Annotated in this window: 84 protein-coding genes; 28 read left to right on the top strand and 56 right to left on the bottom strand. The window is 52.9% G+C overall.

The annotated features are described in order from the left end of the window. The 9 genes from ACPUC7_RS22855 to fkpA form a co-directional block, all read right to left on the bottom strand. On the bottom strand, nucleotides 1-127 hold a 127-nt coding region (locus ACPUC7_RS22855; protein ID WP_008102187.1), incomplete at its 3' end, for a GTP-binding protein. A 69-nt stretch (nucleotides 128-196) separates the two neighbouring features. After that, a complete protein-coding gene (gene fusA, locus ACPUC7_RS22850) occupies nucleotides 197-2,311 on the bottom strand; it encodes an elongation factor G (protein WP_343553814.1) in 2,115 nt (704 codons plus the stop codon). Nucleotides 2,312-2,404: 93 nt separating this feature from the next. Further along, nucleotides 2,405-2,875 (bottom strand): 30S ribosomal protein S7, encoded by a 471-nt coding sequence (gene rpsG / locus ACPUC7_RS22845; protein ID WP_007886246.1) that lies wholly within the window; start codon nucleotides 2,873-2,875, stop codon nucleotides 2,405-2,407. Between the two features lie 96 nt (nucleotides 2,876-2,971). Then, on the bottom strand, nucleotides 2,972-3,346 hold the full coding sequence (gene rpsL, locus ACPUC7_RS22840; RefSeq protein WP_006120575.1) for a 30S ribosomal protein S12: 375 nt from the start codon (nucleotides 3,344-3,346) through the stop codon (nucleotides 2,972-2,974). A 126-nt stretch (nucleotides 3,347-3,472) separates the two neighbouring features. Then, the gene (gene tusB / locus ACPUC7_RS22835; protein WP_494924673.1) at nucleotides 3,473-3,760 is read right to left on the bottom strand and encodes a sulfurtransferase complex subunit TusB; all 288 of its coding nucleotides are present in this window, start codon (nucleotides 3,758-3,760) and stop codon (nucleotides 3,473-3,475) included. 9 nt (nucleotides 3,761-3,769) lie between these two features. Next, nucleotides 3,770-4,129, bottom strand: coding sequence for a sulfurtransferase complex subunit TusC (tusC, locus tag ACPUC7_RS22830; protein ID WP_494924672.1), 360 nt, complete (start codon nucleotides 4,127-4,129; stop codon nucleotides 3,770-3,772). Next, a complete protein-coding gene (gene tusD / locus ACPUC7_RS22825; protein ID WP_494924671.1) occupies nucleotides 4,129-4,515 on the bottom strand; it encodes a sulfurtransferase complex subunit TusD in 387 nt (128 codons plus the stop codon). The genes tusC and tusD overlap by 1 nt, the downstream gene beginning before the upstream one ends. Next, nucleotides 4,515-5,237 carry a helix-turn-helix transcriptional regulator gene (locus ACPUC7_RS22820; RefSeq protein ID WP_097095823.1) on the bottom strand — a complete coding sequence of 241 codons (723 nt, stop codon included), beginning with the start codon at nucleotides 5,235-5,237 and terminating at the stop codon, nucleotides 4,515-4,517. The genes tusD and ACPUC7_RS22820 overlap by 1 nt, the downstream gene beginning before the upstream one ends. Nucleotides 5,238-5,411: 174 nt before the next feature. Continuing rightward, nucleotides 5,412-6,242 (bottom strand): FKBP-type peptidyl-prolyl cis-trans isomerase, encoded by an 831-nt coding sequence (gene fkpA, locus ACPUC7_RS22815; RefSeq protein ID WP_343553818.1) that lies wholly within the window; start codon nucleotides 6,240-6,242, stop codon nucleotides 5,412-5,414. A 280-nt stretch (nucleotides 6,243-6,522) separates the two neighbouring features. On the opposite strand from fkpA, the gene ACPUC7_RS22810 reads away from it, so the two are divergent. Continuing rightward, nucleotides 6,523-6,741: a protein SlyX gene (locus ACPUC7_RS22810; RefSeq protein ID WP_343553819.1), complete on the top strand. Its 219-nt coding sequence runs from the start codon at nucleotides 6,523-6,525 to the stop codon at nucleotides 6,739-6,741. 46 nt (nucleotides 6,742-6,787) lie between these two features. Here the strand turns inward: ACPUC7_RS22810 and slyD are convergent, their stop codons facing one another. The 4 genes from slyD to kefG all read right to left on the bottom strand — a co-directional run bounded on the left by slyD (nucleotide 6,788) and on the right by kefG (nucleotide 10,124). Continuing rightward, on the bottom strand, nucleotides 6,788-7,342 hold the full coding sequence (gene slyD, locus ACPUC7_RS22805) for a peptidylprolyl isomerase (RefSeq protein WP_049851962.1): 555 nt from the start codon (nucleotides 7,340-7,342) through the stop codon (nucleotides 6,788-6,790). A 191-nt stretch (nucleotides 7,343-7,533) separates the two neighbouring features. Continuing rightward, the gene (locus ACPUC7_RS22800) at nucleotides 7,534-7,734 is read right to left on the bottom strand and encodes a YheV family putative zinc ribbon protein (RefSeq protein WP_343553852.1); all 201 of its coding nucleotides are present in this window, start codon (nucleotides 7,732-7,734) and stop codon (nucleotides 7,534-7,536) included. 36 nt (nucleotides 7,735-7,770) lie between these two features. Continuing rightward, complete coding sequence (kefB, locus tag ACPUC7_RS22795; RefSeq protein ID WP_494924670.1) at nucleotides 7,771-9,573, bottom strand: glutathione-regulated potassium-efflux system protein KefB; 1,803 nt, start codon at nucleotides 9,571-9,573, stop codon at nucleotides 7,771-7,773. Further along, entirely contained in the window at nucleotides 9,573-10,124 is a 552-nt protein-coding gene (kefG, locus tag ACPUC7_RS22790) for a glutathione-regulated potassium-efflux system ancillary protein KefG (protein ID WP_343553821.1), read from the bottom strand. The genes kefB and kefG overlap by 1 nt, the downstream gene beginning before the upstream one ends. A 114-nt stretch (nucleotides 10,125-10,238) precedes the next feature. Between kefG and ACPUC7_RS22785 the strand changes: the two genes are divergently transcribed. Next, entirely contained in the window at nucleotides 10,239-12,143 is a 1,905-nt protein-coding gene (locus ACPUC7_RS22785; RefSeq protein WP_343553822.1) for an ABC transporter ATP-binding protein, read from the top strand. A gap of 78 nt (nucleotides 12,144-12,221) precedes the next feature. On the opposite strand, the gene tauD is transcribed toward ACPUC7_RS22785, so the two are convergent. Genes tauD through tauA form a run of 4 tightly spaced genes read right to left on the bottom strand, consistent with a single transcriptional unit; the run spans nucleotide 12,222 to nucleotide 15,641 of the window. Continuing rightward, complete coding sequence (gene tauD, locus ACPUC7_RS22780) at nucleotides 12,222-13,061, bottom strand: taurine dioxygenase (RefSeq protein WP_494924669.1); 840 nt, start codon at nucleotides 13,059-13,061, stop codon at nucleotides 12,222-12,224. Then, nucleotides 13,058-13,885, bottom strand: coding sequence for a taurine ABC transporter permease TauC (tauC, locus tag ACPUC7_RS22775; RefSeq protein WP_494924668.1), 828 nt, complete (start codon nucleotides 13,883-13,885; stop codon nucleotides 13,058-13,060). The genes tauD and tauC overlap by 4 nt, the downstream gene beginning before the upstream one ends. Continuing rightward, a complete protein-coding gene (tauB, locus tag ACPUC7_RS22770) occupies nucleotides 13,882-14,649 on the bottom strand; it encodes a taurine ABC transporter ATP-binding subunit (protein ID WP_343553825.1) in 768 nt (255 codons plus the stop codon). The genes tauC and tauB overlap by 4 nt, the downstream gene beginning before the upstream one ends. 11 nt (nucleotides 14,650-14,660) lie before the next feature. After that, nucleotides 14,661-15,641, bottom strand: a complete 981-nt coding sequence (gene tauA, locus ACPUC7_RS22765; RefSeq protein WP_494924667.1) for a taurine ABC transporter substrate-binding protein — start codon at nucleotides 15,639-15,641, stop codon at nucleotides 14,661-14,663. A gap of 232 nt (nucleotides 15,642-15,873) precedes the next feature. On the opposite strand from tauA, the gene ACPUC7_RS22760 reads away from it, so the two are divergent. Beyond that, nucleotides 15,874-16,854 (top strand): LacI family DNA-binding transcriptional regulator, encoded by a 981-nt coding sequence (locus ACPUC7_RS22760; protein ID WP_343553827.1) that lies wholly within the window; start codon nucleotides 15,874-15,876, stop codon nucleotides 16,852-16,854. 1 nt (nucleotide 16,855) lies between these two features. On the opposite strand, the gene ACPUC7_RS22755 is transcribed toward ACPUC7_RS22760, so the two are convergent. Next, nucleotides 16,856-17,458 carry a LysE family translocator gene (locus ACPUC7_RS22755; protein WP_343553828.1) on the bottom strand — a complete coding sequence of 201 codons (603 nt, stop codon included), beginning with the start codon at nucleotides 17,456-17,458 and terminating at the stop codon, nucleotides 16,856-16,858. A 60-nt stretch (nucleotides 17,459-17,518) separates the two neighbouring features. Here ACPUC7_RS22755 and ACPUC7_RS22750 point away from each other — a divergent pair, with 60 nt between their 5' ends. The 3 genes from ACPUC7_RS22750 to ACPUC7_RS22740 all read left to right on the top strand — a co-directional run bounded on the left by ACPUC7_RS22750 (nucleotide 17,519) and on the right by ACPUC7_RS22740 (nucleotide 19,687). Next, the gene (locus tag ACPUC7_RS22750) at nucleotides 17,519-18,535 is read left to right on the top strand and encodes a hydrolase (protein WP_343553829.1); all 1,017 of its coding nucleotides are present in this window, start codon (nucleotides 17,519-17,521) and stop codon (nucleotides 18,533-18,535) included. A 2-nt stretch (nucleotides 18,536-18,537) separates the two neighbouring features. After that, nucleotides 18,538-18,756 carry a YheU family protein gene (locus ACPUC7_RS22745; RefSeq protein ID WP_494924666.1) on the top strand — a complete coding sequence of 73 codons (219 nt, stop codon included), beginning with the start codon at nucleotides 18,538-18,540 and terminating at the stop codon, nucleotides 18,754-18,756. 61 nt (nucleotides 18,757-18,817) lie between these two features. Beyond that, nucleotides 18,818-19,687, top strand: a complete 870-nt coding sequence (locus ACPUC7_RS22740) for a phosphoribulokinase (protein WP_343553831.1) — start codon at nucleotides 18,818-18,820, stop codon at nucleotides 19,685-19,687. Nucleotides 19,688-19,777: 90 nt separating this feature from the next. Here the strand turns inward: ACPUC7_RS22740 and ACPUC7_RS22735 are convergent, their stop codons facing one another. Then, nucleotides 19,778-20,182 (bottom strand): OsmC family protein, encoded by a 405-nt coding sequence (locus ACPUC7_RS22735; protein WP_049851954.1) that lies wholly within the window; start codon nucleotides 20,180-20,182, stop codon nucleotides 19,778-19,780. Nucleotides 20,183-20,488: 306 nt separating this feature from the next. Between ACPUC7_RS22735 and crp the strand changes: the two genes are divergently transcribed. Both crp and ACPUC7_RS22725 read left to right on the top strand, forming a co-directional pair. Next, nucleotides 20,489-21,121 carry a cAMP-activated global transcriptional regulator CRP gene (gene crp / locus ACPUC7_RS22730; RefSeq protein ID WP_003852956.1) on the top strand — a complete coding sequence of 211 codons (633 nt, stop codon included), beginning with the start codon at nucleotides 20,489-20,491 and terminating at the stop codon, nucleotides 21,119-21,121. A gap of 58 nt (nucleotides 21,122-21,179) precedes the next feature. Then, nucleotides 21,180-23,258, top strand: a complete 2,079-nt coding sequence (locus ACPUC7_RS22725; protein ID WP_494924665.1) for a YccS/YhfK family putative transporter — start codon at nucleotides 21,180-21,182, stop codon at nucleotides 23,256-23,258. On the opposite strand, the gene argD is transcribed toward ACPUC7_RS22725, so the two are convergent. The 5 genes from argD to ppiA all read right to left on the bottom strand — a co-directional run bounded on the left by argD (nucleotide 23,255) and on the right by ppiA (nucleotide 26,604). Further along, nucleotides 23,255-24,475 (bottom strand): bifunctional acetylornithine/succinyldiaminopimelate transaminase, encoded by a 1,221-nt coding sequence (gene argD / locus ACPUC7_RS22720; protein ID WP_494924664.1) that lies wholly within the window; start codon nucleotides 24,473-24,475, stop codon nucleotides 23,255-23,257. The two genes, ACPUC7_RS22725 and argD, sit on opposite strands and share 4 nt — an antisense overlap. 87 nt (nucleotides 24,476-24,562) lie before the next feature. Continuing rightward, nucleotides 24,563-25,138, bottom strand: coding sequence for an aminodeoxychorismate synthase component II (locus tag ACPUC7_RS22715; protein ID WP_494924663.1), 576 nt, complete (start codon nucleotides 25,136-25,138; stop codon nucleotides 24,563-24,565). Between the two features lie 41 nt (nucleotides 25,139-25,179). Further along, nucleotides 25,180-25,773: a putative adenosine monophosphate-protein transferase Fic gene (locus tag ACPUC7_RS22710; RefSeq protein ID WP_494924662.1), complete on the bottom strand. Its 594-nt coding sequence runs from the start codon at nucleotides 25,771-25,773 to the stop codon at nucleotides 25,180-25,182. Continuing rightward, nucleotides 25,763-25,933: a YhfG family protein gene (locus ACPUC7_RS22705; protein ID WP_494924661.1), complete on the bottom strand. Its 171-nt coding sequence runs from the start codon at nucleotides 25,931-25,933 to the stop codon at nucleotides 25,763-25,765. The genes ACPUC7_RS22710 and ACPUC7_RS22705 overlap by 11 nt, the downstream gene beginning before the upstream one ends. Before the next feature lie 98 nt (nucleotides 25,934-26,031). Further along, nucleotides 26,032-26,604 carry a peptidylprolyl isomerase A gene (gene ppiA / locus ACPUC7_RS22700; protein ID WP_343553839.1) on the bottom strand — a complete coding sequence of 191 codons (573 nt, stop codon included), beginning with the start codon at nucleotides 26,602-26,604 and terminating at the stop codon, nucleotides 26,032-26,034. Nucleotides 26,605-26,867: 263 nt separating this feature from the next. Between ppiA and tsgA the strand changes: the two genes are divergently transcribed. Then, nucleotides 26,868-28,046, top strand: coding sequence for an MFS transporter TsgA (tsgA, locus tag ACPUC7_RS22695; protein WP_494924660.1), 1,179 nt, complete (start codon nucleotides 26,868-26,870; stop codon nucleotides 28,044-28,046). A 34-nt stretch (nucleotides 28,047-28,080) separates the two neighbouring features. On the opposite strand, the gene ACPUC7_RS22690 is transcribed toward tsgA, so the two are convergent. Further along, nucleotides 28,081-29,364: a cytosine deaminase gene (locus ACPUC7_RS22690; RefSeq protein ID WP_494924659.1), complete on the bottom strand. Its 1,284-nt coding sequence runs from the start codon at nucleotides 29,362-29,364 to the stop codon at nucleotides 28,081-28,083. A gap of 234 nt (nucleotides 29,365-29,598) precedes the next feature. Between ACPUC7_RS22690 and nirB the strand changes: the two genes are divergently transcribed. The 4 genes from nirB to cysG are packed head-to-tail and all read left to right on the top strand — an operon-like array spanning nucleotide 29,599 to nucleotide 34,705. Beyond that, the gene (gene nirB / locus ACPUC7_RS22685) at nucleotides 29,599-32,139 is read left to right on the top strand and encodes a nitrite reductase large subunit NirB (protein WP_494924658.1); all 2,541 of its coding nucleotides are present in this window, start codon (nucleotides 29,599-29,601) and stop codon (nucleotides 32,137-32,139) included. Continuing rightward, on the top strand, nucleotides 32,136-32,462 hold the full coding sequence (gene nirD, locus ACPUC7_RS22680) for a nitrite reductase small subunit NirD (RefSeq protein ID WP_494924657.1): 327 nt from the start codon (nucleotides 32,136-32,138) through the stop codon (nucleotides 32,460-32,462). The genes nirB and nirD overlap by 4 nt, the downstream gene beginning before the upstream one ends. Nucleotides 32,463-32,492: 30 nt before the next feature. Beyond that, nucleotides 32,493-33,296, top strand: a complete 804-nt coding sequence (gene nirC, locus ACPUC7_RS22675; protein WP_494924656.1) for a nitrite transporter NirC — start codon at nucleotides 32,493-32,495, stop codon at nucleotides 33,294-33,296. Between the two features lie 44 nt (nucleotides 33,297-33,340). Next, nucleotides 33,341-34,705, top strand: coding sequence for a siroheme synthase CysG (cysG, locus tag ACPUC7_RS22670; RefSeq protein ID WP_494924655.1), 1,365 nt, complete (start codon nucleotides 33,341-33,343; stop codon nucleotides 34,703-34,705). Nucleotides 34,706-34,721: 16 nt separating this feature from the next. On the opposite strand, the gene ACPUC7_RS22665 is transcribed toward cysG, so the two are convergent. From ACPUC7_RS22665 to ACPUC7_RS22645, 5 genes are all read right to left on the bottom strand, one after another. Next, nucleotides 34,722-36,104, bottom strand: a complete 1,383-nt coding sequence (locus ACPUC7_RS22665) for a TolC family protein (protein ID WP_494924654.1) — start codon at nucleotides 36,102-36,104, stop codon at nucleotides 34,722-34,724. Between the two features lie 4 nt (nucleotides 36,105-36,108). After that, complete coding sequence (locus tag ACPUC7_RS22660) at nucleotides 36,109-37,125, bottom strand: hypothetical protein (RefSeq protein ID WP_494924653.1); 1,017 nt, start codon at nucleotides 37,123-37,125, stop codon at nucleotides 36,109-36,111. Further along, nucleotides 37,125-39,218 (bottom strand): peptidase domain-containing ABC transporter, encoded by a 2,094-nt coding sequence (locus ACPUC7_RS22655; RefSeq protein WP_494924652.1) that lies wholly within the window; start codon nucleotides 39,216-39,218, stop codon nucleotides 37,125-37,127. The genes ACPUC7_RS22660 and ACPUC7_RS22655 overlap by 1 nt, the downstream gene beginning before the upstream one ends. After that, entirely contained in the window at nucleotides 39,215-40,429 is a 1,215-nt protein-coding gene (locus ACPUC7_RS22650; RefSeq protein WP_494924651.1) for an HlyD family secretion protein, read from the bottom strand. The genes ACPUC7_RS22655 and ACPUC7_RS22650 overlap by 4 nt, the downstream gene beginning before the upstream one ends. Before the next feature lie 139 nt (nucleotides 40,430-40,568). Beyond that, nucleotides 40,569-40,769, bottom strand: a complete 201-nt coding sequence (locus ACPUC7_RS22645) for a hypothetical protein (protein ID WP_494924650.1) — start codon at nucleotides 40,767-40,769, stop codon at nucleotides 40,569-40,571. Between the two features lie 318 nt (nucleotides 40,770-41,087). On the opposite strand from ACPUC7_RS22645, the gene ACPUC7_RS22640 reads away from it, so the two are divergent. Next, on the top strand, nucleotides 41,088-41,534 hold the full coding sequence (locus ACPUC7_RS22640; protein WP_494924649.1) for a hypothetical protein: 447 nt from the start codon (nucleotides 41,088-41,090) through the stop codon (nucleotides 41,532-41,534). Between the two features lie 53 nt (nucleotides 41,535-41,587). On the opposite strand, the gene trpS is transcribed toward ACPUC7_RS22640, so the two are convergent. The 12 genes from trpS to pilM form a co-directional block, all read right to left on the bottom strand. Continuing rightward, nucleotides 41,588-42,592 carry a tryptophan--tRNA ligase gene (gene trpS / locus ACPUC7_RS22635; RefSeq protein WP_494924648.1) on the bottom strand — a complete coding sequence of 335 codons (1,005 nt, stop codon included), beginning with the start codon at nucleotides 42,590-42,592 and terminating at the stop codon, nucleotides 41,588-41,590. A gap of 15 nt (nucleotides 42,593-42,607) precedes the next feature. Beyond that, nucleotides 42,608-43,285, bottom strand: coding sequence for a phosphoglycolate phosphatase (locus ACPUC7_RS22630; RefSeq protein ID WP_494924647.1), 678 nt, complete (start codon nucleotides 43,283-43,285; stop codon nucleotides 42,608-42,610). Next, nucleotides 43,269-43,952 carry a ribulose-phosphate 3-epimerase gene (rpe, locus tag ACPUC7_RS22625; protein ID WP_494924646.1) on the bottom strand — a complete coding sequence of 228 codons (684 nt, stop codon included), beginning with the start codon at nucleotides 43,950-43,952 and terminating at the stop codon, nucleotides 43,269-43,271. Before rpe ends, ACPUC7_RS22630 begins: the two co-directional genes overlap by 17 nt. Nucleotides 43,953-44,020: 68 nt before the next feature. Next, the gene (dam, locus tag ACPUC7_RS22620; RefSeq protein ID WP_494924645.1) at nucleotides 44,021-44,833 is read right to left on the bottom strand and encodes an adenine-specific DNA-methyltransferase; all 813 of its coding nucleotides are present in this window, start codon (nucleotides 44,831-44,833) and stop codon (nucleotides 44,021-44,023) included. Between the two features lie 96 nt (nucleotides 44,834-44,929). After that, nucleotides 44,930-45,955 carry an SPOR domain-containing protein gene (locus ACPUC7_RS22615; protein ID WP_494924644.1) on the bottom strand — a complete coding sequence of 342 codons (1,026 nt, stop codon included), beginning with the start codon at nucleotides 45,953-45,955 and terminating at the stop codon, nucleotides 44,930-44,932. Nucleotides 45,956-46,137: 182 nt separating this feature from the next. Beyond that, a complete protein-coding gene (aroB, locus tag ACPUC7_RS22610; RefSeq protein ID WP_494924643.1) occupies nucleotides 46,138-47,226 on the bottom strand; it encodes a 3-dehydroquinate synthase in 1,089 nt (362 codons plus the stop codon). A 39-nt stretch (nucleotides 47,227-47,265) separates the two neighbouring features. Then, complete coding sequence (aroK, locus tag ACPUC7_RS22605) at nucleotides 47,266-47,787, bottom strand: shikimate kinase AroK (RefSeq protein WP_008107887.1); 522 nt, start codon at nucleotides 47,785-47,787, stop codon at nucleotides 47,266-47,268. 481 nt (nucleotides 47,788-48,268) lie between these two features. Then, complete coding sequence (gene hofQ, locus ACPUC7_RS22600; RefSeq protein WP_494924642.1) at nucleotides 48,269-49,528, bottom strand: DNA uptake porin HofQ; 1,260 nt, start codon at nucleotides 49,526-49,528, stop codon at nucleotides 48,269-48,271. Next, nucleotides 49,470-49,850 (bottom strand): HofP DNA utilization family protein, encoded by a 381-nt coding sequence (locus tag ACPUC7_RS22595; RefSeq protein ID WP_494924641.1) that lies wholly within the window; start codon nucleotides 49,848-49,850, stop codon nucleotides 49,470-49,472. The genes hofQ and ACPUC7_RS22595 overlap by 59 nt, the downstream gene beginning before the upstream one ends. Beyond that, the gene (locus tag ACPUC7_RS22590) at nucleotides 49,840-50,334 is read right to left on the bottom strand and encodes a HofO family protein (RefSeq protein WP_494924640.1); all 495 of its coding nucleotides are present in this window, start codon (nucleotides 50,332-50,334) and stop codon (nucleotides 49,840-49,842) included. The genes ACPUC7_RS22595 and ACPUC7_RS22590 overlap by 11 nt, the downstream gene beginning before the upstream one ends. Then, a complete protein-coding gene (locus ACPUC7_RS22585; protein ID WP_494924639.1) occupies nucleotides 50,327-50,869 on the bottom strand; it encodes a PilN domain-containing protein in 543 nt (180 codons plus the stop codon). The genes ACPUC7_RS22590 and ACPUC7_RS22585 overlap by 8 nt, the downstream gene beginning before the upstream one ends. Beyond that, the gene (gene pilM / locus ACPUC7_RS22580; RefSeq protein ID WP_494924638.1) at nucleotides 50,869-51,678 is read right to left on the bottom strand and encodes a type IV pilus biogenesis protein PilM; all 810 of its coding nucleotides are present in this window, start codon (nucleotides 51,676-51,678) and stop codon (nucleotides 50,869-50,871) included. The genes ACPUC7_RS22585 and pilM overlap by 1 nt, the downstream gene beginning before the upstream one ends. A gap of 173 nt (nucleotides 51,679-51,851) precedes the next feature. Between pilM and mrcA the strand changes: the two genes are divergently transcribed. Next, the gene (mrcA, locus tag ACPUC7_RS22575; RefSeq protein ID WP_494924637.1) at nucleotides 51,852-54,398 is read left to right on the top strand and encodes a peptidoglycan glycosyltransferase/peptidoglycan DD-transpeptidase MrcA; all 2,547 of its coding nucleotides are present in this window, start codon (nucleotides 51,852-51,854) and stop codon (nucleotides 54,396-54,398) included. Nucleotides 54,399-54,466: 68 nt separating this feature from the next. Here mrcA and nudE read toward each other — a convergent pair whose 3' ends face one another. Then, nucleotides 54,467-55,033, bottom strand: coding sequence for an ADP compounds hydrolase NudE (gene nudE, locus ACPUC7_RS22570; RefSeq protein WP_343551585.1), 567 nt, complete (start codon nucleotides 55,031-55,033; stop codon nucleotides 54,467-54,469). 397 nt (nucleotides 55,034-55,430) lie between these two features. Between nudE and ACPUC7_RS22565 the strand changes: the two genes are divergently transcribed. From ACPUC7_RS22565 to pckA, 5 genes are all read left to right on the top strand, one after another. Next, the gene (locus tag ACPUC7_RS22565) at nucleotides 55,431-57,572 is read left to right on the top strand and encodes an intracellular growth attenuator family protein (RefSeq protein WP_494924636.1); all 2,142 of its coding nucleotides are present in this window, start codon (nucleotides 55,431-55,433) and stop codon (nucleotides 57,570-57,572) included. Nucleotides 57,573-57,626: 54 nt separating this feature from the next. Next, a complete protein-coding gene (yrfG, locus tag ACPUC7_RS22560; protein ID WP_494924635.1) occupies nucleotides 57,627-58,295 on the top strand; it encodes a GMP/IMP nucleotidase in 669 nt (222 codons plus the stop codon). Between the two features lie 13 nt (nucleotides 58,296-58,308). Then, on the top strand, nucleotides 58,309-58,710 hold the full coding sequence (hslR, locus tag ACPUC7_RS22555; RefSeq protein ID WP_494924634.1) for a ribosome-associated heat shock protein Hsp15: 402 nt from the start codon (nucleotides 58,309-58,311) through the stop codon (nucleotides 58,708-58,710). Between the two features lie 24 nt (nucleotides 58,711-58,734). Further along, nucleotides 58,735-59,607, top strand: a complete 873-nt coding sequence (gene hslO / locus ACPUC7_RS22550) for an Hsp33 family molecular chaperone HslO (protein ID WP_494924633.1) — start codon at nucleotides 58,735-58,737, stop codon at nucleotides 59,605-59,607. Nucleotides 59,608-59,882: 275 nt separating this feature from the next. Further along, the gene (gene pckA, locus ACPUC7_RS22545; protein ID WP_494924632.1) at nucleotides 59,883-61,502 is read left to right on the top strand and encodes a phosphoenolpyruvate carboxykinase (ATP); all 1,620 of its coding nucleotides are present in this window, start codon (nucleotides 59,883-59,885) and stop codon (nucleotides 61,500-61,502) included. Nucleotides 61,503-61,615: 113 nt separating this feature from the next. Here the strand turns inward: pckA and envZ are convergent, their stop codons facing one another. Next, nucleotides 61,616-62,980 carry a two-component system sensor histidine kinase EnvZ gene (gene envZ, locus ACPUC7_RS22540; RefSeq protein ID WP_343551591.1) on the bottom strand — a complete coding sequence of 455 codons (1,365 nt, stop codon included), beginning with the start codon at nucleotides 62,978-62,980 and terminating at the stop codon, nucleotides 61,616-61,618. Continuing rightward, nucleotides 62,977-63,696 (bottom strand): osmolarity response regulator transcription factor OmpR, encoded by a 720-nt coding sequence (gene ompR / locus ACPUC7_RS22535; protein WP_001157751.1) that lies wholly within the window; start codon nucleotides 63,694-63,696, stop codon nucleotides 62,977-62,979. The genes envZ and ompR overlap by 4 nt, the downstream gene beginning before the upstream one ends. Nucleotides 63,697-64,208: 512 nt before the next feature. Here ompR and yjbE point away from each other — a divergent pair. Next, nucleotides 64,209-64,448, top strand: a complete 240-nt coding sequence (yjbE, locus tag ACPUC7_RS22530; protein ID WP_494924631.1) for an exopolysaccharide production protein YjbE — start codon at nucleotides 64,209-64,211, stop codon at nucleotides 64,446-64,448. A gap of 123 nt (nucleotides 64,449-64,571) precedes the next feature. Here yjbE and greB read toward each other — a convergent pair whose 3' ends face one another. After that, nucleotides 64,572-65,066 carry a transcription elongation factor GreB gene (gene greB, locus ACPUC7_RS22525; protein WP_343551600.1) on the bottom strand — a complete coding sequence of 165 codons (495 nt, stop codon included), beginning with the start codon at nucleotides 65,064-65,066 and terminating at the stop codon, nucleotides 64,572-64,574. A gap of 194 nt (nucleotides 65,067-65,260) precedes the next feature. On the opposite strand from greB, the gene ACPUC7_RS22520 reads away from it, so the two are divergent. Together ACPUC7_RS22520 and ACPUC7_RS22515 are read left to right on the top strand one after the other, a co-directional pair. Further along, nucleotides 65,261-67,585 (top strand): Tex family protein, encoded by a 2,325-nt coding sequence (locus tag ACPUC7_RS22520; RefSeq protein ID WP_494924675.1) that lies wholly within the window; start codon nucleotides 65,261-65,263, stop codon nucleotides 67,583-67,585. Nucleotides 67,586-67,711: 126 nt separating this feature from the next. Continuing rightward, nucleotides 67,712-69,400 (top strand): alpha-amylase family glycosyl hydrolase, encoded by a 1,689-nt coding sequence (locus ACPUC7_RS22515; protein WP_494924630.1) that lies wholly within the window; start codon nucleotides 67,712-67,714, stop codon nucleotides 69,398-69,400. Here ACPUC7_RS22515 and ACPUC7_RS22510 read toward each other — a convergent pair whose 3' ends face one another. Further along, nucleotides 69,401-69,670 (bottom strand): YdgH/BhsA/McbA family protein, encoded by a 270-nt coding sequence (locus ACPUC7_RS22510; protein ID WP_343551603.1) that lies wholly within the window; start codon nucleotides 69,668-69,670, stop codon nucleotides 69,401-69,403. It lies immediately after the preceding gene. A 150-nt stretch (nucleotides 69,671-69,820) separates the two neighbouring features. Then, nucleotides 69,821-70,597 (bottom strand): pimeloyl-ACP methyl ester esterase BioH, encoded by a 777-nt coding sequence (gene bioH, locus ACPUC7_RS22505; protein WP_494924629.1) that lies wholly within the window; start codon nucleotides 70,595-70,597, stop codon nucleotides 69,821-69,823. A 35-nt stretch (nucleotides 70,598-70,632) separates the two neighbouring features. Here bioH and gntX point away from each other — a divergent pair, with 35 nt between their 5' ends. Further along, nucleotides 70,633-71,310 carry a DNA utilization protein GntX gene (gene gntX / locus ACPUC7_RS22500; RefSeq protein ID WP_494924628.1) on the top strand — a complete coding sequence of 226 codons (678 nt, stop codon included), beginning with the start codon at nucleotides 70,633-70,635 and terminating at the stop codon, nucleotides 71,308-71,310. 58 nt (nucleotides 71,311-71,368) lie between these two features. After that, on the top strand, nucleotides 71,369-71,944 hold the full coding sequence (gene nfuA / locus ACPUC7_RS22495; RefSeq protein WP_343551606.1) for a Fe-S biogenesis protein NfuA: 576 nt from the start codon (nucleotides 71,369-71,371) through the stop codon (nucleotides 71,942-71,944). Nucleotides 71,945-71,982: 38 nt separating this feature from the next. Here the strand turns inward: nfuA and malQ are convergent, their stop codons facing one another. The 5 genes from malQ to glpE all read right to left on the bottom strand — a co-directional run bounded on the left by malQ (nucleotide 71,983) and on the right by glpE (nucleotide 78,661). After that, nucleotides 71,983-74,040, bottom strand: a complete 2,058-nt coding sequence (malQ, locus tag ACPUC7_RS22490; RefSeq protein ID WP_494924627.1) for a 4-alpha-glucanotransferase — start codon at nucleotides 74,038-74,040, stop codon at nucleotides 71,983-71,985. A 69-nt stretch (nucleotides 74,041-74,109) separates the two neighbouring features. Next, nucleotides 74,110-76,515: a maltodextrin phosphorylase gene (gene malP, locus ACPUC7_RS22485; protein ID WP_494924626.1), complete on the bottom strand. Its 2,406-nt coding sequence runs from the start codon at nucleotides 76,513-76,515 to the stop codon at nucleotides 74,110-74,112. Nucleotides 76,516-76,688: 173 nt separating this feature from the next. Further along, nucleotides 76,689-77,447, bottom strand: coding sequence for a DeoR/GlpR family transcriptional regulator (locus ACPUC7_RS22480; RefSeq protein WP_343551609.1), 759 nt, complete (start codon nucleotides 77,445-77,447; stop codon nucleotides 76,689-76,691). Nucleotides 77,448-77,490: 43 nt separating this feature from the next. Then, nucleotides 77,491-78,306 carry a rhomboid family intramembrane serine protease GlpG gene (gene glpG / locus ACPUC7_RS22475; RefSeq protein ID WP_494924674.1) on the bottom strand — a complete coding sequence of 272 codons (816 nt, stop codon included), beginning with the start codon at nucleotides 78,304-78,306 and terminating at the stop codon, nucleotides 77,491-77,493. 28 nt (nucleotides 78,307-78,334) lie between these two features. Then, nucleotides 78,335-78,661, bottom strand: coding sequence for a thiosulfate sulfurtransferase GlpE (glpE, locus tag ACPUC7_RS22470; protein ID WP_494924625.1), 327 nt, complete (start codon nucleotides 78,659-78,661; stop codon nucleotides 78,335-78,337). A 228-nt stretch (nucleotides 78,662-78,889) separates the two neighbouring features. Between glpE and glpD the strand changes: the two genes are divergently transcribed. Next, nucleotides 78,890-80,398: a glycerol-3-phosphate dehydrogenase gene (glpD, locus tag ACPUC7_RS22465; RefSeq protein ID WP_343551612.1), complete on the top strand. Its 1,509-nt coding sequence runs from the start codon at nucleotides 78,890-78,892 to the stop codon at nucleotides 80,396-80,398. 87 nt (nucleotides 80,399-80,485) lie between these two features. Here the strand turns inward: glpD and iolE are convergent, their stop codons facing one another. The 3 genes from iolE to iolD form a co-directional block, all read right to left on the bottom strand. Then, nucleotides 80,486-81,382: a myo-inosose-2 dehydratase gene (iolE, locus tag ACPUC7_RS22460; RefSeq protein ID WP_494924624.1), complete on the bottom strand. Its 897-nt coding sequence runs from the start codon at nucleotides 81,380-81,382 to the stop codon at nucleotides 80,486-80,488. 63 nt (nucleotides 81,383-81,445) lie between these two features. Continuing rightward, complete coding sequence (gene iolG, locus ACPUC7_RS22455; RefSeq protein ID WP_494924623.1) at nucleotides 81,446-82,459, bottom strand: bifunctional inositol 2-dehydrogenase/D-chiro-inositol 1-dehydrogenase; 1,014 nt, start codon at nucleotides 82,457-82,459, stop codon at nucleotides 81,446-81,448. Between the two features lie 72 nt (nucleotides 82,460-82,531). After that, nucleotides 82,532-84,466, bottom strand: a complete 1,935-nt coding sequence (gene iolD, locus ACPUC7_RS22450) for a 3D-(3,5/4)-trihydroxycyclohexane-1,2-dione acylhydrolase (decyclizing) (RefSeq protein ID WP_494924622.1) — start codon at nucleotides 84,464-84,466, stop codon at nucleotides 82,532-82,534. A 550-nt stretch (nucleotides 84,467-85,016) separates the two neighbouring features. Between iolD and ACPUC7_RS22445 the strand changes: the two genes are divergently transcribed. Both ACPUC7_RS22445 and ACPUC7_RS22440 read left to right on the top strand, forming a co-directional pair. Further along, nucleotides 85,017-86,930, top strand: coding sequence for a bifunctional 5-dehydro-2-deoxygluconokinase/5-dehydro-2-deoxyphosphogluconate aldolase (locus ACPUC7_RS22445; protein WP_494924621.1), 1,914 nt, complete (start codon nucleotides 85,017-85,019; stop codon nucleotides 86,928-86,930). Nucleotides 86,931-87,259: 329 nt separating this feature from the next. Further along, the gene (locus ACPUC7_RS22440) at nucleotides 87,260-88,105 is read left to right on the top strand and encodes a MurR/RpiR family transcriptional regulator (RefSeq protein ID WP_343551617.1); all 846 of its coding nucleotides are present in this window, start codon (nucleotides 87,260-87,262) and stop codon (nucleotides 88,103-88,105) included. The last annotated feature ends 158 nt before the right edge of the window (nucleotides 88,106-88,263 follow it).

Genomic DNA, 88,263 nt, shown 5'->3' with positions numbered 1-88,263 from the left:
TACCACCGTAGGTTTTAGCCAGAACGGTAGTGATCGCTGCAGTCAGAGTGGTTTTACCATGGTCAACGTGACCGATGGTGCCGACGTTTACGTGCAGTTTGTTACGCTGAAATTGCTCTTTCGCCATGGCGATAATTCCTTACGTTGTGCCTTCATGAGTCATGAAGGCATCAGTTCACAATTTTTAAACCGTAGCTTATTTGCTACGAGCTTCAATAACGGCCTGAGCGACGTTGTTCGGCGCATCATCGTACTTCAGGAACTCCATGGAGTAAGAAGCACGGCCTTTGGTCAGAGAACGCAGCTGAGTTGCGTATCCGAACATTTCAGACAGCGGAACTTCAGCATGGATCTGAACGCCAGTAGCGTTAGATTCCTGTCCTTTGAGCATACCACGACGACGGCTAAGGTCACCGATAACGTCACCGGTGTTCTCTTCCGGAGTCTCTACTTCAACCTTCATGATTGGCTCAAGCAGCACAGGTTGTGCTTTCTTAAAGCCATCTTTAAAGGCCAAAGAAGCAGCCAGTTTAAACGCCAGCTCAGAGGAGTCGACATCATGGTATGAACCGAAGTGCAGACGAACACCCAGATCTACTACCGGATAACCAGCCAGTGGACCTGATTTCAGCTGCTCCTGGAGACCTTTATCAACCGCAGGGATGTATTCAGTTGGAATCACACCGCCCTTGATATCGTTGACAAATTCGTAGCCTTTCGGGTTCACACCTGGCTCCAGTGGGTACATGTCGATAACAACATGACCGTACTGACCACGACCACCAGACTGCTTGGCGTGTTTACCTTCGATATCGGTAACTTTAGAGCGGATCGCTTCACGGTAAGCAACCTGTGGTTTACCCACGTTTGCTTCCACGTTGAATTCACGCTTCATACGGTCAACGATGATATCGAGGTGCAGCTCACCCATACCGGCGATGATAGTCTGGTTAGATTCTTCATCAGTCCATACGCGGAATGATGGATCTTCTTTAGCCAGACGACCCAGAGCCAGACCCATTTTTTCCTGGTCAGCTTTGGTTTTTGGTTCAACGGCGATTGAGATTACTGGCTCTGGGAATTCCATGCGCTCAAGAATGATGACGTTATCTGGGTCACACAGGGTGTCACCAGTGGTCACATCTTTCAGGCCGATCGCAGCTGCGATGTCGCCCGCACGAACTTCTTTGATCTCTTCACGTTTGTTAGCGTGCATCTGAACAATACGGCCCAGACGCTCACGGTTTGACTTAACCGGGTTGTACACGGTGTCACCGGTGTTAACCACACCAGAGTAAACGCGGAAGAAGGTCAAGTTACCTACAAACGGGTCGGTAGCGATTTTGAACGCCAGAGCAGCAAACGGCTCTTTGTCGTCTGAGTGACGCTCAGCCGGCGTGTCTTTACCGTCGTCCAGCATACCGTTAATCGCGGTAACGTCAGTCGGTGCTGGCAGGTATTCAACTACCGCATCCAGCATCGCCTGAACACCTTTGTTCTTAAATGCAGAACCACAGGTAACCAGGATGATTTCGTTGTTCAGAACGCGCTTACGCAGAGAAGTTTTGATCTCTTCTTCAGTCAGCTCTTCACCGCCGAAGAATTTATCCATCAGCTCATCAGAGCCTTCAGCTGCAGCTTCAACCAGCTTCGCACGCCATTCTTCAGCCAGTTCCTGCATATCCGCTGGAATATCTTCGTAAACGAAGGTGACGCCCTGATCGGCTTCGTTCCAGTTGATTGCTTTCATTTTCACCAGGTCAACAACACCGGTGAAGCCTTCTTCTGCGCCGATAGCCAGCTGAAGTGGAACTGGGTTTGCACCCAAGCGATCCTTCATCTGACCAACAACTTTCAGGAAGTTTGCACCCATGCGGTCCATTTTGTTAACGAACGCAATGCGTGGAACTTTATATTTGTTAGCCTGGCGCCATACGGTTTCAGACTGTGGCTGAACACCACCAACCGCACAGTAAACCATTACTGCGCCATCAAGAACACGCATAGAACGCTCAACTTCGATGGTGAAGTCAACGTGTCCCGGGGTGTCGATGATGTTTACGTGGTGTGGTTCAAACTGCTTAGCCATACCAGACCAGTAGCAGGTGGTCGCAGCAGAGGTAATGGTAATACCACGTTCCTGCTCCTGCTCCATCCAGTCCATGGTTGCTGCGCCGTCATGCACTTCACCGATTTTGTGGTTTACACCGGTGTAGAACAGAACACGTTCGGTAGTAGTAGTCTTACCGGCGTCGATGTGCGCACTGATACCGATGTTACGGTAGCGCTCAATGGGTGTTTTACGAGCCATTTGATTCCTCTGATTCTGAGACGTTCTAAGTTAAAAAAGCCCAGCAGGTGAGTAACTGGGACGCCCGCTGGGTTAATAACAACTACTTTGCTGTTACCAGCGGTAGTGTGCGAACGCCTTGTTGGCTTCAGCCATACGGTGAACGTCTTCACGTTTCTTAACTGCAGTACCTTTGTTTTCTGCAGCGTCAGAAAGTTCGTTCGCCAGGCGGAGAGCCATAGATTTATCACCGCGTTTACGAGCAGCTTCTACGATCCAACGCATTGCCAAGGCATTACGACGAACCGGACGGACTTCAACTGGAACCTGGTAGGTAGAACCACCAACGCGACGTGACTTAACTTCGACAGTCGGACGCACGTTTTCGAGAGCAACCTCGAACGCTTCCAGGCCATCTTTACCAGCACGTTGAGCCAGGGTATCAAGTGCGGTATAGACGATTGATTCAGCAGTAGATTTTTTACCATCTACCATCAAGATATTTACAAATTTAGCCAGCAGCTCTGATCCGAACTTAGGATCCGGCAGAATTTTACGCTGACCAATGACGCGACGACGTGGCATGGAAATACTCCGTTGTTAATTCAGGATTGTCCAAAACTCTACGAGTTTAGTTTGACATTTAAGTTAAAACGTTTGGCCTTACTTAACGGAGAACCATTAAGCCTTTGGCTTCTTCACGCCGTACTTGGAGCGTGACTGCTTACGGTCTTTAACACCTGAGCAGTCCAGCGCGCCACGAACGGTGTGGTAACGCACACCTGGCAAGTCTTTAACACGACCGCCACGGATCAGGATCACTGAGTGCTCCTGCAGGTTATGACCTTCACCGCCGATATAGGAGGTAACTTCAAAACCGTTAGTCAAACGCACACGGCAAACTTTACGCAGTGCTGAGTTTGGTTTTTTAGGGGTAGTGGTGTACACACGAGTACATACGCCACGTTTCTGCGGGCAAGCTTCCAGCGCAGGCACGTTGCTCTTTGCAACTTTGCGTACGCGTGGTTTGCGAACCAGCTGGTTAACTGTTGCCATTAAATAGCTCCTGGGATTTAGCTTTTTGCTTCGTAAACACGTAATAAATCGCCTCGTATTACTACGAGGAGGCAGAATTTTAGGGCTGTGTCAAAAGGGTGTCAAGAAATAACCAGGTTTTCGCTCTTACCAGGCCACTTGTTGTTGGTGCTTCGCTGTCAATGCAACGAAACCAGTATAGTCTAAACGTGCTACTTTGGTCGAAATTTGCTCAATGAGGCCGCGCGCCGCCACATCCTCAGCTAATACCCACAGCGTAGCAGGCGATGTGCTCAGCTTATCCAGCATCTGGCTGCCGGCTAAAGCAGCCGTTACACCATCTTGTAATAAAAGCAGATCATCACCTTCCTGTAACAGCAGCAGCAGACTATCGAGGTCGCATTGCCATGGCGATTGAAGCAGCGTGTAGAGCATAATCAGTTCTCAGAATCGAATAACACGATGATACGTTGCCAGCTTTTCGCGTAATGCAGCAGCATCCAGCACTTCAGCCTTCAACACACGTTCAGCCGTCAGGTTTTGTCCGCGCACGCGCAGAGAGTCAGCGCAGATAAAACATTGGTCGATGTCATACAGTTCCAGCACACCAAAAGTCGCAATATAGTTGCGCGCCAAAATCTGGTCTGGTTGCTGGTCGCGATTCAGTTGCAATACGCCGTCACCGATAAAAAACAGTCCAATCTCTTCGCTCAACGCACCAGCCGCCAGCACCGCATCCAGCCCTTCCCTGCCGGCGCTGCTGCCATGTGGCGACTGAGTAAATAGAAACGCCACGCGATTCATCAGAATTGCACCAAACGATCGCAACTGAGTGCGGCTTCTGCCAATGCGCCCAAACCGCTGAGTTCAAAACCAGGTTGCAAATTACTGCCCGCTAATTGCAAACGTGCCGCTTCCTGCACATCCGTTACGCCACGACGTAACGCAGCGGCAACGCAGATATTCAGTGCGGCGCCACATTCGTCACGCAGATGTTGCCACTCGCGCACCATATCCACTTCATCGCTGGCTGGCGCACTTAATTGGTTAGCGTTCAACACACCTTCACGGTAGAAAAACACGCTTTCCAACTGATGCCCGGCTTGCAGCAACGCGCGCGCAAACAGCAGCGCGCTGCTGGCGTGTTGTGTGCCGTAAGCCGGTCCGGTGACCAGCAAGGTGTAGCGCATTAGCGATCTTGCCCCTGAAAATCGCCGCTTTTGAACTGGCGAATATAGAGGTAAACCGTGTGCTTCGAGATGTTAAGGCGGTCAGCAACCTGGTTGATGGCGTCTTTAATATCGAAGATGCCCTTCTCATACATATTGAGCACGATCTGACGATTCTTGGCATTGTTAGAGACGTTGCGGTCGGCGCTGACTTCTTCAATGGCGAATTCCAGCGTCTGCATCACCAAATCTTCAACCGAGCTGGCGAAGTTTACGTTGGAATCAACCTGCTGCATTTCCGGCGGCATAAAGGTCGACATAATTTGCGAGAACGGCACATCGAGGTTCATGTTGATGCACAACAAGCCAATCACGCGCTGCTGGCGATTGCGAATCGCGATGGTGACGGATTTCATTAGCACGCCGCTTTTCGCGCGCGTGAAATAAGCGCGGGAGACATTACTGTCCGCGCCATGCATATCGTGCAGCATGCGCAGCGCCAAATCGGTAATCGGCGAACCCACTTTACGTCCGGTATGTTCACCATTGGCGATGCGTACGGCGGAACATTTCAAATCTTCTAACGAGTGCAACACGATTTCGCAGTGCGAGCCAATCAGCATTGCCAGCCCATCAACGACGGCTTCGTAAGATTTGAGGATATCGAAATCAGCTTGCTCGAACGGACGTTGCTCCAGTAAATCGAAGTCAGTCAGTTCACCGGGATTGAATGGATTAGACATCGGAGACATTACCCTAAATGGCTGGAGCCTGTCTCGACAGCATTGGGGCAGACTCATGATGTGATAATTGTGCAGGCGCTAGTCTGGCAAATGTCATGGTCTTTAGCCAGACCTTTACTCTCTTCTCACAAATAAAAACGCCGCCCGCAGGCGGCGTCATTCAGCAATTGCGAATTACTGTGCTTTCTGATCGGCAGCAGCAGGTGCCTGCGCCTTCTCATCTGCTTTTGGTGCTGGTTTGATGTCGAGCAGTTCAACATCGAATACCAGAGTGGAGTTAGCCGGAATGCCCGGAACGCCATTTTTACCGTAAGCCAGGTTCGGTGGAATCACCAACTTGATCTTACCGCCTTTCTTCACGTGCTTCAGACCTTCGGTCCAGCCGGGAATCACACCATCCAGACGGAACGACAGCGGCTCGCCACGGGTATACGAGTTATCGAACTCAGTACCGTCAATCAGCGTACCTTTGTAGTTCACCACTACGGTATCGCTGTCTTTTGGCACGTCGCCAGAACCTTCTTTCTCTACCTGATACAGCAGGCCAGATTCAGTTTTCTTCACGCCTTTTTCTTTAGCGAATTTGTCCGCGTAAGCTGCACCCTTATCAGAGTTCTCTTTCGCGTCTTTTTCCATCTTCGCCTGAGCTGCGCCTTTCACGCGGCCTTCAAAGGCTTGCAGAGTTTGCTCGATCTCTTGATCAGAGAGTTTGCTCTTGCCGCCAAACGCGTCCTGAACACCAGCAATCAGCTGATCTTTGTCCAGTTTGATGCCCAGTTTCTCTTGTTCCTTCAGAGAGTTGTCCATGTAGCGACCCAGAGACGCGCCTAGCGCATAGGCTGATTGCTGATCTTCATTTTTGAAGGCAGCATTTTTCGGAGCCTGTGGCGCAGCTTGAGCAGCATCAGCTGGTGCAGCGGCGGTTTCTGCTGCCATTGCCAGCGGTGCATTCAGCGCGACAGCCATGGTGGTAGCTAACAATGTGACTTTAAACAGTGATTTCATCCTTTCTCCAAAACCGAAGCCTCTCACCTCGGGAATCATTGCGGACTGAGGCCCACACTATAACTTTACGTGGCAGCGGCGAACACTCCCACAATGTAATTACCCGGTCAACCTCCGACCTTTTTTGCTTCAGGAAGTTTCATCAGAGATATAGGCGTTATGTCTGTTTTCAATGCAGCATGCCGCGGAAAGGTAAAATATCAGGTGATTCTGAAACCAAAGACCGTAGAATCACGCCCAAATCAGTTTAACGTGCAATGCCGAAAGAGAGAGAAAGATCATGCAGCAAGCAGAATGGGAACAACGCCTTGAGGCGCTTGAGAGCAAATTGGCTTTTCAGGAATACACCATCGATCAGCTCAATCAAACGGTGGTTCAGCACGAGATGGAAATGATCAAACTGCGCGAGCAAGTGCGTTTGTTGATCGATAAAGTCAAAGAGAGCGCGCCTTCAATGATTGCATCGCAATCAGAAGAAACCCCGCCTCCACATTACTAATAAAAGAAAGGCCACCCGAAGGTGGCCTCGCAGAGCGTGACGCGGATTAGTGGCTGCAGCCGCAACCGCCAGTGCCACAACCGCCCTGGCCGTGATCGTGACCATGGTCGTGGTCATGATCATGATGATGACCATCAGCACCGTGCACGTGACCATGCGCCAGCTCTTCTTCGGTCGCTGCGCGAATCGCAACAACTTCCACGTTGAAGTTCAGGTTCTGACCGGCCAGCATGTGGTTACCATCAACCACTACGTGCTCGTCTTCAACTTCGGTGATTTCAACCGGAACTGGACCCTGATCGGTTTCTGCCAGGAAGCGCATGCCAACTTGCAGTTCGTCAACGCCCATAAACACGTCTTTAGGTACGCGCTGCACGAGGTTGTCATCGTATTGACCGTAAGCGTCATTCGCCGGGATATGCACGTCAAACTTATCGCCTACATCATGATTTTCCAGCGCTTTTTCCAGACCAGAAATCAGGGAACCATGACCGTGCAGATAGTCCAACGGTGCACTCACCGGTGACTCGTCAACCAATACACCGTCTTCGGTACGAACCTGATACGCCAGGCTCACCACCAGGTCTTTTGCTACTTTCATGATATCTCCTAACCGTTGAGAACTAAGATCCCGCCCCATTGGTCAATTTTGCGTGCAATAAACCAACCAGAAAGGTTCAAAACTGAGGATGCCAATAATGTTGCGGCATACTGCTCAGCGTTAATGGCGCCGATTGTAGCGGAATTCAATCCCGCTGTAAGTTCAAGCTTAAAAAAAGCTGCGCCATTGCGCTACTCAGGATGAAAAATACCGATCACTTGCTCATTAGTGCGAACCTGATCGCGCACTTGCTTATCGGCTTCACGCATCTGGTGACCGCATTGAACACATTCCACCACTTCAACGTTGTTTTCGCGCCACAACGCCAGGGTGTCTTTCTCTTGGCACTTTGGACAAACCGCGCCGGCAATAAAGCGTTTACGCATACTGATTCCTGTCATTCATGAACAGATCTTTTAAGTGTAGCCCTACTCATCATCCCAGCCGTCAAACTGGCGTTTTTCGTGCTGCATTTCGCGCTGGAAGATATCCTCCAGCTCACGACGCGCTTCACGCACACGTGAAACCTGGGCGCTGTCATCGTGGCTTGGCACCAGTTCACGCAGCATGCGCATATCCAGACGACGGAAATGTTGCTGCGCGCGTTGCGCCTGATGCGGATGCATGCCGAGTGAGATCAGCGTCTTGCGCCCCAACTCCAACGCACTGGAGAAGGTTTCACGTGAGAACAACGTCACGCCAGCCTGCAACAGTTCGTGGGCTTCAACACGGCCACGCGCGCGCGCCAGAATTTCCAGCTGCGGGAAATGTTGCTGGCACAGCTGCACGATGGTCATCGAATCTTCCGGATCATTACAGGTAATCACGATGGATTGCGCATTCTCTGCGCCCGCGGCACGCAGCAGCTCCAGCTCAGTGGCATCACCATAATAAACCTTGTAGCCATATTTACGCATCAGGCTGACGGCGGAGATGTCACGCTCCAGTACGGTAATACGCTTGTTATTGGCCATCAACAAACGGCCAACCACCTGACCAAAACGACCGAAACCGACCACAATCACCTGTGGCTGATCGTCCTCAACAAAATGTTTCTCGGCATTCTCGTCGGGTTCATTAAAGCGGCGCGCCAGTAAACGATCGATCGCGTTCATTAATAGCGGCGTGGTCATCATAGAAAGCGTCACGGTAACCAGCAGCAGTGGCATTTGATCGCCACTGAACATTTTCGCCGATGAGGCTGCCGAGAACAGCACGAAGGCAAATTCTCCGCCCTGACTCAACACACCCGCGAACTGCTGGCGCTCTGAACTGCGCAGGCCGTAAATGCGCCCCAGCGCATACAGCACCAACGTTTTCACCGCGACCAGAATCACCACACCAACCAGGATTTCAACGATGTGGGTATAAAGTACGCCGAGGTTCAGCGCCATGCCCACCGAAATAAAGAACAATCCCAGCAGCAAGCCTTTGAACGGTTCAATCGCCACTTCCAGCTCATGGCGATATTCACTTTCCGCCAACAGGATACCCGCGATGAACGTACCCAGCGCCATCGACAGGCCCAGCGCGTCCATAAACAGCGCCGATCCCAGCACTAACAATAATGAGGCGGCAGTAAACACTTCGCGCACGCCAGATGCGGCGATAAAGCGCAGAATCGGGCGTAACAGGTAGCGACCACCAATCAACATGCCGGCGAAGGCCAGCACTTTCATGCCCACTTTCAGCCAGTCAACGTGGCCGCTGTCGCCGCCCGCCAGCAACGGCACGAGCGCCAACGCCGGAATCACCGCCAAATCCTGGAACAGCAAGACCGAGAAACCGAGCTGGCCCGATTCGCTGCGATTCATGCCTTTATCACGCATCAACTGTAACGCCATCGCGGTGGATGACATCGCCAAACCGATGCCGCCAATCACCGCCGCCTGCCAGCTAAAGTCGGTGAGCCACAGCAGGCCGCCGAGTATCGCCGCCGAAACCAAGACTTGCGCGGCGCCGACGCCGAAAATTGAACGCCGCAGCGCCCACAACTTTGCTGGATTCAGTTCCAGGCCAATGATGAACATCAGGAACACCACGCCGAGTTCAGAGAAGTGCAAAATCTCCTCTACATCGCTGATGAAACCTAAACCCCATGGACCGATGGCAATCCCCGCCAGCAGATAGCCCAACACCGCGCCAATGCCGAGTCGCGCCGCAATCGGCACTATCAGCACCGCCGCGACCAGATAAATCACCCCGGCCGTCAGTAACGTTTCGCCTTCCATCACACACCTCCTTGCGGCAGCGGTGAAGCCAGCCAGTCGCCGTACGCACGCGCAAAATTACGCATCACTTCCGGCGTTTGTCGCCGCGCCCAGTGAATCACCATCGGCGTCATCCAGTGCATGCGACACATCTGCGCCGTCAGCTCGAATGGACGCATAATGTCACTCATCGGATAGCGATTCAGGCCGCTGTGGTGATAAGCCGTTTCCGGTTCACCGGTAGTCACCACACTGCGCCAATATTTGCCTTCCAGCGCATTGCCATCTGGGCCGCTGGCAAATCCGCGCGACAACACGCGATCCAGCCACTCTTTCAACAATGCCGGGCAGCTGTAGGTGTAAAGCGGGTGTTGAAATACGATGATTTGGTGCTCGCGCAGCAACTGCTGCTCATAGTGAATATCAATAAAAAAATCCGGATAGTGGGCGTATAAATCGTGCACCGTGACGTGGTCCAGTTCCATAGCCGACTGCAGCAAAACCCGATTAGCAATCGAATCCTGTGATTCCGGATGGGCGTAAAGCAGCAATACTTTAGGCGGCTGCGACATCAATCCCCTCCAAAGCGTCGTCACGGCACAGGAATTCCGCTACCATGCTCGACGCAACAAATATTCTCGAATTATGTTGCCGGTAAATTAACATATTCTGACGATACGGCGCTTATGATTGTCTTTTCAGCATTACAAATTCGCCGCGGCACCAACGTGCTGCTGGACAACGCAACAGCCACCATTAACCCCGGCCAAAAAGTTGGTTTAGTGGGCAAAAACGGCTGCGGCAAATCAACGCTGTTGTCGTTACTGAAAGGTGAAATCAGCAGCGACGCAGGCAATGCGACTTTCCCCAGCAACTGGGCGCTGGCGTGGGTTAATCAGGAAACCCCGGCACTCAGCAAACCGGCGCTGGACTATGTTATCGACGGCGACCGCGAATATCGTCAGCTTGAGTCTGAATTAGCCGATGCCAATGCGCGCAACGATGGCAACGCCATTGCCTTGCTGCACGGCAGATTGGATGCGATTCAGGCGTGGAGCATACCGGCTCGCGCCTCAAGTTTGCTGCACGGTTTGGGCTTTAGCCAGGAACAATTAATGCGGCCGGTAAGCGATTTCTCCGGCGGCTGGCGCATGCGCCTCAACCTAGCACAAGCGCTGGTATGCCGTTCCGATCTGCTGCTGCTGGATGAACCGACCAACCACCTTGATTTGGATGCGGTGATTTGGCTGGAACGCTGGCTGAAAAGCTACGAAGGCACGCTGGTGCTGATCTCGCATGACCGCGATTTCCTCGATCCGGTGGTGGATAAGATCATCCACATCGAACAACAAACCCTGTTCGAATACACCGGCAACTACAGCTCGTTTGAGCGTCAGCGCGGCGCCAAGCTGGCACAACAGCAAGCGCTGTTCCAGAGCCAGCAGGAAAAAGTCGCCCACCTGCAAAAGTATATTGACCGCTTCCGCGCGCAGGCGACCAAAGCCAAGCAGGCACAGAGCCGCATCAAAATGCTGGAACGTATGGAATTGATTGCACCAGCCCACGTTGATAACCCATTTAGTTTCAGCTTCCGCGCGCCAGAAAGCTTGCCGAATCCATTGCTGAAAATGGAAAAAGTCACCGCGGGCTATGGCGAGCGCATCATTCTTGACGCCATCAAACTCAATCTGGTGCCGGGTTCACGCATTGGTTTACTGGGTCGCAACGGCGCGGGTAAATCCACGCTGATCAAACTGTTAGCTGGTGAACTGGAAGCGCTGGATGGCAAAGTCGGCTTAGCAAAAGGCATCAAGCTGGGTTACTTCGCGCAGCATCAACTGGAATATTTGCGCGCCGATGAATCGCCGTTGCAGCATTTGTCGCGCATTGCACCGAAAGTGCTTGAGCAGCAGTTGCGTGACTATCTCGGTGGCTTCGGCTTCCAGGGCGATAAAGTCAGCGAAATCACCGAGCGTTTCTCCGGCGGTGAGAAAGCGCGTCTGGTGCTGGCGTTAATCGTTTGGCAGCGCCCGAACTTATTGCTGCTCGATGAACCGACCAACCACCTTGATTTGGATATGCGCCAGGCGTTGACCGAAGCGTTAATCGATTTCGAAGGCGCGTTGGTGGTGGTGTCGCACGATCGTCATTTGCTGCGCGCCACTACGGATGATTTGTATCTGGTGCACGATGGCAAAGTCGATGTGTTTGAAGGCGATCTGGAAGATTACCAGCAATGGTTGAGCGATCTGCAAAAACAGCAAGCACAACAAGATGCCGCGCCGAAGCAAGATAACGCCAACAGCGCGCAGTCGCGTAAAGACCAGAAGCGCCGCGACGCTGAACTGCGTGCGCAAACTCAGCCGCTGCGCAAAGAGATCGAAAAACTTGAGAAACAGATGGCGAAGTGGCAGAGCCAGCTCAGTGAAGCTGAAGCTCAATTGGCCGACAGCGCAATTTACGATCAGAGCCGCAAAGCCGATTTGAATCTCGCCTTGCAGCGTCAGGCGGAAAGTAAAGCCGCACTGGAAGAAGTCGAAATGGCGTGGCTGGATGCGCAAGAGCAGTTGGAGCAGATGCTGGCGAGTTAATTAAATAGTTTTTGGTCAGCATAAATGCTGACCCTACACGTTTTTCGTAGGGTCGGCATTCATGCCGACCGGATTTTATCAAACAGGCTTATCTCCAAGTACCGTCGCACGATGCATCACCCGCCGTGCAGGATAATAATCCGCATTAGCGTAATGCTGCGTCACGCGGTTATCCCAAATCGCCACATCATTCTCCTGCCAGCGCCAGCGCACCTGAAACTCAGGTTTAGCCGCGTGAGCAAACAGGAAGCCTAACAAGGCATCACTCTCTTTTTCGCTCAATCCCAGCAAACGCGTGGTAAATCCTTCATTAACAAACAACGCTTTACGCCCGCTGACCGGATGAGTACGAATCACCGGATGTTGCACCGGCGGATTTTTAGCTACCGCTTGCTGCCAGCGTTGATGCTCTTCTTCAGTTTTACGGTATTTGTATTCCTGGAACGACTTCTTAAAATCGTGCTCCGCTTGCAACCCGTTGAGCAGATGCTTGAACGGCTCCGACAGCGCTTCATACGCCGCAATACCGCTTGACCACAACGTATCGCCGCCGCTTTCCGGCAACAGTTTCGACGCTAAAATGGCAATCGCTGGCGGTGTCTCGATAAAGGTGACATCGGTGTGCCAGTTGTCGTTATCGGGCGGATTATCCTGATGGGTATCCAGCACAATGATCTCTTCCACGCCTTCCGCATGCGGATATACCGGATGGATGTGCAAATCGCCAAAGCGAATCGCCAGCGCGCGCTGCTGTTCCGGCGTAATGACCTGATTGCGCAAGAACAACACTTGATGGCGCAGCAAGCCATGATAAAGCTGTTCAAACTGCGCATCGCTCAGCGGACGGCTAAGATCAACATCGCTGACCTGCGCACCGATATTCGGGCCCAGCGCGGTAAAATTAATGCGTTCGTTCATTGTTGTTCTCCATTCCAGGGCGTCAGGCGGCGCTGCAAGGCGCGCAGACCCAGTTCTAAACCAAAAGCAATCAGGGCGATTACCGCAATCCCGGCCAGCACCACATCGGTGGCGAGAAACTCGCCGGCCGACTGCACCATAAAGCCAAGACCGCGCGTGGCAGCGATCAATTCAGCGGCAACCAGCGTGGACCAACCCACACCGAGGCCGATACGCAAGCCAGTAAGAATTTCCGGCAAGGCGCCCGGCAGAATCACATAGCGCAGCAACTGCCAACGCGATGCACCCAGCGCTTGCGCAGCACGAATCCGCACTTGCTGGGCATTCTTCACGCCCGCCAGCGTCGATAAGGTCACTGGCGCGAAAATCGCCAGATAAATCAGTAAAATCTTCGAGGTTTCACCGATGCCAAACCAGATCACCATCAGCGGCAAATAGGCCAGCGGCGGCACCGGGCGATAGAGTTCAATTAGCGGATCAAGCAAGCCGCGAATCGCCGGGCTTAAACCCATCGCGATGCCCACCGGAATGCCAATCAGCGCGGCAAAGAACAGCGCCACCAGCATACGCGCCAGGCTAGCCCCTAAATGCTGCCACAACGTCGCGTCCATAAAGCCTTGCGGGCTGGCGATCAGCAGCAGCTTTTGCAATACCAACTGCGGCGGCGGCAAAAACAGTGGCGCAATCAAACCCAGCGCCGTTACGCCCCACCACAGCAGCAGCAGAATGCCGACGCTCAACAAACTGAGCGAAAACTGTAACGAGAATGGCCAGCGTAAGCTGCGGCGGCGCGTTTGGCGTTTCTCATCAATTAACGCGCTCATACAAATGCCTCCCGCTGTGAAAATACCTGATTCAGCACATATTCACGGCGTTCGATAAACGCCGGATCGGACTTGATGCTGCGGCACGCTTCCCCGGCGGCGAAACGCTGGCCGAAATCGAGCTTCAAACGTTCCACCACGCGACCCGGTCCCGGCGACAACAGCACCAGTTCGCTGGCAAGAAATACCGCTTCTTCTATATCGTGAGTGATCAGCAGGATCTGCTTGCCGGTATCGCGCCACAGCGTCAGCAACAAGGTTTGCATCTGTTCGCGAGTAAAGGCATCCAGCGCGCCGAACGGCTCATCTAACAGCAGCAACTGAGGATCAGCCGCCAGCGCACGCGCAATCCCCACACGCTGACGTTGACCCCCAGAGAGCTGCCAGATAAAACGCTGCTCTGCACCTTCAAGCCCCACTTTACGAATTAAGCGACGGGCAATGGCATGGCGCTCCGCCTTCGCCATTCCCGCCAGTTGCAGGCCGAACGCCACGTTATCAATCACGTTACGCCACGGCAGCAATCCTTCATTTTGAAACACCACGCCGCGCTCAGCGCCCGGCCCTTCTACCGCTTTGCCATCCAGCGTAATGCTGCCGGATTCCAGCGGTAGAAAACCGGCGATCAAATTCAACAGCGTGGTTTTGCCGCAGCCGGAGGGACCCAGCACCACCAGCAGGTCGCGTTGATCCAGTTGCAGATTGATATCCTGCAACGCGGGTTGTCCGGCGTAACGTGCATTGAGATTGGTGATGTTGAGCATATCGCCTCCGATTATTTGGCTAAGGGTGCAACGAAGCGCGTGGTGACAAAGCTGCTGTAATCGCCAGCCGCTGAAGGCACTTTGCCCTGCTCTTTCAGGAAGCTGGCGGTATCGACAATCGCCTTGTTCACCGGCTTGCCGAGCTGCTCAACTTGCTGTTGTGCAGTTAGGTAGGTGTTGCCTTTCACCAGCACCGGCACATCGGATTCCGGCACCCCGCTTAAGCGCGCCAGCTTGCTCAAATTGTCGGGTTGCTTGAGCCACTGTTCTGGATTGGCGATATACGCTTGCTGCGCTTCAATCGCGCTGCGTGCAAAGGCCGTCACGATTTCAGGATGCTGCTGGGCGAAATCTTTACGCACCACCCACACATCCAGCGTTGGCGCGCCCCATTTACCCACTTGCGATGAATCCGTCAGCACGTTGCCCTCTTTTTCCAGCTCATTTACTGCCGGTGACCAAACGTAGGCGCCATCAATATCGCCACGTTTCCACGCCGCGATAATTGCTGGCGGCTGCAAGTTCACCAACGTGACCTGCGAAGGTTTAATGCCCCAATGCTTGAGAGCGGCGAGGAAGCTGTAGTGCGTGGTGGAGATGAAAGGCACGGCGATGCGTTTGCCAATCAGATCTTTGGGATTGGTAATGGATTTCTTCACCACCAGCGCTTCTGAATTACCCAACTGAGAAGCCAGCAGGAAGGCTTCAATCGGCAGTTGTTGGGTGGCGGCTACCGCCAGCGGGCTGGAGCCGATATTGCCAATCTGCACATCGCCCGATGCTAAGGCGCGCAGCACGCTGGCGCCGCTATCGAACTTGCGCCAATCCACCGTCGCACCGCTGTCTTTAGCAAAGGTGTTGTCAGCCTGCGCAACTTTGGCGGGTTCCGCCGAGGTTTGATACGCCACGGTGACATTGACCGCCTGCGCCTGGAAGGCCATCAAGGCGAATGCTGCCGCGACCGCTGTTATTGTTTTTTTCATTGCCATCATCTTTCACCCCAATGTGTTTTAGTGAGGGCAGTTTCTCCAGCCGCAGTAATTTCACCAAGGAATTAAAAATTATCCCTAATGACGATCCGTTCTTAGATCAACATCGGGCAAGCCTATGCAAAATGCGCAAATGCAAAGAACGCATAAAATGACAAATATGTCATACGCTCACATTGCAGCTGTGCTATTGATAGACAACCTGTTTATCCCCCTTATTAGCGGTCCTAAATCCATGTCGATTGAGAAAGTCGCGCATTTGGCTGGCGTGTCAAAAGCCACGGTTTCACGGGTTTTGAATCAAAATCCCGGCGTACGTCCCGACACGCGCGCCAAAGTGCTGGCAGCGATCGACATTTGCGACTATCAACCCAACTTACTGGCGCGCCAGCTGCGCACTTCACAAAGTCACATGCTGCTGGTGCTGATCCCCGATATTACCAATCCGTTTTGCTCACGCGTGGTTCAGGGCATTGAAGCCGAGGCCGAAGCGCAGGGTTATCACATACTGCTGTGCAATTCCGGATCGCAGTTGCGGCGTGAAGCAGCCTACATCGCGCTGCTGACCGGAAAAGTGGTCGATGGGGTGATCACCATGGATGCTGCCGCCTGTTTGCAGGAATTAAAGGAGCTGATTGGCGATGCGCCTTGGGTGCAATGTGCTGAATACGATCCGGCTATCGCGGCATCCAGCGTGGCAATTGATAATAAAGAAGCGGCGTTTGAAACGATTCGTTATCTGGCGGAAAAAGGTCGCCGTCGCATCGCGCTGGTTAACTGCGATATGCGCTATCTCTATTCCCATCAACGCGAAGATGGTTATCGCGCCGCGCTGGAACAGTTGGAATTGAATTATGGCAGCGTGGCGTACGCGGAAAATGTCACCTGCGAAGCGGGCAGCGCAGCGTTGCGCGAATTGCTGATGCAGCCAGAACGGCCAGATGCGGTGTTTGCGGTTTCGGATGTGTTGGCGGTTGGCGTGATTCACGCGGCGTTAGAAGCCGGGTTGCGCGTACCTGAAGATTTGGCGGTGGTGGGATTCGATGGCATCAACTTTACTAGCAGCCTCAATCCCCCGCTCACCACCATTGAACAACCGATGAACCGCATGGGCGCGCGCAGCGTACAACTGTTGCTGCAACGCATCCGTCAGCCACTCTCACCGGTGGTGCATGAAGTGTTGCCGTGGAAGCGCGTCGAACGCGCTTCCAGCTAACTTAGTGCCAAATCAACAACACGCACGCGGCAGTCAGCAAGCCCATCGCCAGATTGAAGATCTTCCACGCACGTGGGCTACGCAGTAATCGGCCAATCAGCGAGCCGAAGCCCATCCAGATTACGCCAGACACCACATTGACCAGCGCCATGCCGATACTGATCGCCACCACCGAATGCAGATAACGTTCACCCGCCAGACTGAAGCTGGCAACCGCACCCAGCGCCATCAACCAGGCTTTAGGGTTAATCAGTTGCAGCAATCCACCTTGCCAGAACGGCATTTGCTTGACCGTGACATCATCGGTTTCCAGCTTTTCATACTCGGCGGTGGCGATTTTCCACGCCAGCCACAGCAGATAAAGGCTACCGGCAATCTTCAGTACCAAGTGCAGTGAAGGATAAAGCAGGATCAACCCGCCGATGCCAAATGCCACCATCAGCAACATGACTTGCATGCCAATCATGATACCAATGAGCAGCGGAATGGTGCGCAGGAAGCCAAAATTAGCACCAGAGGCGGTAAGTAACATATTATTGGGACCTGGCGTGATGGCCGCGACCCAAAGAAAGCCTAACATTGACAAAAAAAGACTCAGTTCCATGTATATTCGGGTGCTCCTCACCCAGTAAAGCGAACAACCCATCGAAGCTATCAGCGACTTATGCATCAGACAAGCCTTTACCCAAGCTATTTTAATCGCCCAAATGGCGAGCGCTTTAAACCACTGCGCGGATTCAGTAACGCGCACTTGCAAACGCTGCTGCCGCGCATTCTGCGGCGGCGCGTCACTTTACGTCCGCATTGGCAGCGCCTTGACCTGCCCGATGGGGATTTTGTCGACTTAGCGTGGAGTGAAGATCCGGCGCAAGCGCGTCACAAACCGCGCATGGTGCTGTTTCATGGCCTGGAAGGCAGCTTCCGCAGTCCCTACGCGCACGGTTTGATGCAAGCATGTCAGGCGCGTGGCTGGCTGGCGGTGATGATGCACTTTCGCGGCTGCGGCGGTGAACCGAATCGCCTCAATCGCATTTATCACTCCGGCGAAACTGAAGACGCCACCTACTTCCTCAGTTGGCTGCAACGCGAATGGGGCACGGTGCCAACCGCGGCCGTCGGCGTGTCACTCGGCGGCAATATGCTGGCGTGTTTGTTGGGGCAACAAGGCAACGATGCACTGCTGGATGCGGCGATGGTCATCTCTGCCCCGCTGGCGTTAGAACCGTGCAGCGGCAAGTTGGATGTCGGCTTCTCGCGCTTCTATCAATACTATTTGCTCACGCAGTTGAAAAAGAACGCCACGCGCAAGTTGCAGGCCTGGCCCGGTACCTTACCGGTCGATCTCGATCAACTGCGTGCGTTTCGTCGTTTACGTGAATTTGATGATGCGGTTACCGCCCGCGCGCACGGTTTCGTCGATGCCAACGACTATTATCAACGTGCCAGCGCCATGCCGTTTTTAACCGGCGTACGTAAACCGTTGCTGCTCATCCATGCGCAGGACGATCCCTTTATGACCGACGCCGTGATTCCGCAGCCGCATCAATTGTCAGCCTCAACGCAATATCAACTGACCCAGCAAGGTGGCCACGTCGGCTTTGTTGGCGGCACGTTGCTGAAACCGCAAATGTGGCTGGAACAACGCGTGCCGGATTGGCTCTCTACCTATTTGGATGTGTAATTGTGATTATTCCCTGGCAGCAGCTTGAAGCGGAAACGCTGGAAAACCTGATTGAAACCTTCGTGCTGCGTGAAGGCACAGATTACGGCGAACAGGAACGCAGCCTGTCACAGAAAGTCGCCGATGTGCGCCGCCAACTTGAGCGCGGCGAGGTAGTGCTGGTATGGTCGGAGCTGCACGAATCCATCAATATCATGCCGAAGAGTGAATTTCGCGGCTAATGCGCCGCGCGGCAATTCGTGGTAACAATGCTCATCGCCGGACTTCACAGGGAGCTCTGTTATGTCAGCCAGGCATCCAATTATTGCGGTTACCGGTTCCAGCGGTGCCGGAACCACCACCACCAGCCTTGCCTTCCGTAAGATTTTCCAGCAGTTAAATCTGCATGCCGCGGAAGTGGAAGGCGACAGTTTCCATCGCTATACGCGTCCAGAAATGGACATGGCGATCCGCAAAGCGCGCGATCTCGGGCGCCACATCAGTTATTTCGGCCCGGAAGCCAATGACTTTGGTTTGCTGGAGCAGACGTTCAAGCATTACGGCCAAACTGGACTGGGCGAATCGCGCAAGTATTTGCACACCTACGATGAAGCCGTACCGTGGAATCAGGTGCCGGGCACCTTTACGCCGTGGCAACCGCTGCCGGAAAACACCGATGTGCTGTTTTATGAAGGTTTGCACGGCGGCGTGGTGACGCAGCCACACAACGTGGCGGAACATGTAGATCTACTTGTTGGCGTGGTGCCAATTGTTAACCTTGAGTGGATTCAAAAGCTGGTGCGCGACACCAGCGAACGTGGACATTCGCGGGAAGCGGTGATGGATTCAGTGGTGCGTTCGATGGAGGATTACATCAACTTCATCACGCCGCAATTCTCGCGTACTCACATCAACTTCCAGCGTGTGCCAACGGTGGATACCTCAAACCCGTTTGCCGCGCGTGAAATTCCGTCGCTCGACGAAAGCTTTGTGGTGATTCATTTCCGTGGATTGGAAGGGATTGCGTTCCCTTATCTGCTGGCGATGATTCAGGGATCGTTTATCTCCCACATCAACACTTTGGTGGTGCCGGGCGGAAAAATGGGCCTGGCGATGGAGTTGATTATGTTGCCGCTGGTGCAGCGCCTGATTGAAGGCAAGCGAATTGAGTGAGTGCAGTGATTATGTAGCGGCGCAATTTATTGCGTTATGTTGACCTTTTACCATCAACTGAACGCGATAAATCGCGCCGCTACAATCGAGCTAAAGCTCAATCACTTCATAGCTGTGGGTGATTTCAACGCCTTTGCCCAGCATAATAGCCACCGAACAATATTTTTCCGCTGACAGATCAACTGCGCGCGCCACCGCTTTATCGCTCAACGCTTTGCCGCTGACAATAAAATGCAGGTTAATGTGCGTAAAAATACGTGGCGCTTCTTCACGACGTTCAGAGGTGAGTTTCACTTCGCAATCGGCGACATCGCTACGCCCTTTTTGCAGAATCGACACCACGTCAATCGCGCTACAGCCGCCGGCTGCCATCAACACCATCTCCATTGGACTTGGCGCTTTATCACCGGAATTACCGTCCATTAATACCTGATGGCCGGATGAGGATTCTCCGAGAAAGGTAAGCCCTTCCACCCATTTCACTCGTGCCTGCATTATTCTTTCTCCTGAAGCGGCGGTTTTGCCGTCAGAGTACGCTTTCACATGACAAACGGCAATCCAGAGAAATCCCCCTTCTGCTGAAGCGAGACAACACAAGACAGCTCGCAAAAGCTGTGCTACAAACAGTGCTGAAAATATTTTCGTCCTAACCGACGAAGGCGGGAAGAATCAAAAGCGTAGCTTAAGAGTCACCCCGGAATAAATTTTCCTTCATTAGGAAACGCTCGACGATTAAACCGCCTGACAGGGAAAAATGCCCCCTGTATTTTTGGGCACGATTACAACAGAGGATAATAGCGAATGGTTCTCGGCAAACCGCAAACAGACCCTACACTCGAATGGTTCCTGTCCCATTGCCATATTCACAAATATCCGTCAAAAAGCACGCTCATCCATCAGGGTGAGAAAGCGGAAACGCTGTACTACATCGTGAAAGGTTCCGTAGCGGTACTGATTAAAGATGAAGAAGGCAAAGAGATGATTCTCTCCTACCTTAATCAGGGAGATTTCATCGGCGAACTCGGTCTTTTCGAAGAAGGCCAGGAACGCAGTGCTTGGGTACGTGCGAAGTCTGCCTGCGAAGTGGCTGAAATTTCATACAAAAAATTCCGTCAGCTGATTCAGGTAAACCCGGATATTTTAATGCGACTGTCGTCGCAAATGGCGCGTCGTCTGCAAGTGACATCTGAAAAAGTGGGCAACCTTGCCTTCCTCGATGTGACCGGACGTATCGCGCAAACGCTGCTTAATCTGGCTAAACAGCCAGATGCGATGACTCACCCAGACGGAATGCAGATTAAAATCACCCGTCAGGAGATTGGTCAGATCGTGGGCTGCTCACGCGAAACCGTGGGTCGTATCCTGAAAATGCTGGAAGATCAGAATCTGATCTCCGCACACGGTAAAACCATCGTCGTTTACGGCACCCGCTAATTCCTTCTCACCCACGGCGTGATGGCAACATCGCGCCGTTTCTATTTGCGATGAGCTGATGTGGCGCCGAATCATCTATCATCCTGAAGTTAACTATGCGCTGCGGCAAACGCTGGTGCTGTGCCTGCCTGTGGCTCTCGGTTGGCTGTTTGGCGATCTGCAAAAAGGGCTGTTGTTCTCTTTAGTGCCGGCCTGCTGCAACATGGCGGGGTTAGATACGCCGCACAAACGCTTCTTCAAACGCTTGATTGTGGGTGGTTCGCTGTTCGCCACCGGCAGTTTCCTGATTCCGTACCTCACCGATTATCACGTGCCGTTGCCGCTGATTTTATTGGTGTTGCCGCTACTGATTGGCGTCACCGGTGAAATCAGCCCGCTGCATGGCCGCTTACTGCCAGCCACCTTGATTGCCGCCATCTTTTCGCTAAGCCTGGTAGGACGCATGCCGATTTGGGTGCCGCCGCTGCTCTATATTGGCGGCACATTGTGGTACGGCTTGTTCAACTGGTTCTGGTTTTGGCTGTGGAAAGAGCAGCCGATGCGCGAATCGCTCAGTTTGCTGTATCGCGAGCTGGCGGATTATTGCGATGCCAAATACACCTTGCTGACGCAGTTAACCGATCCGGAAAAAGCGCTGCCGCCGCTGCTGGCACGTCAACAAAAGGCGGTTGATCTGATTACCGTCTGTTATCAGCAGATGCACATGCTGTCGGCCAGCCGCGATAACAGCCACAAACGTCTGACGCGCGCCTTCCAGGTGGCGCTGGATTTGCAGGAACACATCTCAGTTAGCCTGCACCAGCCGGAAGAAGTGCAGAAACTGGTTGAGCAGAGTCACGCCGAAGCGGTGATTCGCTGGAACGCCAAAATCATCTCAGCGCGGCTGCGGGTGCTCGCCGATGCCATTCTTTATCACCAGTTGCCGGATCGCTTTCACATGGAGAAGCAGCTGGGTGCGCTGGAGAAAATCGCCCGCCAGCATCCGGATAATCCGGTCGGCAACTTCTGTCTGTACCACTTCAGCCGCATCGCTCGCGTGCTGCGTACCCAAAAGCCGCTCTACACGCGTGACTTAATGGCCGATCGCCAACGCCGCTTGCCGCTGCTGCCAGCGCTGCGCAGCTATCTTTCCTTCAAATCATCGGCGTTACGTACCGCCGGTCGTTTCGCCGTGATGTTGATGTTTGGCAGCGCGCTGGCGCTGTTCTTCAACATCCCCAAACCTTACTGGATTCTGATGACCATTATGTTCGTCAGCCAGAATGGCTACAGCGCCACGCGCGTGCGCATTCAGCACCGCGCACTGGGCACCTTTGCCGGTTTGCTGATCGCCGCAGCTTCTTTACGGCTGGAAGTGCCGGAATCGCTCACGCTGCTGTTTATGCTGGTGATTACGCTGGCGAGCTATTTGGTGACGCGCAAATATTACGGTTGGTCGATGATTGGCTTTACCGTCACTGCGGTGTATTCGCTGCAATTGCTGTCGCTGAATGGCGCGCAGTTCTTGTTACCGCGCATGATGGATACCTTGATGGGATGCCTGATTGCCTTCGCCGGGATGATTTGGCTGTGGCCGCAATGGCAAAGCGGCTTGCTACGTAACAATGCGCACGATGCGTTGGAGGCTTATCAGGACGCGCTGCGCTTGCTGCTCGGCCCGGAGCAATCGCCGGAGAAGTTGGCGTATCAACGCATGCGCGTCAATCAAGCGCACAACGCGCTGTTTAACTCGCTCAATCAAGCCTCCAGCGAACCCGGCTTCAATCTGCAATATCTGAAAGATATGCGCATGTGGGTAACGCACAGCCAATTTATCGTTGAGCATATCAATGCGATGACCATTCTGGCGCGTGAACACACTATGCTGACGTCCAAGTTGGCGGAACGTTATCTGCAATCCTGTGAAATCGCGCTGCAACGCTGTCAGCAACGGCTGGCGTACGATGGGCCAGGCAATGACAGCAATATTCTGGAAGCGCCGGAGAATCTGAATGAAGGGCCGGTGACGATTGTCGAACAGCATGTGAAGCGGATTTTGCAGCACCTCAACGTGATGCACACCATCTCTTCTTTGGCGTGGAGCCAGCGACCGCATCATGGCCGCTGGCTTAAGGTGTTGCGTCCGAAAGCGGATTAAGCGGCTAACACTTTCTCAATCGCGGTGGCGAAACGCGTCATGCCTTCGGCGATGTCAGTGGGTTCAATCACCAGCGACGGCACAAAACGAATCACGTCGGTGCCCGCAGTCAAAATCATCAGCCCTTCTGCCGCTGAAGCGTTGAGAATGTCACGCGCTTTACTGGCGAACTGCGGTTTCAGCGCGGCACCAATCAGCAGACCTTTACCGCGGATCTCGCTGAAGATGTCGAACTTGCTGTCGATGGCTTGCAGCGCTTCAACGAACTGCTGGCGACGCGCATCCACGCCGTCCAACACTTCCGGCGTATTGATAATGTCGAGTGCGGTTTCCGCAATCGCACACGCCAGCGGGTTGCCGCCGTAAGTGGTGCCATGCACGCCCGGCGCCATCACCGAGGCAATTTCGTTGGTGGTCAACATCGCGCTCACCGGGAAACCGCCGCCCAACGCTTTCGCGGTGGTGATGATGTCGGGTTTGATGCCGTAATGTTCATAGGCAAACAGCTTGCCGCTACGTCCCATGCCGCTCTGCACTTCATCCAACACCAGCAGCGCATTATGTTCATCACACAGCGCGCGCAAACCTTGCATAAATTCCGCCGTCGCGGGCATCACGCCGCCTTCGCCCTGAATCGGCTCGACCACGATGGCGCAGGTATGATCGTCAATCACGGCTTTAACCGCATCAAGATCGTTGAACGGCACATGCACGATATCCGCCGGTTTCGGCCCAAAGCCATCGGAATATTTTGGCTGCCCGCCAACCGACACGGTGAACAGCGTGCGGCCGTGGAAGGCGTTATGGAAAGCGATGATTTTGCTTTTGAACGGGCTGTGCTTTTTGCAGGCGTAATAACGAGCCAGCTTGAAGGCGGCTTCGTTGGCTTCTGCGCCAGAGTTACCGAAAAACACCCGGTCGGCAAAAGTGGCCGCAATCAACTTGCTGGCCAGACGCAGCGCCGGTTCGTTGGTGAACACGTTGCTGGTATGCCACAAGGTTTCGCCTTGGGTTTTCAGCGTTTCCACCAGCGCCGGATGACAATGGCCCAATGCAGTCACCGCGATCCCGCCAGAGAAATCGATATACTCTTTGCCCTGCTGATCCCACACTCGGCTGCCTTTGCCTTTAACCGGCACAAACTGCGCAGGTGCATAAACAGGCAAAATAACGTTATCGAACGTTTCCCGGGTTACCGCTATTTTTTCCGCTGCCATTGACGACCTCATCGGGTTATTTGTTGAGCTGATGTGAAATTATAATCACAAAATATGCATAAAAAATCACACGAAGGCAAACATAAGTTATGCGTTCAGGAAATTCGCCAGCAGTTGATGCCCTTGCTCACTGAGAATGCTTTCTGGGTGAAACTGCACGCCTTCCAGCGGCAACGTACGATGACGGAAACCCATGATCTCATCTGGCTCGCCATCGCGCAGGCTCCATGCGGTAATTTCAAACTCAGCAGGCAGCGTATCGCGCGCCACAATCAAGGAATGATAGCGCGTCACGGTGAGCGGATTATTAAGGTCACGAAACACACCTTGATTGGTGTGCTGAATCAGCGAGGTTTTGCCGTGCATCACCTGGCGCGCGCGCACCACCTGCGCGCCGTACACCTGCGCGATGGCCTGATGGCCGAGACATACGCCGAGAATCGGCAGACGTCCGGCGAAGTGACGAATCGCCGCGAGGGAAATGCCGGATTGATCCGGCGTGCACGGACCCGGCGAAATCACCAGATGCGTCAGCGGCAACGCCTCCATCTCATCCAACGTAAGCGCATCATTACGCACCACGCGCACTTCCGCGCCCAATTCGCAAAAGTATTGGTAGAGATTCCAGGTGAAAGAGTCGTAGTTATCGATTAGCAGCAGCATAATGCCCTCAGGCCAGTAAAACCGCCGCTATTCTACGCATTTTAGCTTGTCGGACTCACCACTTTCGCAAACAGTGCGGTGAGCGGCGCTAAATCGCCAGCAACACCCGCTGAGATAGCGGCGCGCCATGCATCGCGCTCCAGATTTTCCCACGTCAGCAAATATCCAGCGTGCAGCGCCAGCTGCTCGAAGAAGATACGCTGTGCGCGGCCATTGCCAGCGCGGAACGGGTGCAGCACGAAGATTTCACAATAGTAGTGCGCGATGCGCGCCATAAACTCATCCTGAGGCAGATCCGCCAATCCGCGTTCTGCTTCCAGCGCTTGCATCAGCGTGTTGCCCTCTTTCTCAATGTATTCGCAGTGACAATACGGCGTTTCATCGCGCCAGATATCCACCGTGCGCAGTTCACCGGCCCACGCGTAGAGATCCTGAAACAACGTGCGATGAATATGGCACAAGCGCGGTAAACCAATGCTGCGCGGCCCAAGTTCTAAGGTCGCGATACGTGCAGTACTGAAAGCCAGTTCGGCTTTACGCAGTTGCGCTTCATCATGAATATCAAGGCGATTCTTCAACACGCTGTCGTTATGCCACAGATAAGGATCGCGCACCGCCAGGCTATTATCCGCCATATTGCCTCCTCAACGATGTGAGTCGTTCTTCGGCTTGATCTGCTTCAATTACGGGTTCACTGGTTGAGTAGCCAGCCAGCCGACAACTGGCTTGATAATTCGCCGCACGGCGCTGCTGCCACAAAGTGGCTTTCTGTTTCTCGGTGAGTTTACTGGTCATAGCGCCTCCGGCAAGCAATGAGCCCTAAGTATAAGCAGCAATTTTTTGCTTTGCCGGAGAGCAAATGACGCGCCACGGTTAAATGGCGCGAGAAGCGATTAAGGCAGGACTTTGGCGGAGAGGATAACAATCGGTTTTGACGGCACATTTTGGTACGGACCGACATCTTTGGTCGGCACTTGGGCAATCTTGTCGATCACATCCTGACCTTTCACAACTTTACCAAACACCGCATACCCGAAGTCACGTTGACCGTGATCGAGGAAGGCGTTATCGGCCACGTTGAGGAAGAATTGGCTGGTCGCGCTATCTTTATCTGCGGTACGCGCCATCGAGATGGTGCCGCGCAGGTTACGCAAGCCGTTGTCAGCTTCATTTTTGATCGGCGCCACGGTTTGCTTCTGTTGCATATCTGCCGTGAAACCACCGCCCTGAATCATGAAGCCAGGAATAACGCGATGGAAAATGGTGTTGTTGTAGAAACCATTATTGACGTAATCAGTGAAGTTTTTCACCGAAACCGGGGCTTTCTGGTTGTTCAGTTCGAGTTCAATATTGCCCGCAGAGGTGGTGAGCAGCACATGTGTATCGCCTTTTGCAGCCAGCGCGGCAGACGATACGGAAGAGAGCGCTAACAGGGCAACTGCCGCTGTCAAAGTACGTTTAAGCATGAAAGATTCCTTACCATGGAGAGCTAGCTCAAAAACGAGATTGATTGTAAAGAGCATGTAATCCAAGAGCCAGCGTTTTACCGATATTTACGTGGATGTTGCAGTTGTCATACTTTTGCTGCCGCGCAATCATTTGCGTGACGAAAATCACACTCTCAATGAAATATTTCCGGCTTGTTACACTCTTTGTTTATTAAGATCACAGCAGCACTTACAATTCATGACACTTTTTTGCCATCCTCGGCGCTTCACGGGTTCAGAACATGACAAACCGCAATCGACTTGGCCTTACCTGGATTAGCTATTTCTCCTATGCGCTTACTGGCGCACTGGTCATTGTTACCGGTATGGTGCTGGATAACATCGCGCAATATTTCCAGCGTCCTATTTCAGAAATGAGCAACACCTTCACCTTCCTTAATGCGGGCATTTTGGTGTCGGTGTTCCTGAACGCCTGGTTGATGGTGATTGTACCGCTTAAGCGTCAGCTGATTTTTGGCTTCGTGCTGATGATTCTCGCCGTGGCAGGTTTGATGACCAGCCACGATCTGACCATCTTCTCGCTGTGCATGTTCGTGCTCGGCGTGGTTAGCGGTATCACCATGTCGATTGGTACTTTCCTGATTACCCATCTGTACGATGGTCGCCAACGCGGCGCACGTCTGCTGTTCACCGACTCATTCTTTAGCATGGCCGGTACCATCTTCCCGATCATCGCCGGTATTTTGCTGGCGCGCGCGCTACCGTGGTATTGGGTTTACGCCTGCATCGGCGTGATTTACGTGGCGATCTTCGTACTGACGCTGTTCATCGAGTTCCCGGTGCTGAAAAACGAAGCCGCTAAACCTGGCATCGAGAAAGAGAAATGGGGCATCGGCGTGCTGTTCCTGTCGATTGCCGCGCTGTGCTACATCCTTGGCCAGCTGGGCTTTATCTCTTGGGTGCCGGAATACGCCACCAAATCAATGGGCATGGATATTGCCGCCGCCGGTCAATTAGTTGGTAACTTCTGGACCGCGTATATGGTCGGCATGTGGGTGTTCAGCTTCGTACTGCGCTTCTTCGATCTGCAACGCATCCTGATGGTGCTGGCGGCGTTGGCGACCGGTTTGATGTACTGGTTCGTCACTACCCAAGACGCCAACATGCTGCACTGGATCATCATGACATTGGGCTTCAGTTCTAGCGCCATTTACACCACTATCATCACGCTGGGATCGCTGCAAACCAAGGTCTCTTCACCGAAGCTGGTGAACTTCATCCTGACCTGCGGCACTGTCGGCACCATGTTGACCTTTGTGGTTACCGGCCCAATTGTGGCATCCGGTGGCGCACATGCGGCGCTCTCAACCGCGAATGGTTTGTATGCGGTGGTGTTCGTCATGTGTGTGTTGTTGGGCTTTGTCACCAAGCATCGCCAGCATGGTCACGTAACGCATTAATTTTTATCGGCGGCTCAATCGGGCCGCCCTGCTTTCACCGCTTGAACGTCACCGCTTCTTTTTCAGCTAAATAAATCTCGCTGCTGGCCGGCTGTGTCGCCGCCACTAACACGCCCTTTCTGATTGAATAACGCACCGGCACCTGGCGCCGTACTGCATCAAATCCACTTTCTGCTGGCAAGATAATCAAACTGGCATCGTTGCCCGGTTCAATACCGTAACTGTTCAGATGCATGGTTTTGGCGCTGTTATGTGTAACCAGCTGCAAGCCATTATCAATCTGTTCGTAGCCCATTAGCTGGCAAACATGCAATCCCATATGCAGCACCTGCAACATGCTGGCGGTGCCAAGTGGATACCACGGATCAAACACATCATCGTGACCGAAACAGACATTGATCTCCGCTTCCAGCAACTCTTTCACGCGCGTAATGCCACGCCGTTTCGGATAGCTCTCAAAACGTCCTTGCAGATGAATATTCACCAACGGATTGGCGACAAAGTTAATTTTTGAGAGCTTCAATAGACGGAACAGCCGCGAGGTATAAGCATTGTTGTAAGAGTGCATCGCCGTGGTATGGCTGGCGGTGACGCGTTCGCCATTGCCATCACGATGCGCCAGCGCCGCCACGGTTTCCACGAAGCGGGATTGCTCATCGTCGATTTCATCGCAATGCACATCCACCAGCCGATCATAGCGATTCGCCAGCGCGAAGGTTTTATGCAGCGATTCCACGCCATATTCGCGTGTAAATTCAAAATGCGGAATCGCACCCACAACATCCGCGCCCATGCGCATCGCCTCTTCCAGCAACGCTTCACCATTGGGATACGAGAGAATGCCTTCCTGTGGAAACGCCACAATCTGGATGTCGATCCACCGCGCCATCTCCGCTTTCACTTCCAGCATCGCTTGCAGCGCGGTCAGTGTCGGATCGGAGACATCCACATGGGTGCGCACATGCTGAATGCCGTTGGCGATTTGCCATTTCAGAGTTTGTTTCGCACGCTGCTTCACATCATCGTGGCTCAGCAGCGCCTTGCGTTCGGCCCAACGCTCAATGCCTTCAAACAGCGTACCTGATAGATTCCACGCGGGTTCACCGGCGGTTTGCGTGGTGTCGAGGTGAATATGCGGCTCGATGAACGGCGCGCTGGCTAAACCGCCTTGTGCATCCAACGCATCCGCTTGCGCCGCCGCTTGAGAAGGCTGCGGATGAATCTGCGCAATCTTGCCGTTATCGATTTCGATCTGCCACAAACCTTGCTGGCCCGCTAAACGCAGATTGTTGATCCACTTTAGTGACGGATTTGCCATGCCCTTCTCCTTTAAACGCAAACTCTTAAGCTAGCACGAAAAAAGGATTCGGACGTAGGGTCGCCATTTATGGTGACCAGAACAATTACCAACCAAATAAGCCACTTAACTAATTCGTTCAAAATCAGTTACATACCTCAAAATAGGTATATAAGGGCGCGCTTGATGTACATCAATAAGCGCCAAATGCGCCGCGTTAAGGTAAGCGTAGATACCGCAATTTTTGAGGCAAGCATGAGCAAGCACAGTGTCGTTATTATTGGCAACGGCATGGTCGGCCATCGCTTTATAGAAGAACTTATCGACAAAGCTGAAGCTGAGCAGTTCGCGATAACCGTTTTCTGTGAAGAACCCCGAGTCGCCTATGACCGCGTCCACCTTTCCGCCTATTTTTCCCATCACACCGCTGAAGAACTCTCGCTGGTACGCGTTGGTTATTATGAAAAGCATCAGGTCAATCTGCTGCTCGGCGAACGTGCTATCACCATCAACCGCGACGAAAAACTGATTCACTCGAATACCGGCCGCGCGGTGCATTACGACACGTTAATTTTCGCCACCGGTTCTTATCCATGGATTCCGCCGATCAGCGGCGCGGAAGGCAGCGACTGTTTTGTCTATCGCACCATCGAAGATCTCAATGCGATTGAAGCCTGTTCACGCCGCACCAAACGCGGTGCGGTGATTGGTGGCGGATTGCTGGGATTGGAAGCCGCGGGCGCATTGAAAAACCTCGGTATTGAAACCCACGTGATTGAATTCGCGCCGGTGCTGATGGCGGAACAGCTCGATCCGCAAGGCGGCGAACAGCTGCGCCGTAAGATTGAGCAAATGGGCGTGCGGGTGCATACCGGCAAAAACACCCGGCAAATTGTCCATCATGCCAAAGGCGGTAAAACGCTGGAGTTTGCCGATGGCAGCGCGCTGGATGTTGATTTCATCGTCTTCTCAACCGGCATTCGTCCGCAAGACAAACTGGCCAAACAGTGCGGTTTGGCGCTGGGCGATCGCGGCGGGATTGCCATTAATGATCGCTGCCAAACCAGCGATCCCGCGATTTTTGCTGTGGGTGAATGTGCGGCATGGCAGAACCGAATTTTTGGTTTGGTCGCACCGGGTTACAAGATGGCGCAGGTTGCCAGCGACATCTTAGTGGGTCACGACAATGCCTTTGCCGGAGCGGATATGAGCGCCAAGCTCAAACTGCTCGGCGTGGATGTCGGCGGTATTGGCGACGCACACGGTCGCACGCCGGGCGCGCGTAGCTTCGTCTGGCTCGACGAACAGAAAAATATCTACAAACGTCTGATCGTCAGCGAAGACAACCGCACGCTGTTGGGTGCGGTGCTCGTTGGCGACACCAGCGATTACGGCAACCTGCTGCAACTGGCGCTGAACAACATTACGCTGCCGGAAAATCCAGAATTGATGATTCTGCCTGCCGGCAGCGGCGAGAAACCGGTGATGGGCGTCGATTCATTGCCGGACAGCGCGCAAATCTGCTCATGCTTCGATGTCAGCAAGGGCGACATCGTCAAAGCGGTGCAAGGCGGCTGCCACACCGTTGCGGCGTTGAAAGCTGAAACCCGTGCTGGCACCGGCTGCGGCGGCTGTATTCCGTTGATTACCCAAGTGCTGAATGGTGAACTGAGCCGCCAGGGCATCGAAGTAAACAATCATCTTTGCGAGCATTTCCCCTATTCGCGTCAGGAGCTGTATCACCTGATCCGCGTTGAAGAGATCAAATCATTCGCTGCATTGCTGGCGAAATACGGCCAGGGCTACGGCTGCGAAGTGTGTAAACCAACGGTCGGTTCGCTGCTGGCTTCCTGCTGGAATGAATATGTGCTCGAACCAAAACTCACGCCATTACAAGACAGCAACGATCTGTTCCTCGGCAATATCCAGAAAGACGGCACTTACTCGGTGATTCCACGCTCGGCTGGCGGCGAAATCACGCCAGAAGGATTAATGGCGATGGGTGCGGTAGCACGTCAGTACAATCTCTACACCAAAATCACCGGTTCGCAGCGCATTGGCCTGTTTGGCGCGCAGCGTGACGATTTGCCGGCCATCTGGACACAACTGATTGATGCAGGTTTCGAAACCGGTCAGGCATATGCCAAAGCGCTGCGCATGGCGAAAACCTGCGTCGGCAGCGTGTGGTGCCGCTTTGGTGTGGGCGACAGCCTCGGCTTCGGCATTGAGCTGGAAAACCGCTACAAAGGCATTCGTACCCCGCACAAGATGAAGTTTGGCGTCTCTGGCTGCACCCGCGAATGTGCCGAGGCACAAGGCAAAGATGTTGGCATCATCGCCACCGAAAAAGGCTGGAATCTATATGTGTGCGGCAACGGCGGCATGAAACCGCGCCACGCCGATCTGCTGGCTGCTGATCTCGATCGCGACACGCTGCTGCACTACCTCGATCGCTTCATGATGTTTTACATCCGCACCGGCGATCGCTTGCAGCGCACTTCGCTGTGGCTGGAAAGCATGGAAGGCGGCATTGATTACCTGCGCAGCGTGATCGTTGACGACAAGCTGGGCCTCAATGAGCAGCTCGAAAGCGAATTTGCCCGTTTGCGTGGCGAAGTGACGTGTGAGTGGGCTGCTACCGTGCAAGATCCGCAGCAACAAGCGCACTTCAACACCTTCATTAATAGCGATCAGCGCGATCCGCTGGTGCAGCACATTAACCAACGCGATCAGCATCGCCCGGCACGTCCTGACGAACGCATTGCCGTAACGCTGATTGAGGAGATCGACGCATGAGCCAATGGCATTCGGTGTGTGAACTTCAACAAATCCTGCCGGCAACCGGCGTTTGTGCGCTGATTAACGGCCAGCAGATTGCCATCTTTCGTCCTTACGAAGATGAGCAACTTTACGCCTTAAGCAATATCGATCCTTTCGCCGAGGCCAGCGTGTTATCGCGCGGCCTGATTGCCGAGCACCAACATACGCTATGGGTGGCGAGTCCACTGAAAAAGCAGCGCTTTCGATTGAGCGATGGCGTGTGTCTGGAAGATCCGGCGCGCTCGGTGGCGAGTTATCCCGTGCGCGTCAGCAATGGCCGCGTCGAAATTTGCACCTGAACGAATTCCTTTACTTTATGAGACGTCACTATGTTTTCTGACACCCTGAATAAATGCGCAGCCAACGCGGCGCGCATCGTGCGAACGGCACAACACAGCCCGCTGGCCTTTTGGATCAGCTCGGCAATGGCAGGCGCGTACGTCGGCCTGGCAATCATCCTGATCTTCACGCTCGGCAATCTGGCCGATCCGGCTTATCGTCCACTGTTAATGGGCGCCACCTTTGGCATCGCGTTAACGTTGGTGATCATCGCCGGTTCCGAGTTGTTCACCGGCCACACTATGTTCCTGACCATCGGTGTGAAAGCGGGCACCATCAAGCAAGGCCAAATGTGGTGCGTGTTGCCGCAAACCTGGCTGGGTAACCTGCTTGGTTCGGTGCTGGTGGCGCTGATTTACTATTATGCCGCTGGCCCGCTGCTGCCGAATGCCGGATCGCTGATTCACAGCGCGGCGCTGGCGAAAACCACGCAACCGGCAATGGCGCTGTTCTTCAAAGGCGCGCTGTGCAACTGGCTAGTTTGTCTGGCGATTTGGATGGCGGTACGCACCGAAGGCACGGCGAAATTCATCGCCATCTGGTGGTGCTTACTGGCATTTATCGCCTCCGGCTATGAACACTCGATTGCCAACATGACAGTCTTTGCGCTGTCGTGGTTTGGTCAGCATAATGCCGACTTCACGTTAAGCGGCATCGGCCACAACTTGCTGTGGGTGACGCTGGGCAATATGTTCTCCGGCATGGTGCTGATGGGCCTCGGTTACTGGTACGCCACACCGCAGGCGCAGCGCCCGCAGCCTGAAGCGCAACCCGCTGCGCTCAAATCGGTTTAACACTTTCTTTAGCCCGCCGCGTGCGGGCTTTTTTAGGATCAGCTATGGACTACTTTCCACTGTTTTGCCGCCTGCAAGGCAAACGCTGTTTACTGGTTGGCGCAGGCGATGTAGCCGAACGCAAAGCGCGTTTGCTATTGGATGCCGGTGCTGATTTGCACGTTGGCGCTCTGGACTTTTCCCCAGCGTTTCAGCAGTGGGCACAACAGGGAAAGCTGACCTTACTCACCGGCGCGTTTGATGCGCGCTGGTTGGACGAATGCTGGCTGGTGATTGCGGCGACCAATGATGATGCGGCCAATCAGCAGGTTGGCGCTGCCGCGGAACAGCGTCGCATCTTCTGTAATCTGGTCGATGCGCCGCAGGAAGCCAGCGCGATTATGCCGTCGATTGTGGATCGATCGCCGTTGATGATTGCCGTATCTTCCGGCGGACGCGCGCCGGTGCTGGCGCGTTTGCTGCGTGAAAAACTTGAAGCGATGCTGCCACAACATCTTGGCGAGCTGGCGGCGCTGGCGGGATCGTTGCGCAGCCGGGTGAAGCAGACGTTTGCCAGCATGGCGCAGCGTCGCGCCTTCTGGGAACGCTTTTTTGTCAGCGATCGCCTGGCGCAAACGCTGGCCAATGGCGATGGCGCGCGTGCCACTGACTTGGTGGATAGTTTGTTTGATGCGCCGCCTGCGCAACAAGGTGAAGTGGTGTTGGTCGGCGCTGGGCCAGGCGATGCCGGTTTGCTGACGTTGAAAGGCTTGCAGCATATTCAGCAGGCCGATGTGGTGGTTTACGACCGCTTGGTGTCAGAACCGATTCTTAATCTGATACGCCGCGATGCCGAGCGCATCTTCGTCGGCAAACAGGCGGGCAATCATTGCGTGCCGCAGTCGCAAATCAATCAAGTGTTACTCGAGCAGGCACAAAGCGGCAAACGCGTGGTGCGTCTGAAAGGCGGCGATCCGTTTATTTTTGGCCGTGGCGGCGAAGAACTTGAGTTGCTAGCGCAACATAATATTCCGTTTAGCGTGGTGCCGGGCATCACCGCAGCATCGGGCTGCGCCGCTTACAGCGGCATTCCCCTCACGCATCGCGACCACGCGCAAAGCGTGCGCTTCGTCACCGGCCATTTGCAGCAGCACGGCGAGATCGAATGGCGCAAATTGGCTGCCGAGCAGCAAACGCTGGTGTTTTATATGGGGTTGGCGCAAGCGCCTGAAATTCAGCAGCAGTTGTTGCAACACGGCATGGATGCAGCGATGCCAGTGGCGATAGTGCAAAACGGCACCACGCCGCAACAGCGCGTAGCAACCGCAACGCTGGCAGAACTGGCAACGCTGGCACAACAGTTTGAAAGCCCTGCGCTGATTATCGTTGGCCGTGTGGTGGCGCTGCGTGAACAACTGCGCTGGTTCTGATATTTAAATTACAGCGTCAACCTCCCATCGCTTTAATTAAAATTAGGGTGTTACTCATTTTCTGACGGCGCGCATTCTCAAGCTCCAATTGCGCGCTGTGAAAAATATCAACCGACTCATAAAGAGAATAGATATCTCCATATCCGGCTTGAAAGCGAAAATCAATTTTTTCCATCTGTTGCTTACTACGCACAACTTCAGCGGAAAACGATTTTGAAATCTTGTCAGCAACATCTACTTCACTAATTGAATCTTTAATATCCATCAAAGCTTGAGCCACAGCATTTTTATATTCTATAACCGCTAAAGATTTTTGCTTATCCGCCAGTTTTAGGTTGCTATAGTTTTTGGGCAAACTAAATATTGGTATAACCATCGACGGCGTCAGCGTCCAGTTATTGGTCAGGTTACCCAGAATATTATCAAAAGATGACGAAGTATGTGTGGCATTGGCGAATAGGTTAAAAACAGGAAGAAGAGACGCTCGCGCCGCACCAATGGAGCCATTAGCAGCAACAATGTTCATTTCAGCCTGAATAACATCCGGCCGATTAAAGATAATTTTTGAAGATATCTCTTGGTTAACAACCGGTATTTGATAATCTCCTGATTCTGATTTCCAATTGCTCGCATTTATCTGGATAGGGTAAATCCCAGAAAGATATTCAATTTTATTTATGCGCGTATTTATTTCTTTTTCAAGCGTCAAAGAATAGGATTCATCATTAGCTTTACCACGTGAGAATTTAGCTATTGAGACAGGATCGATTCGGCCTAAACTGTCAATCTCTTTGAGGGTTGCCTCAATTTCATTTAATCGAGAGAGTTTAGCGCTCATTAAATGCCAGCTTTTAATCAGAGATTTTAGTTCATACCAATTCCGGCTCAACTCTGAAATCAAGGTCAAACGTATGGCTGCAACAGCACTTTCGGACGCCTTCCTCTGATCATTCAGGGACATGATCTCATTAAATTTCTTCCCCCAAATATCAACTTCATAAGAATTGAGGGAAAGGCTACTTTGATACGATTTACTTTTTTGCTGTACAGCGCTGCCATCAAAGGGTGAGATCTGTCTCGTCATGTTTATATTCTTGCTCGCACCAAATGCAACTGCGGGAATATAATCCAAAGTAGCGCTGTTAGTTTGCAGAATTGAAGATTGAACTTTGATCATCCCTTGCTGCAAATCGTAGTTGTTAATCAATGCATGATGAATAATATTCGTTAAAATCGGATCATGGGCGAGAATATCGACTAATGAAGATGTGCTCCCACTAGACCCTGATTTCAATAGCATATTTTCATCTATCACACTTTTTGGTTTTTCATATTTTGGGGTAAAAATACATCCGCTCAATGATAATGCAATGGTAGTCATCATGATAATTTTGAGCATAAAATCATTCTCCTGATGGGCAATATTTTTTTTCGAGTTGTGCGTAATGAGCCATTTGATTAGTATGTTTTGTGGATATCTGGCTCCAGGGGAAATGGAAATAACTATCCAGGTTACTAATAAAATGCCATTGTGCTGGCCATGTTTTCAGGAAAAACTCGAGATGAGCAACCATCAAGCTGCTCATCTCAGTGGTATTATTTAAGCTATGTTTTTGGGAAAATTGAGTAATAAAAAAATGGTCTTCATATGAATAGTGGCAACAAACAAAATTAGCATGAGAGCGGTATTTAGAAGCTAAACGTAAAATTCCAGTCGTCATCCAGCCTTTTCTTCCCAGGAAAGAAACCGGCTCTACATTACCGTTATAAATACCGCCAACATAGCAAGAGAGATCATAAAAAATAGCAATCACACAATGGGGATCTTTAAAGTGTTTACTTAATTTTAGTAATGCACCTGGGGCATGAATGTGCATGAATATGACTTCAACACCTTCATAAGCAATTTTGTCATACATTGCTTGAGACGCAGCATCAATTTCCTGGTAAATAGGAACGATGAATCTACAATTTTTCCCTCGATACTGTCTTGCAGCTGTCAGGATTGAAATCCAGTAATCACCAGTATGTGTGAAAAACAACAAATTACTTAACTCGCCCTCTTCCTCAAAAACCTCATGACTTTTTCTTTCAGCCAAAGATGACATATTCGTCCATGAGAATCTATCCATGTACTGCCGAATAACCTCTGTCAACAATTTACTTCTCAAAAAATCGGCCTTAAAAGACCGTGAAGGAGATTTAATAATTTTTGAGGTTAATTCTTCTGCTGTGTTAGCGAAGTAAAATGAAATAAGTTTTTCTTTAAAAGAAAGAATAAATAAATTAATTAATTTAATTGCAAGTACGTATGTTCTATCATTGCGCATTAACCACGCGATAAATGCAGCAAAAACTGTAGCACTTCTTACCTTAATGTTGCTGGTTATAAATAACCATAGCCAGATTATTTTATTCATTAATCCGCCTTGCCTAAAAACAAATTATTATCAAACGAAGAAATAAGATATTCATCATGGGTAACAATGATACAAATCATTGGTAACTCTCTAATTACTTTTATTATTTCTGCGGCTGACTTTCTGTCCAAATGAGAGGTAGGCTCATCCATTAATATAACACGCGGTTTTCTGTACAAAGCTCTTGCCAACATAACGCGCTGCTGTTGCCCCGATGATAGCCTTGCACCATTAATACCAAGTCTTGTATTGAGGCCCGCTGAAAGGCTTTTAATAACCCCTTTTAGATCAGCTGACTCAATGCAATTATCAAGAAGGTGCATATCTATATTGTTACTTTCATAAATAATATTATCAATAACACTTCCAGATAAAATCTGGTCATCTGGAGACACAATAGCAATTTGATCCTGATATTGTTTGAGTCCAAAACGCTGCAATTCAATGCCGTTGATAAGAACAGATCCTTCAGATGAAGTAAGCAATCCAGAAAGTAAGTTTAAGATCGTCGTTTTTCCACATCCAGAAGGGCCTGTAATGACCAGTTTTTGCCCCTGCGAGACGGAAAAGTTCACATCTGAAACAATATACTTATCAAGATTAGAATAACCAAAACTGACATTGGAAAGAGCTATTTCATTAATTTCCTCATGAAATTTAGATCCTGAAAATTTAAAACACTCTTTAGAATCTTCTTCTTTGGGGTTGATATCCATCAATCTTTTAACTTCAACTGAACAGATTCTAATATTTACATGATTCTCTACTGCAGATTGTATATTACCAATCATGTAATCCTTATAGAATACGAATGTCATCAATTGCCCTACCGTCGTGTCTCCCTTCAAGACACTCCAGGAACCGTAGCCGATAATCACCATAGTCTGAAAATGCGATACAGTACTTAATGATAACTGAATCAATGCGTTGATTTTTTCAATTGATGAGCGGCTAGATTCAAGATCTGCATGCTCGCTAAACCAGTCATTTATTTTTTTATGTTCAGAACGATTAATCTTTATCGGAACAATGTTATCCAGAGACTCTAAAAGTTTATTATCACGACGAATTTCAGAATCCAATGCCGAGTATTGATGCGACATAATTTTCGGCACCAGTAATACTCTAGTAAAGACCATCACACCAGTGATTGCTACTGTAATGAGCGCTAACTCAAAACTTATAAGGAAAAGTAGCATCATGAATACAGCAGCAAAGAAAATTTCGACAGCAATATCAATCCAGCCATGTGTATAGATAACATGGAAAACATCAATAGACTTTATTTTTCTTAAAATATCAGATGGCATGCGTTTATTAAAGTACTTCAAATCCATCTTGAATAGCTTTTGAATAGAATTTACCCCCTCCATCTGAGAAATAACTCTTCTTAGGCGTTGTGAAATGACTATTTTTAAATAGCTACTTATGGTTTGAATAACATAAATAAACGAAAATATGTAAATCAGTAAAAAAAGGAAATCCTCATCATTCTTGGGAAGAACTTCGTCCAATACTAAAGAAAGAAATTTTGGCACTGCTATATTGGTCAATTGTATAATGATTGCAAAAACCAATAGCGGAAGAAGGTAACTCGAATAGCGACTCAGTCCTTTGCGGAATGAGGTTAAACTGTAAAAATCAGTATTATCTTTTTTTTCTTTTTCTTTTTTATTGAGGAAAGAAAACTCAGGTGACGGGGTGATTTCCAGAGCAAAACCGGAAAAAAACATCATCGACTCTTGATGCGAAAATGTTCTGGAACCCACCGCAGGATCCATAACTTCAATGCCATTTTTATTCACTTTTTTTAATACTACAAAATGACAATTATTCCATAGAAGTATGGCTGGCTTGGACAACTCATTTAATGCCTCAGATGAAACTTTTACACCTTTAGCAATCATCTTGTAATCAGAGCAAATTCGCATTAAATGATGAAATGACAGCCCATCCTGGTTAACATCATATTCATCGCGAAGTTGCTCTAATCTTACGCTATTACCAAACAGGCTAGTAATATAGCTTACACACGCCAAACCACATTCAGAAGCTTCATCCTGAATAATATCTTTTTCTCTTATTTTAATCATTTTTCAAGAACATCCGGATTTCTTTTTAACGTTTTAACCACAGGTAAGAATAGCCATTCTAAAAGGGTTAAAGGCGGCTGCCTTAAGGAAGTTGTCAGTGTCATGCCATCTTTTAATGATAATAATGGAATACGTCCACGTCCTTCGCTTAGATTTACCTTAACGCGAAAAAGTGATTCTTTTTGATCAAGACTAAGTTTTATTGGTGTATCAGAAATATTGGTAACACGAGCACTTAGTGTTCCATAATTTTCATATGGGAAAGTATCAACACGGATAAAAAGCTCTTCATCCTTATCCAGCAAGCCTATTTGCTGAGTAGAAAGATATAAAATAGCGAAGGATTGAGCATTACTCTCTCCTTTTAATATTACAGCTGGCATAGTTCCATCAATATAATCACCTTGCCTGATGCCAATGTCGTGCACAATTGCATCAGCAGGAGCCGTAACAATATAATCTTGTTGTAATGCGATGCTGTTCACTTCATTATCGATATCGCTAATACGCTTTTCAAGAACACTTCTATTCTGAATGATTTCTCTTTCAATCCGATGAAAACTCAATTCTTTATCTTCGCGTTCCTTTTCCAAAGCGTTTTTATCAATATCGACTTTCTTTATCGCCAGTTCGTTATCGACATTATTCTGCTTGATGTTTTCTAACTCGGCTTTAGTTATTGCTTTGCTTTTTATCAAACGGTTATAGTCAGAAAGTTGTGATTTGTAAATCTCTCTCTTTTTAGAATAATCACTTTTTATTAAATCTATTTTTTCTATCGCCTCTCTGTAATGCTTAGCATAATTCACCTTCCTAACATTTATTTCAAATAGCTCTTTATGCAGATTATTTTTTTCCTCCAGAAGAGTTTTTTTAATTTCACCCAGCCGATCAACTGTCTCCTGATAAATGCTTTCATCTGTATTTTTATTATTAGAGTCTTGCCAAAGCAAAGAAACCTGGAGCAGTTTATCCCCTTTTTTAACTACATCCCCCTCCTTCACATAGACATTCACAACATTTCCGGGTTTATTTGGTGAAACACGATAATAAGACCCCTCTCTAATTACCCCTTGAACTATCTCCTGTTTGCCATATCGACCTTGCATGAGCAAAACAATCGTTACTAAGGTGACAAGTGTTAGAACCCAGGCATAAACCCTAAAGCTCAATGGAGATTTCTGAACACACTCAGTGAGCTTAATGTTCATCCATTAACCCCATAAGTCTTATTGAAAAAAACACTAATTTATAGGCCATGATAAATACAATTCATTGAGGCATAGTAAAATTAATTTAAGGAGTTGCCAGCAAAGCCAGCAACTCTCATTAAATTCTCAATCTATTAAATCAAGACTTTTTAGCGCCGCTGCCACCTACTGCGCCAACTACTGCACCCGACACAGCACCGGTTACAACACCGATAGGTCCGCCACCAATACCACCCATTCCAGCACCAACAGCAGCACCAATTAATGCTCCAAGAAGAGGTTTGCTGATACCCCCGCGAATCTGCTGGCACTGTTCCATAGTCATTGCTTGTTTAGTCATTTTAAATCTCCACTAGAATTCAATCATAAATTTTTTATAAACATGAATTTAAACTTAATTCTCTTTAAAAAACACATTTATAAAAATAAATTAGAAAAGTAATAAATTACTAATACTCCTCCAAGCAATATAATTGAATATTCAGATAAAAATGATAAATGAGAGCACTCTCAAATACTGTGCCATGAATAACTTTTAATACCATTAACGCATTAAAATAACTTATTTTTCGATAATTAGTGAACAGCCCTCCGTACTGTATTAAAATATTTATCTATTTCCGTTTATGGGCTGACTTTCGAAAATTAAGGAATTTACATGCGCGTTGCTTCACTGGTTTATGCATTGTTATTGCCACTGAACGCGGTTGCTAGCGCCGCACCAGTTACCTGGTCAAACGTGGTCGGTGAATGGCAAGTTGTGGCGGTGACGCCAAAGAAGGAAGTGGGGCAGCTTTACATCAAGAATGATCCGCAGTTTATGGGTGCGCGCGTGGCGTTTAAACCGAATGCCATCACCTGGACGCGTGGCACCGACGAGCGCAGCATCAATCCTTCTGTCGATAACTGCCAGGGCAAACCGCGTCTCAGCGCTGCCAATGGAACGGGCCAAGATCGCGACTTCACCTTCCGCTACGGTTTCAACGTAAGTTGTGGCAATCAAGCGTGGGGACCGGCGCCGGGCGCAGTATTGAGCGTGCTGGCCGATGGCAATGCCCGCTTGTTCTGGGATGGCGCGGAACTGGCGCTACATCGCATCAAATAAAAAACGGCGGGTCACATGACCCGCCGTTTTCACATTCCAAGTAGTCGCCAACATTAAGGCTGTGCGACGAAACCTACCGCTTCGTAGACTTTCTTCAGCGTTTCCTGCGCATGTGCACGCGCTTTGCTTGCGCCATCACGCATCACTTGATTGAGGAACGCTTCGTCGTTACGGAAACGATGATAACGTTCCTGCAGCTCAGTCAGCATGCCGGAAACCGCATCGGCCACTTCGCCTTTGAGGTGACCATACATTTTTCCTTCGAAATGCTGCTCCAGCTCAGGGATGCTCTTGCCAGTCACACCGGCCAGAATATCCAGTAGGTTCGAAACGCCCGCTTTCTCTTTGATGTCGTAGCGAATCACTGGCGGCTCTTCGGAGTCAGTTACCGCACGCTTGATCTTCTTCACCACCGCTTTGGTGTCTTCCAGCAGACCAATCACGTTGTTGCGATTGTCGTCAGATTTGGACATCTTTTTGGTCGGCTCAAGCAGCGACATCACGCGAGCACCCGATTTCGGGATGAACGGCTGTGGCACCTTGAACACATCGCCGTACAGTGCATTGAAACGCTGGGCGATATCGCGGCTCAGCTCCAGATGCTGCTTCTGATCTTCGCCAACCGGTACCTGATTGGTTTGATACAGCAGGATATCTGCCGCCATCAACACCGGATAATCAAACAGACCCGCGGTGATGTTTTCCGAGTAGCGCGCGGATTTATCTTTGAACTGCGTCATGCGGCTCAGCTCGCCGAAATAGGCGTAACAGTTCAGCACCCAGCTCAGCTGCGCATGCTCTGGCACGTGCGACTGAACAAAGATGGTGCTCTTTGCCGGATCGATGCCGCAGGCAAGATACAGCGCTAAGGTATCCAGCGTGGCTTTGCGCAACGCAGCCGGATCCTGACGTACGGTGATGGCGTGCAGATCGACGATGCAGTAAATGCAGTGGAAATCATCCTGCATCTGCACCCACTGACGCAGCGCACCCATATAGTTGCCAATGGTCAGTTCACCGGAAGGCTGGGCGCCGCTGAAAACGATGGGTTTGCTCATGTTATATCCTGATAATTACAGCCCGATCGCGGGCAAAAGTTCGTCAAAAGAGTCGAGAGTTAAATCGGGTTGGCTGGTCGCAATCGGCTCGCCATAGTTGTAGCCGAAGGTCATGCCAATGTTCGGCACGCCCGCCGCCTGGGCCGCGAGAATATCATTGCGAGAATCGCCGACAAAGAGTAACTGGCTCGGTAAAACACCAAAATGACCCAGCACAAGGAAGATCGCCGCGGGATGTGGCTTTTTCACCACCACATCGTCGCCGCCAATAATCTGCGTGAAGTAGTCGGCAATGCCGAGCGACTTGAGCAGGGGTGCAACGAACGGCGTCGGTTTGTTCGTGACGATTGCCATCGGCAGCCCTTTGGCATGCAGCGCCGCTAACGTCTCTACCACCTGCGGAAACAGCGTGCTGCCGGCTTCCACCGTTTCGGCGTAATACTTGTCGAACAGCGCACGCGCATCGCGTTGCTCTTCAGCGTGCGGTTCACGGCCTAGCGCCCAGGTCAGCGCGCGGGTCATCATCACGTCTGCGCCGTTGCCAATCCAGGTTGAGGCTAACGCCACGCCCGGCGGCGGCAATTGCAGATCGCCCAGCGCATGATCGATGGCTTGTGCCAAACCTGGCGCGCTATCAACCAGCGTGCCGTCGAGATCAAACGCCAGTGCGCGAATATCAGTGAAATGAGCCATTAATTTTCTCCAGTTCGCCACGCATCTCGTCGATCACTTTTTTGTAATCCGGATGACCAAAGATGGCTGAACCGGCAACAAACATATCTGCACCGGCAGCGGCGATCTGGCCGATGTTATCAATCTTGACGCCGCCATCCACTTCCAGACGAATGTTGTAGCCGCTCTCGTCAATCAAGCGACGTGCCTGGCGCAGTTTATCCAGCGTGCCGGGAATAAAGGATTGGCCGCCAAAGCCTGGATTCACCGACATCAACAGAATGATGTCCAGCTTATCCATCACATAATCGAGGTAATCAAGCGGCGTAGCTGGGTTGAACACCAAGCCGGCTTTGCAGCCGTGTTCTTTAATCAGCTGCAAAGTGCGATCAACATGCTCGCTGGCTTCGGGATGGAAGGTAATAAAGGTGGCGCCCGCTTTGGCAAATTCAGGAATCAAGGCATCAACCGGCTTCACCATCAGATGCACATCGATTGGCGCGGTGATGCCGTAATCGCGCAGCGCTTTCAGCACCATCGGACCCATAGTCAGATTGGGAACATAGTGGTTATCCATCACATCGAAATGGACCACATCACCACCTGCCGCCAGCGCTTTCGCCGTATCTTCACCTAAACGTGCAAAGTCAGCGGCAAGGATTGAAGGGGCCAGTAAAAATTGTTTCATCCGATTCTCCCAATTTTTTGCGCCAGCCGCAGCTGGCGTAATACGTCGTTGGTCGCGGACGAAACAGGCTAGCGGAAAAGCGCCAGCAGTTCGTCGACCTGAGTGCGACCACTTATGCTTCGGCTGATGGAACGCCGGGCTTTGACTACGTGTAAATCCGCATTCTGATACCACTCACGCGTCAACAGCGTGTCGTGGTTAGAAATCAGCACCGGTATGGAATTTTGCTGCGCCAACTTGTTCGCTAATTCGGCCAGATGCTGCTGCTCGCGCAGGCTGAAACTGTTGGTGTGATAGGCGGTGAAATTCGCCGTTGCCGAAAGCGGCGCGTACGGCGGATCGCAATACACCACTGAGCCTTTTGGCGCGCTGTTCAGAGTAACATCGTACGATTCACAGACAAAGGTCGCTTTTTGCGCCCGCTCAGCAAACCATAACAGCTCCGCTTCCGGGAAATAGGGCTTGCGATAACGGCCAAAAGGCACGTTGAACTCGCCACGCAAATTGTAGCGACACAGCCCGTTGTAACCGTGACGATTGAGATACAGGAACAACACCGCGCGCTGATATTCATCTTTACTGGCGTTAAAGGCGAGTCGCTGGGCGTAATAGGTTTCCGCCGTGTTGCCTTCAGCATTAAACAGCTGGCGTGCGTCTTCAATGAACGCCGCGGTGCGCGTTTTGACGATGTTGTAGAGATTGATGAGATCACCGTTGATGTCCGCCAGGTGATAGCGATCATAATCGGTGTTGAGGAATACGGAACCGGCACCAACAAAGGGTTCAATTAGACAATCACCTTGTGGCAAGTAACGACGGATGTCGTCAAGGAGCGGGTATTTCCCTCCGGCCCATTTCAGGAAAGCGCGATTTTTTTTCATGCTGTCGTGGTTATTACATCTTAATTTTGGGCTGTGGTGGAACCGACAGCAGCTCTGCGCTTTAAACGGGGCCGCATCTGCGCGGCCCCACATCAATTACTGACTTTCTTTCTTCACCTGGCTAAGCGGTTTCACCCACGGATTCGCCGCACGCACTTCAGCAGGCAGCGAAGCTACAGCGCGTTTCGCATCCGCTGGCGTGGCATAAGCGCCACTCACCAACACATACCAAGGCTCGCCGTTACGTGTGGTTTTATACACGTGATAACCGCTCAGATTCTGTTTTTTCGCCCATGCATTCAGGCTCTCTTCTTTCGAAGCGCCGCTCAGCTGTAAGGTGTAGTTTCCACCTGAAGGCAACGATTTGCTGGCACCACTCGCCGATGTCGCTGGACGAGATGCGGTGCTATGCGTGTTGCTCTCTTTCACCGGAGCCGATTTAGTGGCTGCAGGTGTTTTATGGGTGTTGGCAGCAGCATGCGTTTCGCGTGCACCACTATTGCTGGTACGCGTTGGTGTTTCTGAACGCATCGCTGGCGGCGTGATGGCTTTACCATTGCCGCTCACCGTGGCAGGCGCGGTTGGCAATGAGCTGTTGCCCTGCGCACCTTGTGCGGCAGCATCAACAGAACCTTGCTGGTTGCTCAACGCACTGTTCAGATCGCCAGGCAGCGTTACGCGCTGTTGGTTCGCCGGAGTATCAACCGGAGCCGCTTGCGTTGGTGTTGAAGAGACCGATGGCATCTGCATGGACTGCGGATCGTTGCTCGCTGGTGCAGTCGTTCCCGGGCTGTTTTGCGCAGTGCTGCCTTCAGCAGAAGGAGTGGCGTTTTGCTGGCCGCTCATGGTGGTCGAACCCGATAGATCGATGTTCTTCTCACTACCACCCGCAGCAGCGTTATTCGCGGTATTGGTGGCCGGTTTTTTCTCATCCGAGCCAGTTAATGCCGACCCAATGCCCAACACTACTAACAGCAGAACTAAAATCCCGATGCCCATCATCATATGCTGACGAGAAACCGGTACTTTTACTTTCGGCGCAGAAGACGATTTGCGTGGCCGCGTGGGACGGCGATCACTGGCGTCAGGTTTTAACTCGTCTTCCGGTTTGAACTCATCCATTTGGCCTCCTCCGTAAAACGACGCGCTTCCCGCACGCCGCATCACCACTCACTCCTTTACCCGTCATACTTCAAGCTGCAGCGGCGTTGGCTGCGCTCACTCACGCCAGTCACTTACTGATGTAAGCTCCTGGGATTCATTCGATTGCCGCCTTGCTGCAACTCGAATTATTTAGGGTAATGTCAGGAATTATTACAATCGTTAATCGCAGCCAGCACCATATCATGTGCTACACCTGCGCGCACTTCAGAGCGTCCAATAGCGAGAGGCAGCACCAAACGCAATTCGCCTGCCAGTACTTTTTTGTCGCGCATCATATGAGGCAAATACGCTTCCGCCGCCATGCTTGCAGGACCGTGCACCGGTAAACCTGCGCGCAGCAGCAGCGCGATAATGCGATCGGTATCCGCCGAGGTGAACTGCCCTAAACGTTCAGCGGTACGCGCCGCCATCACCATGCCAGCCGACACAGCTTCGCCGTGCAACCAGTTGCCGTAGCCCATGTGTGCTTCAATCGCATGACCAAAAGTATGGCCCAGATTAAGCAGCGCGCGTACGCCCGTTTCACGCTCATCCGCCGCAACCACTTCAGCTTTCAGCTCGCAGCAGCGACGGATGCAATAAGCCATGGCCTTTTCATCCAGCGCCAGCAGAGCATCAAGATTCTGCTCCAGCCACTGGAAGAATTCGCCATCAAGAATAATGCCGTATTTGATCACTTCCGCCAGGCCCGACGCAAGTTCGCGCGGCGGCAGAGTGGACAGGCAATGGGTATCAACCACAACCGAGGCCGGTTGGTAAAACGCCCCAATCATGTTTTTGCCGAGCGGATGGTTTACTGCGGTTTTTCCGCCAACGGAGGAATCAACCTGAGACAGCAAGGTGGTCGGCACCTGAATAAAGCGCACACCACGTTGATAGCTGGCAGCGGCAAATCCGGTGAGATCACCAATCACTCCACCACCGAGTGCAATCAACGTGGTATCACGCCCGTGCGGCTTTTTCAGCAGCGCAGTGAATACCTCGTCCATCACCGCCAGCGTTTTGTACTGCTCACCATCCGGCAGAATCACCTGATCGACCTTAACACCCGCGTTGCTCAGCAACGTTGCAAGGGGTTCAAGGTAGAGAGGTGCCAGCGTCTGGTTTGTCACCAGCATGGCGTTGTCGCCTGCTTTGAGCGGCCAAAAAGAAGCCGGATCGTTAAACAGTCCGGCAGCGATGGTGATGGGGTAACTGCGATCCCCGAGTGAGACAGTGATCTTCTCCATGATGACCGATACCTATTGCTGAGCCCTCAGGGCGCTGGATTAGTTCTTTTCCAGCATGTTGATGATCTGATTGGCCACCACTTTTGCACTTTGATCATCAGTGCGAATAGTGACGTCAGCGATCTCTTCATAAAGCGGATTACGTTCACCGGCGAGCGCTTCCAGAACTTCGCGCGGCGGTGATTCAACCTGCAACAGCGGACGCTTTTTATCGCGCTGGGTACGAGCAAGTTGCTTTTCGATGGTGGTTTCAAGGTATACGACCACACCGCGGGCGGAGAGACGATTACGGGTCTCGCGGGATTTGACGGAGCCGCCACCGGTCGCCAGGACGATGCCCTGCTTCTCGGTCAGCTCATTAATGATCTTTTCTTCACGATCGCGGAAGCCTTCTTCGCCTTCCACATCAAATACCCAGCCTACATCCGCTCCGGTGCGTCGCTCAATTTCCTGATCGGAATCGAAAAATTCCATATTGAGTTGCTGAGCCAACTGACGACCAATAGTGCTTTTGCCGGCACCCATCGGCCCAACCAGAAAGATATTGCGTTTCTCTGCCATTTTATCGGTATTACTAAGAATTCGTTGATGATACCCCGCGTTCAGCATAGCTGGCGGGACAGGAACTGAGACCTCATGAGCGTTAACAAGAGTCAGACGGAAAATTATCTCAACACTCATGGCCGTTTGGCAACCGAATAAATTGCCCCCGGCGACCTCTTAACAGGACCGGTCTATGGTTCGCGAGACGGTAACGCACCTCCGCTGATCCACTATATTTCGTGCTACAGGCAGGTTGGCCGGGCTCGTTCACGCTAAATGCTTACTGAAATAAGCACAGTGAATTCACTCATTTGACACTTTTCTGCAACTCGAATTATTTTGGAGATAGTTCATTTGACGTCAGTATCGCTTGTGACCGACGTCATTCGGAAGGTTATTCTGCCGCGTTCCGTTACACCGTTTTGAAAATCGCTAAACCTTGTAAGCTAATTCCAGCCCTGCGTCAACGCAGTTGGCTCCACAGGATGAATTTTCCGCTTTATCCGGCAGTAAGCGCTGCTTCCCTGACCAGTCTCGGGGTAATAAAGATCACCAGTTCCTTTTTCTTCTGCTCATCGGTTTGCTGACGGAATAAATTCCCCAGCAATGGGATATCACCTAACCACGGCACGCGTTGTTCACTCTGGGTGCGCTGCTGCTGGAAAATGCCGCCGAGCGCCAGGGTTTCGCCATCACGCAACGTCACCTGGGTTTCAATCTCCTGCTTATCGATGCTTAGCACCTGATTGTCGCCGATGCTGAGACTTCTGCCGGGCAAATTCTGGCTCAGCTTGAGTTTGAGCTGGATGCGCCCATTACCCAGTACCACCGGCGTCACTTCCATCCCCAGCACCGCTTCTTTAAATTCAATCGCCGTGGCTCCGCTATTGCCGGATTTCACTTCGTAAGGAATTTCGGTGCCTTGTTTGATGGTGGCGGTTTGCTGATGCGAGGTGAACAAACGTGGACTGGCGATAATTTCGATCTGGTTTTCCTGCTCCAGTGCACTGAGTTCGAGATTCAGCAACTCACCGCTCACCTGCCCTAATGTTATACCCGCGCGCAAAGCGGGATTGCCCACCGCCAAAGGAATTTCCAGCAGCGGATTACGCAGCGCCTGCGTCACTACCTCGGCGGGTGATGTCCCCCAATTAACGCCCAACTCACGCAAATGCTCTTCATTGATGGTGACGATGTGCGCCGCCAGCTCCACCTGCTCCAGCGGCAAATCCAGCGCTTTAATCCAGCGTTCGGTGTCGCGCAGCGCCTTTGCCGTATCACGCAACAACAAACTGTTGGTGCGACTGTCCACCGTGACGCTGCCGCGTGGCGTCATCAGTGATCGCTCCGCTTGCAGACTGCGATGAATATCGCTGGCATTAGCGTAATGCAACGTTACCGTTTGCTGCTCCAGCGGCGTCTGTTGTTGCTGTTCTTCACGCTCGGCCTGCGCCTGCTGTATTTGCAGCTGTTGCCAGCTTTCTGGGTAGACCAGCAACACGCCCTCTTCTTGTACCACGGTGAGCTTGGCCAGTTGCGTCACCAAGGTCAGCGCGCGTTCCCAGCCGACATCCTCTAAACGGATTGAAAGCCGACCTTCGACACCCGGCGCAATCAGCAAGTTGGTCTGCTGATAATCCGCCAGCGCCTGCAAAATGCGTTCAACGGGCGCATCGTCAAATACCAAACTTAGGCGATCGTCATTGGCGTGCAGCGGCGCGCTCAGGCACAGCAACATCAGTAGCGTCATCCATTTCATAAAAACCTCCTTTTATTACCCATGTGATGTGCTGAGGCTGACAGCTTTGTGTCGCGCTCAGTACCACCGTATGTGCCGTGAGCTGCACCACTTGCCATGGCGGCAACGGGAAAGGTGCCTGCTCGATCAGTCGATGGTTTTTACCCTGCGGCGAAACCAGCCAGGCGACGTAATGCGGTGCCGCACCGATGATGCCTTGTAGCCGCCAACCTGTCGGCGCAGCAACTTGCGTCTGGCACTGCGTCTCGGCTAACGGCTCAAACGGATTACGAGCCAGCGCCAGTGAACTACACAGCAGCAAAAGCAGCGCGCTACTCCGCATCGTCATTCTCCAGCCAAAGCTGCGTGTTCAATACGCCTTGCTCAGCTTGCAGTTGAAAGCGTTGCGGCACGGGCAATGTGGTGCTGGCTAACTCGCTAAACAACGGGATAAATTGCGGCCACAGCAGTCGCAGCTGTAATTGCTGCGGTTGGCTGTCCGGATGCCAGGCCTCAAGTTGAGCACCGCGAGCCGCCACAATGTTCTCCAGCGTTTGTCGTGCCTCGACGCCACTTGCGGGTTGCTGCAATAAAGCAATCTCAGTTTGTAAGGCATCTAGCGCAGGTAAAGCCGCCAGCTTTTGTTGGTGTTGCTGCTGTTGTTGCAACATCTTTTCAAGCTGTCGTTGTTGAGTGGCATGCACCTGCTGCTGCGGGCGAATCATTACCACCCACGCCAGCATCAATATCATCAACGACAGCAGCCCTAACCACCCGATGCGCAGCGGCAGCGTTAGCATCAACCAGCGTTGCAGCAGATCATTCATGGGCTTCCTCCTGCACGCGTGCATGCAGCGCAAAACGATAATCACCAACTGACTGACGCTGCACGCCGCCCTGTTTCACATTGCTGAATAGCTGTTGTGCGAGAAGCTGATGACGAAACGCACTGATGGCCGCCATGCTTTGCGCCTGGCCTTCGAGCATCAGCAAGCCTTGTTTTCGTTCCACACGGTTCAGCCACAAGGTATCTGGTAGCAATCGCGGCAATTGCTGCCAGAAATGTTGCCAGCGCTGGTGCTGCTCTTGTCGAAGTTGCCCGGCGTGTTGCGCCTGAAGCAAAGATTCGCGTAATTGCAGCAGGGATTGCTGCTGTTCTAGCTGTTGCTGCAACACATTGAGGGTAAAGGTGGCATCCATCATTGCCTCAGATTGCTGTTGCTGAATCAGCGCACCGCGCCACCACCACCACACCAGGATGCTCAGCGTGATGACCACCGTTGCCGCCAGCAAAGAGAAGCTTTGTTGCCGCCGTCTTTGCCATTGCTGTGCACGCCACGGCAGTAAGTTAACCGCCAGCATCAAACGTCCTCCGGGCGCAATGCCAATCCAAGCGCGATGGCGAATTCGCCTTCCTGCACGGGTAAAGGCGGTTGCAGATAATGCAGCAAGGAAAATGGCCGACAGCATTGCACCTTCTCTCCCGTTAATGCCGTGGCTGAGGTACAAAACACCGATTCCATCTGGGGAAAAGTGTCGCGCAGTTGCGTGAGATTCAGCGGTTCGCTACCGGCACCAGAGGTGGTGGTTTCGCCTGCTAACGTCCACAGCCAATGATCGCTCAGTGGATGGATCAACAATTGGTTATGACGTAAAGGGATGCGCATGGCGATCTGCGTCAGCGCCAGGCTGCTTAATTCAAACACATCTGGCCGCAGCCCCGCTTGCTTGAGTGGCGTCAACCATTGCGCGATCACCTCGCGTCGCGCCGCAGTCACCTGCAGTTGTGGGGAGTTGTCCGCAGCGCGAAAATCTATCGATAAGGATGCGGGTTCGACGGGAAACAACCGCTGCGCTGAAGCCGCCACATAACGACTTAGCGCTGGCTCGCGCAGCGTAATGTCGGGCAGCGGCAAGCTGCGCTGTAAAACCAGCTGTGGCGGCAGGCCAACGCGCAGTGAATACCGCTTAGGCAACTGACGCTGCCAGCGCGTTAACAGCGTGTGTAATGCAGGCGTGGTTTGCAACACGCCGTTGCGTAACGTATCGTGCGGCAGCGTTTGCTGCCACCAGTGGCGCAACTGCCAACCGTGACGGCGGCGTTCGATGCCAAGGGCACAAATTTGCCCGTTTTGGATGTCCAGTCCAATTTGCCAGCGCTGAAAAGCCATGCGCGCGATCTCCTTATCATTGAAGGGAAGATGTATGCATACCCTTGATAAATGACGTTGCAAAAAGCCTGCAACTTCAAGAATGACGGGTATATCAAAGCGTCAGGGTTGCCTTTATACTACCGCGCGGTTGTTTATAAACTGCTCAAACGACAACAGATGGGAATTCTCAGGTGAAGTTCGTAAAGTATTTATTGATCCTTGCAGTGTGTTGCATTTTGCTGGGAGCTGGCACGGTTTATGGTTTGTACAAATACATAGAGCCGCAGCTGCCTGATGTGAACACATTGAAAGATGTACGCCTGCAAACGCCAATGCAGGTTTACAGCGCGGATGGCGACTTGATCGCCCAATACGGTGAGAAGCGCCGTGTCCCGCTGACTCTGCAGCAAATGCCGCCTGAGTTAATCAAAGCGTTTATTGCCACGGAAGATAGCCGTTTCTACGAGCATCACGGCGTCGATCCGGTGGGCATCTTCCGTGCGGCCAGTATTGCGTTGATGTCTGGTCACGCCTCACAGGGTGCCAGTACCATCACACAGCAGCTGGCGCGTAACTTCTTCCTGAGTCCTGAACGCACCTTGATGCGTAAGGTTAAAGAAGCGTTCCTGGCGATTCGTATCGAACAATTGCTAAGCAAAGACGAGATTCTTGAGCTGTATCTGAACAAGATTTATCTCGGCTACCGTGCTTACGGCGTCGGCGCAGCGGCACAGGTTTACTTTGGTAAATCCGTTGATCAGCTTTCGCTGAGCGAAATGGCGGTGATTGCGGGTCTGCCAAAAGCCCCTTCGACCTTCAACCCGCTCTATTCGCATGCGCGTGCGTTGTCGCGTCGTAATGTGGTGCTGGCGCGTATGTTGGATCAAAACTACATCACGCAGCAGCAATACAACGACGCGCGCAATACGCCGCTGACCGCCAGCTATCACGGCCCGGAAATTGCCTTCTCTGCACCATATTTAAGTGAAATGGTGCGCCAGGAGATGGTGAAACGTTACGGTGATGGTGCTTACGAAGATGGCTACAAGGTGTACACCACCGTGACTCGCCATTTGCAGGAAGCGGCACAGCAAGCGGTGCGTAACAATGTGATGGCGTATGACATGCGCCACGGCTATCGCGGCCCAACCAACGTGTTGTGGAAAGCGGGTGAAGCCAGTTGGGACAAAACCCGTATCCAGAACGCCTTGAAAGATTTGCCATCATACGGCCCACTGAATGCAGCGGTGATCACCAACGCCAGCGCAGACGAAGCCACTGCGATGCTGAAAGATGGCAGCAGCGTTTCGCTTAACATGGCGGGCGTTCGCTGGGCGCGTGCTTACAAATCTGACACTTTGCAAGGTCCAACGCCGCGCAGCGTGACGCAGGTGCTGCAAGCCGGCCAGCAGATTTGGGTGCGCAAAGTGAACAACGATTGGTGGCTTGGCCAGGTTCCTTTGGTGAACTCTGCGCTGGTATCACTGAATCCTGAAGACGGTGCGGTGCGCGCGTTGGTTGGTGGTTTCGACTTCAACCAGAGCATGTTTAACCGCGCCACTCAGGCGCTGCGTCAGGTTGGTTCCAACATCAAACCATTCCTGTATACCGCAGCGATGGATCGCGGCTTAACGCTAGCATCGATTCTGAATGACGTGCCGATTTCGCGTTGGGATGCCGGTGCTGGTGCCGATTGGCGTCCGAAGAACTCACCGCCAACCTATGCCGGTCCAATCCGTTTGCGTCAGGGCTTGGGCGAATCGAAAAACGTGGTGATGGTACGTGCGATGCGTGCGATGGGCGTAGATTACGCGGCGGAATATTTGCAACGTTTCGGCTTCCCAGCGCAAAATATCATTCACACTGAATCGTTAGCCTTAGGTGCAGCCTCCTTCACACCAATGCAGGTGGTGCGTGGCTATGCGGTGATGGCGAACGGCGGCTTCCTTGTCGATCCTTACTTCATTACGAAGATCGAGAACGAACAAGGCGGTGTGATCTTCGAAGAGAAACCGAAAATTGCCTGTCCGCAGTGCAACTTGCCGGTGATCTATGGCGACACCAAAAAGTCGCTGGCGTTGAACGAAGAGAGCGTTGAGAACGTGGCGACCTCCGATCAATCGCAAAACCAGGCAGTGCCACAGCCAGAGCTGGAGCAGGTTCCTGCACAACCGCAACCGGCTGGCGATCAGCAATATGCGCCGCATGTGATTAACACGCCGTTGTCATTCCTGATCAAAAGCGCGCTGAACACCAACATCTTCGGCGAGCCAGGTTGGATGGGAACGGGCTGGCGCGCAGGTCGCGATTTGAAACGTAACGATATCGGCGGCAAAACGGGTACCACTAACAGCTCGAAAGATGCGTGGTTCTCTGGTTATGGGCCGGGCGTGGTGACGTCCGTGTGGATCGGTTTTGATGATTCGCGCGCACTGGGTCGTTCAACCATGTCGGGTGCGATTCCGGATCAGATTTCCGGCTACGAAGGTGGCGCGAAGAGTGCGCAGCCTGCGTGGGATGAGTACATGAAATCTGCGCTGGATGGCGTGCCGGTACAACCGTTAACACCGCCGGATGGCGTAGTGACGGTGAATATCGATCGCGGCACCGGTAAGTTGGCGAATGGCGGTAACTCGCGTCAGGAATACTTCATCAATGGCACGCAGCCGACGGAGTATTCGGTGCATGATGTGGGAACTACGCTGATGGACAACGGCCAAAGCCACGAACTGTTCTGATATTTTGTAGGGTCGCACTTCTGTGCGACCGCGGGCGGCCCAAGGGTCGCCCCTACAACACCCACTTCTCAGTAGCTCAAACGCCCCTGCTTCACCAGCCATTCGCGCACCATAAACAAGGCGCTAACGTTACGCGCTTCGCGGAAGTCAGGTTCTTCCAACAGTGCCAGCAGATTATTCAACGGCCAGCGGTGGACGATCAGCGGTTCTGGCTCATCGCCTTCCAGCTTCTCTTCATACAATCCTTCCGCCACCACAATGTTCATTTTGCTGGAGAAATAGGACGGCGCCATAGTCAGCTTACCGAGTGCTTCCAGCTTGGTAGCACCAAAACCGGCCTCTTCTTTCAGTTCACGATCGGCGGCTTCAAAAGCGCTTTCGCCGGGATCGATCAAACCTTTTGGGAAACCGAGTTCATAACTCTCCAGGCCAACCGCGTACTCCTGAATCAGGATTACGTCATCGCCAATGATCGGCACAATCATCACCGCTTCACGATCGGAAGGCTTCATACGCTCGTAAACCCGGCGCGCGCCATTGCTGAAAGCGAGATCGACCGCTTCAATAGTGAACAAGCGAGAGCGGGCAACCGCTTCCACATTGAGGATGTCAGGTTTTTTCATTGGGTTTTTCATATCAGCCTCAAACTTAGCACTACCCTGTGAAACGTGATGACGCCAGCATACCGAAGCCCGAACTATTGTGCGATACACAACGAAGGGAAACTATGGTGTCACATATTCACTTACTGCTGCTAACAACTTCTTGTTATCTATGCAGTTAAAAACTCACAATAAGTCAACGGTATTTTGTTAAATTCAGAAAATACCGATATTTAATTGAGTCATGTCTGGTTAACATCCCGTTGAGGAATAATCTAACAAACTATAATTAAATGATTTTGCGCGTTATTTTATCTGACTTTTCCCTTGTCAGAATGACATCTGCTCGCCAAAATTGACTTGTATTGATGGATTCACCGGGAGTACATCGTAAACGTGAAGGCAGTTTTTTGGCTGGATTGAGCAAAGCATGAGCACTTATATTGTCATTCTGGCTGTCATGCTCGCCTGCTCGTTACTCGCAGGTATTGGCTACTGGTACGCTATGCGGCATCGTCCGCCGTTGGCGAAACCACTGCCGTTTATCAGTCCGCCCCATCGCAAACTCACCGATGAAGAACGCGGTGCCGTTGAGAAGTACCTCGCATTACTGGCGAAACAACTGCAACACAGCACCGTACGCGCCAGCAAAAAATCCCGTGAACCCGAAACGTTAACGCTGACCGCGCAAAGCAACAATGTCTATCCGGTTACCCGCGCCATCACCCGCTACGGCCTCTCTACCGACGATCCGCACAAGTGGCGCTACTATCTCGATGAAGTGGAAGTGCATCTGCCGCCCCTGTGGGAACAGTACATCGCCGAAGAAAACTACGTTGAGCTGATTCGTACGCAAACGCTGCCGCTGGTGATCTCTCTCAACGGTCATTCGCTGGTGAATTACGCAGTAGAACAACCGGTGCTGCCGCCGCTGGTGCGCCCGATGTCGACTAACGCCTCAATTCGTAAAGAAGAGAGCGAGAACGTTGAGCTGTTGCAGGTCCGTAAAGAGACCGCCGAAGAGTATCAACTGTCGCGCGCGGAAGGCACGCGCGAAGCGGTGGCGATTTGTTTTGCTTTCCTGCTGTTCTTCCTCAGTTTGGTGCTGCCCGGCAGCATGATGGTGTGGATTGCGCTGCTTGGCTGCCTAATGATCGCCGTTAGCCTGTGGCTCCTCTATCGTTTTCCTGGCGCCAAAGGATTGCGTGATGTGCACTGTTTGCGCGGTGCACCGAAGCGTTGGGGATTGTTTGGCGAATCCAATCAAGAGCAAAGCAACATCTCGCTTGGCATTATCGATCTGATTTATCCCGCGCATTGGCAGCCGTATGTGGCGCACGATCTCGGCCAGGTTACGGATGTGGAGATGTACCTCAATCGTCAGGTGGTGCGTCAAGGTCGCTTCCTGTCATTACAGGATGAAGTGCGCAATTTCCCGGTGCAGCGCTGGCGTAAAAATCTGGTGCTGGCGTGCGGTTCGCTGCTGGTGCTGGTGATGTTGTTCACCTGGATTCCGCTCAGCATGCCGCTCAAACTCAGCCTTGCGTGGGTGAAAGGCACGGAAAGCATTGAAGTAAATAGTGTTGATAAGCTTAACGCGCTGCCGCTGCACATCGGTGATAGCTTGAAAGTCGCCGGTACCGGCATGTGTTCGGTGCCGGGCAATTATCAAAGCAATCGCAGTTACGCTTACATGCCGTTCGATTGCTCAGCGATTTACTGGAATAACGCGGTGCCGTTGCCGCAGCCACAATCCGACATCATTGATAAAGCCTCCGCGCTGCTGGATACCACCACGCGCCAGCTTCATCCTGAAACCAACACCGATCCAAAACTCAACCCGCAGTTAGCGTCGGCGATTCAGAAATCCGGCATGATCCTGCTGGACGATTTCTCCGATCTGGTGCTGAAAACCCAGGAGTTGTGCAGCCAGCAACAGGATTGCGTACGATTGAAAAATGCGTTGGTTAATCTGGGCAACGCCAAGGATTGGGATTCGCTGATCCATCGCGCCGATTCCGGCAAGCTGAACGGCATGAACGTGCTGCTGCGCCCAGTGAGCGCTGAAGCGCTGGAAAATCTGGTCACTACCGCTACCTCGACTTTCTTCTCGCGTGAAACGCGTCGCGCGGCGGAAAACCTCAATAGTCCGCCGCCCGGAGGCTTCCTGATTATTAGCGATGAAGGTCGTCAGATGGTGACGCAGCCCACGCCTTCTGTGCCGCTGTTTGATCTTGATGCACCTTCGCAATGGCGCGAGCTGCAACGCATGTCAGAAATGCTGCTGCACACGCCTTTCGCCGCTAACGGCATCATCACCAGCATTACCACCGATGCCAACGGCACGCGCCACATCGCGCTGCACAATGAGCCGGATGCAATGGCGCAATGGCGCTATTTAGGCACCGCGCTGCTAATGCTGGTGCTGTTTGCCTGCGCAGTCATTAACGGCTTGCTGGCGCTGCGTCGTATTCATCGTAATCGCCTGCGCATGGCCGAAATTCAGCAGTATTACGACAAGTGCTTCAACCACAACCTCAACACTATGCAGAGCGTGCGCTCGCTGTTCTGAGCCCTCCCCTTCTGTGCTACCCTGTCGCCCACTTTTTTGCGGCGAGAACCAAAAATGCAGGCAACGCTTAACTGGTCCGAGATTGATACCGTGCTGTTGGATATGGACGGCACGCTGCTCGATCTCGCCTTTGATCGCCATTTCTGGCTCGAACATGTGCCGGAAACGTTAAGCCGCGAACGCGCGATCACCTTGGGCGAAGCACATCAGCTGATCCAGCAGAAGTATCAAGCCGTGGTGCATACGCTAAACTGGTATTGTCTCGATTATTGGTCGCAGGAACTGGCGCTGGATATCCGCACCATGACGTGGGAAAAGCGTCATAACGCCGCGATGCGTGACGATACTCTGCCGCTGTTGCAGGCGTTACGCGCGGCAGGCAAGCGCACCATTCTGCTGACCAATGCGCATCCTTATAACCTTGAAGTCAAACTGGAGCAGACTGGATTAGCTGCCAACCTTGATTTATTGCTTTCAACCCATACCTTTGGGTATCCGAAAGAGGATCCGCGTCTCTGGCAGGCCGTTCAGCAGCACACCGCTTTTGACTGTGCTCGCACGCTATTCATTGATGATAGCGAAGCGATTCTGGATGCCGCCACGCGCTGGGGCATTCGCTGGTGTTTAGGCGTCAGCAATCCGGATTCCGGTCGGCCCGATCAATCTTTCCAGCGTCACCCGGCGGTACGCGATTATCGCCAACTGTGTGAAACGCTGCGTTAAAGCAGGAGCCGCAATGAAAGAAAAAGGTGCTGAAGGCGTTCGCCTCGATAAATGGCTGTGGGCCGCGCGCTTCTACAAAACGCGCGCCATCGCCCGTGAAATGATCGAAGGCGGCAAAGTGCATTACAACGGCCAACGCAGCAAGCCAAGTAAGTTAGTTGAGCTAAACGCTGAACTCACGCTGCGTCAGGGCAACGATGAACGCACGGTGGTGATTGCCGCGGTGACCGATCAGCGTCGTCCAGCCAGTGAAGCGCAAGCGCTGTATACGGAAACCGACGCGAGCATCGAAAAGCGTGAGAAAACCGCGCTAGCACGCAAGATGAATTCCCTGACTATGCCGCACCCCGATCGCCGCCCGGATAAGAAGGAGCGCCGCGATCTGATGAAATTTAAATTGTCGGGCGATGAATAACCCGCCCCCAACGAGAGAAACACTATGTCTGCACACGATCAACTGCATCGTTATCTGTTTGAAAATGTCGCCGTACGCGGCGAATTAGTTAACGTGACGGAAACCTGGCGTGAAATCGTTAAAAATCACGATTACGCGGAACCGGTAAAAACCTTGCTGGGCGAACTGCTGGCGGCCACCAGCTTGCTGACAGCCACGCTGAAGTTTGATGGCGATATCACGGTGCAGTTACAGGGCGACGGTCCTCTGACGCTGGCGGTGATCAATGGCAATAATCGCCAGGAATTGCGCGGCGTGGCACGCGTCACTGAAGACGCGCAAATCGCACCGGGCAGTAGCTTGAAAGAGATGGTGGGTAACGGTTATCTGGTGATCACTATTTCACCGGAGAAAGGCGAGCGCTATCAAGGCGTGGTCGGTCTGGAAGCAGATACGCTGGCAGGTTGCCTGGAAGATTACTTCATGCGTTCTGAGCAATTGCCAACGCGCCTGTTTATTCGCACCAGCGAGCAAGGTGCAGCCGGTATTCTGCTGCAAGTGTTGCCTGCACAAGAGTCAAACCTCGATGATTTCAATCACCTCGCCACGCTGACCGAAACCGTAAAGAGCGAAGAGTTGATCGAATTGCCTGCGACCGACGTGTTGTGGCGTCTGTATCATCAGGAAGAAGCCACGGTATTTGATCCTACGCCAGTGAGCTTTAAGTGCACCTGTTCACGCGAGCGTTGCGGCGAAGTGCTGAGCACGCTGCCAGTGGAAGAAGTGGACGAAATCCTCGAAGAAGATGGCAAAATCGACATGAATTGCGACTATTGCGGCTCGAATTACGTTTTCGATGCGGTGGATATTGCTGCCATTCGTAGCGCGTCGACCAATAACAGCGATCAAGTGCATTAATTTTTCGATCGGGCGGTTATGCCGCCCGTTTTTCTACTGAACGTATCCCTATCATTTCCCTCGGTTATTAGCTTAATAACGCTGACTTTAGTTTCATAAGTGGCAGATTTATCTACTTGTCACGTTCCAGCTCGCATTTCTGACTATCTTCTCTTTTCCGCTGTGCTCATAAGAGTACACTGCGCGCGATCTGCCCTGCGTGGCTATGCGTGAAGGGCACCAGGATCACCCCATAAAAATATGCAGTAACAGATACCGATTTAAGGAGCAGTCACATGCGCGTTAACGGCCTGACATCGCAAGACCTCGCCTCTATGGGCATTAGCGGCACCACCGAAGTGGTGTACAACCCTGACTTTGACACGTTATTTCAGGAAGAAACCCGCCCAGAACTGGAAGGTTATGCGCGAGGCACCCTGACGCAGAGCGGCGCGATTGCCGTGGATACCGGCATTTTCACCGGTCGCTCGCCTAAAGATAAATACATCGTGCGTGATGACACCACGCGCGACACCTTGTGGTGGAGCGATGTTGGCAACGGCAAAAATGACAATCAGCCGCTGTCGCAGGAAACCTGGCAAGCGCTGAAAGATCGTTGTACTCAGCAGCTTTCAGGCAAACGTTTGTTTGTAATTGATGCGTTCTGCGGTGCCAATCCAGACACGCGCTTGAGCGTGCGTTTTGTGATGGAAGTGGCCTGGCAGGCGCATTTCGTCAAAAACATGTTTATCCGTCCGAGCGATGCCGAGCTGGCTGACTTCAAACCGGATTTCGTGGTGATGAACGCCGCACAGTGCACCAATCCAGATTGGCAGGCACAAGGTCTGCACTCGGAGAATTTCGTTGCCTTCAACCTGACTGAGCGCATGCAGTTGATTGGCGGCACCTGGTACGGCGGCGAGATGAAGAAAGGGTTGTTCGCCATCATGAACTACCTGTTGCCACTGAAAGGCATCGCCTCAATGCACTGCTCGGCCAACGTGGGCAAAGCCGGTGATGTAGCGGTGTTCTTCGGCCTGTCGGGTACCGGTAAAACCACCTTGTCCACCGATCCGGATCGCCAGTTGATTGGCGATGATGAACACGGCTGGGACGACGATGGCGTGTTCAACTTTGAAGGTGGCTGCTACGCCAAAACCATCAATCTGTCTGAACAGGCTGAACCGGAAATCTACCGCGCGATTCGTCGCGATGCGCTGTTGGAAAACGTGGTGGTGCGCGCCGATGGCAGCGTGGATTACGCGGACGGCAGCAAAACCGAAAACACCCGCGTTTCGTACCCGATTGAGCACATCGAAAACATCGTGCAGCCGGTTTCCAAAGCGGGCCATGCTAAGCGGGTGATTTTCCTTACTGCCGATGCGTTTGGCGTGTTGCCGCCGGTTTCGCGCTTAACGCCGGAGCAGACGCAATATCACTTCCTGTCGGGCTTTACCGCCAAGCTGGCTGGCACTGAGCGCGGCGTAACGCAGCCGACGCCAACCTTCTCCGCCTGCTTTGGTGCGGCGTTCCTGACGCTGCATCCGACGCAGTATTCCGATGTGTTGGTGAAGCGCATGGAAGCGGCAGGTGCGCAGGCCTATCTGGTGAATACCGGTTGGAACGGCAGCGGTAAACGTATCTCGCTGAAAGACACGCGCGCGATTATCAATGCGATTCTGGCGGGTGAGTTGGATGGGGTTGAGACGGAAACCTTGCCGGTGTTCAACTTGCAGATGCCAAAGCAGTTGCCGCAGGTGGATAGCACGATTCTCGATCCACGTCGCAGCTGGCCGACAGAAGCCGCCTGGCAGCAAGCCGCGCAGGATCTGGCGCAGCGCTTTGTCACCAACTTTGAGAAGTATACGGACAACGACGCCGGTAAAGCGTTGGTGCAAGCGGGTCCGCAGTTGTAATGTTGCGGTAAATCGCACAACTCGTAGCGGCGCGATTTATCGCGCTCTTTTGAACCTGGCTCATCTGGTCAAATGCGCGCAATAAATTGTGCCGCTACGGTTCCGCTAATGCCTTATGGGACGTGATTAATACTCGCCACCGCCGTACTGCTGCCACCTTCGGGGATCGGCAGCCACGCACGAATACGTAAACCACCGCGATCGCTATCACCAATCTCCAGCGAACCGTCATGCGCATCAATAATACGCTGCACAATCGCCAGGCCTAAGCCGGTGCCGCTGGTGCTGCGCGCGCTGTCGCCACGCACAAACGGTTGGAACAGATGCTGCAACTGATCCGGCTTAATGCCCGGACCATCATCTTCTACCTGGAACCAGGCGCGATTCAGCTCTTTGCCGCTGCTAACTTTAATCCAGCCGTTACCGTAACGCGCCGCATTCACCACCAGATTTGCCAGCGCACGCTTAATCGACAGCGGATTGATATCCAGCATCAAATCCTCGGTCATCACCGCATTTTCGATTTCACGCTCGTAGCCGCTTTCCGCCGCCACCACTTCACCCAGCACGCTGTTCAAATCGGCGCGCTCGGTCTGCATCTCTTGCCCGGTACGCAGATAATCGATGAACTGCTCGATGATGGCGTTGCACTCTTCGATATCTTTGTTGATCGACTCCGCCAGATAGCCGTCTTGCTCACTCATCATTTCCGTGGCGAGACGAATACGCGTCAGCGGGGTACGCAAATCATGGCTAACGCCGGCCATCAACAAGGTACGATCGTCGGCCAACTGCTTCACGCCAGCGGCCATCTGATTAAAGGCCCGCGTTACTGAACGCACCTCAGACGCACCGTATTCACGCAACGGCGGCGGAATAATACCTTTACCCACCTGCAACGCCGCATGCTCCAAATCCACCAAGGGTCGGTTTTGGATGCGGATAAACAACCAGGCACCGCCAATCGCCAGCAACATGATCGCCAACGTATAGCGGAACAGCGGCGAGAAATCGCCTTGATGGATTTCAGTGAGCGGGACGCGCACCCAAATATCCGGCGACAGCCAGGTTTTCAGCCACACCACCGGCGAGTTCTTATTAACCTCGACGCGGACATCGGTTGGGCCGCCAAGCTGCTGCCCCATCTGCTCGCTGAGAAATTCGTAATGCTGCGCCCAGCGCAAACCGCTCTCTTCCGCCGCCGCGTTGGTATACAACGAGATGCCCAATTCGCGATAAATTTCGCGTCGGAAGGCCGGAGGCACTTCCAACTGCGTTCCATCTTCCAGCTGCAGCCGGTCGGTCATCAACATACGCACTTCGTACGCGAGGACTTTATTGAACTGCTGCAAGCTGGGAAGAATGGCGAAATTCAGCACCACTAAGTAGGTCGTTACCAGGCTGACGAACAGCAAGGTAACGATCAATAGCAAAGTGCGGGCAAACGAACTGCGGGGTGAGAAGCGCAATCGCCTCATGCTTTGCTGCCGTCCGGAACGAATACGTAGCCAAGACCCCAAACGGTCTGGATATAGCGCGGATGCGCCGGATCTTCTTCCACCATGCGGCGCAGACGGGAAATCTGCACGTCGATAGAACGTTCCATCGCACTGTATTCGCGGCCACGCGCCAGGTTCATCAGCTTATCGCGGGATAACGGCTCACGCGGATGGCTCACCAGCGCTTTCAGCACGGCAAACTCACCGCTGGTTAATGGCATTGGCTCATCTTCACGGAACATCTCACGCGTACCGAGGTTCAGCTTGAACTTACCGAAGGCGATAACCGCTTCTTCCTGCGAGGGTGCGCCTGGCAATTCGTTAGCCTGACGACGCAGTACCGCACGAATACGCGCCAGCAATTCGCGTGGGTTGAACGGTTTTGGAATGTAGTCATCCGCGCCGATTTCCAGACCCACGATGCGATCGACTTCTTCACCTTTCGCGGTGACCATAATGATCGGCATCGGATTGCTTTGGCTGCGCAGACGGCGGCAGATTGACAGGCCATCTTCGCCCGGCAACATTAAATCAAGCACCATCAAGTGGAAGGATTCGCGGGTTAACAGACGATCCATCTGCTCGGCGTTGGCAACGCTACGCACCTGAAAGCCCTGTTCGGTGAGATAGCGTTCGAGCAACGCGCGCAGACGCATATCGTCATCGACGACCAGAATTTTGTAGTTCTCTTGCATGTTCAACTCCCAAAGGCGCCATTGCCTGAGACAATATTGTTAAAAAAAGAGGCCTCAGTGTGACAGTTATTAATGGTTTATATTCTAGCCGAAATTGTTACAAAGCATATTAAACAGCAGCTTATATTTATTTTTGGTCGGGAAATGCGCTTCGCTTCCGGTTTTTTATCTGTGCTTTCAAGCCGCTTAGCGCTTATCTGAAAAATTGACCTCTTTTCTTTCTGTTACTGGTTCATGACACAAAATTGCGCCGTCCGAGCGGCTCTCCACGCCATCAGGCTTAAATAGAGGATAGGGAAGCACGCCACATTGCCATTAAGTCAGCATAAAATCTGGCGTTTTATCGCTGTGCCGCGCATCTGTTTTCGGAAATTTTCCTGATCAGGAAGAAACAGGACCAGCAGTAATTTTATTCCTACAAATCAATCAGTAATCACCTCTTCCTTCCCTCACCGCAATCTCCGACACTGCATTCGTACCTGCTTTAATTGAGTTCATGTGGAGAAAGAAAGATGAAAAAAACCGTAATTCTGCTGAGCGCACTGGTACTGGCCAGCATCACTCAGGTTCAGGCGGCCACCAGCGCGGGCGAAGCGGCCGGTGCGCAAGCATCGACCACCGCGAAAGGTAACTCCGATGCCATCGGCGTAGGTGCCGTAGGCGCACTGCTCGGTATTGCTCTGGCAACAATGGGCGGCGGCGACAAAGGTAACGGCACCTCAACCACTACGGCGACGACACCGGGCAAATAATTGATTCATTGATGCGCGGCAAGGCTGCGGCGCTTCTCCCCTCTTTACTGCCAGCCCTTTTCGCCACCGGAGAATAAGTAGCGCCCCGGCTTGCTTACCCAGGCCATTATTCTCCGCCTCTTTTTACTCTGATTCAGATGCTTTCACGTACTCAATGCTGTTGACGAACCACAGCTTTTGCCCTTCTGGCGTGTTCACCAACACTTCATCATCGACTTCTTTCTTAATCAGCGCGCGCGCCATCGGCGAATCGATCGAGATGTACTCTTTCATCGTCTCACCATAAATTTCATCCGGACCCACGATACGAAAGCGCTTCACCTCGCCTTGCTCATTTTCCACCTGCACCCACGCGCCGAAAAACACTTTGCCTTCTTGCTGCGGCGCGTAATCAACAATTTTCAGATCGGCGAGGCATTTGCGCAGATAGCGCACGCGGCGATCAATCTGACGCAACAGACGTTTGTTGTAGGTGTAATCGGCGTTTTCGGAACGGTCGCCGAGGCTGGCGGCCCAGGAGACAATTTTGGTGATTTCCGGACGCTTTTCGTTCCACAAATGGTCGTGTTCAGCGCGCAGCTTGTTGTAGCCTTCGCGGGTAATCAGTTGGGTTTTCATGGCGTCACTAGCAATTGTTCAAGGTCAAAGAGGCTAACAATAAGCGACGCATCCGCCATCAGCAAGAAGCAGCCAACGATGTGCGCGCTGCATTCAGAAAAAGATGGATTCACTGGCCTGCGGCTGGCAATTTTCGCCCTCAGCCCGTATAACTGTCCCCTATTTCTAACCCTGAGTAAGCATTTTTACTGATGATGAAAGATTCACTGAGCCAGATTATCGCAAGTGAGCTGAAGGCACGCGCCGACCAGGTTGATGCCGCCGTTCGCCTACTTGATGAAGGGAACACCGTGCCGTTCATTGCACGTTATCGTAAGGAAGTCACCGGCGGACTTGACGACACCCAACTGCGTCAGCTGGAGAGCCGCCTGGGCTACCTGCGCGAGTTGGACGATCGCCGCCAGTCGATTCTGAAATCCATCGATGAACAGGGCAAACTGACGCCGGAACTCGCCGATGCCATTAACAGCACGCTGAACAAAACCGAGCTGGAAGATCTGTATCTGCCGTACAAGCAGAAGCGCCGCACGCGCGGACAGATCGCCATTGAAGCCGGTCTTGAACCGCTGGCGGAGACGCTGTGGCAGGACGCTTCACAAGATCCTGAGCAGCTGGCCGCAAGCTACGTCGATGCCGACAAAGGTGTCGCCGACGTCCGCGCCGCGCTGGATGGCGCGCGTTACATCCTGATGGAACGTTTTGCTGAAGACGCCACGCTGCTGGCAAAAGTACGCGAATACCTGTGGAAGAATGCGCACGTAGTGGCGCGCGTGGTGGAAGGTAAAGAGGAAGAAGGCGCGAAATTCCGTGACTACTTCGATCACCACGAAGCGCTGAGCAGCGTGCCATCACACCGTGCGTTGGCGATGTTCCGTGGCCGCAACGAAGGCGTGCTGCAACTGTCGCTGAATGCCGATCCGCAGTTCGACGAAGCGCCGCGTGAAAGCTACGGCGAAACGCTGATTGCCGAGCACCTCAATCTGCGCCTGAACAACGCGCCGGCCGATAGCTGGCGTAAAGCGGTGGTGAGCTGGACATGGCGCATCAAAGTGCTGCTGCACCTCGAAACCGAATTGATGGGCACCATTCGTGAACGTGCCGAAGATGAAGCCATCAATGTATTTGCACGTAACCTGCACGATCTGCTGATGGCCGCCCCAGCGGGCATGCGCGCCACCATGGGTCTTGATCCGGGCTTGCGTACCGGCGTTAAAGTCGCGGTGGTTGATTCCACCGGCAAGCTGGTCGCCTTCGACACCATTTATCCGCACACCGGCCAGGCGGCGAAAGCTGCCACCGCGGTTGCGGCGCTGTGCGCTAAACACCAGGTTGAACTGGTGGCGATTGGTAACGGCACCGCATCGCGCGAAACCGAGCGTTTCTTCCTCGATGTGCAGAAGCAGTTCCCGCAGATCCAGGCGCAGAAAGTGATTGTTAGCGAAGCCGGTGCATCGGTTTACTCGGCGTCTGAGCTGGCGGCGCTGGAATTCCCGGATCTCGACGTATCCATTCGTGGTGCAGTTTCCATTGCACGTCGCCTGCAAGATCCGTTGGCCGAACTGGTTAAGATCGATCCGAAATCCATCGGCGTCGGCCAATATCAGCACGATGTCAGCCAAAGCCAATTGGCGAAGAAACTCGACGCGGTAGTTGAAGACTGCGTAAACGCCGTTGGCGTCGATCTCAATACCGCGTCCGTCGCGCTGTTGACGCGTGTTGCCGGCTTGACCCGCATGATGGCACAAAACATTGTTAGCTGGCGCGATGAAAACGGCCGTTTCCAGAATCGCCAGCAATTGCTGAAAGTGAGCCGTCTGGGGCCGAAAGCCTTTGAACAGTGTGCAGGTTTCTTGCGCATCAATCAGGGCGACAACCCGCTGGATGCCTCGACCGTGCACCCGGAAGCGTATCCGCTGGTCGAGCGTATTTTAGCGGCAACCGAGCAGGCGCTGAATGAGTTGATGGGCAATCCGGGCAGCTTACGCGATCTCAACGCGCGCGAATTTACCGACGAGCGTTTTGGCCTGCCAACCGTCACCGACATCATCAAAGAGCTGGAAAAACCGGGCCGCGATCCGCGTCCTGAGTTTAAAACCGCGCAATTTGCCGAAGGCGTAGAGACCCTCAACGATTTGCTGCCGGGCATGGTGCTGGAAGGCGCGGTGACCAACGTCACCAACTTCGGTGCTTTCGTTGATATCGGCGTACATCAGGATGGTTTAGTGCACATCTCTTCACTTTCGGACAAGTTCGTCGAAGATCCCCATCAAGTGGTGAAAGCCGGCGATATCGTCAAAGTGAAAGTGATGGAAGTCGATTTGCAGCGTAAACGCATCGCGCTCACCATGCGTCTGGATGAGCAGCCAGGTGAAAGCAATGCACGCGGCAATCGCAGCGCCAGCAAAGAAACTGCACGCCCAGCCGCCAATAACAAGGCGCGCGGCAAACCAGCCAGCGCTTCAGCAGGCAACAGCGCGATGGGCGATGCGCTCGCTGCGGCATTCGGTAAAAAACGCTAAGTTCTTGCCGTCATCATGCGCGGAGATGCAATGGTCTCCGCGCGTATCAAGTTGATAAATCGCTTCATGCGTCTACGCTAAAAAAATCTGTTTGAAAATTAGCCTTCCGCGTGGCCCAGCGATCTGATGGACATTATCAACACCTTACTTGATGAGATTTACGCCGACAGCTTTCCTGTCCCGGCGCGTGAGCGTCTGCTTTCACACATTCGTGCCGCGCGCGATACGGTGAAACTGCCGCGCAAAGCGCATTGGGATGAGAAAGATGTGGTGCTGATAACCTACGCCGATCAGTTCCGCGAACCGGATCAACCAACACTCGCCAGCTTTTCACGCTTTTATCAGCAGCATCTGCAATCCACTTTCAGTTTGGTGCATTTGCTCCCATTCTTTCCCTACTCATCCGACGACGGTTTCTCGGTTATCGACTATCACCAGGTCAATCCGATCTGCGGCGACTGGCAGCACATCAGCGCGCTGCACAGCGAAACGCGCTTGATGTTCGATTTCGTCTGCAACCATATGTCGGCGCACAGCCAATGGTTTCGCCACTTTCTGGCGCAAGATCCCGGCTGGGATGATTTCTTTATCAGCATGCCGCCCGCCACCGATCTCAGCGCGGTAACCCGACCACGCACTTCGCCGCTGCTGACGCCGTTCGAAATGGCCGACGGCGAAACGCGCTATATCTGGACCACCTTCAGCGCTGACCAAATTGACCTCAATTTTGCTAACCCCGAAGTGCTGATTCGCATGGTCGATGTGCTGCTCGATTATCTGGTTAAAGGCGCGGATTACGTGCGGTTAGATGCGGTCGGCTACATGTGGAAAACGCCGGGCACCAACTGCATTCATTTGCTGAAAACCCATCAGTTGGTGAAGCTGTTCCGCGCTATCGCCAATGTCGTGGCGCCCGGCACGGTAATCGTTACCGAAACCAACGTGCCGCACAAAGACAACATCAGCTATTTCGGTAATGGCAAAGATGAAGCGCAAATGGTGTATCAATTCTCGCTGCCGCCGCTGGTACTGCACGCCATCCATTCAGGATCGGCACGCGCGCTGCGCCAATGGGCCAGCACGCTGGATTTGGGCGGTGGCACCACCACGTTTTTCAACTTTCTGGCCTCGCACGACGGCATTGGACTGAATCCAGCGCGCGGTATTTTATCGGAAGTGGAAATTGTCGCGTTGGTACGCGATTTGGCGCTGGAAGGCGCGTTAGTTTCCTACAAAAACAACGCGGATGGCACCACCAGCCCGTATGAAATCAACGTCACCTATTTTGATGCGCTGAATAATCAGAGCGACGACGATGACACACGCCTGCGCCGTTTTCTGCTGGCGCACGCGATTCTGCTCTCCTTCCCCGGCGTACCGGCGATTTATATCCAAAGTATTCTCGGTTCACGTAATGATAACGAAGGTGTGCGCGCCGCGGGACACAACCGCGCCATCAACCGTGAGAAATACGACCTGCATGAAATGGAGCAATGGATCAGCGGCGACAATCCGCTGCGTCAGCAGGTGTTCGAACGCCTTAGCGCGTTAATTCAACTGCGCACGCGGCAAAGCGCATTCCATCCCGACAATCCCATGACCTTGCTGGAGAGCGAAAACACCTTGCTGGTATTGCGCCGCCATCAGCCGGATAGCGAAGAGGGATTGCTGTGCGTGTTTAATCTCAGCAGCCACGATGTGACGACTCAACTGCCGCTGGCGCGACATGTTCAGGATGTGATTAGCGGGGAGAAGTTGGATGGCAGCCAGCCAATTACGCTGGCTGCGTGGCAGTTTATGTGGTTGCGCGGCTGATTATTTGTAGACATCCGCGGTGGCGCTGAACTTGCCATGTTCGCGACCGGCAATCACCAGGAAGTACTTGCCACCTTTCTCATCTGCAGCTTTAGACAGCTCGCGTTTGGCGTCCATTGGCGCAGTCGCTTCACCGGTGGTGGTCACTGTGCCAATTTTTTCCAGGTTCATCTTCTGCACTTCTTCTTTAGTGACTTCTTTCGCTGCAAATGCCGAGAAAGACACCGCGCTCATCACCATTGAAGCCACAATCCATTTCATCGCCTTCATACCATTACCCTCATGACATTATCCATTGTTGAGATGTCAGCGGCGCACAACGCATTGAACGAGAGAAACAGCACAATTCACCTCGCAAGCGGCGCAGCTCACGAGAAAAGTATTGCGGGTTATGACAGATTTTCCAGCCAGCCGACATTTTTAGTGCATTTTTGCTGTACAGAAATCAATGACGTGCTGACAAAAAGCCTCGGGATGAGAGATAAACGGCGCGTGTGCCGCTTTCGGCATCACAATCGACGGTGAATCCGGCAAGACCTCATCCAACTGAGCGGCAATGCGGCGTGGCACTAAACCATCCAGCGCGCCATACAGGCGTAAAAAAGGCGGCGTCAGCTGTGATAATTGCGGACGTAAATCCACTTCACGCAAGATTTCCAGTCCACCTTGCAGCACCGCGACCGACGGCATCGACTGCGATAGCACCACGTCTTTCAATTGGCGCGCATCCTGACGGGCATTTTCCGTGCCCATGGTTTGCAGCGCCAGAAAACGCTCCACGGTGCGCTGGAAATCGTTGCTCAATTGCTGCTGGAAATTTTGCAGCGTATCCGGCTTGATGCCCGGCCATGCATCGCGTTCAGTAAAGCACGGCGACGACGCTACGCTGATCAACGCCGCAACGCGATCGGGATGGGACAATGCCAACTGACTCGCGACCAATCCGCCCAGCGACCAGCCAAGCAGCGCTGCACGCTCAGGGAGTTGCGCTAAAAGCTGTTGCGCCATCTCCGCTAACGTTAGCGGCCCAAAATCCTGGCTGCGACCAAAGCCGGGTAGATCCACCAGGTGCAGACGAAAATGCGAGCTAAGTCGAGGAACAATGTTTTGCCACACTTCGGCGTTCAAACCCCAGCCGTGCAGCAGCACAAGATCGCGATCGCCTTCGCCCACGCTGTGCCAGTAAAGCGAACTCATCGGTTACACTCCGGAAAAGTGATAAGGAGGTCGCTATGCTACCAATCCCGGCACTGTGTTGGCTATGTCGCTTGCCGTTGAAGATTGCCAGCCACGGCTTATGCAGCCGTTGCGTACAACAGATTCCGCGTTTGCCAGAACTGTGTCCAACCTGTGGTTTGCCTGCCAGCCGTTTGCAAGCGTGCGGACGTTGCCTGCGCCAGCCGCCGCCGTGGCACGGTTTATCGTGCGTCAGTAATTATCTGCCGCCGTTGAGTGATTGGGTGCATCAACTGAAGTTTTCCCGCGTAACCGCACTTAGAGTGATGCTGGCGCGGCTACTTTTGTTAAAGTTGTTAACAAATCGTCGTGATTACCGGCTGCCACATGTAGATTTGGTGCTGAGCGTACCGCTCCATCGCCGACGCGCCTGGCAACGCGGCTATAACCAGGCGGCGCTGCTGGCAAAGCCATTGGCCCGCTGGCTCGGCTGTGAATATCTCGAAGGGATAAAGCGGGTAAGACATGGCGCGGTACAGCATTCATTGAGTGCCAGCGCGCGCAAAAAGAACCTGCGCGGAGCGTTCCGCCTTGAAATACCGGTACGCGGACGCCACATCCTGCTTATCGACGATGTTGTGACCACCGGAAGTACCGTGGCTGAAATTAGCCGTATCTTGCTGGCGCACGGCGCGGCCAGCGTACACATTGGTTGCCTGTGCCGTACCTTGTAGAGCGTCGGCGTTGGGCGTATTATAACCAAGTAATTTAGTCAACTATTGAGCAATCGCCATGATCGTTATTACTGATGCTGCGCAAGAGCACTTCTCAAAATTGCTGTCCAAACAAGAAGATGGCACACAGATTCGCGTATTCGTCATTAATCCGGGTACGCCAACCGCAGAATGCGGTGTTTCATACTGCCCACCTGATGCAGTAGAAGCCTCCGATACCGAATTTAAGTTCGAAAAACTGTCGGCTTATGTTGATGAGCTGAGCGCGCCATACCTTGATGACGCGGAAATCGACTTTGTGACTGACAACCTCGGTTCCCAGCTGACGCTGAAAGCGCCAAACGCCAAAATGCGTAAAGTCTCTGACGATGCGCCGATGGTGGAACGTGTGGAATATTTGCTGCAAGCGCAGATCAACCCACAGCTGGCGGGCCACGGCGGTCGCGTATCGCTGATGGAAATCACCGATGACGGCATCGCCATTCTGCAATTTGGTGGCGGCTGCAACGGTTGTTCGATGATCGACGTAACCTTGAAAGATGGTATCGAGAAAGAGTTACTGGCAGCCTTCCCGGAACTGAAAGGCGTGCGCGATTTGACCGAGCACCAGCGCGGCGAGCACTCTTACTACTGATTCAGCCCGCGGCAGCGACCCGACGCTGCCGCGCGTTTCTATTTCCTGCCTCGTTCTTCACTCACCGCTTTCAGCAATATTTGCACTTTCTTGTAGCTAAACATTTTCTCCAACGACACGCGCAATTTACGCCGCCAGTTTGGATATTCATCCACAGTGCCCGGCACGTTCACCGGCGAGTCCATTTCTAACCAATCTTCTGGTTGCAGTCCGAGCAGCGAACTATTTGTGCACGCCAGGAAACGATGAATTGCCAGATTGATGGTGGAATTCATTGCCTTATTTGCGGTGCTTTTACTGTGAGCGTGCGATATGTAAGCCTCACGCATCGCATCAAGCAACGCTTTTCTTTGCTGATAACGCAAGTTAACTTCACTAATCACCATGCTACGCTTAGCAAAATGGCCGAGTTTGCTGCGTAAAATAATGTCATCCTCATTCCAGAATCCCGCCAACGTCGGCAAGTCATGCGTGCTGGCGCTGGCAATCGACTGACGCGGATATTCCTGCGGCTGACGATAGCTGCCATCTTTATGCTGCTCGAAGAACAACACCTTCCAGGAAAAAATGCCGCTTTTACGCAGCAAACTGACAATCTCAACGGGCACGGTACCAAGATCTTCGCCGATCACCATGCAGCGATGGCGCTGGCTCTCCAGCGCGAGGATCGCCAGCAGATCGTGGACCGGATAAGCCACGTACGCGCCTTTATCCGCGCTTTCGCCATACGGAATCCACCATAAACGCAGCAGCGCCATCACGTGATCGATGCGCAGTGCGCCGCAGTCGCGCATGTTGGCGCGCAGCAGATCGATAAACGGCTGATAACCGCGCGCGCGCATCACATGCGGATCAAGCGGCGGCAATCCCCAGTTTTGACCTTGCGGACCGAGGCGATCCGGCGGCGCACCAACCGAGGCGCCCAGCTTGTACAACGTGGGATCTTGCCAGGTTTCCGCACTGCCCTGCGCCACGCCGACCGCCAAATCGCGGTACAAACCCACCGTCATGCCGAGGTGCTGGCTGATCTGCCAGCAGACGGCAAACTGCTCCTGTGCCACCCATTGCAACCAGCTCCAGAACTGAATCTCGTCTTCATGTTCTGCGCACCATTGCTGCACATCAGGTAACGCAGCAGTGCGCCAACCTTCCGGCCACGCTGGCCAGCCCCACTCATCCGGATTATTTTGACTGCGCTCGGCCAGAATGCCGTCAAACGCCGCCTGATAACGCAGATGATCGCCGCCCTCAACGAGAAATTGCTGGAAGCCGGCCTCTTGCTCAGCACGGGGTTGAAAGCGTTGCCAGGCAAAACGCAGCCCGGCTAATTTCAACTCCGCCACCGCGCGGTAATCAACAAATTCAGCGGCGCGCGCTTGCTCGAGCGCTTGACGCGTTTTGCTACTGTCCCACCAGCGTTGTGCGGCGTGACTTTGCTGAAAATCCGCCAGCCGATTGACGTCGATATACAGCACGTTGAGCCAGCGGCGTGAGGTTGGGCTATAGGGGCTGGCATTTTCCGGTTGCGCGGGATACAGCGCATGCAGTGGATTGAGGCCGACAAAATCGCCACCGTAAAAGGCAATCTTCTCCAGCAACTGCGCCAAATCGCCGAAGTCGCCGATGCCCCAATTATCCTCCGATCGCAGCGTGTAGAGTTGCACCAGCGCACCCCACAACTTTTTCCCCTGCTCGATGGATTCAGGGATATAGCAACGACGCGGCGCGATGATGATGCGCGTTTGCCACTGCTGGCGGCCTTTGCGCAGCGTAAGTTGGTGATAACCTTGCGCCAGGCGCGGCGGCAGCGTCAGCGTTTCGCCGCCTGCAACTTCACCGCTGTGCTGTTTGCCTTGTTCGGTTTCGAGTTGCCAGGAAAAGGTGCCGCTGCCTTGCGGCGTGAGCTGGCGTTTACTGCGCAACGTGAACACCTGCACCGGCGGCAGCGGCGGCGCTTTGCCGGTTGGCGTCTCCATCACCGCCAACAGTGCGCGTTTGGTGTCATCGCTAAGTGTTTCCGGCTCGCCTTTGGCATTGATAAAGTGCAGCGCGATGCCGGCATCTTGCGCCGCCTGATCCAGCTTATTGAGCGTCATCGATTCTCCTTCACGAGGTGCGCAACAATGCCCACCGTAAGGTCGCCATTCATGGTGACCAGGCTGGCATCAGCGCGCCGCCTGCCAAATGCGCTGCTGATAATCACGGATTGAACGGTCGGAACTGAAACGGCCGGTGTGCGCGGTATTCAAAATCGCGGCACGCGTCCAGGCTTCCGGATTCTTCCACAGCGCTTCTACCTGCTGCTGCGCGGCGATATAGGCATCGAAATCAGCCAGCACCAGCCATGGATCGCCATTTTTTGTCAGGCTTTCCAGCATCAGATTAAACGCCTGTTTATCGCCATCGCTGAACTTGCCCTTCTCTAAATCTTTCAGCAATCCATCCAGATATTTATTCTGTTTGCGCAGTTTCTTCGGGCTGTAGCCGTCGGCTTTTAACGCCTTAACCTGATCGACAGTGTTGCCAAAGATAAAGATGTTTTTGCCGCCAACCGCTTCGGCAATCTCCACATTGGCCCCATCCAGCGTGCCGATGGTCAACGCGCCATTCAGCGCCAGTTTCATATTGCCGGTGCCGGAGGCTTCATAACCCGCCGTGGAGATCTGCTCGGAGAGATCCGCCGCGGGAATCATCAACTCCGCCGCCGTAATGCGGTAATCGGGGATAAACACCACTTTGAGGCGATCGCCGACTTTAGGATCGTTGTTAATCACCTGCGCCACTTTGTTGATGGCGTAGATAATGTTTTTCGCGAGGTAATAACCGGGCGCGGCTTTGGCACCAAAGATAAATACGCGCGGCACAAAATCGGGGTTGTCTGGGTTATCGCGCAATTGGCGATAGCAGTGCAGCATATGCAACAAACTGAGGTGCTGGCGTTTGTATTCGTGCAGGCGCTTGATCTGTACGTCGAACAACGCATCCGGATTGATATCGATGCCGGTCACGCGTTTGATATATACCGTCAGCCGCAGCTTGTTCTGCTGTTTGATGGTGCGGAACTGCTGGCGAAACGCTTTCTTTTTGGCGAACGGTGCCAGCCACGCCAGCGCGTCGAGATCGTTGGCCCATTCAACCTGCAAACTGTCATCAATCAAGGTGGAAAGCAGCGGATTGCACTGCTTCAGCCAGCGGCGCGGCGTAATGCCGTTAGTGACATTATGGAATTTGTTCGGCCACAGTTGGTGATATTCCGGGAACAAATCTTTCACCACCAACTCTGAGTGCAGCGCCGCCACGCCGTTAACCGCAAAGCAGCTCACCACACACAGATTCGCCATGCGCACCTGACCGTCGGCCACCACCGCCAGCTTTTGCCACAGCGCTTTGTCATCCGGCCATTGCTTCTTCACCACCTTTTTCAGGCGACGATTAATCTCGCGGATGATCATCATGTGGCGCGGCAGCAAATCGCGCACCAGCTTCTCATCCCAGCGCTCCAGCGCTTCCGGCATCAAAGTGTGATTGGTGTAAGCAAAGGTGCGGCTGGTAATGTGCCACGCTTCATCCCAACCTAGCTGATGATCATCCAGCAACAGCCGCAGCATTTCCGGAATGGCGATGGTGGGATGCGTGTCGTTGAGCTGAATCACTTCGAAATCGGGCAAGCTGTGAATATTGCGCCCGGCTAAATGATGGCGACGCAGAATGTCGCCGACTGCACAGGCGCACTGGAAATATTGCTGCATCAGGCGCAGGCGTTTGCCTTCCGCATGATTATCATTGGGATACAGCACTTTGGTCAGCTTGTCGGCATCAATTCCTGGCTGCTCGGCTTGCAGGAATTTGCCGTCGTTAAACAGGGTGAGATCGAACGGCTGCACGCTGCTGGCTTTCCACAAACGCAGCGGCAAGGTGATGCCATTGCGATAGCCGACCACCGGCAGGTCCCAGGCTTCGCCTTGCAGCATGAATTTCGGTCGCCACAACAGGCTGCCATCATGATTCTCTTTCACTTTGCCGCCGATGCCGACCTGCACATCTTGCGCCGCGTTATGCCGGAACCACGGATAACGATCGCGCTGCCAGTCATCTGGCGCTTCATGTTGATGACCCTCGTCAAACGTCTGACGGAACAAGCCATATTGATAGTTGAGACCGTGCCCCATCGCGGCTTGGCCGACGGTCGCCATCGAATCCATGTAGCAGGCGGCTAAACGCCCTAATCCGCCATTGCCCAGCGCCGGATCGACTTCCTCTTCCAGCAGCTCACTTAATTCAACCTGATGCTCAGCCAGTGCGGCCTGCACCTCGTTGTACCAGCCCAAATTGAGCAGATTGTTGCCGGTCAGGCGGCCGATCAAAAACTCCATCGACAGATAATTGACGTGGCGCTGGCCTAGCTTTGCTGGCACAGGAGGCTGGGTGGCCAGCATTTCGGCCAGCACGCTGCTCAGCGCTTGCCACCATTGGTGCGGCGTCATTTGCTGCGCGGAGCTGAGTCCAAGGTGCTGCCATTGTCGGGTTAGTGCGGCGTCGAAACGTGTTTTATTGAATTTTTGCTGCGACATATCAATCCCTTCGTGTCCGTTAACGGTAAAGCCGGGGCAAGCGCAAGATGTGAATGCTAAGTAAAGCTGGGGGCGAAGAAAAAAGCGACAGGGAAATGAAGGTGGAATGAAAAAATCGGTGCTGATTTTTGTAGCGGCGCATTTATCGCGCAATAAATTGCGCCGCTACGGCATCAGCAGAGTTCGAGATGAACTTCGTGCTGTTCAATCACTTTCAGCACGCTAGCGGGCGGATTTTGATCGGTATACATGTAGTCAATCAGGCTCATATTGCCGAGATTGACCATTGCATTGCGGCCAAATTTAGAGTGATCCACCACCAGCATCACGCAGCGTGAGTTTTCAATAATCGCGCGCTTGGTACGCACTTCGTGATAATCGAACTCCAGCAACGAACCGTCCATATCAATGCCGCTGATACCGAGAATGCCGTAATCGAGGCGGAACTGTGAGATGAAATCCAGCGTCGCTTCGCCCATGATGCCGCCATCGCGCGTGCGCACTTCGCCACCGGCGATAATCACGCGGAAATCCGGCTTGGCCATCAACAGAATCGCCACGTTGAGGTTGTTGGTCACCACGCGCAGATTGTTGTGATTGAGCAGCGCATGCGCCACCGCTTCCGGCGTGGTGCCGATATCAATAAACAGCGTCGCACCATCCGGGATCTGGCTGGCAACACGTTCCGCGATGCGCGCTTTCTCCGCCGACCACATCATTTTGCGATCCTGCCACGCGGTGTTCTCAGAGCTGGACGGCAGCGCCGCGCCGCCGTGATGACGCATAATTTTGTTTTGATCGGCCAGATCGTTCAGGTCACGCCGAATGGTTTGCGGGCTGACTTCAAAGTGATCCACCAGCTCTTCCGTGCTGACATATCCCTGACGCCGGACCAGATCGATAATGGCGTCATGACGTTGCGTCTGCTTCACATCTCTCTCCTCGGCTCGAAGCCGCTCTTTTATATTTTTTCTGCTAACGCCGCGCGATGTGGCGCGTATCAACAAATGCCATGGCTAAGCCCAATAGTAAGGCCGTGATATGTGCAGCATTGGCAATATGAGTAACAAACTGACTTAGGGCGAGCCAAACAATAACGAAGCCCATTAAGCTACGTTGCAAATAAATGCCACTTTCCGGATCTCGCTCGCCACGCAGCCAGCAATAACCCATTAAGGCGACGGTCACACTCGACAAACCACCAAATAAAACGCCACTGAATTTGGCTTGCATCCAACCACTAAGCAGAGCGGAAACAACCAAAATGACAAATAACTTACCGCTGCCAAGACGTTTTTCAACAGCTCCGCCGAGATACCACCACCACATCAAATTGAAGACAATCGCCAACCACGAAAATTGCAACAATACATGGCTAAACCAGCGCCAAACCTGGAAATATTGCGAGGAATCTGCTGGCCATCCTAACAAATCCAGCGCCACGTCATCGCCCACAATTTGCATTATGATAAACACCGCAATGCAGGCGATCATGATCGTTATGGTGAGCGGACCTGCGCGTTCACGAATGTTAGCCCAGATGTTGGTGCGCTCGTAACGCAAGCCACTTTCGGTACTGCCGCTATGCCAGCTGGCGGCTTGATATCGCGAATGGTTGGGATCGCGTACGAACTGCGCGAGTTCGTTTTCGACCATCTCCAGCTTACTTTCATCATCCAGCATAATGACGAAATGGCTTTCGCGCTCTATGCGTAGCGTCACACCGCGCGTTGCCATGTAATCGACAAACGCCTGCGCCATGCGGGGATTATTGAACTGGGTAATGCGCATCATGCGGTTTCTCCTTCCTTATGCGGGCTTAGGCTTCGCCCGTTGCTACCTGCGCCGGAAAGGCTGCGCGCCAGGCGTCGAAACCGCCGTCAATGCTGTACGCAGCGTTGAATCCCTGTCCCAGCAGGAACTGCGCAGCGCCTTTGCTGCTGTTACCGTGGTAGCACATCACCAGCACCGGCAATGCCGGATCGGCGTAGGCGATGAAGTTAGCCAGATTGTCATTAGTCAGATGCTGCGCGCCCGCCGCGTGGCCCATCATAAAGCTCTGCGGATCGCGAATATCCACCAGATGCGCACCTTGTGCCAGATGCTCTTGCGCCTGTAGGACGTTAATACACTCAAAGTTTTCCATGGTGTCTCTCATTACTTCGTCACAATTAGCGCCTAGTTTAACCTGATAAGCCGCCGCGATAACCTGACAGATTTTGAGGTTATGTGTTTTTTTTCCTGTCGGAATGTTAGCTATATCACGCAAAAATGTTTTTATTCAGTTAACCGCTGGCATCGATGTTGGTTTCCGATTATTATTACGCTCGAAAACGAACATTTTAGAACTATTCCGAACATCGGAGGAGATGACGTGGAAACCAAAGACCTGATCGTGATCGGCGGCGGCATTAACGGAGCCGGCATTGCAGTGGACGCTGCAGGACGCGGACTGTCGGTGCTGATGCTGGAGGCGCGGGACTTGGCCTGTGCAACCTCCTCGAATAGCTCGAAGCTGATCCACGGTGGCCTGCGCTACCTTGAACATTACGAATTCCGCCTTGTCGGCGAAGCCCTGGCAGAACGTGAAGTGCTGCTGAAAATGGCGCCGCACATCGCATTCCCAATGCGCTTCCGTTTACCGCACCGTCCGCATCTGCGTCCGGCGTGGATGATCCGCATGGGCCTATTTATGTACGATCGCCTCGGCAAACGCACCACTTTGCCGGGCAGTAAAAGCCTGCGTTTTGGCGCGGAATCGGCCCTCAAACCTGAAATCACGCGCGGTTTCGAATATTCCGACTGCTGGGTCGATGATGCGCGCATGGTGGTGCTGAATGCACAGGAAGTGGAGAAGCAAGGCGGCGAAGTTCGCACCCGCACTCGCGTTACCCGCGCATGGCGTGAAGCCGGTTTGTGGATGGTTGAAGCCGAAGACATCGATACCGGCAAAACCTTCACCTGGCGCGCCAAAGGTCTGGTCAATGCCGCCGGTCCGTGGGTAAAAGAGTTCTTTGACGACGGCCTGAAGCTGAAATCGCCGTACGGCATTCGTCTGATCAAAGGCAGCCACATTGTGGTGCCGCGCGTTCACCGCGAAAAGCAGGCATACATCCTACAAAATGAAGACAACCGTATCGTGTTTGTCATTCCGTGGATGGATGAGTTCTCGATCATCGGCACCACCGACGTGGAATACAAAGGCGATCCGAAAGATGTGAAGATCGATGACAATGAAATCAGCTACTTGCTGAAAGTGTTCAACGGACACTTCAAACAGCAACTGAGCAAAGAGGACATTGTCTGGACGTATTCTGGCGTGCGTCCGCTGTGCGATGACGAATCCGATTCACCGCAGGCGATCACCCGCGATTACACCCTGGATGTGCATGACGAAAACGGTCAGGCCCCGCTGCTGTCAGTGTTCGGCGGCAAGCTGACCACCTATCGTAAGCTGGCGGAACATGCGCTGGAAAAACTGGCGAAGTACTATCCGAACGCCGGTCCAGCCTGGACCAAAAGTGCAGTGCTGCCGGGCGGTGATTTCTCTGGTTCGCGTGACGATTACGCGGCAGGTTTGCGTCGTCGCTATCCGTTCATCAGCGAAGGCATGGCGCGACATTATGCACGTACCTACGGCAGCCGCACTGAAGTGCTGCTGGAAGGCGCGAAAAGCATTGATGATCTGGGTGAGAACTTCGGTCATGAATTCTATGAAGCCGAGCTGCGTTACCTGGTGAAAAACGAATGGGTGCGCGAGTTGGATGATGCAATTTGGCGTCGTACCAAACAAGGTATGTGGCTGAGCGAAGCCGAGCAGGCACGCATTCGCGAATGGCTGGCGGTTAACGCACAGAAACCGGCATTGTCGCTGGCATCGTAATGTAAAAAGGTCGCCATGAATGGCGACCCTACGAATTACGCTTGTAAGGTCGCCATTCATGGCGACCTTTTCAATTACTGCACAATCTTATAACCCAGTGTTCTCGCGGATGTACTTACGCGCTTTCACCGCATACTCAAACGGATTCGCCAGCGCCGGATCCTGTTCCGCTTCCACCACCATCCAGCCTTTATAGCCGTAATCGTCGAGGATTTTGAACACCGGTTTGAAATCGATCACACCGTCACCCGGCACGGTGAAGGTACCTTTCTTCACGCCATCAAGGAACGAAAGGGAGTTCCCACGCACTTCCGCCACCACGCTGTCGCGCACATCTTTCAGATGCACGTGGAAAATACGCGGCAGATATTTGGTCAGCACATCCAACATCGCTTGCTGCGAGCCTTCGGAGTAGTAAATGTGGCCGGTATCGTACAGCAGGCCGACATTCTCATTGGTCGACTCCATAAAGCGGTCGATCTCGGCAGGTGTCTGAATGCCAGTCCCCATGTGATGATGCAAGGTCAAACGCATGCCTTTCTTCGCCGCGATTTCCGCCAGCTCGTTGTAGCCTTCCGCGGTTAAACGCCACTCTTCATCGCTGAAAATTGGCTTCTGCTCGAAGACCGCCAAGGTGGTGCCTTGAATGCTTTTGCTCTGCTCGGAACAACCGATCACGCGCGCGCCCATGGCGTACAGGAAGTTCATATGATTGGTAAATTCGTCGATGGTTTTTGCTTTGTCGCCATTAGCGAAGAAGGTGCTGAACCATGCGTTGCAAATCTCGATGCCGCGAATATCCAGCATCGGTTTCAAAATCGCCGGATCGCGCGGATATTTGCCGCCGACTTCACTACCGGTAAAACCAGCCAGCGCCATTTCACTCACGGTTTGCTGGAAGGTATTTTCGCTGCCCAGCTCTGGCAGATCATCGTTGGTCCAGCCGATTGGCGCAATCGCCAGTTTTACATTGTCTTTGTTCATCTTGTTGTCCCTGATTCACAGAGGCGGCGCGAATGCCGCCAGAGAGTTTGTGTACCGCATCAGTTATTTGGCGTAGAAATCCGGACGCGGCGGCATGGTCACCGGCTCAATCGCCCCACTTTCCTGCGCTTTGTGACAAGCATCCGCCGCCACCGAAGCAGCAAAACCATCCCAGGCAGAAGGACCGGTCAGCTGACCGCGCGTCGCATCGTTGATAAAGGCTTGCAGCTCTACGTCGTAAGCATCAATGAAACGATCTTTCCAGTCGGTCAGTAGCGGCACGCCCAGACGCGCGTTTTTGCGCGTTTGAATCGCCGAAGGCTCAGGCAATTTCGCAATGCCCTCTTCGCCAACCACTTCACATTGGATGTCGTAGCCGTAGGCGCAGTTAACGAAGATCTCGACATCAATACGAATGCCTTTCTGCGTTTCGAACAGCACGATTTGCGGATCTTTCAGCTTGGCGTGGGTTTTGGAGGTAGAACGTGGGAACACCACCTGCACCGATTTGTAATCGTCTTCGGTGAGCCAGCGCAGTACATCCAGTTCGTGAATCAGGGTGTTGGTGATCGCCATGTCAGTGGTGTAATTTTCGCCGACGCTCTGGTTGCGGTGCGCGCAGTGCAGCATCAGCGGCGCGCCGATTTCCCCATCAGTAATCACTTTTTTCAGCGCGCGATAACCAGAATCGTACGGGCGCATAAAACCAACCTGCACCAAACGCTTACCGTGTTTAATTTCCGCATCGACAATACGGCGGCAGCCATCGGCGCTCATCGCCAGCGGCTTTTCACAAAACACCGGTTTTCCTGCCGCGATCGCCGCCAGCGTGAACTCTTCGTGGGTCGGATCCCAAGAGGTCACCAGCACGGCATCGACTTCTGGCGAGTTGATTACCTGATGACCATCCTGATAAACCTCGGCGGCGATATTTAAGCGTTGCAGCGCAGCGCGCGCCCCTTCAACGTTGATATCAGAAACCGCCACCACTTTCGCGCCCTGCAAGACATTGTTGCAGCGACGAATGTGTTCCTGACCAATTGCACCGGTACCAATTACACCGAGTTTGAGCGTCATAGTTACACCTGTAGATGTAGAGTCGGAGAGTAAGGGTTAAGCAAGGCCGACGAACGCCGGCCAAAAAAGGTTTTAGTACTTACGTGCTTGTTCGATATGCACGTTAAGGTTGTCGGCCACTTCTTGCGTGCGTTCAGAGGTCGAGGTTTGCGCCACGCCGACGTGCCACCAACTGAAGTATTTGTGCACCATGGTTTTAGGTAGCACTTTGATGTCGAACAGCACCGAAACCGTCTGCTTCTGCGCATCAATCAGTGCCGCTTCTAACTGCTCCAGCGTGGTGATGCGATAAGTTTTGCAGCCGTAGCCACCGGCAATAGCGGCGAAATCGACCGGCACAAAGCCACCATCCAACTTGCCGCCTTCCGGATTACGGAAGCGGAACTCGGTGGTGAAGCTGTCCATGCCGTGTTCCATTTGCAGGTTGTTGATGCAGCCGTTGGTCATGTTATCCAGCAGCACCACGTTGATTTTGGCGCCTTCCTGAATCGAGGTGACCAACTCGGAATGCAGCATCATGAACGAGCCGTCGCCGACCATGACGTAAACTTCACGCTGCGGCTGCGCCAGCTTCACGCCCAGCGCGGCATTCACTTCGTAGCCCATGCAGGAGTAGCCGTACTCAACGTGGTACGAGTTGTAATCTTTGGTACGCCACACGCGTTGCAGATCGCCTGGCAGACTGCCCGCGGCCGCCACAATCACCGCATCCTTTGGGAGTTGCTCGTTTAAGGTGCCCAGCACGCTGCTTTGCGTCAGCACCGATTTCGTCAGGCGCTCGAATTCGGCAAACAGCGCTTCACGATCGGCGTGGTCGGCGATTTCTGGAATGAAATCGTCAGTGTTATAGGTCGCGGCATACACACGCTGCGTCTCTTTCAACAGCTTGCTTTGTGACAGCTCAATCTGGCCGCCCCAATGGTTTTCGAAACCTTTCAGACCGCTTTCCAACGCGGTTAAGCCTTCACGCGCATCGGCTAGCAGTTGCACCGCATCCAGCTTGTAGCTGTCGAAGTTACTGACGTTGAGATTGAGATAACTCACCTCTGGATTCTGGAAAATCCATTTCGACGCGGTAGTGAAATCGGTATAACGCGTGCCGATACCAATCACCAGATCGGCCTCTTTCGCCAGCAGGTTCGCCGCCAGGCAGCCGGTTTCCCCCACGCCGCCGACATTCAGCGGATGGTCAGAAACGATAATGCCTTTGCCGGCCTGCGTTTCGGCAAACGGAATGTTGAAGCGCTCGGCAAATTTCAGCAGCGCAGCGCCAGCATCCGAATATTTCAGACCGCCGCCGACGATGATCAATGGCTTGTGCTTACGCGCAATCAGCGCCAGCGCATCTTCAAGCTGCGCGGCGGTTGGCAGGCGACGATCCAGACGATGCACACGTTTCTGGAAGAAATATTCCGGGAAATCCCACGCTTCGCCCTGCACATCCTGCGGCAGCGCGATGGTCACCGCGCCGGTTTCGGCCGGATCGGTCAATACGCGCAGCGCATTAATGCAAGCGGTCATCAGCTGTTCTGGGCGGCTAACGCGATCCCAATATTTGCTGACGGCGCGGAAAGCATCGTTGGTGCTGATGCTGAGATCGTGGCTCTGCTCGATCTGCTGCAGTACCGGATCGGGTTGGCGCGTGGCAAACACATCGCCGGGCAGCAGCAGTAAAGGAATGCGGTTGGCGGTGGCCGTCGCCGCAGCGGTGATCATGTTGGCCGCGCCCGGTCCAACAGAAGAAGTACAGGCGATAATCTGACGACGCAGCGACTGCTTAGCAAAACCAATCGCCGCATGCGCCATACCTTGTTCATTACGGCCCTGATGCACCACCAGATCGCCGCTGTCTTGCTCCAGCGCCTGCCCCAATCCCAGCACGTTACCGTGGCCGAAAATGGCAAAAATGCCTTTCACAAATTTGGTTTCAACGCCGTCAACGTTCAGATACTGGTTATCAAGAAATTTCACCAGCGCCTGCGCCGTGGTAAGTCTGATTGTGCCCATATGCTTCTTCCTTTACATGCTGGTACCTGTGGTGAGGTACAACGCGGTTCGGGTAAAAACTGCCGCTCACGGCGCCCGCGGATTAAGTGAAACGTGAGGCGATTATAAACAAATATTTTTTTCATTAAATACGATTACAGAAGAAACATTTCATTTTGCGATGGAGATCAAATTCGGCGCTGAAACAAGGGCTGGCAGAGCGGCAAGTCGGGGAAAAGTGGAACATTGAAATGTCATTCAGCCACTATAACGAAATTTCATTTCACTTCAGTAGCTTCCTTTATTTATCACGGCTTTCCTGAGAGCTGGCTCACAAGCCTTAATCTCACTGGAACAACCGCCAGTCAGATGCAGTTTGTTGCACGCTTGCCAGAGTTTTACCTGGCTCACAAAATCGTGACGGATATTTCATTTCATATTGAATTTGGAATTTTTATTCCTCATACTGCGACCAAAGCCAATCAGGCACCTTGAGAACCCGGAAGCATAGCGCTCGATGTTGGGCGGCAGCGCCCGCAGTGTCTGCTTATCACAGAAGGAAACAATAGGTATGAGTACACAACAGAAGCGGCTTGATGTGATTTGTATCGGACGCATCGCCGTCGACCTCTACGGTCAGCAAATTGGATCACGTCTGGAAGATATGACCAGCTTCAACAAATATCTGGGCGGATCGAGCGGCAACGTGGCCTATGGCACGGCTATTCAGGGTTTGAAATCGGCGATGCTGGCGCGCGTAGGCGACGAACATAATGGCCGCTTCTTGCGTGAAGAGTTGCAACGCGCGGGATGCAACACCGACGGATTGATTACCGATAAACATCGTCTGACCGGTTTGGTGATTCTCGGCATTAAAGATGAAGAGACCTTCCCGCTGATCTTCTACCGCGACAACTGCGCCGATATGGGCCTGGTGCCTGAAGATATCAAAGAAGAGTTCATCACTTCATCGCGCGCCGTCGCGGTTACCGGCACGCACCTGTCGCATCCGCAAACCCGCGCAGCGGTGCTGAAAGCGCTGGATATTGCGAAGCGCAACGGCCTGCGCACTGCGCTGGATATCGATTATCGTCCGGTATTGTGGGGATTAACCTCACTCGGCGACGGTGAAACGCGTTTCATTGAGTCCGGCGAAGTGACGCAACAATTGCAGGAAGTGCTGCACTATTTCGATTTGGTGGTGGGAACGGAAGAAGAGTTCCATATCGCCGGCGGCAGCACTGATACGCTGACCGCACTGAAAAATGTGCGCAAGTCGAGCCAGGCCACGTTGGTGTGCAAACGCGGTCCGCTGGGTTGCGTGGTGTTTGAAGGCGAGATCCCAGATAGCTGGGAGCAAACCAAATTGCAGAGCGGCGTGCGCGTTGAAGTGCTGAACGTGCTGGGCGCGGGCGATGCCTTTATGTCTGGCTTGCTGCGCGGCTGGCTCAACGATGAAAGCTGGGAACAAGCTTGTCGTTACGCCAACGCCTGTGGCGCGTTGGTGGTTTCCCGCCACGGCTGCGCACCAGCAATGCCAACTAAAGAAGAGTTGGACGATTTCCTCAGCCGCGACAAACAGGTGAAGCGCCCAGATCTGGATGATCGCCTCAACCATCTGCATCGCGTGACCACACGCAAGCAGCAGTGGCCGGAACTCAACGTGTTCGCTTTCGACCACCGCAAACAGTTAGCCGATATGGCGCGTGAAGCCGGTGTGAGCGAAGAACGTATTCCACAGTTGAAACTGCTGTTGCTGCGCGCCGCCGAAGAAGCGGCTAACGAAGCTGGCCTGAATGAGAAAAGCGGCATCCTCGCGGATACCACTTATGGTCAGAAAGCGCTGAACGCGATCACCGGCAAAAACTGGTGGATTGGCCGTCCGATTGAGCTGCCAAGTTCGCGTCCGCTGCGCCTTGAGCATGGCAATATCGGCTCGCAACTGGTCGATTGGCCCGCCGAGCACGTGGTGAAGTGTTTGGTGTTTTACCATCCGCATGACAGCGCTGAACTGCGTAAAGAGCAGGATGATCTGGTGCTGGATGTGTGGAACGGCTGTAACAAAAGCGGGCATGAGTTGCTGCTGGAATTGATTCTGCCGGAGAGCAATCCGGATCGTAATGAATCCTACTATTACGACATGCTAAGCCACTTCTACAGCCTGGGGATTCAGCCAGACTGGTGGAAACTGCCACCGTTGTCAGCTGAGAGCTGGCAGAAGATTAGCGGGTTGATCGAGCAGAACGATCCACACTGCCGCGGTATTTTGTTGCTGGGACTCGATGCGCCAGAAGAGACGCTGAAAGCCGGTTTCGCGGCGGCAGCACAAGCGCCGTGGGTGAAAGGTTTTGCCGTTGGACGCACCATCTTCGGCCAACCTTCACGCCAGTGGCTGCAAGGTGAGCTGGATGACAGTGCGCTGATTGAAACGGTGAAAGGCAATTACCTGCGATTGATCGGTTACTGGCGCGCTGTGCGCGGTTAGTGCTGAGCGTGTTGGAAAAAGCGGCCGATTGGCCGCTTTTTTTATCGTGCTCGCTGGCCCTCATCCTGGCCTTCTCCCGCAAGCGGGAGAAGGAACCGATCCAGCCAACGTTGAGTAATGAGCTGGTTCTGGTATACCGCACAAGACGGTCCCCTCGCCCGCTTGCGGGAGAGGGATAGGGTGAGGGGAAAACCGGCATAATCTGTGAGGCAATTCATAAACCGATGAAATAAGCGTCACGATGATGTCAAACAAATGAAATTTTCCATCCATCTGGTACTATAGCGCTCATTATCCAGCCATATTTTCTTTTTTAGCGGGCCGAAGTAATGACCAATAATCCAACACAATTAACCTTGTTACAGGACGATATCCGTCGTCGCTATGAGACGCTGAGTAAACGCCTGAAGCAGGTGGCTCGTTATATCCTTGATAACAGTAACAGCATCGCCTTTGATACCGTGGCGTCCATCGCGCAACATGCCGATGTGCCGCCTTCCACGCTGATCCGTTTTGCCAACGCATTTGGCTTTAGCGGTTTCAACGAAATGAAACAGGTTTTCCGTCAGCATCTGATGGAAGAAACGGTTAACTACACCGAGCGTGCGCGTCTGTTCCGCCAAACCGCCACCGACGACAGCACTTCATCACCGGAAAGCCCGGCCGAGATCCTCAACGTCTTCACTATGGTGAACAGCCAGGCGTTGCAACAGTTGGCGATGCAGGTGAATCCGGACCAGCTTAACCGCGCGGTAAAAATGCTCGATGAAGCCGAGAACATCTACATTATCGGCCTGCGTCGTTCATTCAGCGTGGCGTCGTATCTGGTGTATGCACTGCGCCATTTAGAGCGTCGTGCGTTCCTGATTGATGGCCTTGGCGGCATGTTCACCGAACAGCTGAGCATGGTCAACCCGAAAGACGTGGTGATTGCCATTAGCTATTCGCCGTATGCGCGTGAAGCGGTGGAGTTGGTGGAGTTGGGTGCCAAACGTGGCGCGCATCTGATCGCCATCACCGATAGCCAGGTGAGTCCGTTGGCCGCCTTCAGCGATGTGTGTTTCGTGGTACGAGAAGCACAGGTCGATGGCTTCCGTTCACAGGTGGCTTCGCTGTGTCTGGCACAGACATTGGCGGTGTCATTGGCGCTGAATAACAACGCAATCAACGAATAAACGTTGGGTGCGATTTCGTAGGGTCGCCATTTATGGTGTAATGCCGATCAGTTAAGCCAAAAATGATCGGTTGAACGATCCGGCAGTTCTGCAAGAATCCGTAATCTATCAGGGATTACGGATTTTTTTATGTTACTCAGTCAGGCTCTCGATGCCGT

This window comes from Pantoea sp. CFCC18179 (assembly GCF_059412405.1).
This window is presented reverse-complemented; position numbering and strand designations above follow the sequence as displayed.

Bases quoted from the DNA above. Each gene is read 5' to 3' on its own strand.
- fusA (WP_343553814.1), bottom strand. From the start codon at position 2,311: ATGGCTCGTAAAACACCCATTGAGCGCTACCGTAACATCGGTATCAGT.
- rpsG (WP_007886246.1), bottom strand. From the start codon at position 2,875: ATGCCACGTCGTCGCGTCATTGGTCAGCGTAAAATTCTGCCGGATCCT.
- rpsL (WP_006120575.1), bottom strand. From the start codon at position 3,346: ATGGCAACAGTTAACCAGCTGGTTCGCAAACCACGCGTACGCAAAGTT.
- tusB (WP_494924673.1), bottom strand. From the start codon at position 3,760: ATGCTCTACACGCTGCTTCAATCGCCATGGCAATGCGACCTCGATAGT.
- tusC (WP_494924672.1), bottom strand. From the start codon at position 4,129: ATGAATCGCGTGGCGTTTCTATTTACTCAGTCGCCACATGGCAGCAGC.
- tusD (WP_494924671.1), bottom strand. From the start codon at position 4,515: ATGCGCTACACCTTGCTGGTCACCGGACCGGCTTACGGCACACAACAC.
- ACPUC7_RS22820 (WP_097095823.1), bottom strand. From the start codon at position 5,237: ATGTCTAATCCATTCAATCCCGGTGAACTGACTGACTTCGATTTACTG.
- fkpA (WP_343553818.1), bottom strand. From the start codon at position 6,242: ATGAAATCACTGTTTAAAGTCACATTGTTAGCTACCACCATGGCTGTC.
- ACPUC7_RS22810 (WP_343553819.1), top strand. From the start codon at position 6,523: ATGCAGCAAGCAGAATGGGAACAACGCCTTGAGGCGCTTGAGAGCAAA.
- slyD (WP_049851962.1), bottom strand. From the start codon at position 7,342: ATGAAAGTAGCAAAAGACCTGGTGGTGAGCCTGGCGTATCAGGTTCGT.
- kefB (WP_494924670.1), bottom strand. From the start codon at position 9,573: ATGGAAGGCGAAACGTTACTGACGGCCGGGGTGATTTATCTGGTCGCG.
- kefG (WP_343553821.1), bottom strand. From the start codon at position 10,124: ATGTCGCAGCCGCCTAAAGTATTGCTGCTTTACGCCCATCCGGAATCA.
- ACPUC7_RS22785 (WP_343553822.1), top strand. From the start codon at position 10,239: ATGATTGTCTTTTCAGCATTACAAATTCGCCGCGGCACCAACGTGCTG.
- tauD (WP_494924669.1), bottom strand. From the start codon at position 13,061: ATGAACGAACGCATTAATTTTACCGCGCTGGGCCCGAATATCGGTGCG.
- tauC (WP_494924668.1), bottom strand. From the start codon at position 13,885: ATGAGCGCGTTAATTGATGAGAAACGCCAAACGCGCCGCCGCAGCTTA.
- tauB (WP_343553825.1), bottom strand. From the start codon at position 14,649: ATGCTCAACATCACCAATCTCAATGCACGTTACGCCGGACAACCCGCG.
- tauA (WP_494924667.1), bottom strand. From the start codon at position 15,641: ATGATGGCAATGAAAAAAACAATAACAGCGGTCGCGGCAGCATTCGCC.
- ACPUC7_RS22760 (WP_343553827.1), top strand. From the start codon at position 15,874: ATGTCGATTGAGAAAGTCGCGCATTTGGCTGGCGTGTCAAAAGCCACG.
- ACPUC7_RS22755 (WP_343553828.1), bottom strand. From the start codon at position 17,458: ATGGAACTGAGTCTTTTTTTGTCAATGTTAGGCTTTCTTTGGGTCGCG.
- ACPUC7_RS22750 (WP_343553829.1), top strand. From the start codon at position 17,519: ATGCATCAGACAAGCCTTTACCCAAGCTATTTTAATCGCCCAAATGGC.
- ACPUC7_RS22740 (WP_343553831.1), top strand. From the start codon at position 18,818: ATGTCAGCCAGGCATCCAATTATTGCGGTTACCGGTTCCAGCGGTGCC.
- ACPUC7_RS22735 (WP_049851954.1), bottom strand. From the start codon at position 20,182: ATGCAGGCACGAGTGAAATGGGTGGAAGGGCTTACCTTTCTCGGAGAA.
- crp (WP_003852956.1), top strand. From the start codon at position 20,489: ATGGTTCTCGGCAAACCGCAAACAGACCCTACACTCGAATGGTTCCTG.
- ACPUC7_RS22725 (WP_494924665.1), top strand. From the start codon at position 21,180: ATGTGGCGCCGAATCATCTATCATCCTGAAGTTAACTATGCGCTGCGG.
- argD (WP_494924664.1), bottom strand. From the start codon at position 24,475: ATGGCAGCGGAAAAAATAGCGGTAACCCGGGAAACGTTCGATAACGTT.
- ACPUC7_RS22715 (WP_494924663.1), bottom strand. From the start codon at position 25,138: ATGCTGCTGCTAATCGATAACTACGACTCTTTCACCTGGAATCTCTAC.
- ACPUC7_RS22710 (WP_494924662.1), bottom strand. From the start codon at position 25,773: ATGGCGGATAATAGCCTGGCGGTGCGCGATCCTTATCTGTGGCATAAC.
- ACPUC7_RS22705 (WP_494924661.1), bottom strand. From the start codon at position 25,933: ATGACCAGTAAACTCACCGAGAAACAGAAAGCCACTTTGTGGCAGCAG.
- ppiA (WP_343553839.1), bottom strand. From the start codon at position 26,604: ATGCTTAAACGTACTTTGACAGCGGCAGTTGCCCTGTTAGCGCTCTCT.
- tsgA (WP_494924660.1), top strand. From the start codon at position 26,868: ATGACAAACCGCAATCGACTTGGCCTTACCTGGATTAGCTATTTCTCC.
- ACPUC7_RS22690 (WP_494924659.1), bottom strand. From the start codon at position 29,364: ATGGCAAATCCGTCACTAAAGTGGATCAACAATCTGCGTTTAGCGGGC.
- nirB (WP_494924658.1), top strand. From the start codon at position 29,599: ATGAGCAAGCACAGTGTCGTTATTATTGGCAACGGCATGGTCGGCCAT.
- nirD (WP_494924657.1), top strand. From the start codon at position 32,136: ATGAGCCAATGGCATTCGGTGTGTGAACTTCAACAAATCCTGCCGGCA.
- nirC (WP_494924656.1), top strand. From the start codon at position 32,493: ATGTTTTCTGACACCCTGAATAAATGCGCAGCCAACGCGGCGCGCATC.
- cysG (WP_494924655.1), top strand. From the start codon at position 33,341: ATGGACTACTTTCCACTGTTTTGCCGCCTGCAAGGCAAACGCTGTTTA.
- ACPUC7_RS22665 (WP_494924654.1), bottom strand. From the start codon at position 36,104: ATGCTCAAAATTATCATGATGACTACCATTGCATTATCATTGAGCGGA.
- ACPUC7_RS22660 (WP_494924653.1), bottom strand. From the start codon at position 37,125: ATGAATAAAATAATCTGGCTATGGTTATTTATAACCAGCAACATTAAG.
- ACPUC7_RS22655 (WP_494924652.1), bottom strand. From the start codon at position 39,218: ATGATTAAAATAAGAGAAAAAGATATTATTCAGGATGAAGCTTCTGAA.
- ACPUC7_RS22650 (WP_494924651.1), bottom strand. From the start codon at position 40,429: ATGAACATTAAGCTCACTGAGTGTGTTCAGAAATCTCCATTGAGCTTT.
- ACPUC7_RS22645 (WP_494924650.1), bottom strand. From the start codon at position 40,769: ATGACTAAACAAGCAATGACTATGGAACAGTGCCAGCAGATTCGCGGG.
- ACPUC7_RS22640 (WP_494924649.1), top strand. From the start codon at position 41,088: ATGCGCGTTGCTTCACTGGTTTATGCATTGTTATTGCCACTGAACGCG.
- trpS (WP_494924648.1), bottom strand. From the start codon at position 42,592: ATGAGCAAACCCATCGTTTTCAGCGGCGCCCAGCCTTCCGGTGAACTG.
- ACPUC7_RS22630 (WP_494924647.1), bottom strand. From the start codon at position 43,285: ATGGCTCATTTCACTGATATTCGCGCACTGGCGTTTGATCTCGACGGC.
- rpe (WP_494924646.1), bottom strand. From the start codon at position 43,952: ATGAAACAATTTTTACTGGCCCCTTCAATCCTTGCCGCTGACTTTGCA.
- dam (WP_494924645.1), bottom strand. From the start codon at position 44,833: ATGAAAAAAAATCGCGCTTTCCTGAAATGGGCCGGAGGGAAATACCCG.
- ACPUC7_RS22615 (WP_494924644.1), bottom strand. From the start codon at position 45,955: ATGGATGAGTTCAAACCGGAAGACGAGTTAAAACCTGACGCCAGTGAT.
- aroB (WP_494924643.1), bottom strand. From the start codon at position 47,226: ATGGAGAAGATCACTGTCTCACTCGGGGATCGCAGTTACCCCATCACC.
- aroK (WP_008107887.1), bottom strand. From the start codon at position 47,787: ATGGCAGAGAAACGCAATATCTTTCTGGTTGGGCCGATGGGTGCCGGC.
- hofQ (WP_494924642.1), bottom strand. From the start codon at position 49,528: ATGAAATGGATGACGCTACTGATGTTGCTGTGCCTGAGCGCGCCGCTG.
- ACPUC7_RS22595 (WP_494924641.1), bottom strand. From the start codon at position 49,850: ATGCGGAGTAGCGCGCTGCTTTTGCTGCTGTGTAGTTCACTGGCGCTG.
- ACPUC7_RS22590 (WP_494924640.1), bottom strand. From the start codon at position 50,334: ATGAATGATCTGCTGCAACGCTGGTTGATGCTAACGCTGCCGCTGCGC.
- ACPUC7_RS22585 (WP_494924639.1), bottom strand. From the start codon at position 50,869: ATGCTGGCGGTTAACTTACTGCCGTGGCGTGCACAGCAATGGCAAAGA.
- pilM (WP_494924638.1), bottom strand. From the start codon at position 51,678: ATGGCTTTTCAGCGCTGGCAAATTGGACTGGACATCCAAAACGGGCAA.
- nudE (WP_343551585.1), bottom strand. From the start codon at position 55,033: ATGAAAAACCCAATGAAAAAACCTGACATCCTCAATGTGGAAGCGGTT.
- ACPUC7_RS22565 (WP_494924636.1), top strand. From the start codon at position 55,431: ATGAGCACTTATATTGTCATTCTGGCTGTCATGCTCGCCTGCTCGTTA.
- yrfG (WP_494924635.1), top strand. From the start codon at position 57,627: ATGCAGGCAACGCTTAACTGGTCCGAGATTGATACCGTGCTGTTGGAT.
- hslR (WP_494924634.1), top strand. From the start codon at position 58,309: ATGAAAGAAAAAGGTGCTGAAGGCGTTCGCCTCGATAAATGGCTGTGG.
- hslO (WP_494924633.1), top strand. From the start codon at position 58,735: ATGTCTGCACACGATCAACTGCATCGTTATCTGTTTGAAAATGTCGCC.
- pckA (WP_494924632.1), top strand. From the start codon at position 59,883: ATGCGCGTTAACGGCCTGACATCGCAAGACCTCGCCTCTATGGGCATT.
- envZ (WP_343551591.1), bottom strand. From the start codon at position 62,980: ATGAGGCGATTGCGCTTCTCACCCCGCAGTTCGTTTGCCCGCACTTTG.
- ompR (WP_001157751.1), bottom strand. From the start codon at position 63,696: ATGCAAGAGAACTACAAAATTCTGGTCGTCGATGACGATATGCGTCTG.
- yjbE (WP_494924631.1), top strand. From the start codon at position 64,209: ATGAAAAAAACCGTAATTCTGCTGAGCGCACTGGTACTGGCCAGCATC.
- greB (WP_343551600.1), bottom strand. From the start codon at position 65,066: ATGAAAACCCAACTGATTACCCGCGAAGGCTACAACAAGCTGCGCGCT.
- ACPUC7_RS22520 (WP_494924675.1), top strand. From the start codon at position 65,261: ATGAAAGATTCACTGAGCCAGATTATCGCAAGTGAGCTGAAGGCACGC.
- ACPUC7_RS22515 (WP_494924630.1), top strand. From the start codon at position 67,712: ATGGACATTATCAACACCTTACTTGATGAGATTTACGCCGACAGCTTT.
- ACPUC7_RS22510 (WP_343551603.1), bottom strand. From the start codon at position 69,670: ATGAAGGCGATGAAATGGATTGTGGCTTCAATGGTGATGAGCGCGGTG.
- bioH (WP_494924629.1), bottom strand. From the start codon at position 70,597: ATGAGTTCGCTTTACTGGCACAGCGTGGGCGAAGGCGATCGCGATCTT.
- gntX (WP_494924628.1), top strand. From the start codon at position 70,633: ATGCTACCAATCCCGGCACTGTGTTGGCTATGTCGCTTGCCGTTGAAG.
- nfuA (WP_343551606.1), top strand. From the start codon at position 71,369: ATGATCGTTATTACTGATGCTGCGCAAGAGCACTTCTCAAAATTGCTG.
- malQ (WP_494924627.1), bottom strand. From the start codon at position 74,040: ATGACGCTCAATAAGCTGGATCAGGCGGCGCAAGATGCCGGCATCGCG.
- malP (WP_494924626.1), bottom strand. From the start codon at position 76,515: ATGTCGCAGCAAAAATTCAATAAAACACGTTTCGACGCCGCACTAACC.
- glpG (WP_494924674.1), bottom strand. From the start codon at position 78,306: ATGCGCATTACCCAGTTCAATAATCCCCGCATGGCGCAGGCGTTTGTC.
- glpE (WP_494924625.1), bottom strand. From the start codon at position 78,661: ATGGAAAACTTTGAGTGTATTAACGTCCTACAGGCGCAAGAGCATCTG.
- iolE (WP_494924624.1), bottom strand. From the start codon at position 81,382: ATGAACAAAGACAATGTAAAACTGGCGATTGCGCCAATCGGCTGGACC.
- iolG (WP_494924623.1), bottom strand. From the start codon at position 82,459: ATGACGCTCAAACTCGGTGTAATTGGTACCGGTGCAATTGGTCAGGAA.
- iolD (WP_494924622.1), bottom strand. From the start codon at position 84,466: ATGGGCACAATCAGACTTACCACGGCGCAGGCGCTGGTGAAATTTCTT.
- ACPUC7_RS22445 (WP_494924621.1), top strand. From the start codon at position 85,017: ATGAGTACACAACAGAAGCGGCTTGATGTGATTTGTATCGGACGCATC.
- ACPUC7_RS22440 (WP_343551617.1), top strand. From the start codon at position 87,260: ATGACCAATAATCCAACACAATTAACCTTGTTACAGGACGATATCCGT.